The sequence below is a fragment of the Planotetraspora silvatica genome, assembly GCF_016863315.1.
GTDB lineage: Bacteria > Actinomycetota > Actinomycetes > Streptosporangiales > Streptosporangiaceae > Planotetraspora > Planotetraspora silvatica.
Map to the genome: position 1 here is coordinate 56,369 of NZ_BOOQ01000031.1, position 113,804 is coordinate 170,172.

108 protein-coding genes and 1 riboswitch (2 of these 109 running past the window's edge) are annotated in these 113,804 nt (G+C 70.6%); of the genes, 59 read left to right on the forward strand and 49 right to left on the reverse strand.

Annotated features, from left to right (window positions below; all coding sequences use genetic code 11):
* The 3 genes from frc to Psi02_RS23690 form a co-directional block, all read right to left on the reverse strand.
* Nucleotides 1-405: the beginning of a formyl-CoA transferase gene (gene frc / locus Psi02_RS23680; RefSeq protein ID WP_203977726.1), read on the reverse strand. The gene continues 822 nt to the left of window position 1, outside the view; the window shows 405 of its 1,227 coding nt (coding positions 1-405); its start codon is at nt 403-405; the stop codon falls past the left edge of the window.
* Nucleotides 406-414: 9 nt separating this feature from the next.
* Complete coding sequence (locus Psi02_RS23685) at nt 415-2,100, reverse strand: thiamine pyrophosphate-binding protein (protein WP_203977728.1); 1,686 nt, start codon at nt 2,098-2,100, stop codon at nt 415-417.
* 122 nt (nt 2,101-2,222) lie between these two features.
* Complete coding sequence (locus Psi02_RS23690; protein WP_203977730.1) at nt 2,223-3,464, reverse strand: molybdopterin molybdotransferase MoeA; 1,242 nt, start codon at nt 3,462-3,464, stop codon at nt 2,223-2,225.
* A 71-nt stretch (nt 3,465-3,535) separates the two neighbouring features.
* Here Psi02_RS23690 and Psi02_RS23695 point away from each other — a divergent pair, with 71 nt between their 5' ends.
* The 10 genes from Psi02_RS23695 to Psi02_RS23740 all read left to right on the forward strand — a co-directional run bounded on the left by Psi02_RS23695 (nt 3,536) and on the right by Psi02_RS23740 (nt 16,810).
* A complete protein-coding gene (locus Psi02_RS23695; protein WP_203977732.1) occupies nt 3,536-4,525 on the forward strand; it encodes a 2-dehydropantoate 2-reductase in 990 nt (329 codons plus the stop codon).
* Between the two features lie 45 nt (nt 4,526-4,570).
* Nucleotides 4,571-6,496, forward strand: a complete 1,926-nt coding sequence (locus Psi02_RS23700; RefSeq protein ID WP_203977734.1) for a molybdopterin oxidoreductase family protein — start codon at nt 4,571-4,573, stop codon at nt 6,494-6,496.
* 7 nt (nt 6,497-6,503) lie between these two features.
* Nucleotides 6,504-8,333: an NAD(P)H-dependent oxidoreductase subunit E gene (locus Psi02_RS23705; RefSeq protein WP_203977736.1), complete on the forward strand. Its 1,830-nt coding sequence runs from the start codon at nt 6,504-6,506 to the stop codon at nt 8,331-8,333.
* Nucleotides 8,330-9,196, forward strand: coding sequence for a 2Fe-2S iron-sulfur cluster-binding protein (locus Psi02_RS23710; protein ID WP_203977738.1), 867 nt, complete (start codon nt 8,330-8,332; stop codon nt 9,194-9,196). Before Psi02_RS23705 ends, Psi02_RS23710 begins: the two co-directional genes overlap by 4 nt.
* Nucleotides 9,189-10,022 (forward strand): formate dehydrogenase accessory sulfurtransferase FdhD, encoded by an 834-nt coding sequence (fdhD, locus tag Psi02_RS23715; protein ID WP_203977740.1) that lies wholly within the window; start codon nt 9,189-9,191, stop codon nt 10,020-10,022. The genes Psi02_RS23710 and fdhD overlap by 8 nt, the downstream gene beginning before the upstream one ends.
* 50 nt (nt 10,023-10,072) lie before the next feature.
* Nucleotides 10,073-10,387 (forward strand): ArsR/SmtB family transcription factor, encoded by a 315-nt coding sequence (locus Psi02_RS23720; protein WP_275415239.1) that lies wholly within the window; start codon nt 10,073-10,075, stop codon nt 10,385-10,387.
* Nucleotides 10,387-10,911 (forward strand): SRPBCC family protein, encoded by a 525-nt coding sequence (locus Psi02_RS23725; protein ID WP_203977742.1) that lies wholly within the window; start codon nt 10,387-10,389, stop codon nt 10,909-10,911. The genes Psi02_RS23720 and Psi02_RS23725 overlap by 1 nt, the downstream gene beginning before the upstream one ends.
* Nucleotides 10,912-11,467: 556 nt before the next feature.
* Nucleotides 11,468-12,049: an RICIN domain-containing protein gene (locus Psi02_RS23730; RefSeq protein WP_203977744.1), complete on the forward strand. Its 582-nt coding sequence runs from the start codon at nt 11,468-11,470 to the stop codon at nt 12,047-12,049.
* Nucleotides 12,050-12,247: 198 nt separating this feature from the next.
* Nucleotides 12,248-13,714, forward strand: coding sequence for an SDR family oxidoreductase (locus Psi02_RS23735; protein WP_203977746.1), 1,467 nt, complete (start codon nt 12,248-12,250; stop codon nt 13,712-13,714).
* 609 nt (nt 13,715-14,323) lie between these two features.
* Nucleotides 14,324-16,810 (forward strand): hypothetical protein, encoded by a 2,487-nt coding sequence (locus tag Psi02_RS23740; protein ID WP_203977748.1) that lies wholly within the window; start codon nt 14,324-14,326, stop codon nt 16,808-16,810.
* Nucleotides 16,811-16,823: 13 nt separating this feature from the next.
* Here the strand turns inward: Psi02_RS23740 and Psi02_RS23745 are convergent, their stop codons facing one another.
* From Psi02_RS23745 to Psi02_RS23755, 3 genes are read right to left on the reverse strand one after another with little or no spacing between them, the layout of a single operon-like run.
* A complete protein-coding gene (locus tag Psi02_RS23745) occupies nt 16,824-17,723 on the reverse strand; it encodes a GNAT family N-acetyltransferase (RefSeq protein ID WP_203977750.1) in 900 nt (299 codons plus the stop codon).
* Nucleotides 17,724-17,765: 42 nt separating this feature from the next.
* Nucleotides 17,766-18,452, reverse strand: a complete 687-nt coding sequence (locus Psi02_RS23750) for a response regulator (RefSeq protein ID WP_203977752.1) — start codon at nt 18,450-18,452, stop codon at nt 17,766-17,768.
* Nucleotides 18,449-19,606, reverse strand: coding sequence for a sensor histidine kinase (locus Psi02_RS23755; protein ID WP_203977754.1), 1,158 nt, complete (start codon nt 19,604-19,606; stop codon nt 18,449-18,451). The genes Psi02_RS23750 and Psi02_RS23755 overlap by 4 nt, the downstream gene beginning before the upstream one ends.
* Before the next feature lie 177 nt (nt 19,607-19,783).
* Between Psi02_RS23755 and Psi02_RS23760 the strand changes: the two genes are divergently transcribed.
* Complete coding sequence (locus Psi02_RS23760; protein WP_203977756.1) at nt 19,784-20,014, forward strand: hypothetical protein; 231 nt, start codon at nt 19,784-19,786, stop codon at nt 20,012-20,014.
* On the opposite strand, the gene Psi02_RS23765 is transcribed toward Psi02_RS23760, so the two are convergent.
* Nucleotides 20,009-20,506: a MarR family winged helix-turn-helix transcriptional regulator gene (locus tag Psi02_RS23765; protein WP_203977766.1), complete on the reverse strand. Its 498-nt coding sequence runs from the start codon at nt 20,504-20,506 to the stop codon at nt 20,009-20,011. The two genes, Psi02_RS23760 and Psi02_RS23765, sit on opposite strands and share 6 nt — an antisense overlap.
* Nucleotides 20,507-20,589: 83 nt before the next feature.
* Between Psi02_RS23765 and Psi02_RS23770 the strand changes: the two genes are divergently transcribed.
* Nucleotides 20,590-21,837, forward strand: coding sequence for an FAD-dependent oxidoreductase (locus Psi02_RS23770; RefSeq protein WP_203977768.1), 1,248 nt, complete (start codon nt 20,590-20,592; stop codon nt 21,835-21,837).
* Here Psi02_RS23770 and Psi02_RS23775 read toward each other — a convergent pair.
* The gene (locus Psi02_RS23775; RefSeq protein ID WP_203977770.1) at nt 21,797-22,690 is read right to left on the reverse strand and encodes an NAD(P)-dependent oxidoreductase; all 894 of its coding nucleotides are present in this window, start codon (nt 22,688-22,690) and stop codon (nt 21,797-21,799) included. The genes Psi02_RS23770 and Psi02_RS23775 overlap by 41 nt on opposite strands.
* 150 nt (nt 22,691-22,840) lie before the next feature.
* Between Psi02_RS23775 and Psi02_RS23780 the strand changes: the two genes are divergently transcribed.
* The gene (locus Psi02_RS23780) at nt 22,841-23,425 is read left to right on the forward strand and encodes a CGNR zinc finger domain-containing protein (RefSeq protein WP_203977780.1); all 585 of its coding nucleotides are present in this window, start codon (nt 22,841-22,843) and stop codon (nt 23,423-23,425) included.
* A 1-nt stretch (nt 23,426) separates the two neighbouring features.
* Here the strand turns inward: Psi02_RS23780 and Psi02_RS23785 are convergent, their stop codons facing one another.
* Complete coding sequence (locus tag Psi02_RS23785; protein WP_203977781.1) at nt 23,427-24,137, reverse strand: DUF1275 family protein; 711 nt, start codon at nt 24,135-24,137, stop codon at nt 23,427-23,429.
* Nucleotides 24,138-24,173: 36 nt separating this feature from the next.
* Nucleotides 24,174-24,965: a TetR/AcrR family transcriptional regulator gene (locus tag Psi02_RS23790; RefSeq protein ID WP_203977783.1), complete on the reverse strand. Its 792-nt coding sequence runs from the start codon at nt 24,963-24,965 to the stop codon at nt 24,174-24,176.
* Nucleotides 24,966-25,043: 78 nt separating this feature from the next.
* Here Psi02_RS23790 and Psi02_RS23795 point away from each other — a divergent pair, with 78 nt between their 5' ends.
* The 13 genes from Psi02_RS23795 to alc all read left to right on the forward strand — a co-directional run bounded on the left by Psi02_RS23795 (nt 25,044) and on the right by alc (nt 39,013).
* On the forward strand, nt 25,044-26,006 hold the full coding sequence (locus Psi02_RS23795) for an ATP-binding cassette domain-containing protein (protein ID WP_203977792.1): 963 nt from the start codon (nt 25,044-25,046) through the stop codon (nt 26,004-26,006).
* A complete protein-coding gene (locus tag Psi02_RS23800; protein ID WP_203977794.1) occupies nt 26,003-26,827 on the forward strand; it encodes an ABC transporter permease in 825 nt (274 codons plus the stop codon). The genes Psi02_RS23795 and Psi02_RS23800 overlap by 4 nt, the downstream gene beginning before the upstream one ends.
* 157 nt (nt 26,828-26,984) lie before the next feature.
* On the forward strand, nt 26,985-27,419 hold the full coding sequence (locus Psi02_RS23805) for a hypothetical protein (protein WP_203977796.1): 435 nt from the start codon (nt 26,985-26,987) through the stop codon (nt 27,417-27,419).
* Between the two features lie 202 nt (nt 27,420-27,621).
* Nucleotides 27,622-28,263 (forward strand): DedA family protein, encoded by a 642-nt coding sequence (locus Psi02_RS23810; protein ID WP_203977798.1) that lies wholly within the window; start codon nt 27,622-27,624, stop codon nt 28,261-28,263.
* Nucleotides 28,264-28,464: 201 nt separating this feature from the next.
* Complete coding sequence (locus tag Psi02_RS23815) at nt 28,465-29,493, forward strand: GntR family transcriptional regulator (RefSeq protein ID WP_203977800.1); 1,029 nt, start codon at nt 28,465-28,467, stop codon at nt 29,491-29,493.
* Nucleotides 29,494-29,526: 33 nt separating this feature from the next.
* Nucleotides 29,527-31,206, forward strand: a complete 1,680-nt coding sequence (locus Psi02_RS23820; protein ID WP_203977802.1) for an APC family permease — start codon at nt 29,527-29,529, stop codon at nt 31,204-31,206.
* Between the two features lie 49 nt (nt 31,207-31,255).
* Nucleotides 31,256-33,316, forward strand: coding sequence for a PfkB family carbohydrate kinase (locus Psi02_RS40780; protein ID WP_203977804.1), 2,061 nt, complete (start codon nt 31,256-31,258; stop codon nt 33,314-33,316).
* The gene (locus Psi02_RS23830; RefSeq protein WP_203977806.1) at nt 33,313-34,128 is read left to right on the forward strand and encodes a nucleotidyltransferase family protein; all 816 of its coding nucleotides are present in this window, start codon (nt 33,313-33,315) and stop codon (nt 34,126-34,128) included. Before Psi02_RS40780 ends, Psi02_RS23830 begins: the two co-directional genes overlap by 4 nt.
* Nucleotides 34,115-35,074 (forward strand): metallophosphoesterase family protein, encoded by a 960-nt coding sequence (locus tag Psi02_RS23835; RefSeq protein WP_203977808.1) that lies wholly within the window; start codon nt 34,115-34,117, stop codon nt 35,072-35,074. The genes Psi02_RS23830 and Psi02_RS23835 overlap by 14 nt, the downstream gene beginning before the upstream one ends.
* Nucleotides 35,049-35,645, forward strand: a complete 597-nt coding sequence (locus Psi02_RS23840) for an LOG family protein (RefSeq protein ID WP_203977810.1) — start codon at nt 35,049-35,051, stop codon at nt 35,643-35,645. Before Psi02_RS23835 ends, Psi02_RS23840 begins: the two co-directional genes overlap by 26 nt.
* A gap of 37 nt (nt 35,646-35,682) precedes the next feature.
* Nucleotides 35,683-37,077 carry an allantoinase AllB gene (allB, locus tag Psi02_RS23845; protein ID WP_239095102.1) on the forward strand — a complete coding sequence of 465 codons (1,395 nt, stop codon included), beginning with the start codon at nt 35,683-35,685 and terminating at the stop codon, nt 37,075-37,077.
* Nucleotides 37,074-37,829, forward strand: coding sequence for an aspartate/glutamate racemase family protein (locus Psi02_RS23850; RefSeq protein ID WP_203977813.1), 756 nt, complete (start codon nt 37,074-37,076; stop codon nt 37,827-37,829). Before allB ends, Psi02_RS23850 begins: the two co-directional genes overlap by 4 nt.
* Nucleotides 37,826-39,013 carry an allantoicase gene (alc, locus tag Psi02_RS23855; protein WP_203977815.1) on the forward strand — a complete coding sequence of 396 codons (1,188 nt, stop codon included), beginning with the start codon at nt 37,826-37,828 and terminating at the stop codon, nt 39,011-39,013. The genes Psi02_RS23850 and alc overlap by 4 nt, the downstream gene beginning before the upstream one ends.
* A gap of 23 nt (nt 39,014-39,036) precedes the next feature.
* Here alc and Psi02_RS23860 read toward each other — a convergent pair whose 3' ends face one another.
* On the reverse strand, nt 39,037-39,474 hold the full coding sequence (locus tag Psi02_RS23860) for a GNAT family N-acetyltransferase (RefSeq protein WP_203977817.1): 438 nt from the start codon (nt 39,472-39,474) through the stop codon (nt 39,037-39,039).
* 257 nt (nt 39,475-39,731) lie between these two features.
* On the opposite strand from Psi02_RS23860, the gene Psi02_RS23865 reads away from it, so the two are divergent.
* The 3 genes from Psi02_RS23865 to Psi02_RS40785 all read left to right on the forward strand — a co-directional run bounded on the left by Psi02_RS23865 (nt 39,732) and on the right by Psi02_RS40785 (nt 43,533).
* Entirely contained in the window at nt 39,732-40,691 is a 960-nt protein-coding gene (locus tag Psi02_RS23865; protein ID WP_203977819.1) for a tyrosine-type recombinase/integrase, read from the forward strand.
* Between the two features lie 470 nt (nt 40,692-41,161).
* A complete protein-coding gene (locus Psi02_RS23870) occupies nt 41,162-41,812 on the forward strand; it encodes a lysophospholipid acyltransferase family protein (RefSeq protein WP_373317332.1) in 651 nt (216 codons plus the stop codon).
* A 98-nt stretch (nt 41,813-41,910) separates the two neighbouring features.
* On the forward strand, nt 41,911-43,533 hold the full coding sequence (locus Psi02_RS40785) for a penicillin-binding transpeptidase domain-containing protein (protein WP_203977821.1): 1,623 nt from the start codon (nt 41,911-41,913) through the stop codon (nt 43,531-43,533).
* A gap of 68 nt (nt 43,534-43,601) precedes the next feature.
* On the opposite strand, the gene Psi02_RS23880 is transcribed toward Psi02_RS40785, so the two are convergent.
* Both Psi02_RS23880 and Psi02_RS23885 read right to left on the reverse strand, forming a co-directional pair.
* Entirely contained in the window at nt 43,602-44,462 is an 861-nt protein-coding gene (locus Psi02_RS23880; protein ID WP_203977823.1) for a helix-turn-helix transcriptional regulator, read from the reverse strand.
* A gap of 106 nt (nt 44,463-44,568) precedes the next feature.
* Nucleotides 44,569-44,835 (reverse strand): DUF3040 domain-containing protein, encoded by a 267-nt coding sequence (locus Psi02_RS23885; protein WP_203977825.1) that lies wholly within the window; start codon nt 44,833-44,835, stop codon nt 44,569-44,571.
* Between the two features lie 136 nt (nt 44,836-44,971).
* On the opposite strand from Psi02_RS23885, the gene Psi02_RS23890 reads away from it, so the two are divergent.
* The 3 genes from Psi02_RS23890 (at nt 44,972) to Psi02_RS23900 (ending at nt 48,189) form a co-directional block, all read left to right on the forward strand.
* Nucleotides 44,972-46,006, forward strand: a complete 1,035-nt coding sequence (locus Psi02_RS23890; protein ID WP_203977827.1) for an Rv2578c family radical SAM protein — start codon at nt 44,972-44,974, stop codon at nt 46,004-46,006.
* A 50-nt stretch (nt 46,007-46,056) separates the two neighbouring features.
* Nucleotides 46,057-46,824, forward strand: a complete 768-nt coding sequence (locus Psi02_RS23895) for a class I SAM-dependent methyltransferase (RefSeq protein ID WP_203977829.1) — start codon at nt 46,057-46,059, stop codon at nt 46,822-46,824.
* A 78-nt stretch (nt 46,825-46,902) separates the two neighbouring features.
* A complete protein-coding gene (locus Psi02_RS23900; RefSeq protein ID WP_239095103.1) occupies nt 46,903-48,189 on the forward strand; it encodes a glycosyltransferase family 4 protein in 1,287 nt (428 codons plus the stop codon).
* On the opposite strand, the gene Psi02_RS23905 is transcribed toward Psi02_RS23900, so the two are convergent.
* Complete coding sequence (locus Psi02_RS23905) at nt 48,169-49,146, reverse strand: helix-turn-helix transcriptional regulator (RefSeq protein WP_203977831.1); 978 nt, start codon at nt 49,144-49,146, stop codon at nt 48,169-48,171. The two genes, Psi02_RS23900 and Psi02_RS23905, sit on opposite strands and share 21 nt — an antisense overlap.
* 42 nt (nt 49,147-49,188) lie before the next feature.
* Here Psi02_RS23905 and Psi02_RS23910 point away from each other — a divergent pair, with 42 nt between their 5' ends.
* Nucleotides 49,189-49,914, forward strand: a complete 726-nt coding sequence (locus Psi02_RS23910) for an alpha/beta fold hydrolase (RefSeq protein WP_203977833.1) — start codon at nt 49,189-49,191, stop codon at nt 49,912-49,914.
* A gap of 24 nt (nt 49,915-49,938) precedes the next feature.
* Here Psi02_RS23910 and Psi02_RS23915 read toward each other — a convergent pair whose 3' ends face one another.
* Nucleotides 49,939-50,853 carry a S1C family serine protease gene (locus Psi02_RS23915; protein WP_203977834.1) on the reverse strand — a complete coding sequence of 305 codons (915 nt, stop codon included), beginning with the start codon at nt 50,851-50,853 and terminating at the stop codon, nt 49,939-49,941.
* A gap of 142 nt (nt 50,854-50,995) precedes the next feature.
* Between Psi02_RS23915 and Psi02_RS23920 the strand changes: the two genes are divergently transcribed.
* The 5 genes from Psi02_RS23920 (at nt 50,996) to Psi02_RS23940 (ending at nt 55,559) form a co-directional block, all read left to right on the forward strand.
* A complete protein-coding gene (locus tag Psi02_RS23920; protein WP_203977836.1) occupies nt 50,996-51,883 on the forward strand; it encodes an ABC transporter ATP-binding protein in 888 nt (295 codons plus the stop codon).
* Nucleotides 51,883-52,608, forward strand: coding sequence for an ABC transporter permease (locus Psi02_RS23925; RefSeq protein WP_203977838.1), 726 nt, complete (start codon nt 51,883-51,885; stop codon nt 52,606-52,608). Before Psi02_RS23920 ends, Psi02_RS23925 begins: the two co-directional genes overlap by 1 nt.
* A gap of 23 nt (nt 52,609-52,631) precedes the next feature.
* Nucleotides 52,632-53,768: a sensor histidine kinase gene (locus tag Psi02_RS23930; protein WP_203977840.1), complete on the forward strand. Its 1,137-nt coding sequence runs from the start codon at nt 52,632-52,634 to the stop codon at nt 53,766-53,768.
* Nucleotides 53,765-54,370, forward strand: a complete 606-nt coding sequence (locus Psi02_RS23935; RefSeq protein ID WP_203977842.1) for a response regulator transcription factor — start codon at nt 53,765-53,767, stop codon at nt 54,368-54,370. Before Psi02_RS23930 ends, Psi02_RS23935 begins: the two co-directional genes overlap by 4 nt.
* Before the next feature lie 259 nt (nt 54,371-54,629).
* Nucleotides 54,630-55,559 (forward strand): lysozyme family protein, encoded by a 930-nt coding sequence (locus Psi02_RS23940; RefSeq protein WP_203977844.1) that lies wholly within the window; start codon nt 54,630-54,632, stop codon nt 55,557-55,559.
* A gap of 102 nt (nt 55,560-55,661) precedes the next feature.
* Here the strand turns inward: Psi02_RS23940 and Psi02_RS23945 are convergent, their stop codons facing one another.
* Nucleotides 55,662-56,492, reverse strand: a complete 831-nt coding sequence (locus Psi02_RS23945; protein ID WP_203977846.1) for an SGNH/GDSL hydrolase family protein — start codon at nt 56,490-56,492, stop codon at nt 55,662-55,664.
* A 166-nt stretch (nt 56,493-56,658) separates the two neighbouring features.
* Here Psi02_RS23945 and Psi02_RS23950 point away from each other — a divergent pair, with 166 nt between their 5' ends.
* Nucleotides 56,659-57,882 carry an isochorismate synthase gene (locus Psi02_RS23950; protein WP_203977848.1) on the forward strand — a complete coding sequence of 408 codons (1,224 nt, stop codon included), beginning with the start codon at nt 56,659-56,661 and terminating at the stop codon, nt 57,880-57,882.
* Between the two features lie 82 nt (nt 57,883-57,964).
* Here the strand turns inward: Psi02_RS23950 and Psi02_RS23955 are convergent, their stop codons facing one another.
* On the reverse strand, nt 57,965-58,585 hold the full coding sequence (locus tag Psi02_RS23955) for an IMPACT family protein (RefSeq protein ID WP_203977850.1): 621 nt from the start codon (nt 58,583-58,585) through the stop codon (nt 57,965-57,967).
* 25 nt (nt 58,586-58,610) lie between these two features.
* Nucleotides 58,611-59,093, reverse strand: coding sequence for a cupin domain-containing protein (locus Psi02_RS23960; protein ID WP_203977852.1), 483 nt, complete (start codon nt 59,091-59,093; stop codon nt 58,611-58,613).
* A 271-nt stretch (nt 59,094-59,364) separates the two neighbouring features.
* Between Psi02_RS23960 and Psi02_RS23965 the strand changes: the two genes are divergently transcribed.
* On the forward strand, nt 59,365-60,102 hold the full coding sequence (locus Psi02_RS23965) for a GntR family transcriptional regulator (RefSeq protein WP_203977853.1): 738 nt from the start codon (nt 59,365-59,367) through the stop codon (nt 60,100-60,102).
* Nucleotides 60,103-60,115: 13 nt separating this feature from the next.
* Here the strand turns inward: Psi02_RS23965 and Psi02_RS23970 are convergent, their stop codons facing one another.
* The 3 genes from Psi02_RS23970 to menB all read right to left on the reverse strand — a co-directional run bounded on the left by Psi02_RS23970 (nt 60,116) and on the right by menB (nt 63,417).
* Nucleotides 60,116-60,766: a DedA family protein gene (locus Psi02_RS23970; RefSeq protein WP_203977856.1), complete on the reverse strand. Its 651-nt coding sequence runs from the start codon at nt 60,764-60,766 to the stop codon at nt 60,116-60,118.
* A gap of 102 nt (nt 60,767-60,868) precedes the next feature.
* Nucleotides 60,869-62,518, reverse strand: coding sequence for a 2-succinyl-5-enolpyruvyl-6-hydroxy-3-cyclohexene-1-carboxylic-acid synthase (gene menD, locus Psi02_RS23975; RefSeq protein WP_203977858.1), 1,650 nt, complete (start codon nt 62,516-62,518; stop codon nt 60,869-60,871).
* Between the two features lie 68 nt (nt 62,519-62,586).
* On the reverse strand, nt 62,587-63,417 hold the full coding sequence (gene menB, locus Psi02_RS23980; RefSeq protein WP_203977860.1) for a 1,4-dihydroxy-2-naphthoyl-CoA synthase: 831 nt from the start codon (nt 63,415-63,417) through the stop codon (nt 62,587-62,589).
* A 129-nt stretch (nt 63,418-63,546) separates the two neighbouring features.
* On the opposite strand from menB, the gene Psi02_RS23985 reads away from it, so the two are divergent.
* On the forward strand, nt 63,547-64,653 hold the full coding sequence (locus tag Psi02_RS23985; protein WP_203977973.1) for an AMP-binding protein: 1,107 nt from the start codon (nt 63,547-63,549) through the stop codon (nt 64,651-64,653).
* A gap of 149 nt (nt 64,654-64,802) precedes the next feature.
* Entirely contained in the window at nt 64,803-66,140 is a 1,338-nt protein-coding gene (locus Psi02_RS23990) for an RNA polymerase sigma factor (RefSeq protein ID WP_203977862.1), read from the forward strand.
* A 115-nt stretch (nt 66,141-66,255) separates the two neighbouring features.
* Here Psi02_RS23990 and Psi02_RS23995 read toward each other — a convergent pair whose 3' ends face one another.
* Nucleotides 66,256-67,023: a VOC family protein gene (locus Psi02_RS23995; protein WP_203977864.1), complete on the reverse strand. Its 768-nt coding sequence runs from the start codon at nt 67,021-67,023 to the stop codon at nt 66,256-66,258.
* A gap of 93 nt (nt 67,024-67,116) precedes the next feature.
* Nucleotides 67,117-67,512 carry a hypothetical protein gene (locus Psi02_RS24000; RefSeq protein WP_203977866.1) on the reverse strand — a complete coding sequence of 132 codons (396 nt, stop codon included), beginning with the start codon at nt 67,510-67,512 and terminating at the stop codon, nt 67,117-67,119.
* Between the two features lie 123 nt (nt 67,513-67,635).
* Between Psi02_RS24000 and Psi02_RS24005 the strand changes: the two genes are divergently transcribed.
* Nucleotides 67,636-68,202 (forward strand): TetR/AcrR family transcriptional regulator C-terminal domain-containing protein, encoded by a 567-nt coding sequence (locus tag Psi02_RS24005; RefSeq protein ID WP_203977868.1) that lies wholly within the window; start codon nt 67,636-67,638, stop codon nt 68,200-68,202.
* 382 nt (nt 68,203-68,584) lie between these two features.
* Nucleotides 68,585-68,785 (forward strand): DUF5999 family protein, encoded by a 201-nt coding sequence (locus Psi02_RS24010; RefSeq protein ID WP_203955371.1) that lies wholly within the window; start codon nt 68,585-68,587, stop codon nt 68,783-68,785.
* Here the strand turns inward: Psi02_RS24010 and Psi02_RS24015 are convergent.
* A complete protein-coding gene (locus Psi02_RS24015; protein ID WP_203977870.1) occupies nt 68,772-69,368 on the reverse strand; it encodes an alpha/beta hydrolase family protein in 597 nt (198 codons plus the stop codon). The two genes, Psi02_RS24010 and Psi02_RS24015, sit on opposite strands and share 14 nt — an antisense overlap.
* 93 nt (nt 69,369-69,461) lie before the next feature.
* On the opposite strand from Psi02_RS24015, the gene Psi02_RS24020 reads away from it, so the two are divergent.
* A complete protein-coding gene (locus Psi02_RS24020) occupies nt 69,462-69,836 on the forward strand; it encodes a hypothetical protein (protein ID WP_203977872.1) in 375 nt (124 codons plus the stop codon).
* On the opposite strand, the gene Psi02_RS24025 is transcribed toward Psi02_RS24020, so the two are convergent.
* From Psi02_RS24025 to Psi02_RS24070, 10 genes are all read right to left on the reverse strand, one after another.
* On the reverse strand, nt 69,814-70,359 hold the full coding sequence (locus Psi02_RS24025; RefSeq protein WP_203955368.1) for a hypothetical protein: 546 nt from the start codon (nt 70,357-70,359) through the stop codon (nt 69,814-69,816). The two genes, Psi02_RS24020 and Psi02_RS24025, sit on opposite strands and share 23 nt — an antisense overlap.
* 131 nt (nt 70,360-70,490) lie before the next feature.
* Complete coding sequence (gcvP, locus tag Psi02_RS24030) at nt 70,491-73,316, reverse strand: aminomethyl-transferring glycine dehydrogenase (protein WP_203977874.1); 2,826 nt, start codon at nt 73,314-73,316, stop codon at nt 70,491-70,493.
* A gap of 179 nt (nt 73,317-73,495) precedes the next feature.
* Nucleotides 73,496-73,586: riboswitch (glycine riboswitch) on the reverse strand.
* Nucleotides 73,587-73,660: 74 nt separating this feature from the next.
* Nucleotides 73,661-74,278, reverse strand: coding sequence for a MerR family transcriptional regulator (locus Psi02_RS24035; protein WP_203955366.1), 618 nt, complete (start codon nt 74,276-74,278; stop codon nt 73,661-73,663).
* Nucleotides 74,279-74,421: 143 nt separating this feature from the next.
* Nucleotides 74,422-74,892, reverse strand: a complete 471-nt coding sequence (locus Psi02_RS24040; protein WP_203955365.1) for a bifunctional nuclease family protein — start codon at nt 74,890-74,892, stop codon at nt 74,422-74,424.
* A gap of 76 nt (nt 74,893-74,968) precedes the next feature.
* Nucleotides 74,969-75,625, reverse strand: coding sequence for a transcriptional regulator FtsR (ftsR, locus tag Psi02_RS24045; protein ID WP_203977876.1), 657 nt, complete (start codon nt 75,623-75,625; stop codon nt 74,969-74,971).
* 19 nt (nt 75,626-75,644) lie between these two features.
* Nucleotides 75,645-76,148 carry an FHA domain-containing protein gene (locus Psi02_RS24050; RefSeq protein ID WP_203883930.1) on the reverse strand — a complete coding sequence of 168 codons (504 nt, stop codon included), beginning with the start codon at nt 76,146-76,148 and terminating at the stop codon, nt 75,645-75,647.
* A gap of 511 nt (nt 76,149-76,659) precedes the next feature.
* Nucleotides 76,660-79,164, reverse strand: coding sequence for a mannose-1-phosphate guanyltransferase (locus Psi02_RS24055; RefSeq protein WP_203977878.1), 2,505 nt, complete (start codon nt 79,162-79,164; stop codon nt 76,660-76,662).
* Between the two features lie 2 nt (nt 79,165-79,166).
* Nucleotides 79,167-79,733, reverse strand: a complete 567-nt coding sequence (gene clsA / locus Psi02_RS24060) for a cardiolipin synthase ClsA (RefSeq protein ID WP_239095104.1) — start codon at nt 79,731-79,733, stop codon at nt 79,167-79,169.
* A gap of 10 nt (nt 79,734-79,743) precedes the next feature.
* Nucleotides 79,744-80,460 (reverse strand): response regulator, encoded by a 717-nt coding sequence (locus tag Psi02_RS24065; RefSeq protein WP_203977882.1) that lies wholly within the window; start codon nt 80,458-80,460, stop codon nt 79,744-79,746.
* Nucleotides 80,430-82,091, reverse strand: coding sequence for a sensor histidine kinase (locus Psi02_RS24070; RefSeq protein WP_203977884.1), 1,662 nt, complete (start codon nt 82,089-82,091; stop codon nt 80,430-80,432). The genes Psi02_RS24065 and Psi02_RS24070 overlap by 31 nt, the downstream gene beginning before the upstream one ends.
* Before the next feature lie 175 nt (nt 82,092-82,266).
* On the opposite strand from Psi02_RS24070, the gene Psi02_RS24075 reads away from it, so the two are divergent.
* The 3 genes from Psi02_RS24075 (at nt 82,267) to Psi02_RS24085 (ending at nt 84,614) form a co-directional block, all read left to right on the forward strand.
* Nucleotides 82,267-82,857 (forward strand): class I SAM-dependent methyltransferase, encoded by a 591-nt coding sequence (locus Psi02_RS24075; RefSeq protein ID WP_203977886.1) that lies wholly within the window; start codon nt 82,267-82,269, stop codon nt 82,855-82,857.
* A 76-nt stretch (nt 82,858-82,933) separates the two neighbouring features.
* Entirely contained in the window at nt 82,934-84,115 is a 1,182-nt protein-coding gene (locus Psi02_RS24080; protein WP_203977888.1) for an acyl-CoA dehydrogenase family protein, read from the forward strand.
* Nucleotides 84,116-84,191: 76 nt separating this feature from the next.
* Entirely contained in the window at nt 84,192-84,614 is a 423-nt protein-coding gene (locus tag Psi02_RS24085) for an SRPBCC family protein (RefSeq protein ID WP_203977890.1), read from the forward strand.
* Nucleotides 84,615-84,632: 18 nt separating this feature from the next.
* On the opposite strand, the gene Psi02_RS24090 is transcribed toward Psi02_RS24085, so the two are convergent.
* Together Psi02_RS24090 and Psi02_RS24095 are read right to left on the reverse strand one after the other, a co-directional pair.
* Nucleotides 84,633-85,415, reverse strand: a complete 783-nt coding sequence (locus Psi02_RS24090; protein WP_203977892.1) for an enoyl-CoA hydratase/isomerase family protein — start codon at nt 85,413-85,415, stop codon at nt 84,633-84,635.
* 40 nt (nt 85,416-85,455) lie between these two features.
* A complete protein-coding gene (locus Psi02_RS24095) occupies nt 85,456-86,139 on the reverse strand; it encodes a gamma-glutamyl-gamma-aminobutyrate hydrolase family protein (protein WP_203977894.1) in 684 nt (227 codons plus the stop codon).
* Nucleotides 86,140-86,450: 311 nt separating this feature from the next.
* On the opposite strand from Psi02_RS24095, the gene Psi02_RS24100 reads away from it, so the two are divergent.
* From Psi02_RS24100 to Psi02_RS24110, 3 genes are all read left to right on the forward strand, one after another.
* Nucleotides 86,451-87,566 carry a globin domain-containing protein gene (locus Psi02_RS24100; protein WP_203977896.1) on the forward strand — a complete coding sequence of 372 codons (1,116 nt, stop codon included), beginning with the start codon at nt 86,451-86,453 and terminating at the stop codon, nt 87,564-87,566.
* A gap of 95 nt (nt 87,567-87,661) precedes the next feature.
* Nucleotides 87,662-88,738 carry a WD40/YVTN/BNR-like repeat-containing protein gene (locus tag Psi02_RS24105; protein WP_203977897.1) on the forward strand — a complete coding sequence of 359 codons (1,077 nt, stop codon included), beginning with the start codon at nt 87,662-87,664 and terminating at the stop codon, nt 88,736-88,738.
* A gap of 1 nt (nt 88,739) precedes the next feature.
* Nucleotides 88,740-89,048 carry a ubiquitin family protein gene (locus Psi02_RS24110; protein ID WP_203977899.1) on the forward strand — a complete coding sequence of 103 codons (309 nt, stop codon included), beginning with the start codon at nt 88,740-88,742 and terminating at the stop codon, nt 89,046-89,048.
* Nucleotides 89,049-89,080: 32 nt separating this feature from the next.
* On the opposite strand, the gene thyX is transcribed toward Psi02_RS24110, so the two are convergent.
* The 5 genes from thyX to Psi02_RS24135 all read right to left on the reverse strand — a co-directional run bounded on the left by thyX (nt 89,081) and on the right by Psi02_RS24135 (nt 95,181).
* Nucleotides 89,081-89,863, reverse strand: coding sequence for an FAD-dependent thymidylate synthase (thyX, locus tag Psi02_RS24115; protein ID WP_203977901.1), 783 nt, complete (start codon nt 89,861-89,863; stop codon nt 89,081-89,083).
* 135 nt (nt 89,864-89,998) lie between these two features.
* Nucleotides 89,999-90,781 (reverse strand): ABC transporter permease, encoded by a 783-nt coding sequence (locus tag Psi02_RS24120; protein WP_203977903.1) that lies wholly within the window; start codon nt 90,779-90,781, stop codon nt 89,999-90,001.
* The gene (locus Psi02_RS24125; protein ID WP_203977905.1) at nt 90,778-91,668 is read right to left on the reverse strand and encodes an ABC transporter ATP-binding protein; all 891 of its coding nucleotides are present in this window, start codon (nt 91,666-91,668) and stop codon (nt 90,778-90,780) included. The genes Psi02_RS24120 and Psi02_RS24125 overlap by 4 nt, the downstream gene beginning before the upstream one ends.
* 61 nt (nt 91,669-91,729) lie before the next feature.
* Complete coding sequence (locus tag Psi02_RS24130) at nt 91,730-92,899, reverse strand: amidohydrolase family protein (protein ID WP_239095105.1); 1,170 nt, start codon at nt 92,897-92,899, stop codon at nt 91,730-91,732.
* Nucleotides 92,900-93,054: 155 nt separating this feature from the next.
* Nucleotides 93,055-95,181 (reverse strand): anthranilate synthase component I, encoded by a 2,127-nt coding sequence (locus Psi02_RS24135; protein WP_203977907.1) that lies wholly within the window; start codon nt 95,179-95,181, stop codon nt 93,055-93,057.
* A gap of 274 nt (nt 95,182-95,455) precedes the next feature.
* Between Psi02_RS24135 and Psi02_RS24140 the strand changes: the two genes are divergently transcribed.
* The 5 genes from Psi02_RS24140 to Psi02_RS24160 all read left to right on the forward strand — a co-directional run bounded on the left by Psi02_RS24140 (nt 95,456) and on the right by Psi02_RS24160 (nt 102,957).
* Nucleotides 95,456-97,105 (forward strand): CocE/NonD family hydrolase, encoded by a 1,650-nt coding sequence (locus tag Psi02_RS24140; protein WP_308442262.1) that lies wholly within the window; start codon nt 95,456-95,458, stop codon nt 97,103-97,105.
* Nucleotides 97,106-97,885: 780 nt separating this feature from the next.
* On the forward strand, nt 97,886-98,089 hold the full coding sequence (locus Psi02_RS24145) for a DUF3311 domain-containing protein (protein ID WP_203977909.1): 204 nt from the start codon (nt 97,886-97,888) through the stop codon (nt 98,087-98,089).
* Entirely contained in the window at nt 98,086-99,672 is a 1,587-nt protein-coding gene (mctP, locus tag Psi02_RS24150) for a monocarboxylate uptake permease MctP (protein ID WP_203977911.1), read from the forward strand. Before Psi02_RS24145 ends, mctP begins: the two co-directional genes overlap by 4 nt.
* Before the next feature lie 244 nt (nt 99,673-99,916).
* A complete protein-coding gene (locus Psi02_RS24155; RefSeq protein ID WP_203977913.1) occupies nt 99,917-101,227 on the forward strand; it encodes an NAD(P)/FAD-dependent oxidoreductase in 1,311 nt (436 codons plus the stop codon).
* Between the two features lie 80 nt (nt 101,228-101,307).
* Entirely contained in the window at nt 101,308-102,957 is a 1,650-nt protein-coding gene (locus Psi02_RS24160; protein ID WP_203977915.1) for a serine/threonine-protein kinase, read from the forward strand.
* A gap of 99 nt (nt 102,958-103,056) precedes the next feature.
* Here Psi02_RS24160 and Psi02_RS24165 read toward each other — a convergent pair whose 3' ends face one another.
* The 6 genes from Psi02_RS24165 to Psi02_RS24190 all read right to left on the reverse strand — a co-directional run bounded on the left by Psi02_RS24165 (nt 103,057) and on the right by Psi02_RS24190 (nt 109,254).
* On the reverse strand, nt 103,057-104,520 hold the full coding sequence (locus tag Psi02_RS24165) for a WS/DGAT/MGAT family O-acyltransferase (RefSeq protein ID WP_203977917.1): 1,464 nt from the start codon (nt 104,518-104,520) through the stop codon (nt 103,057-103,059).
* Nucleotides 104,521-104,626: 106 nt separating this feature from the next.
* Nucleotides 104,627-107,086, reverse strand: coding sequence for a CehA/McbA family metallohydrolase (locus Psi02_RS24170; RefSeq protein ID WP_203977918.1), 2,460 nt, complete (start codon nt 107,084-107,086; stop codon nt 104,627-104,629).
* Between the two features lie 407 nt (nt 107,087-107,493).
* Nucleotides 107,494-107,703, reverse strand: a complete 210-nt coding sequence (locus Psi02_RS24175) for a hypothetical protein (protein ID WP_203977919.1) — start codon at nt 107,701-107,703, stop codon at nt 107,494-107,496.
* An 80-nt stretch (nt 107,704-107,783) separates the two neighbouring features.
* Entirely contained in the window at nt 107,784-108,197 is a 414-nt protein-coding gene (locus tag Psi02_RS24180) for a DUF3592 domain-containing protein (RefSeq protein WP_203977920.1), read from the reverse strand.
* A gap of 74 nt (nt 108,198-108,271) precedes the next feature.
* Nucleotides 108,272-108,685, reverse strand: a complete 414-nt coding sequence (locus Psi02_RS24185; RefSeq protein ID WP_203955335.1) for a PH domain-containing protein — start codon at nt 108,683-108,685, stop codon at nt 108,272-108,274.
* Nucleotides 108,686-108,762: 77 nt separating this feature from the next.
* Nucleotides 108,763-109,254 carry a metallophosphoesterase family protein gene (locus Psi02_RS24190; RefSeq protein ID WP_203977921.1) on the reverse strand — a complete coding sequence of 164 codons (492 nt, stop codon included), beginning with the start codon at nt 109,252-109,254 and terminating at the stop codon, nt 108,763-108,765.
* A gap of 165 nt (nt 109,255-109,419) precedes the next feature.
* Between Psi02_RS24190 and Psi02_RS24195 the strand changes: the two genes are divergently transcribed.
* Nucleotides 109,420-109,557, forward strand: a complete 138-nt coding sequence (locus tag Psi02_RS24195; protein WP_203955333.1) for a hypothetical protein — start codon at nt 109,420-109,422, stop codon at nt 109,555-109,557.
* Nucleotides 109,558-109,645: 88 nt separating this feature from the next.
* Here the strand turns inward: Psi02_RS24195 and Psi02_RS24200 are convergent, their stop codons facing one another.
* Together Psi02_RS24200 and Psi02_RS24205 are read right to left on the reverse strand one after the other, a co-directional pair.
* Nucleotides 109,646-109,855: a hypothetical protein gene (locus tag Psi02_RS24200; RefSeq protein ID WP_203977922.1), complete on the reverse strand. Its 210-nt coding sequence runs from the start codon at nt 109,853-109,855 to the stop codon at nt 109,646-109,648.
* A gap of 76 nt (nt 109,856-109,931) precedes the next feature.
* Nucleotides 109,932-110,927: a Ppx/GppA family phosphatase gene (locus tag Psi02_RS24205; RefSeq protein ID WP_203977923.1), complete on the reverse strand. Its 996-nt coding sequence runs from the start codon at nt 110,925-110,927 to the stop codon at nt 109,932-109,934.
* A 230-nt stretch (nt 110,928-111,157) separates the two neighbouring features.
* Here Psi02_RS24205 and Psi02_RS24210 point away from each other — a divergent pair, with 230 nt between their 5' ends.
* Both Psi02_RS24210 and Psi02_RS24215 read left to right on the forward strand, forming a co-directional pair.
* Nucleotides 111,158-111,586, forward strand: coding sequence for a hypothetical protein (locus Psi02_RS24210; protein ID WP_203977924.1), 429 nt, complete (start codon nt 111,158-111,160; stop codon nt 111,584-111,586).
* A 325-nt stretch (nt 111,587-111,911) separates the two neighbouring features.
* Nucleotides 111,912-113,804, forward strand: the 5' portion of a protein-coding gene (locus tag Psi02_RS24215) for a glycosyl hydrolase family 18 protein (protein ID WP_203977925.1). 345 nt of this gene lie beyond the right edge of the window; only the first 1,893 of its 2,238 coding nucleotides appear in the window; its start codon is at nt 111,912-111,914; the stop codon falls past the right edge of the window.

Consider the following 113,804-nt stretch of genomic DNA (forward strand, 5'->3'; position numbering starts at 1 on the left):
CTTGAAGTCGGCGTACCGCCCGGGGCCGAAGCCCTTGATGGAGGCGTAGATCAGCCGCGGATTGAGCTCCTGGAGCCGCTCCCAGGTGAAGCCCATGCGGTCGACGGCTCCCGGACCGAAGTTCTCCACGAGGATGTCCGCGTCGCGCACGAGCTCCGTGAAGATCTCTTTCCCCCGCTCGCTCTTCATGTTGAGCGTGATGCTCTTCTTGTTGCAGTTGAGCATGGTGAAGTAGAGGCTGTCCACGCCCGGAACGTCCCGCAGTTGCTGCCGGGTGATGTCGCCCGTGGGCGACTCGAGCTTGACGACGTCGGCCCCGAGCCAGCCGAGGAGCTGGGTGCAGGAGGGGCCGGACTGGACGTGGGTCATGTCGAGGACGCGGACACCTTCGAGTGCGCTGCTCATCGAGGCCCCCTACTTGTACATGGTCTGGTTCATGGTCCCGGGGGCGTAGACCTCCGGGTCGACCCATACGTTGATCAGCGAGGGCTTGCCCGACTCGCGGGCCCGCTCCAGCGCCGGGCGGATGCCGGCCGGGTCGCGGACCTCCTCGCCGTACCCGCCGAGCATCCGGGCGAACTCGTCGTATCTGACGTCGCCCAGGGTGTTGCCGACGCGCCCCCGGTCCTCGCCGTACTTGGCGGCCTGGCCGTAGCGGATCTGGTTCATCGAGGAGTTGTTGCCGATGACCCCGATGAACGGCAGGTCGAAGCGGATCATCGTCTCGAAGTCCCACCCGGTGAGGCTGAAGGCGCCGTCGCCGAACAGGCACAGCACCTCCTTGTCCCGCTGGGCGAACTTCGCCGCCATCGCGAAGGCGACGCCGACGCCGAGGGTGCCGAGCGGGCCCGGGTCCATCCAGTGGCCCGGCGACTTGGGCTGGACGACCTGGCCGGAGAAGGTGACGATGTCGCCGCCGTCGCCGATGTAGATCGTGTCCTCGGTGAGGAACTCGTTGATCTCGTGGACGAGCCGGTAGGGGTCGATCGGCTGCGAGCCGGACAGCTGCCGGGGCAGCCGCTTCTCGAACGCCTTGGTCTCGACCTCGCGCAGTTCCTCGATCCACTTCTTCCTGCGGGCGCTGCCGTTGTCCTCACGGCCGGTGGCCGCGGCGGCGGCCGCCGACAACACGAGCCCGGCGTCGCCGACGATGCCGAGGTCGATGTCGCGGTTCTTGCCGACGGTGCGGTAGTCGAGATCGATCTGGACCACCTTCGCGCTCGGGGACAGGCGCTTGCCGTACCCCATGCGGAAGTCGAACGGCGTGCCGACGATGATGATGAGGTCGGCCTCGCTGAAGGCGTAGCGCCGGGACAGCTGGAAGTGGTGCGGGTCGCCGGGCGCCAGCGTGCCGCGGCCCGAGCCGTTCATGTACGCCGGGACGTTGAGCGCGCGGACGAAGTCGACGGCGTCGGCGGTCGCCCGGCAGGTCCAGACCTGGCTGCCCAGCAGGATCGCCGGCTTCTCCGAGTGGACGATCAGGTCGGCGAGGCGCTCGATCGCCGCCGGGTCGCCGGCCTGGCGGGTGGAGGCGCGGTATCGTCCCGCCTCCGGGATGCGCGCCTTGTCCAGCGGGACCTTGGCGTCGAGCACGTCGCGCGGGATCTCCAGGAACGACGGCCCGGGGGCGCCGTTGTAGCACTCCCTGAAGGCCATCGACACGATGTCGGCCACCCGCTCCGTCGACGGCACCGTCGCGGCGAACTTGGTGATCGGCGTCATCATGTCCACATGCGGGAGGTCCTGCAGCGAGCCCATCTTGTGCTGGCTGAGCGCCCCCTGACCGCCGATGAGCAACATCGGGCTCTCGGCCCTGAAGGCGTTGGCCACGCCGGTCACGGCGTCGGTGGTGCCGGGGCCCGCGGTCACGACGGCGCAGCCGGGTTTCCCGGTGATGCGCGCGTAGCCGTCGGCGGCATGCGCGGCCACCTGCTCGTGCCGGACGTCGACGACCTCGATGCCCTCGTCAATGCAACCGTCGTAGATGTCGATGATGTGGCCGCCGCACAGCGTGAAGATCACATCGATCCCCTCCGCCTTGAGCGCCTTGGCCACCAGGTGACCGCCGGAGATCGTTTCCGGTACGGCATCCGCTGTCATCTGTGTTCGTCCTCTCGCTGTCGCGATTCGCGTTAACTCCATACTGCATACCGTATGTTGCAGGTGTACTCCGGTGTCCGGGCGATGTCCAGACCCTTTCGCCCCGGGGGCCGGAGGACGTCTCAGTGGGGAAGGGCGAGCAGCTCGACCTGACCGCCCTCCCACCTGGGCGGAACCACGGCAAGCCCGTCGGCCAGCGCCGCGCCCCACAACGACCCGGGACGGTCGTGCCCGACGGGGATCGCCCCCCGGGCCGAGCGGCGGACCGCCACCAGGCGGGTGTCCGACGGGTGCGCCGGCACCGGCACGGCCAGCGAGGTGCGCTCGCCGCGGGCCTCCGGCAGGCCGAGCAGTCCGCGGACCGCCGGGACCAGCAGGGTGAGCGCCGCCGACAGGGCGGCGTAGGGGTTGCCGGGCAGCCCCACGACGAGCCGGCCTCCCGGAAGGCGCGCGAGCAACTGCGGATGGCCCGGCCGTACGGCCACGCCGTCCACGAGGATGTCGGCGCCGAGCCGCGCCAGCACGGGACGCAGATGATCCGCCCGGCCTTTGGAGGACGCCCCGCAGACGGCCGTCACGTGCTCGAACCCGCCGTGTGCGGCGAGGGCCGCGGTCAGCGCGGCCTCGCCGTCCGGCACCCACCGCGGCTCCCCCGTCGTCCCGCCCGCCCAGCCGACCAGACCCGGCAGGAAGGGCCCGACCGCGTCGCGGACCCTCCCCTCGGCGGGCAGGCCGGAGCCCACCACCTCGTCCCCCGTGACCAGCACGGTGACGAGGGGCCGCGGGCGGACCCGCAGGGTGTCGTGGCCGAGCCCGGCGGCGAGCCCGAGGACCACCGGCGTCACCGGCGCCCCGGCGGCCAGGACGGCGGTGCCCTCGGTGCACTCCTCGCCGCGGCGGCGGATGTGGCGGCCGGGCGGGGACTCCCCCGACACCTCGATCGTGGTCAGGTCGCGCCGCACGGCCGCCCCTTCGTACGGCAGCACCGAGTCCGCGCCCTCGGGGACGGGGGCGCCCGTGGCGATCTCGACGGCCGTGCCCGGCGGCAGGGCGCCGTCATGCCGGGCCCCTCCCGCCAGCACCCGGCCGACGACCCGCCACGGCGCGGGACCCGCCACCGCGTAGCCGTCCATCGCGGACACGTCGTCACGGGGCAGGTCGACCAGGGCGCGCAACGGCTCCGCCAGGCGGCACCCGGCGGCCTGCGGAAGGGGCAGGCCGGAAGGGGGAAGCGGGCGCACCGCCTGGGCCGCGATCCTGCGCGCGGTGTCCCACGGGACCGCGGCCTCGGGCCGGTCCCGTCTCGGCGGATCCGCCACGACCGCGGTCGATCCCCTTAACCGAACCCTGTCGGTGACGGTCATCAGCGGCTCCTTGACCTCATTTTTGCCATACTGTATACCGAATGCACAGTCGACGCGAGAACGGAGCTACTGTGAAGGTCGCTGTTCTTGGCGCCGGCGCCATCGGCGCGTATGTGGGCGCAGCCCTGCATACCGCCGGCGTCGAGGTGCATCTCATCGCCCGCGGGGCCCACCTTGCGGCCATGCGGGAGTCAGGCGTCCGCGTGTTGAGTCCCCGGGGGGACTTCACCGCCCACCCGCACACGACCGACGATCCGAGTGAGGTCGGCCCGGTCGACTTCGTCTTCCTCGGCCTCAAGGCCAACTCCTACGCCGCGGCCGACGGCATGATCCGCCCGCTGCTCCACGAGGACACGGGAATCGTCGCGGCACAGAACGGCATCCCCTGGTGGTACTTCCACCGGCTTCCCGGCCCCTACGAGGGCTACCGCATCGAGAGCGTGGACCCTGGCGGCAGCGTGACGGCCGCGCTCCCCCTGGAGCGGGCCATCGGGTGCGTCGTCTACGCCGCCACCGAGATCGAGGAGCCGGGCGTGATCCGGCACCTGGAGGGCACCCGCTTCTCCATCGGAGAGCCGAGCGGGGAGCTGTCCGCCCGGTGCCTGTCGCTCAGCGAGGCCATGGTCGCCGGCGGGCTCAAGTGCCCCGTCGAGTCCGACCTGCGGCGCGACATCTGGGTGAAGCTGATGGGCAACATCGCCTTCAACCCGATCAGCGCCCTGACCAGGGCCACCATGGCCGGGATCTGCCGGCACCAGGGGACGCGCGAGCTCGTCGTCGCGATGATGCGCGAGACCGTCGACGTGGCCAGGCGGGTCGGCTGCGACCCGCACATCTCGATCGAGCGCCGTCTCGCCGGCGCGGAGAAGGCGGGCGAGCACAAGACCTCCACACTCCAGGACCTGGAGAAGGGGAAGCCCCTGGAGCTGGACGTGATCCTCGCCGCCGTCGTGGAACTGGCCGATCTCACCGGCACGCCGGTCCCCACCCTGCGCGCCATCCACTCGGTGACCGACCTGCTGGACGAGCAGGTGAGGCAGAGCCTTGTTCCGGTCGCGTGATCCGGAATACTGTAGACCGCATACAGAATCGGGAAAGGACGGCGCATGAAGAGGAAACGTGCCGAGCACTACGACCGGCTGACCCATCCCCTCGTGCGTGAGAACGGCGAGCTCCGCAGGGCCACCTGGGAAGAGGCCCTCGGCCGCGCCGCGGAGGGGTTCCGCCGCAACATCCAGGCACACGGGCCCGACGCGTTCGCGATGCTCTCGTGCGCCCGGTCGACCAACGAGATGAACTACGTGGGCCAGAAGTTCACCCGCGTGGTCATCGGGACCAACAACGTCGACTCCTGCAACCGCACCTGCCACGCACCGAGCGTGGCGGGACTGTCGGCCGCGTTCGGCAGCGGCGGCGGCACGTCCTCCTACCAGGAGGTCGAGGAGGCCGACGTCATCGTGATGTGGGGCTCCGCCGCGCGCAACGCCCACCCGATCTTCTTCCAGCACGTGCTGAAGGGGATTCGCAAGGGCGCCCGCATGTTCGCCGTCGACCCCCGGCGCACCGGGACGGCCGAATGGGCCGACCGCTGGCTCGGGCTCAACGTCGGCACCGACATCCCCCTCGCCCACGCGGTCGCGCGGGAGATCATCCACTCCGGCCTGCACAACCAGGTGTTCATCGAGCGGGCGACGGAGGGCTTCGAGGAGTACGCCGCGTCCGTCGAGCCGTGGACCCTCACCGTGGCCGAGCAGGTGACCGGAGTCCCGGCGGAGGCGATCCGCGAGCTCGCCCACGCCTACGCCCGGGCCGACCGCGCCCAGCTCTGCTGGACGCTCGGCATCACCGAGCACCACAACGCCACCGACAACGTGCGCGCGCTGATCAACCTGTCGCTGCTCACCGGCCACGTCGGCCGGTACGGCTCGGGCCTGTCGCCGCTGCGCGGTCAGAACAACGTGCAGGGCGGCGGCGACATGGGCGCCATCCCCAATCGGCTCCCCGGGTTCCAGGACATCCTCGACCCCGAGATCCGCGCGCGCTTCGAGCAGGCGTGGGACGTGCCCATCCAGCCCCGGTACGGGCTCAACCTGACCGAGATGCTCGAGGCGATGGCCGAGGGCGAGGTCACCACCTGCTACCTCATCGGGGAGAACCCGGTGCAGTCCGAGGCCGACTCACTCAACTGCGTCAAGCGGCTGAGCATGCTCGACCACCTCGTCGTGCAGGACATCTTCCTCACCAAGACGGCGCAGATGGCCGACGTGGTGTTGCCGGCGGCCGCGGCCTGGTGCGAGAGCGACGGCACCTTCACCAACAGCGAGCGGAGGGTGCAGCGGGTCCGCAAGGCGCTGGAGGCGCCCGGCGAGGCCCGCGACGACATCTGGATCCTCTGCGAGCTCGCCCGCCGCCTCGGCCACGACTGGGACTACGACGGCTCCGAGCAGGTGTGGGACGAGCTGCGTGCCGTGTCCCCCGCCCACAAGGGCATGACCTACCAGCGGCTGACCGACCTGCAGGGCATCCAATGGCCGTGCCCGTCGGAGGACGCCCTCGAACCGCCCTTCCTGCACGGGCGGCTGTGGGACCCCGACCCCGCCAAGCGCGGCAGGCTCGCGCCGTTCGCCGTGTTGCGGCACTCTCCCCCGGTCGACCTGCTCGACGAGGAGTACCCGCTGCGGCTCACCACGGGCCGCCGGCTCGACTCCTACAACACCGGCGTGCAGTCGTCGGGCTTCGCCTCGCCGCTGCGGCGGGGGGAGAACATCGAGCTGTCCCCCGAGGACGCGGCGCGGCTCGGCGTCACCGCGGGTGAGGAGGTCAGGATCAGCTCCCGGCGGGGCTCGGTGGTCGCCCCCGTCCACATCGACCCGGCGCTGCGGCCCGGCCTGGTCTTCATGACCATGCACTTCCCCGACGAGGTCGACACCAACGCCCTCACGATCGAGGCCACCTGCCCCATCGCGGGCACGGCCGAGTTCAAGGCGGCGGCCGTGCGCGTCGACAGGCTCGTGCCCGCGAAGGCCGGGTGACGGGCGCATGGATCTGCGGTTCCGCGACGTCGAACCCACCCCCGAGGAACGCGCCGCGATCGACGCCGTGCTCGGCCCTCCCCCATCGGCGTGGGAGGGCGGAGCACGCACCGAGGCGGACCTCCGGTTCGCCTCCGGCGGTCACGCCGCCCGCGAGCGGCGTGACCAGCTCCTCCCCGCGCTCCACGCGGTCAACGACCGGATCGGCTGGATCAGCGAGGGGGCGCTCGACCACATCTGCCGCCGGCTGACCGTCCCCCCGGCCGAGGCGTACGGCGTGGCCACGTTCTACTCGCTCTTCTCGGTGAAACCGCGCCCCAAGCGCGTCCTGCACGTCTGCACCGACCTCGCCTGCCAGGCGCGGGGGGCCGACGCCGTACGGCGCAGCGTCGAGGAGCAGTACGGCCCGCCGGGGGTGTCGTGGACGCCGAGCCCATGCCTGGGGTTGTGCGAGCGCGCTCCGGCGGCGCTCGCGCTCGAGGCCGGCGAGACCCCGAAGGCGGCGGTCTACGGCGACCTCCCCCACGACGAGCCCGTCGACCTGACCGAGCGCGACGAGCCCGCGGCGGAGGCGGCGGTCCCCCAGGCCGGCGACCCGTCCCTGGTGCTGCTGCGCCGCATCGGCAGGGCCGATCCCGCGAGCCTCGACGACTACCGCGCCAACGGCGGCTACGCCGCGCTGCGCCGCGCCTTCGACCTCGGGCCCGCCGGGGTCATCAGGGAGGTGCTCGAATCCGGGCTCGTCGGCCGCGGCGGCGCGGCGTTCCCGACCGGGCGCAAGTGGGAGGCGACGGCCCGTCAGCCCGACCACCCCCACTACCTCGTCTGCAACGCCGACGAGAGCGAGCCCGGCACCTTCAAGGATCGCGTGATCATGGAGGGCGACCCGTACGCGCTGGTGGAGGCCATGACGGTCGCGGCGTACGCCGTCGGCTGCCCGAAGGGTTTCATCTATCTGCGCGGCGAGTACCCCAGGGCGCTGCGGCGGCTGGAGCTCGCCATCGCCACCGCACGCTCGCGCGGCTTCCTCGGCGACGACATCCTCGGCCACGGCTTCTCCTTCGACATCGAGATCCGCCGGGGCGCGGGCGCCTACATCTGCGGCGAGGAGACCGCCATCTTCAACTCGATCGAGGGCCATCGCGGCGAGCCGCGCACCAAGCCCCCGTTCCCGGTCGAGAAGGGCCTGTTCGGCAAGCCGACGGTGGTCAACAACGTCGAGACCCTCGTCAACGTGCTGCCCATCCTGACCATGGGCGCCCCGGCGTACGCCGCGGTGGGCACCCCGTCCTCCACCGGCACCAAGCTGTTCTGCCTGTCGGGTTCGGTGCACAGGCCCGGCATCTACGAGTTGCCGTTCGGGGCGACCCTGCGCGACCTGCTCGAACTGGCGGGAGGCGCGACCGGCGGCGGCCTGCGGGCGGTCCTGCTGGGCGGCGCGGCCGGCGCGTTCGTCCGGGCCGACGAACTCGACGTGCCGCTCACGTTCGAGGGCACCCGGGCGGCCGGCGCGACGCTCGGCTCCGGCGTGGTCCTGGTGCTCGACGACACCGTGGACATGGCCAGGATCCTGCTGCGCATCGCGGAGTTCTTCCGCGACGAGTCATGCGGGCAGTGCGTGCCCTGCCGGGTGGGAACCGTACGGCAGGAGGAGGCCCTGCACCGGATCAGCCGGCGGCCCCCGGGCGCCGACTCCGCCGACGACCTCACGCTGCTGCGCGATGTCGGGCGGGCCATGCGTGACGCGTCCATCTGCGGACTCGGCCAGACGGCGTGGAACGCGGTCGAGTCCGCCATCGACCGGCTCGGCGTCTTCTCTCCCTCGGAGGCGAAATGACCGTCCCCCTCCAGCCGCCCCGCCGGCTTCTCGAGATCACCGTCGACGGCGAGGCCGTACGGGTCCCGGAAGGCTCGACCATCCTCGACGCGTGCACGGCCACCGGGACCGGCGTCCCGACCCTCTGCTACGGCGACACGCTCACCCCGAAGAACGCGTGCCGGGTGTGCGTCGTCGAGGTCGAGGGCTCACGGACGCTCGTGCCCGCCTGCTCGCGCAAGGCGGAGGCCGGCATGGTCGTCGGGACGTCGACCGAGCGGGCCGAGCACAGCCGCAAGGTCGTCCTGGAACTGCTCGCGTCGTCGGTCGACCTGTCGACCACGCCGCGGGCGGCCGAGTGGATCGAGGAGTACGGCGCGAGACCCGAGCGGTTCGGGCCGGACGCGGCCACGGTCGAGCAGCCTGTGAAGGTCGACAACGACCTGTACGTGCGCGACTACAACAAGTGCATCCTGTGCTACAAGTGCGTCGACGCCTGTGGCGACCAGTGGCAGAACAGCTTCGCCATCGCAGTCGCGGGGCGCGGTTTCGACGCGACGATCTCCACCGAGCACGACGCGCCGCTGACCGATTCGGCCTGTGTGTACTGCGGAAACTGCGTCGAGGTCTGCCCCACGGGGGCGTTGTCGTTCAAGTCCGAGTTCGACATGCGGACCGCCGGCACCTGGAACGAGGCCGAGCAGACGCGGACCACGACGATCTGCAGCTACTGCGGCGTGGGCTGCAACCTCACCCTCCACGTCCAGGAGAACCGGATCGTCAAGGTCACCTCGCCGCACGACAACCCGGTGACCCACGGCAACCTGTGCATCAAGGGGCGCTTCGGGTTCCAGCACGTCCAGAACGTGGCGAGCGATGGGTAGGGTCACCGTCCAGCGCCGCATCCTGCGGCTGCGCGACTCGGCCGCCACGCGCAAGGTCGACATGCTGGCAGCGGAGGAACCGCTGGAGATCCGGCTGAACGGGAGTCCGCTCACCATCACGATGCGGACTCCCGGCGACGACTTCGACCTCGCCGCGGGGTTCCTCGTGAGCGAGGGGGTCATCGGCTCAGCGGAGGACGTCGACACCATCCGCTACTGCGCCGGGGCGACGGTGGACGGCGAGAACACCTACAACGTCCTCGACGTACGGCTCGCGCCCGGCGTCGAGCCCCCGGCCGTCTCGCTGGAGCGCAACTTCTACACCACCTCCTCCTGCGGGGTGTGCGGCAAGGCCTCGCTCGAAGCGGTCACCACCGTGGCCCGGTGGGAGGTCGCGGGCGATCCCGTACGGCTGGAGCCCGCGCTGATCTCGACCCTGCCCGACCGGCTCAGATCCGCCCAGCGGGTGTTCGACCGGACCGGCGGCCTGCACGCGGCGGGCCTGTTCACGTCCTCGGGCGAGATGTTGTGCGTGCGCGAGGACGTCGGGAGGCACAACGCCGTCGACAAGCTGCTGGGCTGGGCGCTGCGCGGCGGCCGGCTCCCCCTGGCCTCCACGGTGCTGATGGTATCGGGGCGCGCCTCGTTCGAGCTGGTGCAGAAGGCGGTCATGGGCGGTGTCCCGGCGCTCGCCGCCGTGTCCGCTCCCTCGTCGCTGGCCGTCGAGCTCGCCGCGGAGCGAGGGCTGACGTTGCTGGGCTTCGTCCGCGGCACCTCCATGAACGTCTATGCCGGCGAGGAGAGGATCACGCGGAAGGCCGCCTGAAATCCGAATATGCCTTGCCAAGTATATTCCGGCTATGGCATGTTAAGGGAGTGTCCGACGCGATCTGGTCCGTGCTGATCGACCCCAACCGCCGCGCGATGCTCGATCTGCTGCGCGAGCGTCCCCGCACGGTGGGCGAACTGGTCGATGAGCTCGACCTGACCCAGCCGGCCACGTCCAAGCACCTCAGGGTGCTGCGTGACTCGGGCTTCGTGCGCGTCCACAAGGACGCGCAACGTCGCGTCTACGCCATCGACCCGGCTCCGCTCGCCGCGCTCGACGCGTGGCTCGCGCCGTACCGGCGGTTGTGGAACGACCGGCTCGACGCCCTCGGACATCACCTCGACACCACGAAGGAGCCCTGATGGACCGCGGAACGTTCGTCCAGCACGAAGGCCGCCCCGCCGTGCGCTTCGAGCGCACCTACGCGCACCCGGTCGAGCGGATCTGGGCGGCCGTCGCCACCCCGGAGGGACTGGCCCACTGGTTCCCCTCCAGGGTCGAACTGGAGCCGCACACCGGGGGAAAGATCACTTTCTCCGACGATCCGAACACCGAGCCGACGGCCGGCACGGTCCTGGCGTTCGAGCCGCCCCTGCGTCTGGCCTTCTCGTGGGGCGGCGACGAACTGCGCTTCGACCTCGAACCGGTCGACGCGCACCACTGCCGCCTCATCCTGATCAACGTCCTCGAGGCACGGGACACCGCCGCGCGCAACGCCGCCGGCTGGTCGGTCTGCCTCGCCGAACTCGGCAAGCACCTGTCCGGTGCGCTCACGGACGGACCGCACGGTGAGGCGGCCGAGCCCTGGAAGCCCCTCTACGACGCGTACGTGGCGTCGGGCATGCCGTACGGCGCGGCCATTCCGGGAGCCCCTTCCGGCGCCTGAACCCGAGGGATCCCGGGTCGTCGATCCGCGCCGCCGCACGGTCACCCTGAGGCGACCGCGATTGACGCAAAGTTATCGGAATTTGGACCCGCCGCCGTCCTTACACGGGAGATGTCACGGATGTAATGTGAGCGTAAATCGGGGGCTCCACCAATGGTTACACCCCGGATTTGGAAGCCAATCGTGCACCGCCTGACGATCAGGGGAGAATCAGGCATGCAGCACAGACGCGCCCCTCCATGTCCGCCGTCGAAGCCTATGGGCGTCTTCACGTTCCGCCACGTCTTGGCCTGAACGTTCCTCATTAAATGCCGAGCCGCACCCGGGCGACGAGTCACCGTTTCCGGCCCGTGGATTCGAGCGGGCTGCGGCATTTCCGTCGACGACGTGTTCTCGCGCGCCGAGAGAGCAATAAGACGCCTCTCGGTGACACCCGCGCGCCGACGATTCACCGAATGATCCAGGGCGGCTCATCAATGCTGCCCGAACGGAGAAGATTCCACGAAGAAGGGAATTCGGCATGAGCATGCTTCGCCGGAGGTTCACCCGATTAACCATGGCGCTGATCACCGCGGCCGCCGCCCTCGTGGCCGTGCCACTGGTCACCGCCCAACCCGCTCAGGCCGCGGCCAGCATCTGCTCGTCCCGCTACGGCGCCGACTGGAACGTCGGCAACCAGGGATTCTGGTGGGGAGCGGCCGCGGCCAGCAGGGCGCAGAGCACGCGCATGGTCATCGACATCGCCGGTCCGTCCACGGCCAACGGCGCGTTGTCGCATATTTGGAACTGGTACAACGGCGAAAGCCAGTACTGGTGCCTGCACCGCATCAACTTCGCCGACGGCTCGTACGCGTACCAGATGCGGAATTACTACACCGGAAAGTGCCTCGACCTCGTCACGAATCCCGCCAACGGATCCCGCGTGAAGCAACAGGACTGCAACTCGGGCTATCCGAACCAGCGGTGGGTTCAGGAATACGTAGGCTCGGTGACGACGCCCGAGGGATCGAAGTCCGGTTATTCGTTCCGTCGCGACGACACGAACTACTGCCTTGACGTACTGGGTCAGGGAACGGTCGCGGGAACTCCTCTTCAGGTGTGGGGTTGCAAATACTCCGGCAACCAGGTGTTCTACTGACCGGAATGAGATCCGCAACGATCTCATTCTGCCGGACCATTCCGCCGCATAACGGGCCGGTCCGTCGAGATTGAGATCCGAGTAGTGACCTCCGTACGCCGGCGTGAGTGATTCGCATTCAGCGACGATCCGCGGACCAGGGCGGCATGCAAGAACTCACGCCGGCTTCGGGTATGTACCCCTTCGGGGGTGGGGGTGATGACCCGGTGTCTGGTGACGGGGGCCACGGGCTACATCGGCGGAAGGCTGGTGCCGCAACTGCTGGACGCCGGTTATGAGGTGCGGTGCATGGCCAGGGCCGCCGGCAGGCTGCGTGACCAGACCTGGCGCGACCGGGTGGAGGTCCGCGAGGCCGACGCGCTGACGCCCCGGCAGACCCGGGCCGCACTCGACGGCGTCGAGGTCGCCTATTACCTCATCCACACGATGGGGTCAGGACGCGACTTCGCCAGGAGGGACCGGCGGGCGGCCGAGGTCTTCGCCTCCGCGGCAGGGGAGGCCGGTGTCCGCCGGATCGTCTACCTCGGCGGCCTCACCACGGCCACCAGGCCGTCGCCGCACATGCGCTCACGGGGAGAGGTCGAGCGGATCCTGCTCGGCTCCGGTGTCCCGGCCGTCGCGTTCCGCGCAGCGATGATCATCGGCTCGGGGTCGGTGTCGTTCGAGATGTTGCGCCACCTCACCGAGCGTCTGCCGATCATGACCACGCCCCGCTGGGTGCGCACGCTGACACAGCCGATCGCGATCAGGGACGTGCTTCGCTACCTGGTGGCCGGCGCGGAACTGCCCACCCAGGTGAGCCGGGCCTTCGACATCGGCGGCCCCGACGTCCTGTCCTACGCGGACATGATGCAGGGATACGCCGACGTCGCCGGCCTGCCTCCACGAGTGATCATCCCCGTGCCGGTGCTCACCCCGCGGTTGTCGAGCTACTGGGTCGGGCTGGTCACTCCGGTGCCCGCCGGAGTCGCCCGCCCGCTCGTGGAGTCGCTGCGCAACGAGGCGATCTGCCACGAGCACGACATCACCCGGTACGTCCCCGACCTCCCTGAAGGGCTCATCGGATTCCGTCAGGCCGTGGATCTGGCCCTCCGGCGGATCAAGGAGGCCGACGTCGCCACCCGCTGGTCGTCGGCCTCGACCCCGGGCGCGCCGAGCGACCCGCTTCCGACGGACCCCGACTGGGCGGGCGGCAGCCTCTACGTCGACGAACGCAGCAAAGTCGTCGACGCCTCCCCTGCCGCGCTGTGGCAGGTCATCGAGGGCGTCGGAGGCGACAACGGGTGGTACTCCCTGCCCGTCGCCTGGCGGATCCGCGGGCTGCTGGACCGCCTCATGGGCGGAGTGGGCCTGCGCCGGGGCCGCCGCGACGCCCGCAGGCTGCGCGTCGGGGACGCGGTCGACTTCTGGCGGGTGGAGGAGATCGTCCCCGGGACGCTGCTCCGGCTGCGCGCCGAGATGCGGCTGCCCGGCCTGGCCTGGCTGGAGCTCGCCTGCCACGAGGAGGACGGCCGGACGGTCTACCACCAGCGGGCGATCTTCCACCCGCACGGCCTGCTCGGCCACCTCTACTGGCGGGGCATCTCCCCCTTGCACGGCCTGATCTTCGGCCGTATGCCGGGCAACGTGGCCAGGGCCGCGGCGCGGCTGCCGCACCCCGTCTGACGGTCAGCGGGCGGTCACCGCCGGGACCAGGGCTCCCACGGCGTCGGCGTAGTAAATCGATCCGCCCAGGTGGAGGGCGAGCCGGCGGAAGGTCCAGCCGTCGCCGGGCGAGTGGTCGAGCTGCTCAGGCGTGAGTGCGTCCAGCCGGTCCGTCCAGATCTGGGCGAGGCGGGTGATGCGGCTGCGGGCCTCATCCAGGTCCTGCGCGGTGAAAGGGGCGAGGTCGGCGGGGGTCGTGGTCGGTCATCGCGGTCACCACCAGCGCGGGCCTGCGGTCATCGGTGATCGGGGATTCGTCGGTCATGATCGGTCTCCGTTTCAGCCAAGGGGCAGCTCTCTCGGTTCTCATGGAATCTCTGAAGGTTTCCGTGAGAACGGGAAGAGACGCGGCCATCGGATCGGCCGCGTTCGCTGAGGACGCGAGTACGAGGCCGGCCTCGACACCGTAGGCTCCGGAAATTTCGGCGGCCGACGAAGCGCAGCGGCATGCCGTCCAGGTGGCGGGCCTTCGGGAACCGCGGGAGATCATGTCGCGGAATATCGTGCGTTGCACCGTTCCATATGGTCCAATCGCGGCACAACCGATCAGCGGACCAACGGGAGGCCGTGATGGCCGTGTCCGAGACGGAGTCAGTGTCAGGCCTGGTGGCAGGGCTCGTCCCGCCGGAGCCCCACTCCGACGGCGTGACCGAGATCCGCCTCCACGGCGTGGGCGGCGCGTCACCGCGGAGTCTGCTGGGCGAGTATCCGCTTCAGCAGGTCGGCGGAGACGCGATCGCGGGGTTCTACCGCAGGCCCGACGGGGAGGGCCGCCACATCGAGGCGTACTCCTGGGGTGGGCTGACCTCGCGGAGCGGCGCCCGGGTGTTGTGGTTGCTGCTCCTGCCGTTCCTGCTGGCGAACCTCGCCGGATGGATGTTCCCGTCCCGGTTGCTGGACCGTCCACGCACCTTCGCGGTCTACCGGGCGGCGGTCCGCTGGGCGGCGCTCGCCGTGACGCTGAACGCCGTGTTGTTCCTCACCTGGATCCCCGTCGACTACCTCGGATACCAGTGCGGCGGCCGCGCCGAGTGCGTCGACCCGTGGCCGCTGTACGGGTTCGGGCTCCAGTTCGGGTTCGTCCAGGACCATCCCGGGCGGCGGATCCTCCTCGCCGCGGCCGTCCCCCTGCTGGCGATCGCGATCATGATCGTGCTCTCCCGCCGGACGCTGGGCCGGTATGAGACGGTGCGGCCGCCGGCCCGCGGCCCTCTTCCCGCGCCCGATCCCGCACGCAGCGCGGCCGCGCTGACCGCCGGGCTCGCACATCCCGATTTCTGGAACGGCAGGCGTGCGACCTCCCGGCTGGGCACGGCGCACCTGGCGGCGGCGGTCGCCATGCTGGCCGCGCTGATCGCCCACACCGTACGGTCGACGGTCGACGTGGAGCAGCGGCCCCTCGCGGTGGGCGCGCTGATGCTGAGCGGCATCGTCCTGGCCGGTGTGGCCGTCGCGCTGGTCGCCGAGACGGCGAAACGGTGGCCCGAGAAGCTGGCCGGGACCATGCTCGGGTTCGCCGTGGCCGCCCTGGTCCTGTCGGCGATCTTCGCCTGGCTCCAGCCGGCCGTCGCCTTCGTGGAGGGCGAATTGCCCGGCATGGGGCAGGCCGTGAACCTCACCAACGGCGCGGTCGCCGCGACTCTCACGCTGTTGCTGCTCGCGGTGCTCGCCGGCACGGCCCTGCGGACGAGCGGGTGGCTCCTGTTGATCGCCACCGTGGCGGCGACGCTGCTGGCGCTCTGGGTCACGGACGTGGCGGAGTTGACCGGCGTCCGGATGGTCGCCGTTCTGGCGCTCGCCGCAGGGCTGGGCCTCGCGGGCCAGGTGGCACGCCGAAGCTACGACAGGTTCCGCTGGGCGGCGCCGTTCGTCGTGATGGCGCTCGCGGCGGGGGTGCTCAACGTTTTCATGCTCGGGTTGCTGATCAGGGTCGCGGACACGGTGGGCGCGATCCACTACTCGGAGACGGACTACCTTCTGCCGCCCGAGGAGCCCGTCATCGCCGTGTTCCAGGTCATCCGGCCGTTCGCGCCGTACCTGGTCCTGCTTCCGGGGGCGGTTCTCCTGCTGTTCCTGCTCTGGCAGGGCGTCCTGATCTGGCGTGCCGCGAGCGGCCCGACCGCGGAACGGACCCGGCAGGCGTATCTCGCGCAGGAGAGGGACGGCGCCCCACCCCTCGACGGTCCCGCGGAATGGGTGGCCTCCACCGTCTCCGACCCTGCCGTACAGGACCCGGCCGTCCACGACTGGCTGCGCGTCCGGCCCTGGGCCCGGACCGTGGCCGCCTGGCAGCGCATCGGCCGGTCACCCCTGGATCTGGACCTGCTCTTCACCGCCGTCGTCGTCGCGGGGGTGTTCCTGGTCGCCTCCATGCAACTGGACGACGCCGGTGGGGCGCCCCCGTGGATGATCGGCCTCGGCACGACGGTCGCCGCGGCGCTCCCCCCGCTGCTCATCGTGTTGTTGCGATCCGGCTGGAGCGACCTCGGGCGGCGCAAGGTGATCGGCGTCCTGTGGGACGTCGGCACGTTCTGGCCGCGTTCCTACCATCCGTTCGCTCCGCCGTCGTACGCCGAGCGCGCGGTGCCGGAACTCCAGCGCCGGATCTGGTGGTTGCACGACAACGGTGGCCGGATTCTGCTCACCGCGCACAGCCAGGGCTCGGTGCTGGCCGCCGCCGCTCTCGCGCAGCCGGATCGCCGCAGCCCGGACGACCGGGTGTCGCTCGTGACGTTCGGCGCTCCGGTTCACAAGCTTTACAACTGGGGCTTTCCCGCATACTTCAACCAGGACGTGCTGAGCCGCCTGCGGATCGAACGATGGGAGAACCTGTACTACCTGACCGACTACGTGGGCGGTCCCGCCGCCGTCGGTGCCGCCTGCGATGACGTCGAGATACCCGACCCGCCCACCAGCACGTTCCGGTACGGCGAGCCGGCACCCCGGGTCGGCAGCCACACCGGTTACTGGGACGACCCCGCGCTGTGGAAGGCCGTCGGCCAGGCGGCGGCGCTGCTCGCGGCCCGACGGACGCCGGTTGAGGAGTCGCAGGTGTGAACGCCCCTCAGGCTCAGCCGAGAGCGAGCGCCACCGGGAGGAACAACCGGTCTCGGTCGCCGGGCAGGTCCGCGCCGCGAATCATGACGGCCGTCGTGAACGCCCGGCTGAGGCCGTGTTCCACGGCCCAGTCGATCAGGGCCGGCCATCGGTGCTCCACGTCGACGCGCAGCGTGCCCTCGGCCTCCGCCGCCAGGTCGGAGAGCAGCGCCAAGGCCGTCGGCTCGTCACCGGCGATCAGTGGTCCGAGCGCGGTGACGCTCTCGTTGCGCCAGGCACCGCCGTACCCCGTGATGCCCGAGGGCCCTTCCACGACTCGCATCGACGTGCAGAACGCGGGCAGCCGGGTGACGAGTTCGGTGCGCGGCACGCCGCACACCTCGGCGTCCAGAGCGAGCACCGCGGGGAGGTCGGAGGCGGCCATCGGGCGCGACACAGGCCGGGCCGGGTCCGAGCGCGAGGAGCGGAACGACCCCGTGTACGCGCTGCAATGGCCGATGGCGCGAAAGCCCAGGCGTTCGTAGAGGGGACGCCCGTAGTCGGTGGCGCTCAGCCAGACGCTTGCCGTGCCGCTCCGGTCCAGTGCGTGCGTCATGAGCCGCCTGCCGAGGCCCCGGCGTTCGTGTTCGCGCGCGACGAGCATCATGCCGATCGCGGCGATCCCCGTGCCGTACCGGCTCGACACCACCGCCCCGGCCAGCCCGCCGCCGGGGGCGTCGATGCCGTAGACCTCGCCCACATCGAACAGCAGGCGCCATCTGTGCTCTTCGCTCAGCCACTCCCGGTCCTGCGCCAGCAGCATGCAGTCGGGGAGGTCGTCGATGCCGAGCCGGCGGATGGGCATGTCCGCCGGAAGCCGCGTGCCGCGGTTCTGGTCGACATCTGCCTTGATTTCCGCATCGATTTCCTGCACGACCAGGGAGAATAGCGGCCCGCGGCACGCCACGTCGATCGATTAACCGGCCGCGTCCTGCTCGTCGAGGAGGCCGGCGTCGTGGACCAGCAGGGCGATCTGCACGCGGTTGTTGAGCCCGAGCTTGGTGAGGATTCTCGACACGTGTGTCTTGACCGTGGGCACGCCGAGATAGAGGACGGCGGCGATCTGCGCGTTGGACCTGCCTTCTCCGACCGCGACGGCCACCTCGCGTTCGCGGTCGTTGAGAAGCGCGAGGCGCCGCCCGGCGTCAGCGCGGCGCCGGTCCTGGCCGGAGCCGGCGACCCGGGCGATGAGGCGCCGGGTGACCGCCGGGGAGAGCACGGGGTGGCCCTTGGCGACCTGGCGCACCGCGGCCACGATCTCGTCGGGCGGGGTGTCCTTGAGGAGGAATCCGGCCGCTCCGGCGCGCAGGGCGCGGAGCACGTGCTCGTCGGCGTCGAAGGTGGTCAGGACGACGACCTCGGGCGCGTCCGGGCGCGCGCGCAGGGCCTCGGTGGCGGAGAGCCCGTCCATCGCGGGCATCCGGATGTCCATCAGCACCACGTCGGGGCCGTGGAGGTCGACGAGGGCCAGCACTTGGGTGCCGTCGCCCGCTTCGGCGACCACGCGGATGTCGGACGCGCCGCCGAGCATCATCGTCAGCCCGGCACGCACCAGGGGATCGTCGTCGACGATGAGCACGCCCACGGGGAGAGGGTCTGTCATGTCGGCCAGGGTAACCACGCCGTCAGCCGCCAGCCGCCCTCCTCGGTCGGGCCGTGCTCCAGCCGCCCGCCGGCGAGCGCGACGCGTTCGGCCAGCCCGAGGAGTCCCTGGCCGTGCCGCCACTGACGGTGCCGCTCACCCGGCCGCCGCTCTCCGGGCAGGGCGCCGTTGCCCACCTCGACGGTCAGCCCCTGTCCGGGCGCTCCCGCCGCCCGCAGCCGCACATCGGCCCCCGCGGCGTGCTTTCTGGCGTTGGTCAGGCCTTCCTGGATCACGCGGTAGGCCGTGCGGCCCATGCTGTCGGGGACCGGGCCGCCGGTCTCCTCGCGCAGGTCGACCCGCATCCCCGCCTCGACCGACTCGGCGACGAGCTGGTGGATGTCCGCGAAGGTGGGCTGTGGCAGCTCGCCGACCGGGGCGCGGAGGACGCCGATGACCTCGCGCAGGTCCTGCAGCGCCTGGTGGGCGCTCTCCCTGATGACCTTGGCCGCGCGGGCGATGTCCTCGGGCGGGGCGTCGGGGCGGTACTCCAGCGCACCGGCATGCACGCTGAGCAGGGACAACCGGTGGCCGAGCACGTCGTGCATCTCCCTGGCGATGGCCTCACGCGTGCGCGACTGGGCCTGCTCCGCACGGAGGTGCGCCTCGGTCTCCGCACGGGCCGCCCGGTCACGCCAGGACTCCACCAGCTGCCGCCGGTGATGGATGAACATGCCCCAGCCCACTGCGGCGCCCTGGATCGTGAGGCCGAGCAGCCACAGCAGGAACCCGGGTGTGTCCGGCTCAGGACGCAGCTCGACGTAGACGACGCCGGCGACCAGGCTCAGCCCGAAGACGATCCCCGTCGTCCGGGGCGGCCGGTGGACCGCGACCGTGAACAGGGCCACCAGCATCGCGCCCGCGACCAGCTCGGAGAACGTCGACAGGGCGATCAGCACCATGGACAGCTCGACCGGCCTGCGGCGGCGCAGCCACAACGCGGCGCAACCCGCTGCGGCGACGATCTGGTCGACGTTGAAGAGCCACGCGGGCTCCGGCATGGCGATCTGAACGCGCTCGGCGCCCGTGAGCAGTCCGAAGCCTGCCGCGAACAGGAACAGGCAGGTGTCCACGATCCAGTCCCGGGTGCTGCGCCGGGCCGCGGAGGTGTCCATCGCCTCGAGGCTACCGATCGGCCGGGATCCGGTCCCCTGCGGAAAGGGCGACGGTACCGAAGTCCGGCAAGACGCTACTTTGGTCGGCGGTGGCCCTCCGGACGGATACGCCGGGCGGGCCGCGGAAAGCCTCATGGCCGTTCCGCGGCCCGGCGACGGTTCCCTAGCGTTCCGACCATGCGAAAAACCGTGCAGTTCGCCGGGTTCGTCATGATCCTCCAGGGTGTCAGCGGCGCGATCGACCATCTGGCGGTCCAGCCGTTCTTCGGGATCGTGCTGAACCTCTTCAACCGCGTCGTCGTCCCCCGCGTGAGCCTCCTGTCCGAGTATCCGCTCTTCGCGAACCTGACGCTGGCCTTCCTCGGCGTGATCGTGGTCATCGCCGCGGAGCCGCCCAAGCGGTCATGACAGGGCTTCGACCCCGGTCCCCGTCAGGTTCTCCAGCATCCGCTGGAGCATCCCGGTGAGCTCCCGCACCTCCGCCTCGGAGAATCCGGCGAGCAGCCGCCCGGTGACGCGCCCGAAGACGGGGGCCACCCGAGGGATGATCGCGCGCCCCTCGTCGGTCACCTCGATGACGATTGACCGCCGGTCGCCGGGGTGCCTGCGCCGCCGTACCAGCCCTTTGTCCTCCAGGCGGTCCAGCAGTCTGGTCATGCCCGCCGTGTCGGTCCCGAGCTGCGGCGCGAGCTGGTTGGGGCTCGCCTCCTGCCGCGCGGCGTGAAGAAGGAGCGCCGCCTGCTGGGACGTGACGTCGAACGGGGCCAGCTGGCTCTCCACGGCGGTGCGCAGCTCGCGGCCTACCTGGTTGAGAAGCGAGCCGCCTCCCAGGACGAGCGCGATCGGGACGTTGCGGCTCTGGTCCTGGAACGGCCGGCTTCCGGCTGATGGGGTTTCCATCGCGTCATGGTAGCTGGCACGACTGTTGCTGTCGCGACAGCTATCGGGCTACGGTGAGGCCGTTCCCCCGAAAGGACCCCCACATGAATGAAGATCCTTTGAACGGCCCGCACGTCCTCGTCGTCGGTGGCGGCGTCGGCGGGCTCTGCCTCGCCCAGGGACTGCGGAAGTCCGGCATCCGTGTCGACGTCTACGAACGCGACGAGTCCGCCCGGTTCCGCGGCCAGGGCTGGCGCATCTCACTCAAGGAGGAGGGCACGTCCGCCCTCAGAAGCTGCCTGCCGGACCACCTGTTCCAGCTCTGCGTCGCGACGGCCATCAGGCCGGCCACGCGGATGGCCTTCCTCGACCACCTGCTGAATCCCAAGTTCGAAAAGCCCATTCCGCCGCTGCCCGACGACGTCTTCTTCGGAGTCAACCGGCTGACGCTGCGCGAGATCCTGCTGTCCGGCCTCGACGACGTCCGCCACTTCGGCAAGACGTTCGTACGGTACGACCATGCCGAGGACGGCCGGGTTCGGGCGCACTTCGCCGACGGGACCTCCGCCGCCGGCGACCTGCTCGTCGGCGCCGACGGGACCAACTCGGCGGTCCGCCGCCAATTGCTGCCCGGCGCCGAGGTCGACGACCTCGGGAACGTCGTCTACGGCAGGACGCCCATCACAACCGGCATGCTCGACTGGGTCCCCGAGGTCCTCGTCGACAGCTTCAACCGCCTGATCTCACCTGACGGCGCGGCGATGTCGGTGGTCACGTGCAGGACCAGGGAGCCCGCGCCCGAGGCCGCCGCACGGCTCGCCCCCGGCGCACGGCTGACGGACATGCCCGGCTACTTCGCCTGGATGGTCTCCAGCGACGGGCCGGCAGGCTGGTCGGCCGGGGCACCGCTCAGCACCGAGCAGTTCAGGCAGGCCGACGGGGAGAGCCTGCACCGGCTGGCGTACGAGATGGTCGCCGGCTTCCACCCGCTGGCCCGGCGGATCCTCGACGAGGCCGACGTCCCGGCCACCTTCCCGGTCGGACTGCGCAGCGCGCGGCCCGTCGCGCCCTGGGCCACGACCGACGTCACGCTTCTCGGCGACGCCGTGCACACCATGTCGCCCGGTCGCGGCGAGGGCGCCAACACCACCCTTCGCCACGCCGAACTCCTGCGGCAGGCGCTGGCAGGCGTCGCGGCGAAGGGCGTGCCCCTGCTCGACGCCGTGGGCCGTTACGAGGCGGAGATGCTCCGGCACGGCTTCCAGGTCGTCTCCGCCTCGCTGGGCAACCCGCTCATGCCGCGTCCCGCCGTCACGATCCCGTCTCGGCCAGGCCCGCGCGGCGCCGGATGACCTCGGCGACGGCCGCCCAGTCGAGGTCGGCGTCGCCGTGCGCGATCGCGTCGACGAAGGAGTCGCGCAGCACGCTCCCGAACGGCAGCGGCACGTTCGCCTCCGCCCCGGCGGTCAGCGCGAGGGAGATGTCCTTGAGCCCGAGTGCGAGGCGGAAACCCGCGGGCTCGTAGCGCCGCTCGGCGACCATGGATCCGTAGCCGGTGTAGATCACGCCCGGGAAGATCGTGCTCGTGAGCAGGTCGACGAGATCGGCGGACCTGATCCCCCTCGCCTCCGCGAGGGCGCAGGCCTCGGCGACGGACTCGATCGCGCAGGCGACGAGGAAGTTGCCCGCGATCTTGACCACGTTGGCCTGGTGCGGCCTGTCACCCATCCGCCATGTGCGCTGCCCCATGGCCGCGAACAGCGGCTCCACATGGTCGATCAGCCCGCTGTCGCCCGCAGCGACGATGTTGAGCTTCCCGGCGGCCGCCACGTCGGAGCGGCCCATCACCGGCGCGGCGAGGTAGCCGAGGCCGTGCTCGGCGTGGAGGGCGGCGGCGCGGTCGGTCAGTTCGACCGAGACCGTCGCCATGTTGACGTGGACGGTCGCCTCCGCTCCTTCGAGCAGACGCGGATCCAGCAGGACCGACTCGACGGCCTTGTCGTCGGACAAGATCGAGACGACGACGTCGTTGGCGAAGACGTCCTCCAGCCCGGCCGCCTCGGAGGCGCCCTGGGCGACGAGTTCGGCCACCGGCTCAGGAGATCGGTTCCAGACCTGTACGGCATGGCCCGCGCGAACCAGGTTGGCCGCCATCCCCCTTCCCATGGCGCCGAGCCCCACGAAGCCGACGTTCATCGCTGTCATCTCTGGATCCCCTCGATCTTCCGCTCGCGAGACGGGGAGGCCGTGCACGCCTCTCATCGTCAGGGTCTGGCGCTCGTCCTACCCAGCACCCACCGGACGTGCACGTTAGCACCGGGCCGCAGCTAATGGTGAACCGGTTATAGTGGTTCCGTGGCGAATTCGGACGGCATCGGGGACAGCGGTTTCAGGTTCGGCAACGGGCGACTGTGCTTCACGTTCACCGCGACTCTCGGCGACCGGGGCGCGCCCGTCCCCCTTGAACGGCTCGCCGTCCCCGGCGATCTCGCGCGGTGGTGTGTGGAAGCCGGACTGCTCGACGAGACTCCCCCGGCCGGCGCCGCCGCGCTCGCCGGAGCACGCCGCCTGCGCGAGGCGATCGACCGCGCCGCCGAGCGGGTTCGCACCGGAGCCTCACCCGGCCCGCAGGACGCGGAGATCCTCAACGACTGGGCCGCGCGGCCGGCCCTCGCGCCCCAACTGGACGCGACCGGCGGGCTCGGCTGGCGCCAGGAGGGTGCCCAGGTGCGGCACGTTCTCGCTCTCGTCGCACGCGACGCGGTGGACGTCCTCACCGGTCCGATGAGATCGCGCCTGCGCCGCTGCGCCGGCCCGGACTGCGACGGCCTGTTCGTCGACGTCTCCCGGCCGGGGAACCGCCGCTGGTGCTCCATGAACACCTGCGGCAACCGCGTCAAGAAGGCGGCCTACCGGCAGCGCCACGCGCAGTCCGGGTGATTCACGCCGCCGTACGGCTCGGCCGTACGGCGAGCGGCCACAGACCGGCGAGCACGAGCGCCAGGAGCGCGGCGGGCACCACGGGGCCAAAAGACCCCCCGTGATCGACCATCCACCCGCCGGCCGCGGCCCCGACCGCCACTGATGTGAGCAGCACGACGTTGTGCCACTGCACCTTTCCCTCGGTGACCAGGCCCGCCACCACACCTGTGAGCGTCCCGGTGAAGAAGGTGGTCGACAGGCCGGGGATCCCGAAGGTCCTGACCACCGCGCTCTGCGCGCCCATGGCCAGTGAGGCCACGCCGGCCAGCGTGAGACGCACGCCACCCGTGGGGTGACCCCCCTCCACCGCCCACACCCCCAGCAGGCCGGCCAGCATCAGGAACTCGGCCCCCAGCACGACCGCCACCCGGACGCCCCAGCCCGGATGGCCCGGCCCGGTCCGGCCGATCACGTGGCTGCCCGCGAGCACGCCGGCGACGAACCCGGCGATCGCTCCCGTCGCGTGCGCGGCGAGTGTCGCGTCGGGACGGCCCGCGGCGAGGCCGAGCAGGACGAGGTTCCCGGTCATGACGCTGGTGAAGACGCCGCCCAGCCCGAAGAAGCTGATCGCGTTGGTGGCTCCCGTCGCCAGCGTCAGCGCGGTCGCCAGGATCTGCGGCCCGAGCCGGACCCACCTTCCCGCGTTCGCGGCGGTCGCCGAAGCCCGCATCCCGTCTCCCCCGCCCACCGCCCCGGACGGACGGACCTACCGTTCAGCATCCCCGGACTCGGCCGGGCGCACCGCGTGGGACCCGATGAACGTCTCGATGCCGTCGAGCACCCGCTGCAGGCCGAACTCGAACGCGTGCCGGGGGTCGTAGGCCGCGTTGTGCGCCTCACCCGCCGCCGCGCCGACGCGGGTCGCGATCGGGTAGCGGGCGGGATCGAAGACCTTCGCGAAAAACGGGGAATGGGCGTACCACCACTCCTCATCGGTCATCCCGGTGCTCCCCTCGGCCTGGGCCGCCTCCACAGCGCCTCGCGCGGCGCCGGCGACGTAGCCGTCGATCAGTGTGATCACCGAGTCCATCTCGAGGTCGTCCAGCCCGATGCCGTCGACCGCGCGCAGCTCGTAGTCGTACTTGGCGACGATGTTCGGCCCCAGCGGCGGACGGCTGGCGGAGACCTGCGACATCCACGGGTGCCGCTGGAAGAGGGCGAGGTTCTCCCTGGCGATCAGCTCCAGCCTGCCGCGCCAGCCCCCGGGGACGTCCTCGGGCATGGCCACCTCGCCGCACACGGTGTCGAGCATGACGTCGAGCAGCTCGGCCTTGCCCGGCACGTAGGTGTAGAGCGACATCGTGCCGACGCCGAGCCGTTCGGCCACCTTGCGCATCGACAGCGCGGCGATCCCCTCGGCGTCGGCCACCTCAATGGCCGCCCGCACGATCAGGTCCACGCTCAGGTCGGGCTTGCCCTTCCTGCTCGCCCGCTCGCCCGTGCGCCACAGGATGGCCAGGCTGCGTGCCGGATCTCCCCTGCCCGTGTACTCCGTCATCGCCGCGAAGTCTATCCTCGCGGCCGTACCGTATGGTGTACGGTACGGCGTACGGAATCGACTGGACGGAGACTGAGAATGACGTTCGCAGTGGTCGCGGAGGGGCTGCGCAAGCGCTATGGCGACACCTGGGCGGTCGAGGGCTTCGACCTGGCCGTGCCCGAGGGCACGGTGTGCGGGCTGCTGGGCCCCAACGGCGCGGGCAAGACGACGGTCGTGCGGATGCTGACCACGCTGCTCCGGCCCGACGGCGGCTGCGCCGCGGTGGCGGGTCACGACGTCGTACGGCAGGCCGCACAGGTGCGCTCGCGCATGGGACTGGTCGGTCAGAACGCCGCCGTCGACGAGATCTTGAGCGCGCGGCAGAACCTGGTCATGTTCGGGCGGCTGTCCCATCTGGGCCTCGCCCGGGCCCGCTCCCGCGCCGAGGAGCTGATCGAACGGTTCGACCTCGCGGAGACGGGCGGCAAGCCGGTCAAGCAGTTCTCCGGTGGCATGCGCCGCCGCCTCGACCTGGCGGTCAGCATGATCCTCTCCCCGCCGGTGCTGTTCCTCGACGAGCCCACGGCGGGGCTGGACCCGCGTGGCCGCAACGAGGTGTGGGAGGCCGTGCGGGCGCTCGTCGCCACAGGCTGCACGGCGCTGCTCACCACGCAGTATCTGGAGGAGGCCGACCAGCTCGCCGACCGGATCTCCATCATGGACACGGGCAAGGTCATCGCCGAGGGGACGCCGGGAGAGCTCAAGTCGGCGCTGGGCGGCGACCGCGTCGAGGTGGTCCTCCACGACGCCGCCGACCTGCCGGCCGCGGCCGGCCTCGTCGAGCGGGCGACCGGCACGGAGCCCTCGCTCGATCCGGACACCCGCCGCGTCGGTGCGCCCGTGCGCGAGAAGGCGGCGGCCCTGGCCGAGCTCGCCCGCCTGCTGGAGGCCGCCGGTCTGGCCGTGGAGGACATCGGGGTCCGCAGGCCCACCCTGGACGAGGTGTTCCTCCACCTGACCGGAGACGCCCGCGACCCGCACAAGGAGGTGGCCGCATGACGCCGGGCACCGCGGAGGTTCCGTACGACCCGATCACACGGCTGCGGTGGGCGGTCGCCGACTGCTGGACCATGACGCTGCGCATCCTCGCGCACTGGGCCCGCCGGCCCGGTCAGGTGGCCGTCGGCCTGCTGTTCCCCGTCATGATCGTGCTGATGTTCGGCTACCTGTTCGGCGGCGGCATGGCCGTACCCGGGGGCGGCGACTACCGGGAGTACCTCATGCCCGGCATGTTCGCCATCAGCATGCTCTTCGGCATCGAGACGACCTTCACCGCGGTCGCCGCCGACGCGGCCAAGGGCGTGACCGACAGGTTCCGGTCGATGCCGGTGGCCCGGTCCGCGGTCGTGGCCGGCCGGTGCGTGGCCGACATGCTCAACGCGGCACTCGGCCTCGCCGTGCTGATCCTGTGCGGGCTCGCCGTCGGCTGGCGGTGGCACGACGGCTGGGGCAGGTCGGCCGCGGCGATCGGGCTGCTGTTGCTGCTGCGTCTGGCGTTCCTGTGGGTCGGCATCCACCTCGGGCTCGTCGTCGGCTCCCCCGACGCCGTCGTGGCCGTCCAGATCCTGGTGTGGCCGGTGGGCTTCCTGTCCAACGCGTTCGTGTGGACGGACACGATGCCCGGCTGGCTCGCGGCCGTCGCGGAGTGGAATCCGCTGGCCGCCACGGTCACCGCCACCCGTGAACTGTTCGGCAATCCCACCGGCGGCGGATCGTGGATCGCCGGGCACGCGACGCTGATGGCCGTGGTCTGGCCGCTGGCGCTGATCGCGGTCTTCTTCCCGCTCGCCGTACGCCGCTACGCCCGGCTCGACCGCTGACGCGAGATTCCACAAGCGGCCCGACCACAGCCGCGAGACCACAGCCTCGACGCCGGCCGCCGCCGGGCACGTGAGCCGGGGGCGTGAGCCGGGGGTATAGCCGCCCTCCACCTCCCGCTGTGTCCGTTATAAGGCCTTATGGGAAAATTGAAGGGCCATGTCGACGGACATAGAAGTGATCCTCAACGATCAACCTGGTGAGCTGGCCCGGCTGGGGGAGATCACCGGGGAGTCGGGCGTGAACGTCCTCGGCCTGGCCGCCGTCACGGGCGAGGGCAAGGGCGTCGTCCACATACTCGTCGACGACGAACTGGCCCCCAGATGCCGGAGAGCACTCGAAGCCGCCGGAATGGGCGTGGCGGAGGTGCGCCCGGTCATGGTCGTCGACGTCGAGCACCGCCCCGGCACACTCGGCGAGCTGGCCAGGGAACTCGCCGAGGCCGGCGTCAACATCGACCTGGCCTACACGACCTTCGGCGGCGTGCGGCTCGTGATCGCCACCGACGATCTCGACGCCGCGTCCGCCGCGCTCGACTGGCCGCCGGATCGCCCGGCGCCCGATCCCCCCAGCATCTGGGATCAGCCCGAGTGATCCCCGCGGCGCATGCCCGGCGAGACGGCGCTCCTCGACCACCTCGCCGAACCGGCGCCGGACGCCGGCTGCGGGCCGGCGCCGCCACCTGACCCTCCGCCCGTGCGCGCGGTAGGAGACGCGGGCCGATCGGACGACGGGAGTACTCTCCGTCTCCTCCTTGTGGCCGAGGGGAATCAGGGGCGTCTCAGGGTCGCGCCCGATGTCCCCTGCATCCTGCTCGACGAGGCTTGATCTCGTGCTGGACGTCCTGCGAGACCAGAATCTCCTTATCGTCTGCGTGGCCCTGTTCGGGTTCCTCGTCCTCGACGGCATGCTGCTGATCGGTCTCGTCATCCCGGCCGACGCGCTCATCCTCCTGGCGGGCACCACGGCGGCGGGGCCGGCGGAGGTGGCGGCGGTGATCGCCTCAGGCGCGGCCGGGTGCGTCACGGGCGCCTCCGCCGGCCATCTCCTCGGCCACCGGTACGGCTCTCGCGTGCTGCGCGGCCGGTGGGGCTCCCGAATCGGCGAAGACCGGTGGCGGCGGGCCCGCGACGTCCTCGACCGCAACGGCCTGGCACTCGCGCTGTCGTATTTCCTCCCGGTCATGGACTCGCTCATCCCGGTCCTGGCCGGGACGCTGGGCATGCCGTACCGGCGGTTCATCGGCTGGGTCGTCCTCGGCGGAACCGCATGGGTGTCGACGGACGCGATCGCGGGATACGCCGCGGCGGAGATCGGGAACGGCTATCTGCTGGTCATCGTCGCGGTCGTGCTGATCGGCGCGTCCACCGCGGTCCGGCTGCGCCGCTCCCGCCGCACGGAGGACGTCGAGACGCCCGAGACCGCCGACGCCGCATGATCACGCACGGTGCCTCCCCTGGTCATGGGGTGAATCCCCGAACCTGTGCATGATCATGATCGGCGTTCGCCCTGGTGGGAGGGCATCTCGCCGAACCTGTGCATGATCACGGCCGAGGTGGGGGTGGCATATGGGGTATCGCTGCCGAAACGCAACTTCGGAGTAATAGATTAGAAACTTATAATCTATTAGGTTCCCTCTATGAGGCCGACAGAGTCGACGGACTCCCCATCCGCTGAACTGCCCGTGGAGATCGACCGTGCGTCACCGCTCCCCTACCACGAGCAGATCTACCGGCTGCTGCTCGACCTGATCGTCTCCGGACGCCTGGCACCCGGTCAGAAGCTGGTGCAGGAGAAGGAGTACGCGGCGCGCCTGGGAGTCAGCCTCGCCCCGGTACGGCAGGCCATCCTGGCGCTCACCAAGGACGGCTACCTGACCAGGACACGGGGACGTGGCACCTACGTCCGCGAGGTCAAGGTCGGCACCGACATCCAGCTGCTGTCCAGCTTCACCGCGACGCTCGCCGCGACCGGCCTGCCCGTCGCCATGCGCATCCTGGCCGCGGAGACCGTCCCGGCCTCCGAGCAGGTCGCCGCCGCACTGGGGCTGCCCGTCGGAGCCGAGGTCCTCCATCTGCGCCGGGTCGCGTTCCTGGCGGGCGAGCCCGTGGTGCTGCTGTCGGCGTCGTTACCGGTGGCGCTGTTCCCCGGCCTTCCCGACGCCGACCTCAGCGGCTCGCTCTACGACCTGCTGCGCGAGCGGCACGGGACGGTGATGACCTCCGCGCGCAACGTCATCGAGGTCGTCAGGGCGCTCCCCGAACACGCCGGCCACCTCCAGGTCCCCGTCGGCGAGGCACTGCTCCGCATCGAGTCCGTCACCCGGGACCAGCGCGGCACGGCGGTGGAGTTCTCCCGGGTCCTCTACCAGGCCGACCGGTTCAGGTTCGAGATCGAAAGCCGCCCCGAACACGGCGTCGGCTTCCACCCGTCCCCGGCATCTGCCCAGCCGGCCGCCACCAGCACTCCCAGTACTCCCACCGCGACCACCGCGACCACCGCGACCACCACGACCACCGCGACCACCGCGACCACCACGACCACCGCCTCCACTCCCCACCCCCCATCCGGCCAGACCTCCCAGGTCTCCCAGACCCCTGAGACACCCCCGACGGCACCACGCGAGAGCCCCGCCGCACCAGCGCTGCCCGGCTCCGCAGCTCCATAGCACCACCGCTCCGCAGAGAGAGGGGCCATCGCCGTGGCCATACCGAGTCAACTCCCAGCGTCGTCCTCTGACGGGCAGGCAGGCGTCTTCATCCGGAACGCCACCGGGCTGATCCGCGAGGTGTCGTTCTTCGACGCCTTCGTCATGAACACCTTCGGCATGAACGTCGCGGTCGGCGGCGTCTTCCTGTTCCTCCAGGCACAGACGGCGTTCTCCGGGGGCAACATGCTGCTCTCGGTCGTCATCGGCACCGTGCTCATGGCGTTCACGCTGCTCCGGGTGTACGCGGAGTTCTCCGCCGCGATGCCGCGCTCCGGCGGGGACTACGTGTTCGTCAGCCGGACCCTGCACCCCATCCTCGGTTTCCTCCTCTCCTGGAGCCAGGGCCTCTGGATGATCTTCTTCTGGATCGGGTTCAACGCCTACTTCGCCCTGACCTTCGCGGTCCCCGCGGCGCTGGCCACCCTCTCCTCGGTCACCGGCCAGTCGGTGTGGCTCGACATGAGCAACGGCCTGCTCGCCAAGCACGACCTGCTCGGCATCACCACCCAGTGGTGGGTGCTCGGACTCGGCACGATCATCACGGTCGGCTTCGGCGTGCTCATCGTCCTGGGCGGCCAGCGCTACTGGCGGTGGCAGAAGGTCCTGTTCGCCGTCGCGGGGCTCAGCCTGCTCGTCTCCTTCGCCCTGCTGCTCTTCAGCGGCGGTCACATCTCCGCCGGCTGGAACGACTTCGCCGGCAGGAACCACGGCCTGGCCTTCGACCAGATCATCCCCGCGGCCGAGAAGGCCGGCTACACCGGCAACGGCGCGTCGTTCAGCTTCAGCGACACCCTGCTCATGCTCCCGTGGGTGTTCTTCGTCGTCGGGTACGCCCAGGGCTCCGCGCAGATCGGCGGCGAGATCAAGCGCGCGTCCAAGACCCAGTACCGGGCCATGGTCGGCGGCGTCCTGATCAACGGCCTCGTCCTCGCCCTGATCACGATCGTGCTCACCGCGCACGTGAGCCCCAAGTGGCTGGGCAGCCTGGGATACCTGGCCGCTTCCGCCCCCGACACCCTCGGCCTGCCCGCCGGGCTGCCTCCGGGGTTCAACTTCCTCGCGGCCCTGCTCACCCACAACGTCGTCCTGCTCCTCCTGATCGGCATCGGCTTCGTGATCTGGGCGGTCATGGGCACCCCGCTGTCGATGATGCAGTCGACCAGGTACATGCTGGCCTGGTCCCTGGACCGGACGGTCCCGCAGCGGCTCGGCGACGTCAGCGAGCGATTCCACACCCCGGTCAAGGCCATCGCCCTGTGCGTCGTCACCGGCGAGATCGCCCTGGTCGCGCTGGTCAACTGGTCCGACGCCAGCCTCCTCGGCGCCCTGCTGGCGCAGATCCTGGCGTTCATCATCGTGTCGCTGGCCGGAATGGTGTTCCCGTACCGGCTGCGCAACATCTGGGAGTCGGCCGGCGGGAAGCGCGTGCTCGGCGTCCCGGCGGTCGCCCTGGCCGGGGCGGGCGGCGTCATCGCCCTCGGCGCCCTGATGGTCATGTTCATCACCGACGACACGATCAACTCGACGTTCGCGGTCACGCGGCAGCTGTCCCTGTGGTTCATGGTCGGCGTCCTCGTGATCGGAGTCGTCTGGTACGCCGGCGCCCACCTCGTCAACAAGAGCCGGGGAGTCGACCTCGGCCTGGTCTACCGGGAGATCCCCCCGGAGTGACCCTCCGCCCGCGTCCCCGCCATCCCGCGATATCGAAGGAGCCGTTCAGATGCGTCCCACCCGTGCCGCCGGCCCGCGGCGAGTACTGGTCATCGGCAACCTGACCATCGACGACGTCGTACGGTCCGACGGCACGGTGCGCATGGCGAGCCCGGGCGGCAACGTCGTGTACGCGGCGCTCGCGGCGCGGCTGTGGAACCCGGCGACGGGGATCGTCACCCGGCGTGGCGACGACCTCCCCGCCGAGATCCTGACCACCCTCGAGCGCCTGGATGTGGACACCTCGGGGGTGCGGACCGTGGACGGCCCCACGATCCGCAACTGGGTGATCTACGAGGACGACGGACGGCGGCACTGGATCTACCGCACGCCCGCGGAACGCTCGACGGAGGTGGCGGTCCGGCCGGACGACATCCCCTCAGGCCGGCTGGGCGGAGCCCCGGTCGTGCACCTCGCGGCGATGCCGCTCGCCGCGGCCGCCGCCCTGGTCGAGCACATCAGGACCGAGGCCCCCGACGCCCTCATCACCCTCGACACCCACGAGGACTGGGTGGGCGATCCCGAGGCCGTGCTCGACCTGGCCGCCCGCGTCGACGTGTTCGTCCCGAGCCGGGAGGAGCTCGCCGGGGTGACCGGCTACGACGACCCCGCCGAAGCCGCGGCCGGCCTGCGGCGGCGGGGGGTTCCCGCCGTGGTGGTGAAGCTCGGCTCAGACGGCGCGCTCGTCGACGCGGAGGGGCTGCCCGGCCAGGCGCGCGTCGCCGCCTACCCGGCCGATGTCGCGGACACCACCGGCGCCGGCGACACCTTCTGCGGTGCGCTGGCGGCCGCGCTCGCCGCGGGACTCCCCCTGCTCGACGCCGTACGGCGCGGCGCGGCGACCGCGGCCTGGGCCATCGCCGAGTTCGGGTCGCTCGCGCTGGCCGGACTCGACGCGGATACGGCACAACGAAGGTTCGAGGCCCTCCAACCCGACCACGTCCCGAGGGCCTCGGCACCGGGTTCCGCCGCCATGCCGTACGACATCGACGTGATGCGCCGGGAGATCGACATGATCCCGGAAGTGATCGTCCAGCGGCTGGCCGACCCGGACGGGCAGTCGGAGCGGATCGCGCGCATCCTCACCGAACGCGGCATCGAACACCTTTTCCTGGTCGGCTGCGGCGACTCCTACTTCGCGGGCCTGGCCACCGCCCTGGCCTTCCAGCGGCACACCGCGATCTCCGCACGCGCCGTGCACGCCCTCGACTTCGCCCGTTACCAGGTGCGTTACCTGCCCGAACGCAGTGCCGTCATCTGCGTCTCGTTCTCCGGGAAGGTGGGCCGCACCACGGAGGCGGCGACGCAGGCCCGCCGCTTCGGGCACCTGTCCATCGCGCTGACCAACAACCAGACCGGCGCCCTGGCCGAGGCGGCCGAACTGGTGCTTCCCATCGGCGTGCCCACCCTGGGGTTCTCCCCCGGCACCAGCACCTACCTCGGCATGGTCGCCACCCTCGACGACCTGGCGCTGCGCTGGGCCGCCGCCCGGGGACGCGACACCACGGCCGCCCGCGACGCGCTCCTCGCGATCCCGCGGCTGGCCGAGCAGACTCTGCGGGCCAACGCCGGCTCCGCGGAGAAGGCGGCCCGCTCCCTCGCGGGGCAGAGCTGGATCACCTTCCTCGGCGGCGGTCCCAACGAGTCGTCGGCCAAGTTCGGCGCGGCCAAGCTGTTCGAAGGCCCCCAGGTCGTCGGGGTGAGCACGAACATCGAGGAATGGGCGCACGAGGAGTACTTCGTCAGCTCCGCAGGCACCCCCGTGGTCATGGTGGCGCCCTCAGGAGCGTCGGCCGACCGGGCCGCGGAGATCCTGAGTGAACTCGACTTCATCGGAGCCTTCCCGATCGTCGTGAGCGACGTCGCCCCCCGAGTGCCCGCGCTGCACCTGCCCCTCGCCGCCGCCGTGCCGGAGGAGTTCTCGCCCCTGCTCGCCGCGCTCCCGCTGAGCCTCCTCGGATTCCATCTCGCCGAGACCCTGGGCAAGAAGAGCTACAACTTCCCCAGTGAAGCGGCGAAGACCGAGCATTACGACACGATCCACCGCATCGTGATTGGAGAGCCGGCATGACCACCGCCGGGCCGTCTTCCGCATCCCCTCCGGGCGCGCCCCTCGCCGACATCGAGGCCGAGGCGGCCCGCCTCATCTCCGCCTTCGCCACGCGCGGCCTGGCCGTACGGCTGGTCGGCGGTCTCGCGGTCGCCCGGCACCGGCACCGCGACGTCCCCGCCACGCTGCGCCGCACCTACGGCGACATCGACCTGGTGATCCACCCGAAAGACGGCAAGGCGTTCAAATCTGCAATGGTGGACCTCGGCTACGCGCCCAACGTGCGCTTCAACAACATGCGCGGCGACCGGCGGATGTTGTTCACCGACGAGCCGAACGGCCGCAAACTCGACGTCTTCGTCGGCGGCTTCCAGATGTGCCACAGCATGGACCTGGCCGGACGCCTGTCCCTGCATCCGGAGACCCTCTCGCCCGCCGACCTGCTCCTGACCAAACTGCAGATCGTGGAGGTCAATCGCAAGGACCTGACCGACGCCCTCACGATCCTGCTGACCCACGAGGTCGCGCCCCCCGACGTCCGCGGCGCCGATCCCGACCACGTCAGCTCCGACCGGCTCGTCGAGGTGACCAGCGGCGACTGGGGCTGGTACACGACCGTCACCGACAACCTCGCCCGCCTGCCCGAACTCGCCGCGGAGCTCCTGCCGGGACCGGAGGCGACGGCCGTCACCGACCGGGCGCGCGGGATCGCCGACACCCTGTCCGCCGCCCCGAAGTCGCTCAAGTGGCGCGCCCGCAACACCGTGGGCCGTCGTATGACCTGGTTTGACCTCCCTGACGAGATCGGAGGGCCGATCGATGCGCAGCCATGACATCAAGATCTTCTTCGCCACCGACATCCATGGTTCCGACCGCTGCTTCCGCAAGTTCGTCAACGCCGGCAAGTTCTACGGCGCCGACGTGCTCATCATGGGCGGCGACATCACCGGCAAGATGCTCGTCCCGATCGTGGAGACCGCGGGCGGACGGTACCGGTCCCACGTGTTCGGCCGGGACCGCGAGGTGGAAGCCGAGGAACTGCCCGCCCTGCGCAAGCTGATCGCCGACGGCGGCCTCTACGCCTACGACACCACGCCCGATGAGATCGCCGAGTTCCGCCGGCGGCCCGAACTCGTCGAGGAGACCTTCCGCAAGCGCATGCACGCGACGCTGACGGCCTGGATGTCCCTCGCGGAGGAACGCCTGGCCGGGACCGGCATCATGTGCCTGCTCGCTCCCGGCAACGACGACCCGTTCTTCATCGACGACGTGCTCCGCTCCTCCACCATGCTGATCAACCCCGAGGGACAGCTGGTCGAGCTGCCCGGAGGATTCACGATGATCTCCGTCGGCTACTCCAACCCGACGCCGTGGGCCTCCCCCCGGGAACTGCCGGAAGACCAGCTCGCCGAGCGCATCGACCGCGAGGCCGCCAAAGTCGCCGACACCTCCAAGGCGATCTTCAACCTGCACGTGCCGCCCAAGGACACCCCGATCGACCAGGCCATGGCACTGGACGAGGAGTTCCGCCCCGTGCTGAAGTCCGGCAGCCCGGTGATCACCGGAGTCGGCTCGTCGGCCGTCCGCGACGCGATGGCGACCTACCAGCCCCTCCTCGGCCTGCACGGGCACATCCACGAGTCCCGGGGCGAGGCCGCGATCGGCAGGTCCCGCTCGATCAACCCCGGCAGCGAGTACTCCGAAGGCGTCCTGCGCGGCGCGCTGATCAGCCTGTCGACCAGGAAGGGCGTCCGTGGGTACCAGCTCGTCGCCGGATGACGCCCCCACGTCGCCGTCACCGGTCGTGGCCGTCATCGGTTCCGCGCGCATCGAGGAACCCGACCCGGCCTGGCAGGAGGCCCACACCCTCGGCACCGCGCTCGCCGCACGCGGCTGGACGGTCATGACCGGCGGGTACGGCGGCCTCATGGGCGCGACCGCACGCGGCGCCCACGAGGCCGGCGCCACCGTGATCGGGCTGCCCATGCGCGGCTGGGCGGCGCTGACCCCGAGCCCGTGGTGCACCGAGCTGCGCTGGGCCGGCGACTACTCCGACAGGCTGCGCCACCTGCTCACCGCCGACGCGGTCGTCGCCCTGCCCGGAGGGATCGGCACGCTCGCCGAGGCCGCCGTCGTCTGGTCGGCCCTGCAGACCGAGCCCTGCGCGGCCCGGCTGGTCCTGCTCGGACCGCGATGGCGCAGGCTGCGCGAGTCCTTCGCCGCCGACCTGGTCATCGGCCCCGACGACCTCGGCCTGGCGCCCGTGGCCGGCGATGTCACCGAGGCGGTCTCCCTGCTGGACGCCGCGCTGGCCTCCGGACCCGCCACCGCGCCGGGCCCCCGTGGCTGACCTGCCCGCACCCTCACCAGAGGCGGCACCCGACCTCGTGATCCGGGCCGCCCGGGCCGTCACCCCCGAGGGAGAGGTCCCGGCCGTCGTGACCGTCCGGGCCGGCCGGATCGTGACGGTCGAACCGTACGTGACGGACGCACCGCCCGGCCGCGGGATGTCCGCCCGAACCCATAGCCGGTCGGCCTTCCCCAGGCGCGGCTTCGCGGAGGTCGTCGACCTCGGCCCCGACGTGGTGCTGCTCCCCGGGCTGGTCGACACACACGTGCACGTCAACGAACCCGGCCACTCCGACTGGGAGGGCTTCGCCAGCGCCACCCTGGCCGCCGCGGCCGGCGGCATCACCACCCTCGTAGACATGCCGGTCGACAGCGTCCCCGCTACCGTCGACGTCGCGGCCCTCACCGCCAAGCGGACCGCCGCCGCCGGCCGATGCCACGTCGACGTCGGCTTCTGGGCCGGAGCCACCCCCGGCAACACCGCGGAACTCGCCGCGCTCCACCACGCGGGCGTGCTGGGCTTCAAATGTTTCCTGGCGGACGCCGGCGCCCCCGACCTGCCGCCGCTGTCGCCCGACCAGCTCACCTCGGCGATGCGGACGCTGCGCGACTTCGACGGCCTGCTCCTCGTCCACGCCGAGAGCGACGCCGAACTCGCCGTCAGCCCGCCCGCACACGGGCGGCGCTACGCGGACTTCCTCGCCTCACGGCCCGGCCGGGTCGAGGACACCGCCGTGGCCGCGGTCGTCGACGCCGCACGGCAAACCGGAGCACGCGCCCACATCGTCCACCTGTCCAGCGCCACCGCGCTGCCGCTGATCGCCGCCGCGCGACGCGACGGAATCAGAATCACCGCCGAGACGTGCCCCCACTACCTGGCGCTGACCGCGGAGGAGATCCCCGACGGCGCAACCGAGTATGCGTGCTGCCCGCCGATCAGGGACGCCGCCAACCGCGACCTTCTCTGGTCGGCGCTGCGCGACGGCATCCTCGACCTCGTCGTCTCCGACCACTCCCCCTGCGCCGCCGCGCTCAAGCACCTCGACACCGGGGACTTCGGCGCCGCCTGGGGAGGCGTCTCCTCCCTCCAGCTCGCCCTGCCCGTCGTGTGGACCGAGGCCCGCGGGCGCGGGATCCCCCTGGCCGAGGTCACCCGGTGGATGAGCGAACGACCGGCGCGCCTCGCGGGCCTCACCGCCAAAGGCCGGATCGCCCCCGGCCACGACGCCGACCTGTGCGCCTTCGCCCCCGACGAGCAGTGGACGGTCCACCCGGACGACCTGCACCACCGGCAGCCCGTCACCCCCTACGCCGGCCGCCGCCTCCACGGAGTCGTCCGCCGCACCTGGCTGCGCGGACGCGACATCGACCCGCTCCGCCCCGCCGGACGACTGCTGACCCCTACGGCCGACCGCCTGGAGGACACCCCGTGAAGATCCTCGTCGTCAACCCCAACACCTCGGCGTCGACGACCCGCGCCATCGAGGAGACCGCCCTGCGCGCGGCCTCACCGGGCACCGAGATCCTCGCCGTGCAGCCGGCTTACGGAGCCGACGCCATCGACTCCGCGATGGAGAGCTACCTGTCCGCGGTCGCCGTGATGGACCGCGTCCTGAGCGTCGCCGAGCCGTACGACGCCGTGGTGATGGCCGGGTTCGGCGAGCACGGGCGAGAGGGCGTGCAGGAGATCGTCGACGTCCCCGTCCTCGACATCGCCGAGAGCTCCGCGCACGTGGCCCAGATGATCGGCCGCAGCTACTCGGTCGTCACCACCCTGCAGCGGTCGGTCGGCGCCATCGAGGACCGGCTGCGGCTCGCCGGCCTGGCCGACCGCTGCGCCTCCGTCCGCGCCTGCGGCCTGTCCACCTCGGACGTCGACCGCGACCCGGCCGCCGCCATGGAGGCGATCGTCGCGGAGGCCTCCATCGCCGTACGGTCCGACCACGCCGAGGTCGTCTGCCTCGGCTGCGGCGGCATGGCCGGCCTGGACGAGGCCATCTCCGCACGCCTCGGAGTGCCCGTCGTCGACGGCGTCGCCGCGGGTGTGCGCCTGGCCGAGGCGGTGGTGGGACTCGGCCTGCGCACCAGCAAGGTCTGCACCTACGCGCCCCCGGAACCCAAGGAGATCACCGGGTGGCCGATTTCCCGCAACCTCGGCGGCGATGCCGGCATGGAGGCCCGATGAACACCTTCCCACTCGGAAGCGCCGACCTGGCGTCCCGCCGGCTCGGCGGCAGCGTCGTCTCCGCGAGTGACGAGTCGTTCGGCTTCAAGGAGAACCTGCTGGTCCCGGCCGCCCCCGATTTCACCCCCGGCCGCTACGACCATCGGGGTGAGATCGTCGACGGCTGGGAGACCCGGCGCAGGCGCGGCGAACCCGGCCACGACTGGGCCGTCGTCCGGCTCGGCGCGCCCGGCGTGATCACCCGCATCGACGTGGACACCAGCTTCTTCACCGGCAACTTCCCGCCGGTCTGCCAGGTCGAGGCGTGCGGGCTCGAGGGCTATCCAGCATCCGCCGAACTCGCCGCCGCCGACTGGGCCGAGATCGTGCCGGTCAGCCCCCTCAAGGGAGACAGCCACAACCTCTTCACCGTGACCGACCTCCGCAGGTTCACCCATGTCCGCCTGTCGATCCACCCCGACGGAGGAGTCGCCCGGCTCCGCGTGCACGGCGAGGTGGTCCCCGACCCCCGGCTATGGGACGGCCTCACCATCGACCTGGCGTCGCAGGAACACGGCGGACTCGTGGTGGCCGCGAGCGACGACTTCTACAGCTCGGCCGAGGTGCTCAACCGCCCCGACCGCGCCCGCACGATGGGCGAAGGCTGGGAGACCGGCCGCCGCCGCGACGACGGCCACGACTTCGCCGTCATCAACCTCGCGGCGACCGGCCGGCTCCGCCAGATCGAGATCGACACCAGCCACTTCAAGTACAACGCCTCCGCGGAGGTCGAACTGCACGGCTGCGCGCTCGTCGACGGCACGCCGCCTCCCCCAGCCGACTCCTCCTCGTGGTTCCGGCTGCTGCCGCGCACCGCCGTACGGCCGGACACGCGGCACCTGTTCACGCTCGACCGGCCCAGCGCCCCGGTGACCGCCGTGCGGATCGACGCCTATCCCGACGGGGGCATCTCACGAGTGCGGCTCGTCGGAGCGCCGGAGCCGGGCGCCCGCCGCCGGGCGGGACTGCGCTGGTTCGACCGGCTCCCCGACAGCCAGGCGACGGCCTGCCTGACCGGCGCCGGGGTCTCCGCGGAAGACGTCTCCGCGGTGCTGGCCGCCCGGCCGCTCGGTGAGGACCTCTCCGCGGTGCCGGCGGGCCTCGCCGTGACGGTCCTCACCGAATGGATCGACGGCCGGCCGTAAGCGCGTTCTTCAGGACCACATGCTCACTGAAGCCTCAGGGTGATGAACGGGTCGTCGTCCTCCGGCGGGAGGTAGCGGGACACCTCCACGAATCCGTGGGACAGCGCGAACCGCAACCCGTCCACATTGGAGGCCAGAACTATGGTCTCGATCGTCCTGGCGCCCGACGCCCGGGCGTGCGCCATCTCCCGCGCGAAGAACTCCTCCCCGTATCCGTTTCGCCGATGAGCGGGAAGCACCCGGACGATCACCGTGGCGGTCGCCGAGTCGCCCACCGGGGGGCGCACGGTCGCGCAGCCGACGAGCACGTCGTCGAGATACGCCACCTCCAGGTGGTTGCGCACGACCCGCTCACGCACCTCGTCGGACGACAGGGGATCGGTCGGAATGATCGTGTTGTGGACGTGCCGCCAGTCTTCGAGCGTGGCGTCGCCCACCGGTTCGATCCGGAGGAGAGGCATCGCGACACTCAACGGCATCGGCCACGGGAGCGTCAACTACTTAACCGCCCAGTACCCCCACACCGCGCGGACTTCGGGCGCTCTTCCACCGGCCACGGCGACACCCCCCTTCTCGGCACCCGCCGCGAGTCAGCGACGGCGGCCCAGGCCGACCCGGCGCGTTGTGGTCGGGGCCGGTTTGGGGGTTTTGGCGGGTTGAGGGAAATTTCTCAGTGCCAGCGCCTTTACATTGTAGATTTCTATTACGATCGGACGTGATGGACACCCCCGCCGTACCGGATCGCAGCCCGGCTCCCCGGTCCGCGCCCGATCCCTACAACGCCTACCTCGACGCGCTCCCCAGCCCCGAGTCCAAGCGCACCATGCGCGGGTGCCTCGACCGGGTCGCCCGCCTCATCACGGGAGACCCGGACGCGACGGGGGCCGGTCAGCCGTGGGAACGGCTGCGCTACGAGCACACCGTCCGCCTCCGGACCGTGATGCGCGAGCAGGGGTGGTCGCCCGCGCACGTCAACAAGCATCTGGTGGCACTGCGCCGTGTGCTCAAGGAGGCCTGGCGACTCGGGCTGATGACAGGTGAGGACTACCAGCGGGCCGCCGACCTGCCCGCCTTCAAACACACCCGGCTCCCCGCGGGCGACCATGTGCCGGCGGAAGTCCTCGCGGCGTGCCTGGACGCGTGCGACGACGACCACTCCCCCGCGGGACGGCGGGACGGCGCCATGCTCGCGGTCCTGTATTCGACCGGGTGCCGCAGAGCCGAGCTCGCCGGCCTGAAACTCGGCGACTTCGACCGGCCGGCCCGATCGCTGCGCGTCCGGGGAAAGGGCGACAAGGAGCGTCTCGTCTACCTGACGGCCGAAGCCGTGCAGCGCCTCGACCTGTGGCTGTCGGAACGCGGGAAGCAGGCCGGGCCGCTCTTCTGCCCCATCAACAAGGCCGGACGGCTCCGCCTGTCCCACATGACCGGCCAGGCCGTCGCCGACATCGTGGCGCGCCGGCTCACCTCGGCAGGGGCGTCGAAGAGGACCCCGCACGACTTCCGCCGCACGTTCATCGGCGAGCTGCTCGACGCCGGCGTCGACCTCGCGACCGCTCAGGCCCTGGTGGGGCACGCCTCGCCCGCCACGACCGCCCGGTACGACCGGCGCCCGGAACGCCGGCGCAGAGAGGCCGTCGACCGTCTCCGGATCCCCGGGGCCCCACCACCGCGCTGACGGCGCGCTCGTGGACAGGGCCGCCGCATGAGCGCCTGCCCCGCCGAGGGTATCGGCTCGAATGCCGACTCAGAAAAAGATTCCCCCCAAACAGGTCTATAACGGACATTCGGTCTCGCCACCGGAATAGGCACCTCGGAGAGTCCGTTAAGCTCAGTGTTGGCCGATGTGGTTTGTGTCCCCCGGGCCGCAATTACCGCCTTCACGGAATACCGTTCGGCTGGAGCCGTGTTGTGCATCTCGCCGAGGAGGCGACCGCCACATCGGCCCTCGGCATGACCGCCCCGCGAGACATCGTCTCGCGGGGCGTTCGTCTGTCCGGCGACGGTGAAGGCGGCTTGCTCCAACCCGGCGGGCGCCGATTTGGCGGAGACGTACAAAATATGTGAACGGCAGTTGCCCGAGCCACACACTCCGCACGGCATCGGCCAGGCCTAGGGTTGATCGCGTCGCCCGTCGGAGGAGATCCCGTGCTTTACCGCAGTGCCAAGATGGTCACCGCTCCGCTGGTCCGCCTGTTGTGGTTGCCGAAGGTGGAAGGCCGGGAGCACGTTCCCGCGAACGGCCCGGCGATCCTGGCCTCCAACCATCTCTCGGTGCTGGACTCCTTCTTCCTGCCCGCCCTGCTGCGGCGCCCGATGCGGTTCGTCGCCAAGAAGGAGTACTTCACCGGCAACCGGCTGACCGCCACGTGGATGGGGGCCATGGGGACGATGCCGATCGACAGGGAGAACGCGTCCGCCGCCCAGGCCATGCTCGACTCGGCGGTGGAGGTCCTCAACGCCGGCGAGATGTTCGGGATCTACCCCGAGGGCACCCGTTCCCCCGACGGCCGCCTCTACCGCGGCAAGATCGGTGTGGCGTGGCTCACTCTCACGACGGGCGCCCCCGTGATCCCCGTGGCGATGCTGGGGACCGAGAGGGTGCTGCCGCCCGGGACGTCCGTTCCGCGGCTACACCGGTTCGGCATCCGCCTCGGCGCCCCCATGACCTTCACCGGAGACGCGGCCAGCGCCCGTGACCGCCGTGACGTGACCGACGAGGTGATGACGGCCATCCAGAAGCTCTCCGGTCAGGAGTACGTCCCGCGGTACGCCGCCAGCGTGAAGAACGCCACCTGACATCAGTGTGGATAACGATTTGTCCACGCTAGGCTCTCCGTCGTCCCGCAATCTCGGCTCCGGGGTTGCCGTGCTGGTTCAAGGACATGGGGGTGCACATGCCGCGAGGACGCACAATCGCCATCACATCGGTCGCCGGTGTGCTCGTGGTGGCCGCGGCCGCCGGAGGCGCCTACTACGTGCTCCACACCCGCGGCACGCCCCAGGAGACGGCGCAGCGATTCACCGCGGCATGGACGGACGGTGACCTCACGGCCATGAAGAGCGATCTCGTGGCCCCCGCACCGGAGTTCGACGCCGCCTACGCGGAGCTCACCAAGAACCTCGGCGCGACCAAGGTGGCCGTGAGCGACCTCACCGTGGGACAGCCGGTGAACGACCACGCCACGGCCACCTACACCGTCACCGCCACGCTCAAGAACATCGGCGATTGGTCCTACAAGGGCACGCTCGACCTCGCGGTCAAGGATCACTACTGGAAGGTGGACTGGTCGCCGAAGGCGGTCCACCCCGACCTCGACGGCTCCGACCACCTGGCGATCAAGACGTCGTGGCCCGAGCGCGCGGTGATCATGGCCTCGAACGGCGAGCGCATCGACACCGGGGACGTCGGCGGCTCGGTCCAGCAGCTCGTGGGATACCTCGACAAGGCCACCGCGAAGGACGTCAAGAAGCTCGGCGCCGCCTATCACGTGGGGAACGCCGTGGGCCGGGGCGGTCTCCAGGAGACCTTCCAGAAGCAGTTGGCGGGCACGCCCACCACCGAGATCCAAGTGACCGGGCCGGAGAAGAAGACCCTTCACACGATCAAGGGCAAGCCCGGCAAGGACGTCACCACGAGCATCGACCTGCGCGTGCAGACCGCCGCGGCCAATGCCGTACGCGACAACAAGAAGCCCACGTCGCTCGTCGCCATCCGCCCCTCGACCGGCGAGATCGTGGCCGTAGCGAACAGCGTGGGCGGCTTCAACAGGGCACTGGGCGGCACCTATCCCCCGGGCTCCACGTTCAAGACGATCACCGCGGCCGGACTGCTCAACGAAGGGCTGACGCCCTCCTCCAAGGTCACCTGCCCGGAGAAGTCGAAGATCGGCGGACTGGACATCCGCAACTCCGACCACGAGGCGTTCGGCTCGTTGTCCTTCCTCGACTCCTACGCCCACTCGTGCAACACGACCTTCGCGCCGCTGGCCGCGTCGAAGCTGGGGGCGCAGAAGCTCTACGACATGGCCACGCTGCTCGGTTTCAACCAGCCGCTCAACATCGGCGTGACGACGACGAAGGCCAGCATGCCCAAGGCCACCAGTGACGCCGAACTGGCCGCGGAGGCTTTCGGGCAGGCCAGGATCACCTCGAGCCCCCTGGTCATGGCCACCGTCGCGGCGGCCGTGGCCGACGGCAACTGGCGGCCCCCCACGCTGGTCCCCACGCTCAAGCAGAAGCTGAAGGTCAAGCCGCTGCCCGGCGGGGTGAAGGCCCCGCTCCAGCAGATGATGCGGGCCGTCGTCACCAAGGGCACCGCGCACGCGGCGGGACTGCCCGCCGGCACCGGGGGCAAGACCGGGACGGCCGAGTTCGGCCCTGCGGGCAAGATCCAGACTCACGCCTGGTTCATCGGTTTCCGGGGGGACATCGCGTTCGCCGTGGTCGTCGAGGCCGGCGGCATGGGCGGGGACGTGGCGGCTCCGATCGCCGCCGACTTCCTCAAGTCCCTCGGGTGATCGTGGCCTCCGCGCCCCGGTAAGGGCTCATCCGGACAGGCCTGCGCGGGGCCCGGCCAGGCCGGGCGCTAGTTGTCCGATTTCGCCCGTCCGGACCACTCGACCGGCCGGGAACCGCCGGCGAGTCCGGACAGCAGGGCCAGCCCCTGCTCGGAGGCGCTTCCCGGCTCGGCATGGTAGACGACCAGGACCTGGCCCTCCGTGCCGACGACGGCCAGTTTCTCGAAGCGCAGTTCGAGCGGTCCGACCTGGGGATGGTCCAGGTGCGAGATCCCGCTGCTTCTCGGCTTGACGTCCTGACGGGCCCACAGGCGCCGGAACCGCTCGCTGCACACCGACAGCTCTCCCACCAGTTCGGCGACACGCGCGTCGTGCGTCTCATCGCCGACGAGCGCACGCAGACCCGCCACGGTGCTCGCGGTGATCTTCTCCCAGTCGCGGTAGAGGACCCGCACGGCGGGGTCGAGGAACGCGGCCCGCACCTGGTTCACTCCCCGGGCGTAGATGGGCGACAACGCCGTCGCCAGGGGGTTGGCGAGCAGGACGTCCAGGTGGCGGCTGTGGACGTAGGCGGGGGTGTCCGACCACGACATGACGAGCTGCTGAATGCCTGACGGCACCCGCTCGGGCTTGCGCTGCGCGCGCCGGCGTGTCGTGGGACGCGCGAGCCGGTACAGGTGGGCGATGCCGTCGGCGTCGAGTCGCAGCGCCTGGGCCAGCGCGTCGAGCACCTGCTCGGACGGGTGCTGGTCGCGGCCCTGCTCCAACCGGACGCAGTAGTCGATGCTGATGCCCGCCAGCATGGCGAGCTCCTCGCGGCGCAGGCCGGGCACCCGGCGGCGCCCCATGGCAGGCAGCCCGACGTCCTCCGGGCGCACCAGCTCCCGCCGCGCCCGCAGGAATTCCCCCAGCGAGTTGCCTTCGTCCATGCCTTCCACGTTATGTGCGTGGCGGCGAAAGATCCTGTCCCTGCTACTCCCAGGAACACCGGATCCCGGCCCCCGAGGGCGAGGTTGCCCGGAACTGCGACCTGGCTCACATGGGGAACGCGGCGGCGTCGTTCCGGATGGCCATGACCAGTAACGTGGCGATCAATGTGGCGATCAGGAGCCAGCTCACGATGATGATCACCGTGGAGCGCTGGGGCCGCCTCGCGCGGGCCGGTGTCGCGCGCCGTCCCTGCGAGCGTCGCTCCACGCGCTCGTTGAACGACTCGAGCCGGGCCGCGAGGCGGGGATCCTCATCGGTGAGATGCCGCTCGATCATCGCCAGCATCCGCGCTTCGTCCTGCGACCAGGCCATGGCGCACCTCCCCGGAACGCAAGGTGTGTGCGGACGTTCTGCCCAACGATGAAGATCGTTAGCCGCTTTCGAGAGCCCGTATTTACCCGCGCGTTGTGAGTTGCGATCTTCATCGAACTTTTGTTCCAATCAAGGAATGCGCTGGGACAATCTGCGTCTGACCGATCACGATGCGGACACGGCGGCCACTCCGCTGTTCGCGCGGAACGCGGTCGCGAGGACATTCGACACGCCCGATTTCCGCGGCATCACGTTCTACGAGGTCCGCGCCCGGTCGATCATCAACCGCGTCCCGGGAGCGAGCCGGGTGCCCTTCGAATGGACGATCAACCCCTACCGGGGGTGCAGCCACGCGTGCACCTACTGCTTCGCCAGGAAGACCCACGAATACCTGGATCTCGGATCGGGGGAGGACTTCGACTCGAAGATCATCGTCAAGGTCAACGCCCCCGATCTGGTCCGCAGGGAACTCGCCGCCCCGAAGTGGGCGGGCCACCACATAGCGATGGGCACCAACGTCGACTGCTACCAGCGGGCCGAGGGCCGGTACAGGCTGATGCCCGGCATCCTGGCGGCCCTCAGGGACGCCGCCAACCCGTTCTCCATCCTCACCAAGGGGTCCCTCATCCTCCGCGACCTCGACCTCCTCGTCGAGGCCGCCGAGGTGACCGACGTCAGCACGTCCGTGTCCGTCGGCTTCGTCGACGACGCCCTGTGGCGCGCGGTCGAGCCGGGCACGCCCCATCCGCGCAAGCGACTGGAGGTCTGCGCCACCCTCAACGACCACGGCATCCGCTGCGGCGTCCTGATGGCCCCGATCCTCCCGTATCTCACCGACTCGCCCGCGATGCTCTCGGAGACCGTCGAACGCATCGCGGACAGCGGCGCGACGCACGTCGCCCCCATCACGCTCCACCTGCGCCCCGGCGCGCGGGAGTGGTTCATGGCCTGGCTCTCCCGCGAACACCCGCGCCTCGTGCCCCGCTACCTGGAGTTGTACGGCAGAGGCGCGTACGCCCCCAAGGCCTACCAGGAGCGCGTCCGCCGGGAGGTGGAGGCACTCGCCCGGCGATACGGCATCGGCAGGACGAACGCCCGCGACGCCCGGCGGATCACCCCGCGGCCGCGGCCCGCCGCACCTCCGGCGCCGGAGCAACTCACCCTCATCTGAGACCTCCGCGCGCCATGACCACGGGATCCGGCCCGATACGATCGCCCGCCGTGGAGGAGTACACCGAGTTCGACGATCCGGGTGGGTTCGACCGGTTCATCCGCGCCCATACGGCGCTCGGGGCCGTGCCGTACGTGCCGGAGATCCGGCTGCACCTGGCCCGCCCGGGCACCGCCCCGCCGGGCGACCTCGCGGCCGACGCCGGGCCGACGGCCGCGGGCGCACGCGGCCACCAGGCCGCCGATCCCCCCGCCGGTGGGAACCCGGGGGCGGCGACCGGCGAGGAGGCGGACGACCGGCTCTACGAGATGTGGGAGCGACTGGGGCGGCTGCCGTTCTGGGCCTACGCCTGGGCGGGCGGCCAGGCCCTCGCCCGCCACGTCCTCGACAACCCGGAACTCGTGCGCGGCCGCACGGTGCTCGATCTGGCCACCGGCTCGGGCCTGGTCGCCGTCGCCGCCGCCATGGCGGGCGCGGCCCGGGTGATCGCCAACGACGTCGACCCGCACGCCCTCGCCGCAGCGGCCCTGAACGCACGCGCCAACGCGGTGGCGGTGACGGTCCGGGGAGGCGATCTGCTCGATTCGACGCCCGCGGAGGATGTGATCCTCGCGGGGGACGTCTTCTACGAGCGCCCTCTCGCCCGCCGGGTCATGCCCTTCCTGGAGCGGGCAGGCGGCGTGGTGCTGGTCGGCGATCCTGAGCGCGCATGCTCCTACCTGCCCCGGGATCGATTTCAGCCGGCCGGGCGGCACATGGTGCCTGCGCCGCTGGAGAACGCACCCGTCACGACCACCACGATCTGGCATCGAGTGTGACGTATATCACACCAACGCGAGACGCCTTGATCGCGTCTCAGGAAGGGGAATTTGAACACGAGATAAACGAGGCATGACTTGTCATATACCTTCGTCCATCCAGGCCGCGTCGCGAAGAAGGCAGGCCGGGCAGTGCTCCGGTCGTTGCTCAACGTGGTCCGGCGGACGCTCCTCGCGGCCATGAGTGCCCGCGACTGGCAGCGCGCCCGCTCGGCGCCGCCGCCGAGTGACCGTCAGATCCGGATCCTGCTCCTGCACGCCAACGGTATGGGCGGCACCATCCGCACGGTCTTCAACCTGGCCGGCCACCTCGCCCGGACCCACGACGTCGAGGTCGTCAGCGTGGTCAGGGCCCGTGAGAAACCCTTCTTCCCCATCCCGCCAGGTGTCCGGGTGCGCTACCTCGACGATCGGGTGTCCGGGCGCAAGGGTTTCCTGTCGCGGATCCCCGGCGTCCTCGTCCCGAGGGAGGAGGCGGCCTCCGACTCGTTCACGCTCGCAGCCGAGATCAAACTGATCCGGTACATCCGTTCACGCCGCGAGGGCATCCTCATCAGCACCCGGCCCGCCCTGAACCTCCTCACCGCACTGTTCGCGCCGCCCGAGGTCGTCACCGTGGGACAGGAGCACCTCAACCTCGCGTCCCACAAGAAGCCGGTGCGCCGGCAGATCGTCCGCCGGTACGGCAAGCTCGACGCCCTCGTCACGCTGACGGAGACCGACCTCGTGGCCTACGACGCCGCGCTGCTCAGCAGGCCGAAGGTCCTCACCCAGATGCCGAACGCGGTGACGGCTCTCAACGGCGGCATCTCCCCGCTCACCGGAAAGACGGCCATCACCGTGGGCCGTCTCACCCACGCCAAGGGCCATGACCTGCTGATCCGGACCTGGGTGCACGTCGCGGCACGCCACCCCGACTGGACCATGCGCATCTTCGGCAGCGGGCGCAAGCGCGGCAAGTTGCTGGCGTCCATCGAAGAGCACGGGCTCACCAGCAAGGTCGTCCTGGAGGGCGCGGCCACGGATGTCGGCTCGGAGATGGCCAAGGCGTCGATGTTCGTGCTGAGTTCACGCCTCGAAGGCATGCCGATGGTCCTCCTCGAGGCCATGAGCAAGGGCCTGCCGGTCGTGAGCTTCAACTGCCCCACCGGGCCCGCCGAGCTGATCACGAGCGGCCACGACGGGCTCGTGGTCGACATGGGCGACGTCGAGGCCCTCGCCGACGCCATCTGCACGGTCATCGAGGACCAGAGCCTGCGCGGCACGCTCGGCGCCCACGCGGTGAAGACCGCGGCGGGCTACGACATGGAGATCATCGGCAAGAGGTGGGAGGACCTCCTCGCGTCACTCGTCCAGCCGAGGTGAGCCCGGCTTCGGCGTCTCCGCGAACATCAGGAGGCGCCGGGCCAGCGCCCTGACCTCGTCCCTGAGCCCGTCCGGCCTGATCACGGTGAACGGCCAGCCGAGCCCGGCCAGCAACTGCGCCATGCCGTCCAGCCGCTCGGCCCGGCCGGTCATCCGCGTGCCGCCTTCGTCCGGGACGAGCGTGGCCACGGAGGCGGGGATCCGCCGCCGCGCCTCCTCAGGCGTCGTGGCCAGCACGACCTCGACCTCGTGCCGGTACGGCACGGCGGCCAGAGACTCCATGACGTGGCCCACCGGATCGAACCGTCCCGGCGGGGAGAACGTCGCCTCGGTGACATGCGCCCCCGCGACCCGGTCGACGCGGAAGGTCCGCACCTGCCCGCTGCGGTGATCGAGGCCGGTCGTGTACCACCTGCCGGAGTGGAAGACCAGGCCGTAGGGGTCGAGGTCCCGCTCGCTGTCCTCCCCTTTGAAGGAGCGGTAGGCCAGCCGTACTCGCCGGCGGCGCCGGACCGCCTCCGCGAGCGTGAGCAGTGCCGCGGCGCTCGGCCGGTGATTCCCGGCCGCCCGCGTCGTGAGCGCGACGATCTCCTGCACCGCGCCCACCCGCTCGCGCAGGTCCTTCGGCAGAACCCGCTGGATCTTGGCGAGCGCGCTCTCGGTCGCCGTCTCCCCCACCGACAGTCCCGTGCGCCGCCCGGACAGCAGGCCCAGCACCACGGCCGTCGCCTCGTCGTCGGTCAGCATCAGCGGCGGCAGTTTGTATCCCGGCGTCAGGCGGTAGCCGCCGTAGCGGCCGCGCCCGGCCTCGACGGGCACGCCCAGGTCGCACAGCCGTACGGCGTAGCGCCTGACGGTGCGCTCGCCCACCTCGAGGCGCGCGGCGATCTCCGGGCCGGTGAGGCCGGGGCGGGCCTGGAGGAGTTCCAGGAAGGCGAGCACACGATTCGTCGACATATCAGGACCGATTCTGACCGGATTCGGTCCTACCGTCGACTCATGACGACATACGTACTCGTTCCTGGTTTCTGGCTCGGCGCCTGGGCGTGGCAGGGCGTGGCGGCTCCGCTGCGCGCGGCCGGGCACAGCGTCTTCCCGCTCTCTCTCACCGGCCTCGCCGAGCGCTCGCACCTGGCGTCACCGGATCTGGACCTCGACACCCACATCTCCGACATCACGAATCTGCTCGCCTTCGAGGACCTGCGCGACGTCGTCCTGGTCGGGCACAGCGGCAGCGGCGCCGCGGTCACCGGAGCGGCCGACAGGGCGGCGGACCGGATCGGCCGCGTCGTCTATGTCGACAGCGGGCCGGTGCCGTCCGGGGTCGCGCAGATCGACCTCACCGGCCGCGAGGCCGTCGAGGCGAACGCGGCCGACGGGTGGCGGTACCCGTTCCCCGCGTGGGAGGAGTTCGCAGGCTCGGAGGTGAGCCTCGAAGGGCTGGGACCCCGCGAGCGGGAGCTCATGTCCGCCCGGGCCACCGATCAGCCCATCGGCACGATCACGCAACCGCTGATCCTCACCGGCGCCTTCGACAAACTGCCCAAGACGCTCATCAGTTGCTCATTCCCTCTCGACAAGGTCAACGCGATGATCGCCGCAGGACACCCGTTCTTCGCGGCGCTGTCGGGCCCGGAGTGGGAGCTGCTCTCCCTGCCGACGGGTCACTGGCCGATGTTCTCCCGGCCCGCCGACCTGGCGTCGCTTCTCGCGGGCATCGGCTGATCCGAGGCCGCGTGCGGCCTCGGATCAGATCGTGGACAGGCCGAGCTCGACCGGTTCGGCGATGACGTCGACGAGCGCGTCGTTGCGCAGGACCGTGATCGGCAGCGGTTTCCCGATCGCGTCGGCGAACATCAGCCGCTGCAGGCCCTGGGCGTCCTCCACCGGCGTCCTGCCCGCGGTCAGCATCAGGTCGCCCGCGCGCAGGCCCGCCCTGGCCGCGGGGGATCCGGGCACGACCTCCATCACCCGCAGCGCGCTGCGCTGCGCGACGCGTTCGCGGATGTCGGGCGGGAGCGGCGCCGGCGTCGTCACCAGCCCCAGGTAGGCGCGCCGGACCCGGCCGTCGCTCATCAGCGCGGCGATGATCGAGCGGGTGGTGGAGTTGATCGGCACCGCGAGCCCGAGGCCCGCGCCCGCCACCGCCGTGTTGATCCCGACGACGTGGCCGTCGGCGTCGGCCAGGGCTCCCCCGGAGTTGCCCGGATTGAGCGCGGCGTCCGTCTGGATGACGTCCTCGATCAGTCGCACGGCGGAGCCGCTCCTGGCAGGCAGCGACCGCCCGAGCGCGGACACGACGCCCGCGGTCACCGACCCGGCCAGGCCGAGGGGATTGCCGACGGCGACGACCAACTGCCCGACGACCAGGGCGTCGCTGTCGCCCAGCACGGCGGGTCGCGGGGTCGTCCCGAGCGCGCGGATCACGGCCAGGTCCGACAGCGGGTCGGCGCCCACGACGGTGAAGTCGCCTGAGACGCCGTCGGAGAACGCGACCGTGCCGGTCTTCGCGCGGCCGACCACGTGGGCGTTGGTGAGCAGGAAGCCGTCCGAGGTGAAGACGACCGCCGACCCGCTCCCCCGCCCGGCCGTGACGGCCGCGACCTTCGGGGTGAGCTCGGCGGCGACCGAGGAGACGATCTGGGAGTACGCGTCGAGCGCCACAGGACCTCCCGCCAGTGCTGCTTACTTGATTACACGATAAGCGCGCGGCAGATCCGCCGGTATTCCCTGAGGACTTTTGTCCCATCGAAGCGCGGATCGATGGATCTACTGGCGACGATCACGCCTTTCTAGCGTTGTCCTCATGGAAATCGACGCTGTGTCACTGACCGCGGTGACCAAGAGCTTCGGAGCCGTCCGCGCCGTCGACGGCCTCACCCTCGCCATCCCCCGGGGCCAGACCGTGGCCCTCCTCGGCCCGAACGGCGCCGGCAAGTCGACCACGATCGGCATGCTCCTCGGCCTGATCCCCCCGGACTCCGGGAAGACCGCCATCTTCGGCATCGACCCCGGCCAGGCCGTACGGCAGGGCCTCGCGGGCGCGATGCCCCAGGAGGGCGGGCTCATCCCCCGCGTCACGATCCGCGAGTTGCTCACCTTCATCGCGGGCACCTATCGCGCGCCGCTGCCCCTGGAGCAGGTGCTCGCGCTGGCGCAGATGACCGGCCTGGAGAACCGGCGGGTGGACAAGCTCTCCGGTGGCCAGGCCCAGCGGGTGCGCTTCGCCATGGCACTGGTCGGCGACCCCGACCTGATCGTGCTCGACGAGCCGACCGCAGCCCTCGACGTGGAGGCGCGGCGGGAGTTCTGGAACGGCATGCGGACGCTGACCGGCCGGGGCAAGACCGTCCTGTTCTCCACCCACTACCTCGACGAGGCCGACGAGCAGGCCGACCGCGTCGTGGTCGTCGACCGGGGCCACGTGGTCGCGGACGGCACCAGCACGGACATCAAGAAGATCGTCGCCCTCACCACGGTGAGCGTGACGGCCGTCGGCGAGGTCGCCTGGCTCGGCGACCTTCCCGGCGTGACCCGCCTGGAGGTCAGGGGTGACCGGGTGCACCTGCGCAGCGCCGATCCTGACGCCACCGTGATGGCCCTCGCCCAGGCGGGAGCCGTACGGAATCTCGAAGTGACCCCCGCCGACCTCGAGGACGCCTTCGTCGCCCTCACCGCCAAGGAGACCGTGTGATGTTCGGCTACATCAGGCTCGAGCTGCTCAGGACCATCAGGGACGGCGGCTTCATCATCTTCGGGATCGCCTCCCCCGTCGTCATGTACCTCGTGCTCTCCAATCTCGCCCTCGCCCCCGGCGACAAGCACGCCGGCGCGATCGTCACGATGGTCAGCATGGCCGCGTACGGGGCGCTCGGCGGCGCGTTCAACAACGGCAGCGGCATCGCCGAGGATCGGGCCGCCGGCTGGCTGCGGCAGTTGCGCCTCACCCCGCTGGCGCCGGCCCAGGTGGTGAGCGGCAAGGTCATCACCGGCGTGCTCGGAGTCGTGCCCAGCATCGCGGCCGTCCTGCTCACCGGTGTGCTCGTCAACCACGTCACGCTGAGCGCCGGGCAGTGGCTCGCCATCGTGGGACTGCTGTGGGCGGGGACGGTCCCGTTCTCACTGCTCGGGCTCGGCAACGGCTACAACCTCACCGGGCAGACCGCCGCCATGGCCAACATCGCGGCGCTCCTCGGCCTGTCCATCGTCGGGGGCCTCTGGGTCCCCACCGCCGGATTCCCCGGCTGGCTGCGCGCGATAGCCGAATGGACGCCGTCGAACAGCTACGCCGCACTCTCCTGGGACGTCGCCTCCGGCACGGCTCCCGGGCCGCGCGCGATCGCGATCCTGTGCGGATGGCTGGTCGTGTTCGGCCTCTACGCCCGGTACGGCTACCGCCGCGCGGGCCGGACCGCGTGACGCCTGTGGGACGATCGCAGCCGATGAAGCAGAACAGAAGACCGGTCGAAGAGAGCTGGCTGAACCCGCTCGGCGAGGACGAGCAGGGCCCGGACGCCAAGGGCATGTACATCTGGGTCATCCTCGCCGGCGGCCCCGTGTGGGACATCGCGCACGGGCGGTCCCATCCGCTCTGGGCCGCCTGGGCGGTGACGGCGGTCTGCGCCGTGCTCTACATCGTCACCGTCCAGCTCGCCTTCGCCGGCTCGCGCCGGGCGGAGCGCCTCTTCCTGCCGCTACTGGCCGCGACGACGATCGCCGCCGCCGTGTTCTTCCACGGCAACTGGACCTACCTCCTGGTCATGCTCGCGATCGCCATGGGGGTGGCCGTGCAGGGACGCTGGCTCCCCGTCCTGCTGATCGCACTCGTCCTGACCGCTCTCGGCTTGCAACTCGCCGCCGGAGCCGGTGTCGGCGACACCGTGTTCCTGATGTGGGGGCTGTTCACGGCGGGGCTCATCCCGGCCATCATGATCCGGCTGTGGGACGCCATCAGGGAGCTCAAGCACACCCGGGAGGAGCTCGCCCACGCCGCCGTGTCCGAAGAGAGACTGCGCTTCTCCCGGGACCTCCACGACCTCCTCGGGCACACGTTGTCGGTCATGGTCGTGAAGGCGGAGGCCGTACGCCGCCTGGCCCACAAGGATCCGGACGGGGCCGCCCGGCAGGCCGCGGACATCGAGCAGATCGGGCGGGAGGCGCTCACCGAGGTCCGCGCGGCCGTCACCGGCTATCGCGGGCGGGGGCTGACCGCCGAGCTGGAGTCGGCCCGCGCGGTGCTCGCCGACGCGGACATCGACCTCACGATCCGCACCCCCGTCGTACGGCTCCCGCCGGAGACCGACGCCCTGCTCGGCTGGGCCGTACGCGAGGGGGTGACCAACGTCATCCGCCACAGCGGCGCGCGCTCGTGCGAGATCGACCTGGGCGGATCGGGCGACCTCGTGCTCGAGGTCCGTGACGACGGCGCGTCCGCGACCGGCCCGGCCCGCCGCGGCAACGGCCTCGTCGGGCTCGGCGAGCGGGTGGCCGCGGCGGACGGGACGCTGGACGCCGGGCCGCGGCCCGGCGGCGGCTTCCTGCTCCGCGTGACGCTGCCCGAGCAGGGAGAGAACGCGTGATCAAGGTTCTGCTGGCGGAGGACCAGGGCATGATGCGGGGCGCCCTGGCCCTGCTTCTCGGCCTGGAGGACGACATCGAGGTCGTCGCCCAGGTGGCGTCCGGTGACGACGTCGTCACGGCCGCCCTGGAGGAGCGGCCCGACGTGGCCCTGCTGGACATCGAGATGCCCGGCCGCACCGGGCTCGACGCGGCGGCCGACCTGCGCGACCGCCTGCCGGCCTGCCGGGTCGTGATCCTCACCACGTTCGGCAGGCCCGGATACCTGCGGCGGGCGATGGAGGCGGGCGCCTACGGCTTCCTCGTCAAGGACGGCCCCGTCGAGGAACTGGCCACCGCGATCCGCCGGGTGCTCCAAGGCGAGCGGGTCATCGACCCGGCGCTGGCCGCGGCCGCGCTCAGCGCCGGGTCGAGCCCGCTGACCGACCGGGAGCGTGACGTGCTCGCCGCGGCGTCCGACGGCTCGACCATCGCCGACATCGCGCTGCGCCTCCACCTGTCGGAGAGCACGGTCCGCAACTACCTGTCGTCGTCGATCGGCAAGACCGGGACGCGCAACCGGATCGAGGCGGCCAGGACCGCCCGCCACAACGGCTGGCTCTGACCCGCCTCCCGGCTGTCGCTGTGGGACTCACTGCACGTCGAACTCGTCGCCCTCGGGGCCGGCCATGGTCCTCCACGACCTCGTAGCCGAGGGCCTCCGCCCAGAAGGCGGCCTACGCGGAGAAATGCAGCTCCTACGGTCGGTCGCAATGACGACATTGGACATCTCCGATAAGTGAAGATCACAAAGTTCTGTCGTTAACTGGACGCCCGTCCAGTATAACGATGTGCGGGTCAGCCCCTCCACGTAAGGGACATTCATGGCCATCCGCACCTCCGCCCGCCGAAAACTCCTGTCGACCGTCATCGCGACCGCCGCGCTCGTCCTCTCGAGCCTCGTGGCGACGACCACCATGGCCGCACCCGCTCTCGCCGCCGCGCCCTGCGCCGGCGGCGGTATGGCGATTCCCGTCGAAGGCACTGATCCCACGGCACCGGAGAACCCGGAAGATCAGGGCCAGCAGATGACGCTTGAGCAGATGCAGGCCTACGTGGCCTACAACGAAGGCCCCTACGGGCTCGCCGGCAACGCCCACGTTTACCCTGACAGCGCCACCCCGCCGAACCCGACCGTGGGCATCGGATTCAATCTCAACCGGGCCGGCGCCCGTGAGACGATCACCGCTGTCGGAGCCGACTACGACGCGGTGCGGGCAGGCACCCAGAACCTGACACAATTCCAGATCACCACATTGTTCGTTAACGACTGGAACGCCGCGGTCAAGACCCTCCGCACCGCGATACCGAACTTCGACCAGTTGTCGTCGGCCAGGCAGGTGGTGCTGATCGACATGGCGTTCGCAATGGGCGGCGCGAAATTCCTGACGTTCAAGAAGATGATCGCGGCCGTGAACAGCGGTGAGTGGAACGCGGCGGGCTACGAGATCGTCCACTCCGACTGGGCGTCACAGGTCGGGCAGCGAGCCCAGAAGAACCAGCGGCTCATGACCGCCGGAGCGGTGTGCCGGCCGACCGACATGCCGAAGAAGACCACGGCCACGCCCCGAGGTGGCAACTCCGGTGGCACGGTCTACCCGGGCGGCATCTACAGCGAGCCCCTGCCGGGCGGCGGCGGGATCCGAACCTTCTGGGTGGTGACTGTCTGCACGATCACCGATGTCTATCAGGTCAGGGACGGCGTGCCGGTCTACATCGGTTCGAACATGGTGTGCTCCAGCACGGCGACCTGATGTCCGTGGGCCCTACAGCGCTCATCTTCTGACCTTCTGACCGAACGTCGAAGGGCCGGCAGCGGTGGGTCGATCCCACCGCTGCCGCGGTGTCTCCGGGACTCAGGGTTGCGTCGCCGAGGGGACGAACCCGGCGTCGAAGGTGATCGCGGCGAGGGCCTTCTGTCCCTCGGCGTTGGGGTGGAAGTAGTCCCAGCCGCTCAGGTGCCTCAGCGTGAAGGGGAAGGAGAAGACCGCGCCGCCGTCGTACCGGCAGGCCGTGCCGTACAGGGCGCACGCCTGGCTGAGCTGTTCGTTGTAGGCGATCACCCGCTCGCGGACCCGGTCCCGGCGCGCCTCGTCGGTCTTGCTGAGGGACGCCGCGTTCGCCAGCATCGACGGGCAGATCCGGCCGAGGGCCCAGAACGCACGGGCCCAGGCGTTGTCCTTGCCCACCCGCCACAGACGCTTCAGGTCGGGAACGCTGGCGACGAAGACGCGGGCGCCCGTGGTCCGCAGGACCGCGAGCGCGGCGTCGATCCGCTGGCGGTAGGTGGCGACCGGCGTCATGGCCGCCTCCGAATCTCTGCAGGCGTCCTGCGCTCCGATCAGGATCGTCACGTACTCGGCGCCCCTGGCCACCGCCTGGCGGGCCTGCGCCAGGAGGTCGGCACTCGTCGCGCCGGGTACGGCGAAGTTCAGGTTGTGCCCGTTGATCGCCGGCCCCTGCGCCAGCAGTCGCAGGTAGTGACTGTCGACGCCCGGATTGTCACCCGCCGCCCACGAGCGTGACGTACACGACACATACCAGCCACAAGCATTGAATCCAGAACTAATAGAGTCCCCCAGCGCGGCCATTACCCTGGGCATCGCCTGCGGCAGCGTCTGCGCGTGGGCCGTGCCGGCTCCGACGAGGACCGACGCGACGACGACCGATGTGATCTTCTTGATCATGAGCACCTCCGGGAGACCAAAGTTAGGGATCACCCCGGGGATCGCTCTATGACCACAAGGAGAGCCGAGCCTTCCATGACCAAGTCCCTATCGGTGCTTGACACGGCCGTCCCGGCGTTCGGGGGTCGGTGTCGAACGTGTTCAGTTCCTGCGTAAAGTGAGGCAAATGAGTGTCGCGCTGATCCGCCCCCTCACGGTTCGCACGATCGCCGTGAGCGATCCGGACAATCTGCTCTCGCGCCTTCCCGGCGCGGGGCCGTACGCCTGGGTGAGGCATGGCGAGGGTCTCGTGGGCTGGGGAGAGGCCGCCCGCGCCACGGTCCCGCCGGGCCCCGGCCGCTTCCAGTGGGCGCGTGAGTGGTTGTCGTCGGTCTTCGACGACGCGTGGATCGACGACGAGGTCGGGATGCCGGGATCCGGCCCCGTGGCGTTCGGGTCGTTCACCTTCGACGCCAACGCCGAGGGCTCCACCCTGGTGGTCCCCCAGGTGATCCTCGCCCGCTCCGGTGGCCGCGCCTGGCTCACCACGGTCGGCGACGCCGGGTCCGACGCCGTCGCCCCGTTAGTCACCGCCCGGGGGATCACGTACGGCGACGGCTCGCTGACCGCCCCCGAGTGGCAGGAAAGGGTCGCGAGAGCCGTACGGAAGATCAAGGGCGGCACGCTGGACAAGGTGGTGCTGGCCCGCGACCTCCTGGCCACGGCGGACCGGGAGATCGACATCCGGGTGCTGCTGTCCCGGCTGGCCTCGCGGTATCCGGAGTGCTACACCTTCTCCGTCGACGGGCTCGTCGGCGCCACCCCTGAGCTCCTCGTCCGCCACAAGGGCCAGTCGATCGAGTCGCTGGTCCTCGCGGGCACCATCGCGCGCGGGTCGGGCCCCGCCGACGACGCCGCCCGCGGCGAGGCGTTGCTCGCCTCGGAGAAGGACCGCTATGAGCACGTCTGCGCGGTCGTGTCCGTCAGGGAGGCGCTGGCACCCCTCTGCGCCGCCCTCGACGTGCCGGACAAGCCGGAGCTGCTCGTGCTGCCCAACGTGCAGCACCTCGCCAGCCGGGTGACCGGCCGCCTGTCCGACGGCGCCTCGGTGCTCGACGTGGTGGCGGCCATGCACCCCACCGCCGCCGTCGGAGGCACGCCCACGGCGAAGGCGCTGAGCGTCATCCGCGAGCTGGAGGGCATGGACCGCGGCCGATACGCGGGACCGGTGGGATGGATCGACTCGCGCGGCGACGGTGAGTGGGGCATCGCCCTGCGCTGTGCCGAGGTCTCCGGCGACCGCGCCCGCCTGTTCGCCGGCTGCGGCATCATGGGCGGGTCCGATCCCGTCGCGGAGCTCGCCGAGGCGCAGGCGAAGTTCCGCGCCATGCAGTACGCCCTGGAGGGCTGAGGCCCGCCGCCGAACCGCGGGTCCGGAGCCGGGCCCGGACCCGCCGGAACCGGCAGGCCCTGATCCGCCGGCCCGCGTTCGCTCAGCCGGCCAGGTAGACCAGGCCCCCGAGCGTCACCACGGCACGTCCGGCGGTGACGGTCGCCAGCCACTCCTCGAAGGCCGGAACCCTCTCCTGCGCGACGGCGACCTCGAAGGTGACGCCCGGCCCGTAGGCCACGCCCCGCAACGCGTACGGCGAGGCCCGCAGGTCGTTGTCCAGGCGCCCCGCGTGGGCGTGGTCGATCGTCACCGTGGCGACCGTCGCCGGGACCATCGCGACGCTCTCCGCGCGGTCGAGCGTCTCCCCCACGGCACCGCCATACGCCCGGGCGAGACCGCCCGCGCCCAGCAGCACCCCACCGAAATGCCGGGTGACCACGGCGACGACGTCGGCGAAGCCCCGGCGGCCGAGCATCTCCAGCATGGGCGTGCCCGCCGTACCTCCCGGCTCACCGTCGTCGTCCGCCTTCCGGACCCGGTCGCCGATGATGTACGCCGTGCAGTTGTGCGTGGCGTCGGCATGCCGGCGCCTGATCCCGGCGATGAACTCGCGGGCCGCCTCCTCGGTTCCCGCCGGAGCGAGGGCGCAGATGAAGCGCGAACGGCGGACCTCGATCTCGTGCTCGGTGATGTTCTTGATCGTCAGGTACGGCGCGGCCACCGCGTCAGGCTACACACCCGCCGGCTCAGCCGACGCGCCCGTCATGCCCCCGGGCCACCGGGCCCTCCCATCGCAGGTCCGGCAGGTTGACCACGATGGCCTCCTGGGTGCTACGCGCGATGACGACGACCGCCTCGTTGCCGGGGTCGGGGTTCTCCTCGCGATGCGGCACGAACGGCGGGACGAAGATGAAGTCGCCCGGCCGGGTGTCGATCCGGGTCTCACGTTCTTCCTCCCCCTCCACGTCGAGGAAGACGAATGACGGAGTCCCGCTGACGATGTAGATGGCGGTCTCGGAATCACCGTGGTGGTGGTTGGCCGAGATCGTCGCCGGTGCGACGCGGGCCTGTCCCATCCACAGCCGCTCGGAGTGCACGCTGGCGCCGCTGATGGCGGCCTGGCGGTACATTCCCGACGTCTGCGCCGTCTCCGATGTGAGCGCGGCGGGTGCGATGCGGTGCAGCCGCCGGTGGAACGGGTCCTCCGGCAGCACCAGGCCTTCCGCCATCAGGCTTCTCCTTCTCCGTGTCCAGTGATCCGAGTGTCCGGTGTTCCGCAATCATGACCCCCGGCGCGCCTTCGTGCGTGCGGCTGGCCCGTCGCCGATCGGTTTCTCGGGATGTGCGGCCGCGCGGACCCCGCCCGGCGCCTTTACATAGTAGATTCATTAGCGGCGACATCCGCGCAGTTGACAACCAGGTATCGGAGGACTTTCTTGCCCGTGTTCTTTGTCCGGACATTCTGCGCTCGGTAAGATCGATCCGGCTGAGGAGGAGAACATGAGCGAGCTCCAGATCGACCTCGACCGGTCGAGCCCGGTGCCCCTCTACTTCCAGGTCGCCGAACAGATCTCCGAGGCCATCAGGCGCGGCGACCTCCCGCCCGGTTCCCGGCTCGACAACGAGATCCTGCTCGCCGACCGCCTGGGCCTGTCCCGGCCGACGGTCCGCCAGGCGATCCAGTACCTCGTCGACAAGGGGCTGCTCGTCCGCAAACGGGGAGTCGGCACGCAGGTCGTGCACGGCCAGGTGAAGCGCTCGGTCGAGCTGACGAGCCTCTACGACGACCTCCGGCGGGCCGGCCAGGAGCCCGCGACCAGCGTGCTCGCCATCGACACCGTCGCCTCCGACGAGAGCATCGCCCAGGTGCTCGGTCTCACCACCGGGGCGGAGGTGCTCAGGATCGAACGGCTCCGCTACGCCTCAGGTGAGCCGCTCGCAATCCTCCACAACTGGCTGCCGCCGGGGCCCGCCACCCTCACCGCGGCGGCGCTGGAGGAGCGCGGCCTCTACGAGGTGCTCCGGGCCGCGGGGGTCCGGCTGAGGGTCGCCAACCAGCGGATCGGCGCGAAGGTCGCGAGCCCGGCGGAGGCCCGGCTGCTCGGCGAGCGCCGGGGCGCGCCGCTGATCACGATGGTCCGCACGACGTACGACGACCAGGGAAAGGCCGTCGAGCACGGATCGCACGTCTACCGTGCGTCGCACTACTCCCTCGAGGTGACGCTGATCGAGCGGTAGCCCCCGTGCGAGGTCAGGCGCCGACGGCCTCGGTCGCGGCGGCCTGCTCCTCCTCGGCGGCGACCGACTTGGCCGCCTTGCGCTTCAGCCACATCGTGGTCGCGATGCCGAAGACCACCGCGACGCCCAGGCCGGCCCAGGAGAAGTTCTTCATCCACTTGTCGGCCACCACGCCCAGGTAGTAGACGCCCGCCGTGGTGCCGCCCGCCCACAGGACGCCGCCCAGGATGTTCGCGACGGCGAAGCGCCAGTACGGCATGCGCAGCGCCCCGGCGAGAGGTCCGGCGAGGATGCGCAGCAAGGCGACGAACCGGCCGAAGAACACCGCCCACATGCCCCACCGGTGGAAGACCTGCTCCGCCTTGGCGATGTGAGCCGGCCCGAAATGCTTGGGGAAGCGCCTGCCGAGCCGATCGAACAGCGGCTGCCCGCCCTTGCGCCCGATGACGTAGCCGATCGAGTCGCCCACGATCGCCCCCGCGCTGGCGCAGATCCCGACGACGAGGGGATGGACCACGCCCTGGGCCGCCAGCAACGCGGCGCTCACCAGCACGATCTCTCCCGGAAGGGGGATCCCGAGACTCTCGAGACCGACCACCAGGCCCACGAGAACGTAGACCCAGACAGAGGGAATGGTCTGCAACCACTCGTCGACGACGTGCATGTCACTCCACTTCTGTCCGGCGAACCAGGTACATCATGCCGCCGCGCCCGGGGCGGCGCATCCCTCTCGGGGACCAACGGGGATCGGCCACGAGGACGAGGCCTAGGCGCGCATCGCCTCCCGCACGGCGTCGCGCATCGCGACGTGGACGGCCGCGTTCTCCGCGCGGTCCGTGCGCACCTCGACCATCCGGAGACCATCCCCCTTGATCGCCCTCGGCAGGTCGTCGATGTCCTCCACGAGCGTGTGCGGCACCCCGCTCGCCGCCGCGACGTAGCCGAGGTCCACCCCGTGCGGCGTGCCGAAGACCCGCTCGAACGGCCCCTCGAGAGCGGCCTGCGGCAGCAACGAGAAGATCCCTCCGCCGTCGTTGTTCACGACGACCAGGCACAGGTCGGGCCGCGGCTCACGCGGGCCGAGCACCAGCCCGTTCTGGTCGTGCAGCAACGTCAGGTCGCCGATCAGCGCGTACGTGGGGCCGTTGTGGGCGAGCGCGGCGCCCATGGCCGTGGAGACGAGGCCGTCGATCCCCGACGCCCCCCGGTTGGCCATCAGGCGCAGCCCGCGGCGGGGCCGCATGGTCTGGTCGAGTTCCCTGATCGGCGTCGAGGACCCGCAGAAGAACAGCGAACCGTTGGGGAGCAGTCCGGCGAGGTCACGGGCGAGGCGCGGCTCCGTCAGCCCCGCTGAGCCGAGGACGCCGTCGATCGCCTCCCTGGCCACATGGTCGGCCTGCCGCCAGGAACGCAGCCACGAGTCGTCGCCCGCCGCGATGGGGATCTCCACGGCCTGGGCCACCTGCGTGGCCGACCTGGTGGGATCGGGCCAGCGGGTGAGGTCGGTGGCGACGACGATGTGCTCGTCGGCCCGCCGCAGCCACGACATCAGGGGCCGGGACAGGCCCGGACGGCCGAGGGTCACCACCACGTCGGGCCGGTGGGCCCGCGCGAACTCCGGGTCGGACAGGAGGAAGTGATAGGCCGAGATGGCGTGGTCGCCGTACCGGCCGCCGCCGTTGGGCTCCGACAGGACCGGCCAGCCGGCCATCCCCGCCGCCGCGACGTAGCGCCGGACACCGGGTGCGCCGTCGCCCACGACGAGGACGCCCCTGCGGGTGGGCGGGATGTGCAGGGCGGACGAGGGCGGCGCGACCCTGGCCCTGATCCACGCGCCTCCGGCGTCGCCGTCGAGCGACTCGCACCACGTCGTGTCGCCGTCCGGGATCAGCGGCTCCCTGAACGCCACGTTCAGGTGGACCGGTCCCGGGTCGGACGGGCCGAGCGCCCGCTGGTAGGCCCGGCCGGCGAGCGACCGCCAGTAGGCCACCTGGCCCGGCCGATCCTCCGGCACGCCGATCTCGGCGTACCACCGTACGGCCGAGCCGTACAGCTTGACCTGGTCGATGGTCTGGTTGGCGCCGGTGCCTCGCAACTCGGCCGGCCGGTCGGCGGTCAGCACGAGCAGCGGCACACCCGACTCCGAGGCCTCGATGACGGCCGGGTGGAAGTTCGCCGCCGCCGTGCCCGACGTGCAGATCACCGCCACCGGCCGCTCGGACCGCTTCGCCAGCCCGAGCGCGAGGAAGGAGGCCGACCTCTCGTCGATGCGCACGTGCAGCCTGAGACGGGACTCGGCGTGCATGGCCAGCGCGAGCGGCGCGGAGCGCGATCCCGGCGCGAGGACGACGTCGGTCACGCCGCAGCGGACGAGTTCGTCGGCCAGCACGGTGGCGAGCGCGGTCGCGGGGTTCACGGCCGCGGCTCCACGATCCGCCTGACGGCGCGGCGTCCCTCCGGGGACGGGTCGGCGATCATTCCCATCTACGGGCGGCGCGGGAACTTCGAGAAGTCAGGGGTGCGCTTCTCCTTGAAGGCGTCACGGCCCTCCTGGGCCTCCTCGCTCATGTAGTACAGGAGCGTGGCGTCACCGGCGAACTGCTGCATGCCGGCGGCGCCGTCGGTCACGGCGTTGAGCGCGCCCTTGAGCATCCGCAGGGCGAGCGGGGACTTGTCCAGCAACTCGCGCGCCCACTGGACGGTCTCCTCCTCGAGCCGCTCGAGGGGCACGACGGCGTTGACGAGGCCCCACTGCAGGGCGGTCTCCGCGTCGTACTGGCGGCAGAGGTACCAGATCTCGCGGGCCCGCTTGAGCCCGACCGTCTCGGCGAGCAGCCAGGAGCCGTAACCGCCGTCGAACGAGCCCACCTTGGGGCCCGTCTGGCCGAACTTGGCGTTGTCGGCGGCGATCGTCAGGTCGCAGCAGACGTGCAGCACGTGGCCGCCGCCGATCGCGTAACCCGCGACCATCGCGATGACCGGCTTGGGGCAGCGGCGGATCTGGACCTGGAGGTCGAGCACGTTCAGGCGCCCGATGCCGTGGGTCTTGTCGTCGACGTAGCCGTCGTCACCGCGGATCTTCTGATCGCCGCCCGAGCAGAACGCCTTGTCGCCCGCGCCGGTGAAGATGATCACACCGACCTCGGGGTCCTCCTGGGCCACGTTGAACGCGTCCCGGAGTTCGAAGAGCGTCGTCGGGCGGAACGCGTTGTGCCGCTCGGGCCGGTTGATCGTGATCTTCGCGATTCCCTCCACCGTCTCGTAGACGATGTCCTCGTAATCGCCGGACCGCTTCCAGTCGAGCCCGATGGTCACGCTCGCTCCTCAGTCGTCTCGTATCCGCGGTCGTCACGTATCGGCCCCCGCACCGGACGCGCCCGTACCCGGACTAACCTTACGACCGTGCCGACCCGATTTGGACAGCGACCGGTCCATGCCCTGCTCATGCCGCCGGGACCCGCCCTGTTCGACGCCGTACGGCACGCCCTGTCGGGGGACGGCCCCGCCGTGTTGCCGCTCTCTCCCGACCTGCCGCGACCCGCATTGGAGGCGGCCCTCGCCGCCCTGCGGCCCACCCACGTCGTCACCCCCGACGGCGTACGACGAGAACCGGACGGCGTGCCGACCGACGCGACTGTGATCATCGCCACATCGGGGTCCACCGGGCCGCCGAAGGGCGTCGAACTGACGGCCGCCGCGCTCACGGCGTCGGCGCGGGCGTCCCTCGCCCGTGTGGGCGCGCGTGAGGGGGAACGCTGGTTGTGCTGCCTGCCACCGGCGCACATCTCCGGGATGCAGGTGCTGGTCAGGTCGCTCCTGAGCGGGAGCGAGCCGATCATCCACGAGGGCTTCTCCCCCGGCGACGTCGCCGCGAGCGGCGCGGACCACGTGTCCCTCGTGCCCACCCAGTTGCGGCGGCTGCTCGACACGGGCGCGGACGTCTCCGCCTTCCGCACGATCCTCCTCGGAGGCGCGGCCGCTCCCCCCGGCCTGATCGACGAGGCGACCCTGGCCGGCGCGCGGATCGTCACGACGTACGGCATGAGCGAGACCAGCGGCGGAAGCGTGTACGACGGCGTCCCCCTTGACAATGTAGATCTCGAAATCGGCGCCGACGGCCGGGTCCGGATCGCCGGGCCCGTCGTCTTCTCCGGTTACCGCCTGCGCGAGGACCGCCCCTTCGACGGGAGGTGGTTCGTCACGTCCGACCTCGGGGTGATCACCGACGGCCGGCTCTCCGTGCTGGGCCGGGCCGACGACGTGATCAACACCGGCGGCCAGAAGGTCGTCGCGGGGGTCGTGGCGAAGGTCCTCGCCGGCCATCCGGGCGTGCGGGACGTCGCCGTCGTCGGCAGGCCCGACCCCGAATGGGGCGAGATCGTCGTGGCGGTCGTCGTCGGCGAGGTGACCCTCGGCGATCTCCGTTCCTTCGCGAAGGAACGGCTGCCCGCCTACGCGGCCCCCCGCGTGGTGGAGGTGGTTCAGGCGATCCCGGTCCTGGCCAACGGGAAACCCGATCTCACCGCCCTCAGGCATCCGTCCCGGCGATAGCCCGGCGGCGGGCCTGGCCCCTCCGGGAACGGCCCTCCGGGAACAAACTGAGGCCGCTGGCGTTATTGCTACTGGTGCGCGTGCCGTACCGCCACCACCCACCCGACCACCGCACGTATGAGAACTCCGGTAAAGGAGGAGGTGCCTTCATGCCCCGCACTGCCGTGGCGACCGCGCCCGACAGCGAGGTGCCCCCGACCACCCTCGGCCGCCTTCTGGACCAAGGGCGAGCACAGGGTCACCTTTCCCTGTCGGAACTTCGCGAGGCGTTTGCCCGGTTCGGGGTCAGCCCCACCGAGGGCCGCTCGATCCTCAGCGAGCTCACCGAGGCGGGCGTGAAGCTGGCCTCGGAGGATGACACCGCCGTACCCGCCCAGAACGCGGGGAAGAAGACTCCGGCGAGGAAGACCCGCAGGGCCGCCGCGACCGCCGCGTCCCGGCGCTCCGCGGCGAAGACGACCGCCAAGCCCGGCGACGACACGTCCGGCGAGAACGCCGAAGACGAGGACTGGTCGCCCGAGGACGCCGAGCACACCGGGACGATGGACCTCGACGACAACTCGTCCGTCATGGGCGACTCGGTGCACACCTACCTCAAGTCGATCGGGCGCCGCACGCTGCTGACCGCCGCGCAGGAGGTCGAGCTCGCCAAGCGCATCGAAGCCGGCCTGTACGCGGAGTACAAGCTGGAGACGGCCCTGGAGAGCGGCGAGAAGCTCGCCCCGGGCGTCCGCGAGGACCTCCAGTGGGTCATCGACGACGGCAAGCGCGCCAAGGACCACATGCTGGAGGCCAACCTCCGCCTGGTCGTGTCGGTCGCCAAGAAGTACACCGACCGCGGCATGTCCCTCCTCGACGTCGTCCAGGAGGGGAACCTCGGCCTGATCCGGGCCGTGGAGAAGTTCGACTACACCAAGGGCTACAAGTTCTCGACCTACGCCATGTGGTGGATCAGACAGGCGATCCAGCGCGGCTTCGCCGACTCCGCCCGCACGATCCGCCTGCCCGTCCACGTGCTGGAGATGTTGTCCAAGCTGTCACGCGTCGAGCGTGACATGCACCAGCGTCTCGGCCGTGAGCCCACGCCGGAGGAGCTGGCGGTGGAGCTCGACAAGACGCCCGACCAGATCGAGGAGCTGCTCCGTACGAGCAGGCAGCCGATCAGCCTCGACTCCACGATCGGCGAGGACGGCGAGACGAGGATCGGCGACCTGATCGAGGACGTCGACTCTCCCGAGGCGTCCGAGGTCGTGGACCGCCAGCTGCTGGCGGAGCAGCTCAAGGGCGTGCTGGGCAACCTGAGCCCGCGCGAGGCGAAGATCATGAGTCTTCGTTTCGGGCTGACCGACGGCAAGCCGCACACCCTGGACGAGATCGGCAGGCACCTGGGCCTCACCCGGGAGCGGATCCGCCAGCTGGAGAAGGAGTCGCTCTCCAAGCTCCGCCACCCGAGTAACGCCCGCCCGCTGCTCGACTGGGCCAGCTGACCCGAGGGGCTCGCGCCCGACCGGCGCGAGCCCGAACGGCGTTCCAGCGGCGTCCGGGTTCCCGTCCGCACCTGTTCGCGTGCGTCGGTGTTCCTGCGTGTCCGTGTCCGTGCCGTCAGCCGGCCAGCGTGATGATCGAGAACACGGCGCCACCGGGGTCGTCGACGACGGCGACCCGTCCCGTCTCGATGTCGAACGGCGGGACGGAGACGACGCCGCCCAACTCGGCGACCTTCGCGCAGGACGCGTCGCAGTCGCCGACCGCGAAGTACACCATCCAGTGGGCGGGGATCTCCTCCGGCCACATCTCGTTCATCGCGACCATGCCGGCGACGGTCCGGCCGCCGGTGTCGAAGTCCGTGTAGGTGTTGGCGCCTCCAGGATGCGACCGCTTGCGGCCCCGCCATCCGAACAGGCGGCCGTAGAACGCGACGGCCTCGGCCGTGTCGCGCACGGCGAGTTCACTCCAGCACAGCGCCCCGGGCACGCCGGTGACCGCGGCACCGGCGAACCCCGCCGCCTGCCACACCGCCAGAGTGGCGCCCGCAGGATCGGCGAGGTAGGCGCTCCTGCCGTGGTCGAAGATCTCCAGCGGTCCCGCGGCGAGGCGGCCTCCGGCCTCGACGGCCAGCTTCGCCGCGAGGTCCGCGTCCCGCACCGCGACGTAGGTCGTCCACCAGCGCAGCCCGTCGTCGGTGGCCGGGCCGATGCCGGCCACCGGAGCTCCATGCAGGTGGGCCACCGCGTAGTCCTCCCGCTCGGGCATGGCGGCGAAGTCCCATCCGAACAGTGCGGAATAGAAGTCCTTCGCCGCGCCCACATCGGAGGCGCCGAGATCCGCCCAGCAAGGAGTTCCCGGCGCGAACGCGATGTTCTCCGACATGGCCGGCCCCTCCACACGTGCGGCGTCAGCGCCCACGGTACTCAGGTCGCCCGCCCCTGAGAGCCGGAAAGAACAGTCCGGTACGGCCCCCGTCTAGCGGGCGGCGGCGGAAGCCCGCGGAACGCGGGCGATGCCGGTCAGCCGGTGCTCCTCGCGCAGCGTGCGGAGGCGGTTCACCTCGGCGGTCCACTTCGCCCCGTCGGGGGTGGCCCGGGCCTTGCGCCGCGCGATGCGGTCGTCATAGGCCTTCTCCCCCAGCGTGACCCGCTGCACCGCCTCGGCCGCGCGCAGCGCCTCGGTCAGGGCGCGGTCGAAGTCGATTCCCGCCGCCCGCAGCTCCTCCACAGAGGCGCCCCCGGCCCGCTTGGCCCGCAGCGCCTGCTCGGCCTCCCTCGCCCTGTCCAGCAGAGCTCCGAAGTCGCCACCGAGCTCCTGGTCGGCATGGTAGCGGTCCGCCTCACGGCTCACCCGCCGACGGAAAATCGCCATCGTCAGCCCCTCCAGATCGAACAAACCATCGCTGGCGGTAGCGTACGCGCTCCTCACGGGGTCTCGCACACCAGGGTGCGGCGCGCTTTACGAAGTAAGGACGCGTGTGGCAGCATGATCGATATGCCTGCCAAGCGACCACCCGTCCCGCTGTCCCTGGAACGCATCATCGACGCCGCCCTCCACATCGCCGACGGGCAGGGCCTGCGCAGGCTCACCATGCGCCGACTGGGCGACGCGCTTCAGGTCGAGGCGATGGCCATCTACCACCACCTGCCCCGGGGCAAGGACGCGCTCATGGACGCGCTGGCCGAGCACGTCACCGCCGTCCAGGTCGGCCCGGAGGGTCTGGACGGCTGGCAGGACAGAGCCCGCGCCTGGGCCCGCGCGAGCCGTACGGCGCTGCTCGAGCATCCGGGGGTGTTGTCCCTCGCGCTGACCAAGCCGCCCAAGGGCTCGGCGCTGATCGCGATCAGGGAGCAGACCGAGCAGCTTCAGGAGGCCGGACTGGGCGACGCCGGCGAGGCGGTCCGCGCACTGCGCGCCTACGTGTTCGGCAGCGTGGCGGTGGAGGTCCAGCAGTCCGGGTGGGCCGATCCGGACGCGACGGTGCAGCACGCCAGGACCGCGGACGGCGAGCGGGAGTTCCAGCACGGCCTCGACGCCCTCATCGCCGGCCTGGAACGATGATCCGCAGGTCAGAGGGCAAAAAACCGACGAACCACGCAGAACGCTCAGCGGATCAAAAGAAATGGTAATCAGTCAGTTACCAGACGGACGGCGTGTCGAGGTTGGACCGTTATCGTCCATGGGGCAACCTTGTGTTACAAGTCACATCAGCGAGGCCGGTCCACTCAGTCCGCACGCGGGCCCCCCACCCGGACCGGCGATATCGTCCGAACGGACTATGTCATGCCGATGTGACCGGCCAGCAAACTGGTGAAGTCCACAAATACGTCAACCCCGAAGGCTCGCCCCCCGTACAAAAGAGGGAAGGAAGACATCGGTGACGGCCACCACCGTCCGCCGGTGAACGACCACGAGCGATCGATAAAGACACGGAGCCCCGGCGATGTGCCCTCATGACCCGGCCTGTCCCCACGCGGACGCGAAGGACCGAGAAGCCGCCCGCACGATAGCGACGCACCCCGAGCAGGGATGGAGCCTGCTCTGCAACGGTGTCGTGCTGTTCGAGGACACGGGAGAGCTCCTGCCGGACGGAGGCGTGATCGCTCCCCACCGCCCCACCGACATGGCCGTCAACGCAGCCTGAGCTCCAGCAGCCACCCGGCCACCTCCTCGCCCACGCGGGCGGGATCCCTCTTCAGATCGTGACCCTCTCCCGCCAGGACCACCAGTCGCGCCGCGTCGGCCGCGTCAGGAACGCCGAACGGGTCCCGGTCTCCGTTGATCACCAGTACGTCGGTTCCCGCCTGCCGCAACTCCCCGGCCCGTGAACGCTCGGGCCGGCCCGGCGGGTGCAGGGGGAACGCGAGCGCGACCACCGCGCAGGCCCCGACCGCCGATGCCGTACGGCAGGCCACCCGGGCCCCGTTGCTCCGGCCGCCCTGGACGAGCGGCAACCCCGGCCGGCTCTCCCGCAACCCCGCGACGACGCTGACCCACGCCTCGTCCTGCTTGACCGCGGACCCCGGCGCCCGCGCGCCCCTGAGCCGGAACGGCTGGACCACCCGCGCCACGGTCCCCCCGATGGCCAGCACGGCGTCCCGTACGGCGAGCAGGTCGGGCGCGTCCACTCCCCCCGCCGAGCCGTGCGTCAGCACGAGCAGCAGCCGGGGATCGGCGGCCTCGTCGATCTCGACCCGCGCGGGACCGTGCGGTGTGGCGACGTCCATGCAGGTGACCGTACCGGCTCCGACTTTCGCAGGACGGGCGACCCGTCCGGAGGGAGGATGGCGCGCGGCCCGCGCTACGGCCACAATGTGATCGTGCCCGATAACCCCTCGCAGCAGCACACGACGTCCAACGCCACCCGGCAGGATCTTCGCGCCGTCATCGCGACGCGCCGGGACCTCGGCCCGGACTACGAGGACGCCCTCGTCGACTCGTTCCTCGACAAGCTCGACGTCGAGATCGCCGCACGCGTCCGGTCGGAGGTGGCCGCGCAGACCGCCGGGATCGCCAAGGACACCCACCGCGGCAAGGACACCACCGTCCCCGTGGCTCTCGGATCACTCGGCATCGGCATCCCCCTCACCGCCATCGCGTCGAGCAACGCGGGAGGCGCCGGTCTGCTCCTCGCCTGGGCCGGGATCATCTGCGTCAACGTGGCCTACGCGCTCAGCCGCCGGTCGAGTCGCTGACGACGTCGCCCGTCACGGGCCGGACGTCGCGGTTGAGGCGGAGCCGGACCTGCTCGGCGAGCACCTGGTCGGGGTGATCGAGACCGTAACGCCAGACCGTCTCGGCGTCGGCGTCGCGGCCTCGCAGCGGCAGCGTGCGGGCGAGCAACTCGATGGCGAGCGCCCCCGTCTCCGCCTCGCCGTCCTCCCAGCGGCCCTCCTCGACCGCTCCGGCGAACTGCCCGCAGGCCATCTCCAGATGGGCGATGCCGAGGAGCACCCGCAGGCGCGCCACATCGGTCACGGCGGTGACGGACAGGGCCTCCAGCAGGACGTCTGCCGCCTGCTCCGGCTCCCCGTCCGCCAGCAGGTCCGCCGCCATGCGTTCGGCGACGACGGACAGCCCCTGGGCCGCGTCGGCCTGGTCGGGGCCTTCGGCGTCCGAGGCGAGCTCCGCGAAGATCGCCGCCGCGGCGTCGAGATCACCGGTCTCGGCTAGCCGGCGGGCCTGGTCGATCGGCCGCCCGGGGTCGATGGCCGTCATGAGGGGGGCCTCACAGGGATGAGGAGGGGTGGGGAACGATCAGCAAGATCTTAACGACCTGTGCCCCGGTGCGGGAGTGACATGCGCAACTGGTCCGCCACCATGCCGTTCCCCTGCCCCCCTTCGGCCGCTCAGTCCTCGTACGCCTCGAGCGGCGGGCACGAGCAGACCAGGTTGCGGTCGCCGTAGGCCTGGTCGATCCGGCGGACCGGAGACCAGTACTTGTTGTCGCGCAGCGAGGGCAGCGGGTAGGCCGCCTCCGCCCTCGTGTACGGGTGCGACCACTCGCCGGAGACCAGGGAGTCCGCCGTGTGGGGCGCGTTCCGCAGCGGGTTGTCCACCCGGTCGTACTCGCCGGAGGCCACCCGGGCGATCTCCGCGCGAATGGCGATCATCGCCTCGGCGAACCGGTCGAGTTCCGCCAGGTCCTCGCTCTCCGTGGGCTCGATCATCAGGGTGCCCGCCACGGGGAAGGACATGGTCGGCGCGTGGAAGCCGTAGTCGACCAGGCGCTTGGCCACGTCGTCCACGGTGACCCCGGTCTCCTTGGTGATCTGCCGCAGGTCGACGATGCACTCGTGGGCGACCAGGCCGTCGCGTCCGGTGTAGAGGACCGGGTAGTGCGGCGCGAGCCGCCTGGCCAGGTAGTTGGCCGACAGGATCGCCTGCTCGGTGGCCTGCCTGAGCCCGTCGCCGCCCATCATCCGCACGTACGCCCAGGAGATCGGGAGGATGCCCGCCGAGCCGTACGGCGCGGCCGACACGTGCGCGGGGAGGTGGTCCGCGAGGTGGGCCTTGACCGCCACGGGGCCGACGCCGGGGCCGCCGCCGCCGTGCGGGATGCAGAAGGTCTTGTGCAGGTTGAGGTGGGACACGTCCGAGCCGAACTCGCCGAGCTTGGCCAGGCCGACCAGCGCGTTGAGGTTCGCGCCGTCGACGTAGACCTGTCCTCCGGCCTCGTGGACCCGCGCGCAGATCTCGACGATGGTCTCCTCGTACACGCCGTGCGTCGAGGGGTACGTCACCATGATCGCGGCCAGCGCCTCACGGTGCTTGTCGATCTTGAGGGAGAGGTCGTCCAGGTCGACGTTGCCGTCGTCGTCGCACGCCACCACGACGACCCGCATGCCCGCCATGACGGCGCTGGCGGCGTTCGTGCCGTGAGCGGACGACGGGATGAGGCAGACGTTCCTGCCGGCGTCCCCGCGGGAGCGGTGGTAGGACCGGATGGCCAGCAGCCCGGCGAACTCCCCCTGGGAGCCGGCGTTCGGCTGGATCGACACCCGGGCGTAGCCGGTGATCTCGGCGAGCCAGCCCTCGAGGTTCCCGATCAGCTCCAGGTACCCCTCGGCCTGCGCGTCCGGCGCGAAGGGGTGGATCCCGGCGAACTCCGGCCAGGTGATCGGCTCCATCTCGGTGGTCGCGTTCAGCTTCATCGTGCAGGAGCCCAGCGGGATCATCGAACGGTCGAGCGCGATGTCCTTGTCCTGGAGCCGCCGGAGATAGCGCAACATCGCGGTCTCTGACCGGTAGGAGTGGAAGACCGGGTGGGTCATGAACTCGGAGGTCCTGACCAGGTCGCCCGGCAGGGCGTCGGCCGTCGCCCGGTCGAGGTCGTCCACCACGACGCCCTCGCAGCCGAAGGCCCCCCACACCGCGTTCAAGTGGGCCGTGGTCGTCTTCTCGTCGCTGGCCACGGCGACGTGGTCGCCGTCCACCCGGCGGAGGTTGATCCCCCCGGCGGCCGCGGCCGCTACGACCTCGTCCGCCCGGCCCGGCACCCTGGCGAGCACCGTGTCGAAGAACTCGTCGTGCACCACCTCGACGCCGTTGTCCCGCAGGCCGGCGGCGAGGATGGCCGCGTGCCGGTGGGCGCGCTGCGCGATCCGCCGCAGCCCGTCGGGCCCGTGGTAGACCGCGTACATCGACGCCAGCACGGCGAGCAGGACCTGCGCGGTGCAGATGTTGCTCGTCGCCTTCTCCCGGCGGATGTGCTGCTCACGGGTCTGCAGGGCCAGCCGGTAGGCCGGGCGCCCGTCGGCGTCCACGGACACGCCGACCAGGCGGCCGGGCATCTGCCGCTGGAGCCCCTCGCGGACGGCCATGTAGGCGGCGTGCGGGCCGCCGAACCCGAACGGGACGCCGAAGCGCTGCGTGGAGCCGACGGCGATGTCGGCGCCCAGTTCGCCCGGCGAGGCCAGCAGCGTCAAAGCCAGCAGGTCGGCGGCGGCCACCACCTGAGCCCCCTGAGCGTGGGCCCGGTCGGCCAGCGCGCGGAAGCCCGCGAGACGGCCGCTCGCCCCCGGGTACTGCACGAGCACCCCGAAACACTCGGGCAGGTCACCCGCGAGGTCCGACTCGACGAGCGTGATCCCGAGCGGCTCGGCGCGGGTCGCGAGGACGGCCTTGGTCTGCGGCAGCGCCTCGGCGTCGACCACGAAGACGTCGGCCTTGACCTTGCTCGCCCGGCGGGCCAGCGTCATGGCCTCCGCGGCGGCCGTGGCCTCGTCGAGGAGGGAGGCGCCCGCGACGTCGAGGCCGGTCAGGTCCGTCACCACGGTCTGGAAGTTGAGCAGCGCCTCGAGCCGCCCCTGCGAGATCTCCGGCTGATACGGGGTGTACGCGGTGTACCAGCCCGGGTTCTCCAGCACGTTGCGGAGGATGACGCCGGGGGTGATCGTGTCGTGGTAGCCCAGCCCGATCATGGAGGTGAGCACCTTGTTCCGGCCGGCGAGGGCGCGCAACTCGGCGAGTGCCTCCTGCTCGTTCACGGCATCGGGCAGCGCCATGGCGGTCGCCGTCCTGATGGCCCCGGGGACGGCCATCGCGACCAGATCGGCCACCGACTCATAGCCGACGGCCTGCAACATCCGCGCCTGTTCGGCGTCGGACGGACCGATGTGGCGGGTCGCGAAGGGCGGAGCGGAAAGATCGCGGAGCGGGGACCGATCGGTCATGACAGGGGCCTCCTGGGCGGGTCGAGACCAGCGCGCGCCGTACCTTCTGGCACGGCCCGTCGTCTTGCGGTCTCCCCCTCTGTCATCGGACCTGAGAGCTTCACCGGGCGATCGGCATGCCCGGCTTTCCCCTTCGGTGAGGCCCCACCTGGCTTGGTGCGCCTGCTTTTCAGAGTCGCCTCGTCCGTGCGGTACCGGTTACCTGAGAGATTCCGGGGAGGTTGCTCCTTCGGCGCCCCTGGTCAAAGGGGACTCTCCCGCACGAGGTCATCAGCCAGACCAACTCTACCGGCTACCGGAATGGGCGGTGACGCCCCTATGGTCCTGATCGGCGGACCGGTTCGTCAGCCGGTCTTGCGGGCCTTCCTGCGGCGGGCCAGTTCGTCCGCCGGATGATCACCCTCCGCATCGGAGGCGCTCTCCGCGCGCTCACTCGGAAGCTCGGCGAGCGACCCCTCCACCTCACGCCAGACCCTGCCCAACGCGATGCCGAAGACGCCCTGACCACCCTGGAGCAGGTCGATCACCTCATCGGCCGACGTGCACTCGTAGACGCTGACGCCGTCGCTCATGAGCGTGATCTGCGCCAGGTCGTGCACCCCGCGATCACGCAGGTGCTGCACGGCGGTGCGTATCTGCTGGAGGGAGACGCCGGTGTCGAGGAGTCGCTTGACCACCTTCAGGACGAGGATGTCGCGGAAGCTGTACAGGCGCTGCGATCCCGAGCCCTGTGCGGCTCTTATCGTGGGCAGCACCAGCTCGGTGCGCGCCCAGTAGTCCAGTTGCCGGTAGGTGATACCGGCCGCCGCGCAGGCCGTGGGACCGCGGTAACCGACGTCATCGGGCAGAGACGCGGGCTGCTCGTCGAACAGCAGACCCTGCTCGCCGGCACGCTCGCGTGCCGCCTGCCGGACCGGATCATGTTGTCCGGCCGACTTACCCTCGCCGCTGCTGACCGCCACTGCGGACCTCCGGCTTTCTCTCATCCCACGGTCTGATCTGGGGGTTCGTGAATTACAACCGTGGTTTCCCTTGCACCGTAGGACCGGGGCCATCCTCAGTCAACGACCCCGTCCGGCGCGTCGTGAAGCGCAATATCCCGAAATCAACCCGCACGGCCGAAGTCTTCCGGGGTGATGTTGTCCAGGAACTGGCGGAACTTCTCCACCTCGTCCTCCTGGTCGTCCGGCATGCTCACGCCTGCCTCCTGGACCACGTCCTCGCTGGCGTAGATCGTCGCCCCCGTCCGCAACGCCAGCGCGATCGAGTCCGACGGACGTGCGCTCACCTCTACGCCGTTGGAGAACACCAGGTCGGCGAAGAAGATCCCATCACGGAGGGCGACGATGTTGACGGTGCGCAGACGCACCCCCAACGCCTCCAGCACGTCCCTGAACAGGTCGTGGGTCAGCGGCCGGGGCGGCGGTTCCTCCGCCTGCGCCAGCGCGATGGCGGTCGCCTCGGTCATGCCAATCCAGATCGGCAAGTACCGATCACCGCTCGTCTCCTTCAGGAGAACGATCGGCTGGTTGGAGGGCATCTCAACGCGAACCCCCACGACCTCCATCTGCAACACGGGCGACTCCGTCTCAAAGCGTCGCGGCATATCACCAGGCATTCAACGTAACACCGCGACGGAGCGAATGAGCCGGTCACCGTCCCAGAACGCCGCGAACACTGCCACGAAGTAATGCGCTGTGCAATTTCTGGAGAAGTCCGGAGATCTCCCGACCTGTCTCGCCCGCCTGATCGATCGCCCCGGGCGCGCGGCGCCGCAACAACGGTGCCACGGCCTGCTCCACGAGGCCGGCCTCCCGCTCCACGACCGCCTTGACGGCCCGCAGATGCCGGGGATGCAGGCCGAAACGCGCCAGCTCGGCGACGTTCCTGGCCACATCCAGCGCGTCGGCGTCGTAGCGGCGCGCGACCGCCACGACCAGCCCGAAGCTCTCCATCTCGGCGAGAGTCTCGTCGTCGATGCCCGCGGCCTCGAGCAGTTCCTCCCTGCTCAGCCGTACGGCAGGGATCTCGGAGGACACGTCGCGCGGACGGGTGGCCTGCTCCTCCAGATGATCCTTGATCACACGGAGGGGAAGATAGTGGTCACGCTGCGCGGTCAGGATGTAACGAAGGCGCTCCACGTCGTTGTGCGTGAACTTGCGGTAGCCCGAGGGGCTCCGCTGGGGCTCGATGAGCCCCTCGCCTTCCAAGAACCGGATCTTGGAGATCGTGACGTCGGGGAACTCGCCCTGCAGCAGGGCGAGCACCTCCCCGATGCTCATGAACGCCCTTACGGCCTGCGCGCCCATGACTCCACCTCCTCACCGATCACGGTCCTCCAGGGCCACGTGTGAGGAACACCAGCCGGAACTTCCCGATCTGCACCTCGTCGCCCCCGGCGAGCGGGAACTCCTCGATCCGCTCACGGTTGACGTAGGTGCCGTTCAGGCTTCCGACATCACGCACGGTGAACTGGCCACCACGCCGGTAGAACTCCACGTGCCTCCTGGACACGGTCACATCGTCCAGGAAGATGTCGCTTTCCGGGTGACGACCCGCCGTAGTGAGGTCACTGTCGAGCAGAAAACGACTGCCCGCGTTCGGCCCGCGCATCACCACCAGCAGCGCGGTCCCCGGAGGCAGTTGCTCGAGGGCCGCCCTGTCAGGCAGCAGCGTCTGCCCGAGCTCCGCCTCGATCGCGTCAAGCGAGATCGTCGAGGTGGTGTCGGGTGCGACGGGCGCCGGAGCGCTCAGCGGCGAACCGCATCGTGAACAGAAACGGGCATCCTCGGGGTTGGCATGACCGCACTGCGTGCAGTAGACGCTGGGCATCGATCGGCTCGGCCTCTCTCACGACTTGCTCAGACTGCGAATGCCGCAACTTACGCTGATCAGGGACAAAGGTCAAGAAGCGTCGCTGGGCGTGGACTGCCCAACGCTACAGCCCCCAGCCGTCCATGGTCCATCCCGCCACACGCGCCCATGGCCGCGCCTCCGGCACGGCAGGTTCTGTGTTCCCTTGCCTCGCCTCCGGCTCGGCGGGTTCGGGGCGCCTTAGAGGCCGGGTCTTCCCTCGTCACGTCCTCGCTCGTTCCTCGCTGCGGGCGTTCCTCAGTCCAGATCCCGGCCGCGCCCCTCACGCTCCACGTCGCTCATGCGCTGACCTCGTCTTCCACAGCCGTTCTGGGCCCTCACGGGCTTGTGAGGGGCGCGGCGGTGCCTGGACTGAGGAGTGAGCGGGGAGCGAGGCACGAGCGACCCCGAAGGACGAGGGAAGGCTCCGCCTCAAGGGCGCCCCGAGCCCGCGCGAGTGGAGCGAGCGCCATAAACACTGTGATCAATCTCATTGGGAGCCGGCGGCCTGTTCCACCACGCGGGCCCATCGTTCGAGGATGCCCTGGGCGCTGTCGACGTCGTGGCCCTCGGCCCACAGGTGGGTGACGGCCTCGGACGGGTCGGGCAGGACGAGGGCCCAGCTGCCGTCGTCCTCGACGACCCGCACCCCGTCGGTGGTGTCGATCCTGTGGCCCTCCGCGGCCTCGACCACCGAGCGCATGACCGCCCCCTTGTGGGCCCACGGCGTCGGCACGGTCCGTTTGAGCAGCTTCGCCTCCGGGATGCGGGCGTCGATCTGGCTGAGGGACAGCCGGGTCCGCGCGACCAGGCCGAGCAGCCGGAGGAACACCGCGAGCCCGTCCACCGTCGGGGCGAACTCGGGCACGATGAAGCCGCCACGCCCGTCGCAGGCGAAGATCATGTCGGGGTGCCGCGCCGCCGTCGCGAGCGTGTCCACGCCCGTGGCGGTCCAGTCGACCTGCACGCCGTGGAACCGGCAGACCATCTCGGCGACCCGCGTCGTCGTGACGGGGAGCGCGACCCTGCCTCCCCTGCGCTCGGCCGCGACCAGGTCGAGCACTACGAGGAGGGCCCGCTCCTCGCTGATGAGCTGACCCATCTCGTCGACCAGGGACACCCGTTCGCCCACCGGGTCGAACCGTACGCCGAAGGCCGCCCTGGACGAGGCCACGAGCTCGGCGAGCCGCTGGAGGTCGCGGCGGCGCTCGGCGAGGCTCTCCGTGGGCGAGACGTCGTCGAGGCGGTTGTTGACGGTCAGCACGTCGACGCCGGCGCGGCCGAGCAGGCTGGGCAGCACGAGCGAGGACGTGCCTCCCGCGCAGTCGACCACGACCTTCATCTCGGCGTCCTTCACGCCGGTCATGTCGATGCAGCGCAGCAACTCCCGGGCGTAGGTGTCGACGGCCCTCGCGGGGAAGGTCAGCTCGGCGATCTCCCCGGGGAAGGCCCGGCGGTACTCCTGGCGTGAGAAGACCCTCTCCAGCTTCCGCTGGGCCGCCTGGGACAGATCGGCCCCGGACTCGTCCATGAACACGATGTCGACGCTCTGGGGGTCGCCCGCGGTGGTCCGCAGGGCGATGCCGCCCCGCACGTTCTCCCTGGAGGTGTTGAACCGGGTCACCGGCAGCGCGGCGGCCTCCAGGTCGACGACGTTGATGGCGCTGGAGTTGAGCGCGCTGATCACGGCCCGCTTGAGCGCCCTGGCGGCGCGGGAGGCGTCGCGGGACGTGACGACGGTGTCGCCCTTCCTGAGCGTGGTGGCGTAGGCGCTGGCCAGCCGTACGCACAGCTCGGGGGTGATCTCCACGTTGACGAGGCCGGAGACGCCGCGGGGACCGAACAGGCTGCGCTGGCCGCGCGACTCCCAGATGACGCTGGTGTTGACGACCGCGCCGGCCTCGATGGTCTTGAACGGATAGATCTTCACGCCGGAGGAGACGTAGGCCTCGGCCTCGATGACGCACTCGTCGCCGACGACGGCGTTCTCCTCGATCCTCGCGCCGGTCATCACGTCGGTGTTCTTGCCGATCACGCAACCCCGGAGGTGGGCCGCCGGGCCGACGTAGACGTTGTCGCTGACGACGGCACGGTGCAGGAAGGCCCCCTCCTTGACCACCGCGTTGCTGCCGAGGACGGTGTATTCGCGCAGTTCGGCCCCGGCCTCGACCTTGGCGTAGTCGCCGATGTAGAGCGGGCCCTTCAGCACGGCGTCCGGGTCGACGGAGGCGCCCTCGGCGGCCCAGACACCCGGTGCGAGCTCGAACGCGTCGAAGTCGACCCTGACCTTGCCCTCCAGGACGTCGGCCTGGGCCTTCAGGTAGCTCTCGTGGGTGCCGACGTCCTCCCAGTAGCCGTCCGCGACGTACCCGAACAGCCGTTGCCCGCTCTCGAGCAGCTTGGGGAAGACGTCGGACGACCAGTCGACGGACTGTCCCGGCTCGATCTGGTCGAGGACCGAGGGCTCCATGATGTAGATGCCGGTGTTGACGGTGTCGGAGAACACCTGGCCCCATGTGGGCTTCTCCAGGAAGCGCTGGATCCGCCCGTTCTCGTCGACGATGATGATCCCGAACTCCAGCGGGTTCGGCACGCGCTTGAGGCCGATGGTGACCAGGGCCCGGTTCTCCCGGTGGAAGCGGAGCATGTCGGTCAGGTCGATGTCGGTCAGGGCGTCGCCGGAGATGACGAGGAACCGGTCCTCGCGGAGTTTGTCGGCCGCGTTCTTGACGCTGCCGGCCGTGCCGAGCGGGATCTCCTCGGTGGCGTAGTGGAGGCTCATGCCGAGCTCGTCGCCGTCGCCGAAGTAGTTGCGGATCAGGGCGGCCAGGAACTGGACCGTGACGACGGTCTCGGTGTACCCGTGGCGCTTCAGCAGCCGGAGCACGTGCTCCATGATCGGCCGGTTGATGATCGGGAGTAGGGGCTTGGGCTGGTTGGCGGTCATCGGCCGCAGCCGTGTCCCCTCCCCGCCCGCCATGACGACGGCCTTCACGGTCACCCCTTCGTTAGGTGGCGCACCTGTACGACATACAACACCCCCGCCCACCAATACAGACCAGTTCCCCAGATGGCGAAGGCCCATCCGAAGATCGTGGAGATCTCCGCGTACCAGCCGTCGTGGGAAGCGAGGAAGAGCAGCGGGAAGGCGTACATGAGGGCCGCCGTCGCCGCCTTGCCGAGGAAGTGGACCGGCAGCGCCGGGCCGTACCCGTGGCGGCGCAGGACCGGGGGGACCCACAGGAGCATGACGTCGCGCAGCGGCACCACGAGCGCCAGCCACAGCGGGATGGCGTCGCGCAGCACCAGTCCGACCAGGGTGGCCAGGATGTAGAGCCGGTCGGCGAGCGGGTCGATCAGGCGGCCCAGCTTGCTGGTCTGCCCCCAGGCGCGGGCGAGCTTGCCGTCGAGCCAGTCGGAGAACCCGGCGAGCATCAGCAGCAGGATGGCCCAGCCGTCCTCGTGGGGTCCCAGAACGAGCCAGAGGAAGACCGGAACGCCGAGTAGCCGCAGTGCGCTCAGCAGGTTGGGAACCGTGTAGATCCGGTCCTCGGCAGCGTCCACGCCCCAGACCCTACATGCCCCTTTCCCGCGCGCCGCGAGGCGGATCCAGGGCATTGAACTCCGCGTCGACCAAGCCGAACCGGTGGGCCACGACCGCGGCCTGAGTCCGGTTGCGCAACTCGAGCTTCTCCATGATCGCCGCGACGTGGCTCTTGACGGTCGTCACCCCCACGTGGAGCCGGTCGCCGATCTCGGCGTTGGACAGGCCCATCCCGACCAGCGTCAGGACCTGGACCTCACGTTCCGTGAGGTTGCCGGGGAGCCGGGCCGTCTGCCGCTCGGCCGCGAGGGCGCGCTCGACCACCCGCCGCAGCACCGTCGGGGCGAGCAGCGGCTCCCCCAGGGCGGCCCGCCGCACGGCCTCGACCATCCGGTCCGGGGAGTCGTCCTTCACCAGGAAGCCGAGGGCTCCGGCACGCAGGGCGGAGTAGACGTTCACGTCGTCGGAAAATGTGGTCAACACCACGATCCGCGCGGCCGGGTCGGCGGCGAGGATGCGACGGGTGGCCTCGAGCCCGTCCACGCGGGGCATCCGCAGGTCCATGAGCAGCACGTCGGGCCGGTGGCGCTCGGCGAGCCGCACGGCCTCGGCGCCGTCGGCGGCCTCGCCGCAGACCTCCATGTCCCCCGCGGCCTCCAGCATCATCCGCACGCCCGCCCGGACCAGCGCCTGGTCGTCGACGACCACGACGCGGATCACGACGGGCTCCGTGAGGTCCACCGGCATTCCGGGTCGGCCTCGGGGCCCTCCGCGGGGTCGGGCAGGGGTAAGGACGCGGCCAGGCGCCAGCCGCCGTCCTCCACGGGCCCGGCCGTGAGCCGGCCGCCGAGCGCGCGGGCCCGTTCGCGCATCCCGGCGATCCCCTGCCCGGTCGAGGGCAGCGTCTCCCCCGGTCCCGCCGTGCCGGGGCCGTTGCGGACCTCCACGGTCATCGTGCCCTTCTCCATCCCGACCGTGATCTCGGCCGTCGCCTCGGGACCGGCGTGCTTGAGGACGTTCGTCAGTCCCTCCTGGACGATCCTGGCCGCGGACGCCCGGACGACCAGCGGCGCCGCCACGGCCTCGGTGGCGATGCGCAGCTCCACCCGCAGGCCGGCGGTGGCCATCCGCGCGACGGCGTCGCGCATGATGTCGTCGGGGTCGGCCAGCGTGAGGTCGAGGCTGACGTCACCGGGACCGGTGTGCGCGAGTTCGTCGCGTTCGGGATCCCTGAGGACGGTGAGCAGCCCGCGGAGGTCCTCCAGGACGCGGTGGCCGGTCTCCCTGATGTCGGCCAGCGCCTCGGCCGCGGGCCCGGTCGCCCCGGCGTACTGGGCGGCGCTCGCCCGCAACACCATCGCCCCGACGTGGTGCGCCACGATGTCGTGGACGTCGCGGGCGATCCGCTCCCGCTCGGCGAGCCGGTCGGCGCGCAGGCGCTCGGCGCTCAGCTCCCTCGCCTGGCGCCCCTCGGCCTGGCGGGCGCGGACGTACCGTCCGATCGCGACGGGGGCGGTCACGATGGCCATGAGCGTGACCACGCGGACGAACGTGATGTCGGCCGGGTCGTCGACGATCACGATGGCGGTGACGGCGCAGGTCAGCAGGTACCCGGCGCCCACCCACGTCCAGCTCGCCGTGGTGGAGAACACGCCCAGTGCGACGAGCGCGAGGAGTTGGAGGCTGCTCCCCGTCCGCGGGGCGTACTGGTCGGCCACGACCAGGACCACGCTCTCCAGCAGCAGTACGGCCCCCGGGTGCTTGCGGACGACGCCGAGGGCGAACCCCGCCACCACCACCATGAGACCGACCGCCCACACGGGCGGCTTCCCGCTGTCCCAGAAGGGCCAGGTGCCGAGGACGGCGAAGGCCACCCCGCCGCCGGCGAGCAGCAGGTCGAGCAGGGGCGCCGGATCCTCCTTGCCCTGACCCCTCTCGCTTCGCAGGTATCGGCCGATCAGCACAGGGAAGGCGATGATGCCGACCGAGTAGAACCACGAGTTCTGCGTGAAGGCGATTCCCGGGTCGGCCAGGTTGACGGCGGTCGCCGCACCGGCGAGGACCGCCACGGGAGCCGTCCAGCGCCACCCCCGGCTCCGGGCCAGCATCCCGACCGCGATGGGCAGCAGGATCTGCACCGTGTCCGTCGTCCCGGCGCCGAGCTGGTCGCACACGACGAGCAGCACGGCAAGGTAGACGGCGACCGGGCCGGGCCGCCTGCGGACGAAGCCGAGCGGCAGCCCGGCGAGAAGGGAGAACAGCCGGGCGATCCAGACGGGCGCCGACGGCCCGCCCACGTGCCCCCCGGTGACGAGCACGTCGAGGACGACCCCGCACACCGCGAGGAAGACGTCGAGCACTGCGTCACGCCACCGCATAGGGGAACGGTATCCGCAGCACGGGCATGGTCCTCTTCCTCCGGAGGGACGAGACCGTCTCCTCCTTCTGGCCGCCCGGGCGGGGCCATGTGGCCGCGTCCCGGGGTCCTTGTGGCCGCTCACACGGGCCGGACGACGGGGGCTCCGCGTGGGAGCGCGCCCCTAGCTTCGAGGCATGGCGAACGAGTCAGCGATCTTCTTCAGTCAGTTCCTCCGGGCGCCCGCCGTCACCGGTGCGATTGCGCCCAGTTCCCGGCGGTTGTCCTCGGCGGTGTGCGTGCCGGTGCCGGAGCGGGGCGACCCCGTGGTGGTCGAGCTGGGGCCGGGCACGGGCCCGTTCACCGGCGAGATCCAGCGCCGTCTGGGCGGGCGCGGACGGCACCTCGCCGTCGAGATCAACCCTCAGCTCGCCGAACTCCTCGACGGCGCCCACCCGGGCGCGGAGATCGTGGTCGACAGCGCCGCGCGGCTTCCCGCCCTCCTCGCCGAGCGGGGCGTGGCCGCGGCCGACGTGATCGTGAGCGGGCTGCCCTGGGCCGCCTTCTCCTACGGCCACCAGTCGGAGGTCCTCCGCGCGGTCGTCCAGTCCCTCGCTCCCGGCGGGGCGTTCACGACGTTCTCCTACGTGCACGCCAGGGCGCTTCCCCCCGCGCTGCGTTTCCGCAGGAGGCTCTCCGAGTCGTTCGAAGAGGTCGTGCCGGGGCGCACGGTGTGGCGCAACCTCCCGCCCGCCTTCGTTTACCACGCGCGGCGCCCGCGCCGCTGATTCCCCGCCGATACGGAGACTCATAGGGAGATCGCTTCGTTCTACTATTGCGCGCGACCAGGAAATGGAGACAGTTATGGACTTCTCACTGCCGGAGAGCGCGCAAGCCGTACAACGCGGCGTCGCGGACATCTGCTCCCATTACGACATGGCTTACTGGGAGCGCTGCGAGGCCGGGAAACGGTGGCCGGAAGAAGTCTGGGAGGACCTCGCCAAAGGCGGCTGGCTCGGCCTCGCCGTCCCCGAGGAGTACGGCGGCGCCGGGCAGGGACTGCTGGAGCTCGCGGTCGCCACCGAGACGTTGTCGGCGTCCGGTTCCGCGGGCGGTTCCGCGTTCACCTACGTCCTGACGCCGGGCTTCGGCGCGATGACCCTGGCCAGGCACGGCACCCCGGAGCAGAAGGCCGCGCTGCTCCCGGGGCTGGCGACGGGCGAGCTCGAGACCTGCTTCGCCCTCACCGAGCCGGACGCCGGGTCCAACTCGCTGGCGATCTCCACCTTCGCCCGCGAGGACGGCTCCGACTTCGTCGTCAACGGGCAGAAGATCTGGATCACCGGTGTGCAGCGCGCCACCTGGATGTTGCTCGTCACGCGGACCATCCCCGCCGCCGAGGCCAGGCCGCGGACCAACGGCATGACGGTATTCCTGGTCAACGTGCCGGAGGCGGTCGCGGCCGGGCAGTTGTCCTACCGGCCGATCCCGAAGATGGGCGCGAACACGACGCCGTCGAACATGGTGTTCATCGACGATCTGCGCGTGCCGGCGACGAACGTGCTCGGCGAACTCCACGGGGGCGCCACGGTGCTCTGGGACGTCCTCAACCCCGAGCGCATCCTGCTGGGCGCGAGCGCCCTCGGCGGGGCCGAGGTCGCGCTGCGGGCCGGAGTGGACTACGCGAAGCAGCGCGAGGTCTTCGGCCGGCCGATCGGGTCCAACCAGGCCATCGCGTTCCCGCTGGCGCAGGTCAAGGCCAAGATCGAGCTGGCCAGGCTCATGCTCTACAAGGCGGCCTGGTCCTTCGACAACGGGCTCCCCTGCGGCACCGAGGCCAACATCGCGAAGCTGACCGCGTCCCAGGCGGCGTGGGAGGCCGCCGACGCCGCGTTCCAGACCCACGGCGGCATGGCCTACTCGCTGGAGTACCCGGTGGCCCGGCTGCTCACGGACGCGCGCATCGGCAAGATCGCGCCGGTGACCGAGGAGTTGCTGCTCAACTACCTCGCGACCCAGGTTCTGGGGCTGCCGCGGAGTTTCTAGCCGCCGGATCCGCCATTGCGTATGCGGCTTCGGGGGAAGTAAAGACATACGTAAGGCAGCGGTGAAGGGACATCGGATGGACAAGCCGTACGCGAGCACCGTGATCAGGGCGGACGCCGACGAGGTCTGGGCCTACCTCCGGGACTTCGGCAACCTGGCGGAGTGGCTTCCCGGCATCACGACCTGCGAGATCGAGGACGGCGGGACGCTCGCTCCCGGGGCCGTCCGGCGGATCGAGGGCGCCGGCGGGGTCTTCCGGGAACGCCTGTCGTCCCTCGACGACCCGGAGCGGTCGCTGACGTACGAGATCCTCGAATGCCCGCTGCCGGTCAGGAACTACCGGGCGACATGCCGGGTGGCCCCGGTGACGGACACCGGTGAGGCGTTCGTGGAGTGGTACGCGTCCTTCGAGGCCGACGACCCGGGCCGGGTGGCCAAGATCTTCACACGTGGCGTCTTCGCCCCCGGCCTCGACTCCCTGCGCAAGCGGTTCGGCTGACCGCCGCCGCGCGGACCCTCAGGAGAAGCGCGGGGGCCGCTTGTCCCGGACGGCCCGGACCCCTTCGGCCACGTCGGGACCGGTGAAACCGAGGAACTCCATGGCCAGCGACGCGTCGAACGACGGGCCCGCCAGCCGGAGCCAGTTGTTCAGGGAGTATTTGGTCAGCCGGATGGCCTCGGCGGAGCCGTTCGCCAGTCGCACCGCGACGTCCAGCGCCCTGTCGTGGACCTGGTCGTCGTCGACGCACAGGCTGACCAGGCCCATCGCCTCCGCCTGCTCCCCCGACACCGGCTCGCACAACAGCAGGTGGTACTTGGCCTTCGCCAGGCCGCACAGCAGGGGCCAGACGATCGCCGCGTGGTCGCCCGCCGCCACCCCGAGCCGCGTGTGACCGTCGATCACGCGTGCCGTACGGCCGGCCACCGAGATGTCGGCGAGCAGCGCCACCGCGAGCCCCGCGCCCACGGCGGGCCCCTGGATGGCCGACACCACCGGCTTGGGGCAGTTGATCACGTTGTAGACGATGTCGCGCGCCTCGGCGAAGACGCGCATGCGGGTCGCGTGGTCGCGTGTCATCTCCTCGATCATCGACAGGTCGCCTCCCGCGGAGAACGCCGCGCCCTCCCCCCGGATGAGCACCGCGCGGACCGCGTCGTCGGCGCCGGCGTCCTGCCACACCTCGGCGAGCTCACGGTGCCCGGTGCGGTCCACCGCGTTCAGCCTGCCGGGCTCGCTGATGACGATCCGCAGCACTCCGTCGGCCGGCCAGTCGATCTTCAGCTTCTCGTAGTCCCTCACGCCTGCGCACAGTAACCGCGCAGCACCCCGGAGGGAACGGTCACGGCCGCGCGGCCTCCATCAGAGATTCGACGAGCCGGTTGTCCGTACCGCGCTCGGGGTGCCACTGGACGCCGACGGCGAACCGGTGGCCGGGGATCTCGATCCCCTCCACGATCTGGTCGTCCGCCCACGCGACCGCCTGGAGCCCGGTGCCGAGCCGCCTGACGCCCTGCCGGTGCGCGCCGGTCACCTCGGCGTGATCGCCGATCGCCTTGCCGACCTTGCTCGAGACGCTCACGGTGATCTCGTGCCTGGCCGTCTCGTGCCGCTCGTGGGCGACGACGTCGGGCAGCCAGGGGATGAGCGTGCCGCCCTGGGACACGTTGAGCATGTGCATGCCGCGGGAGATCGCAAGCACCGGGAGGTCCGCCTCCACCGCCGCCCGGGCAAGGGCCAGTTCGAAGCGGTCACGGTGGACCTGCGGCTCCTCGACCCTCTTGTCCGGCTCCTCGCCGTACAGGGAGGGGGAGATCTCCACGCCGCCCGCGAGGATCAACGCGTCGAGGCCGCGCACATAGTCGGCCACGGACGCCGGACTGGTCGGGGGGAGCAGGAGCGGGGCGCCGCCCGCCTTGTCCACGGCCGTGGCGTACGCCTGGGGCGAAATGGCGGCCTCCCTCACCCATACGCTCCATCGCGCGGCCTCGAGGTAGGTGGTGATACCAACGATCGGACGCGCCATTGCGATCTCCCGGGTGTCTTACAAATCGGTACACCCATAATGGCGTAGCCGGAATTCACTTTGTCCCACTTACCTCACTATTACCGCAGGTAACAGCAAGCATCCACGATTACAATCCATTACCAGACAATCACAATGAGTTGGTTTTCGCACCACCTTGTGAAGAATCGGTTGTGACGTCCGACTGTGAGTGCAAGACTTCCGAATGAGCGCGGTTGAGCCGGGGCTGGCGGCGCTCATCACCCGGAGCCGTCAGGGAGGTGGATCGACAAGACCGGAGCTGGTCCGGTCCCAAGGGTGGGACACAGTAGATGACGCTTAATCCGCGCCTCGTCAAAGAGAGCTTCTCCGTCATCGAACCCGTCGCGGGTAAGGCCGCGGCGTTTTTCTACGGGCGACTGTTCGCGGAGAACCCACGACTGCGGGCGATGTTCCCGCCTGCGATGGACATGCAGCGTGACCGCCTTTTCAGCGCGCTCACGCGAATCGTCTGGTTGCTCGACAGCCCCGATGGTCTCGCGGCCTACCTCGGCCAGCTCGGGCGCGACCACCGCAAGTACGGTGTCGTCGACGAGCACTACACTGCCGTGGGCAACGCTCTCGTCGCCACGATCAAGCACTTCGCCGCCGACATGTGGACCGACGAGATCGAGTCCGCCTGGGTCGAGGCGTACGGCCTGGCCTCCTCCGCCATGATCGAGGCGGCGGCCGCGGACGCCGGTGTCTCGCCCCCCTGGTGGCTGGGAGAGGTCGTCGACCACGACCGGCGGACCCGTGACATCGCCGTCATCACGGTACGGCCGGCGCAGCGGCTGGAGTTCACGCCGGGGCAGTACGTCACCGTGCAGACCGCCCGGTGGCCACGGGTCTGGCGGACGTTCTCGATCGCCAACGCGCCGCGCGACGACAACACCATCCGCCTCCACGTGCGTGCCATCCCCGGCGGATGGGTCAGCTCGGCACTCGTCCAGCACACCCGGATCGGCGACCAGATCCTGCTCGGCCCGCCCGTGGGCACGATGGCGCCCGTCGAGTCGGACCGGGACATTCTGTTCGTGGCGGGCGGCACGGGGCTGGCCCCGCTGAAGGCCATCATCGAGCACGTCATCGCGTCCGGCCGCAGGCCCAACATTCACCTGATCTTCGGCGCCCGGCGCTCGGCCGAGCTCTACGACATGCACGACCTCATCCGGATGGAGTCGAGCTTCCCATGGTTGCGCGTGTTGCCCGTGGTCTCCGACGAACAGGCCTACGACGGGATGCGCGGGCGGCTGCCCGACGTCATGGAGCGCTTCCATTCCTGGGCCGAGCACGAGGTCTACGTCTGCGGCCCGGGCTCGATGGTGAACGAGACCGTCCAGCGGTTGCAGATGTCGGGCGTCCCCCTGTGCCGGATCCATCGCGACACCATCCAGGGCGAGCCCTAGCCGACTCCCGTATCTCCCTGACCGGCCGCCGGTCTCCTGGCACGATGGGCCCAACCCGGAAAGGCGCCGTGCACGAAGCCCATCAGGAGGTGTTCATGGAAGCCCTGCTCGCGATCGGCACGCGCAAGGGTCTGTTCATCGCACGCTCGTCCGGCGGCGGGCCCTTCGAGGTCGACCCCGTCCGCTTCTCCACCATCGGCGTCCACTCCGTGGCGATCGACACACGCGGGGAGACTCCGCGGCTGCTCGCGGGCATCGAGTACGGTCATTTCGGGCCCTCGGTGATGTGGTCGGACGACCTCGGGCAGACGTGGCAGGAGGCGGCCACGCCTCCGGTGGCGTTCCCCGAGCGGACGGGTGCCTCGCTCGCCCGCGTGTGGCAACTCCAGCCCTCGCCGACGGAGCCCGGCGTGGTGTGGGCGGGCGCCGAGCCCGCTTCGCTGTGGCGGTCCGAGGACGGCGGCAAGACCTACTCGCTCGTCGAAGGTCTGTGGGACCACCCCACCCGGCCCGAGTGGCAGCCCGGCGGGGGCGGCCTGTGCCTCCACACCGTCATCCCGCACCCGACCGATCCCCGTCGCATCGCGGTGGCGGCCTCGGCCGTCGGATTCTTCCGCAGTTCGGACGGCGGCGCCTCCTGGGAGCCCGCCAACCGGAACATCCGGGCGCCCTTCCTGCCGGAGGGCGCGCAGTATCCCGAGTTCGGCCAGTGCGTGCACAAGGTGGCGCAACATCCGGCCCGGCCCGAGCGGCTCTATCTCCAGCACCACTTCGGCGTTTACCGGTCCGACGACTTCGGAGGCTCATGGACGGACATCGGCTCGGAGTTGCCGTCGGACTTCGGCTTCCCGATCACCGTCCACCCCTCCGATCCCGACACGGTCTACGTGTTCCCGCTGCACGCCGACATGGACCGCACGCCGGTCGGCCACCGCTACAACGTCTTCCGCAGCGATGACGGCGGGGCGGGCTGGAAGAGCCTCGGCGACGGGCTCCCCGACGGGCCGGTGCACGCCGCGGTGCTCCGCGACGCCCTGGTGGCCAGCGAAGCGGGCGTCTTCTTCGGCACCCGTGACGGCGAGGTGTACGGGTCGGAGAACGCCGGCCTGAGCTGGACGCTGATCGCCCGCCACCTTCCCGACGTCCTCACCGTCCGTGCGGCGGTGCTCTGAGGTGACCAGGCCCGTCACGCTGGTCACCTTCGTGGTGCCGCACATGCTCCGGCACTGGATCGGTGACCGGTCGGAGGTCAGGGTCTTCGCGGTGGCGCCGCCGGACGAGGACATGCCCACGCTCGGGGCCGCCCTCGACACGCTCCGCCGTACGCACCCCTCGCTGGAGGAACGACTGCGCGACGCGGACGGCCACATCCGGCGGCACATCAGCATGTTCGTCTGCGGGGAGAACGCACGACAGCTCGGAGGACTGTCGTGCGCGCTGCCACCCGGCGCCGAGGTCTACGTCCTGCCCGCGCTCGGTTAGGCGGGCGGGGCAGCGCCCCGGTCAGGCGGGGGTCAGACCTTCCGCCAGCCGGGGACCCAGGCGCCGTCCTCGACGACGTAGTCCCCGAACAGGGCTGGCGCCTCCTGCTTCATGAGCTCGCCGATCCGCTGGAACACCAGGCGGATCTCCTCTTCCGCGCCCACGGCCGTGCGGGACTCGATCGTGTGCCTGAGCGTGCGGACGTTGGCCGTCCAGACCAGGCCGGTCGCCAGGCCCTCGGGGGCGAAGCGGCGCATGAACGAGGTGTGGTGCTTCTTCTCGGCGAACTTCACCCCCTCCTCGTCGAGTCCGAAGTGGCCCGCCATCCAGGTCTGGAACTCCTCCAGCTGGTCGAGCACCGCGGTCGCGCGCTTCATCAGCTCGGCGTCCTCCTTGGCCCAGTCGGGGAACCAGAACGGAAGATCCGACAGGCGGACGAACCGCAGCGACTCCTGCGAGATGGCCACACCGGGCCGGTGCCGTACGAGCTCGTGGGTGAAGACCCGGCTGACGTTGTGCAGGACGAAGCTGAAGCTGATGTGTTCGAGCACCGACCCGTGGGCGCTGGCGAGGATGTTCTGGAGGTACTGGGTCTGGTCGGTCCTGATCCGGGTCACGTTCGGGTTCAGCCCCGGCTCGAACGACCGGTAGCACAGCCGCCCGGCGAACTCCGCGAGGTTCTGCGCGTCGAACTCGCCGCGCTCCAGCCGATCCAGCCAGCTCTCCCCGCCGATCTCCCGCAGGTAGCGGGCGAGCTCGTCGTAGTCCAGCTCGGGCCGGGCGACGATGAAGACCTCGGGTTCCACACTGCGCATGATGATCGTCCCCGTCCACTGTTGTACTTGGCGAGTAGGCCACCGCTCGGCTCACTCGGCCCAACACCCTACCGATGGACGGCCTCGCGCCGTCCATCGGCTCTCGGATGATCTCGCCGCGTTCCCGGGGTCCGCTCAGGTGATGTCGCGGCGGACCGTCGTGGCCGAGGCGACGACGGCGAACAGCAGCCCGTACGCGACGAGGACGAGCGCGCCGCCCCACGCGGGCAGCCACTCGGGCCTGCCGAGCCCGGTGTCGATGTCGATGCTCATCAGGGACTGTGCCGCCCCGCCCGGCAGCCACTTGCCCACCGAATGCAACGCCGGAATCGCGGTGAAGATGCTCTCGATCACATACGCCCACACCACCGCACCGACGATGCCGGCGATCTGGTTGCGCACCAGCGCCCCGAGGCCGATGCCGAACAGCCCGTAGAGGGCCAGGCTCGCCAGGATGCCGATGCTCACCTGGGGGATGCGCGTCTCCGCCAAGGAGAACTCCCCACCGGAGAGCAGCACCGTGGGGACCACCGTGGCGGCCTCGAACACCAGGATCACGAGTGCGAACAACAACCCGATCAGGAGACCGGTGATCAGCTTGGCGGCGATCACGCGCTCACGGCGCGGCGTGGTGAGGAAGGTTCCCGTGACCGTCTGGTAGCGGTACTCGGAGGTGATCATGACCACCCCGAGGATCATGACGAAGATCCCGCCGCTCGAGCCGACCGACCAGGCGACCTGGGCCCATTCCATGGTGTCCCGCTTGGGCAGGGCCGGCCCACCGTTCTGGCTCACCCCGGCGAACGCGATGATGAAGGCCAGGTTGACCCCGACCAGGACGACCATGACGATCAGCATGATCCACCACAGGCGCGTGGTGAACAGCTTGCGCAGCTCCGCCTTGACGAGCCCGATCATCGCTCCCCCGTCAGCTCGAGAAAGACCTTCTGCAGGTCGGACCGTTCCTGGGTCACCTCGGTCAGCACGACGCGCCGGTCGAGCGCGATCTGCCCGACGGCCTCGGCGCCGATCCCCCGGACGCGCAGAAGGCCGTCCTCCACCCGCTCGACGGCGGCCCCCGCCGCCTCCAGCGCCGGAGCGAGCTCCGCCGCGTTGGTCGCGCGGACGCGGATGGCCGTGTCACCGTTCGTGGTGAGCTCCGCCAGCGTGCCCTGCCGTACGAGCCGGCCCTTGGCGATGATCACCACGTTGTCGACGGTCTGCTCGACCTCGGCGAGCACGTGGCTGGAGACCAGCACCGCGGCGCCCTGGTCGTGGGCCAGATGGCGGAGGAAGCCCCGGAGCCACTCGATCCCGGCGGGGTCGAGGCCGTTGGCGGGCTCGTCGAGAATGAAGATCTTGGGCCGGCCCAGCAGGGCGGACGACAGCGCGAGGCGCTGCCGCATGCCGAGCGAGAAGCCCCCTACGCGCTTGCCCGCGACGTCGGCGAGGCCGACCATTTCGAGGGCCTCGCCGGCCCGCTGATCGGGCAGGCCCGCGGCGACGCACAGGATGCGCAGATGGTCGAGGGCCGTACGGCCCGGGTGGAAACTCGTGGCTTCGAGCACGGCCCCGACCTCGCTCACAGGCTGGGGCAGCGTGACATAGCGCCTGCCGTCGACGAGCGCCTCCCCCGAGTCGGGGGTGACCAGGCCGAGCAGGCTACGCAGTGTTGTGGTCTTACCGGCGCCGTTGGGACCGAGATAGCCGGTGACAGAGCCCGCCTCCACAGTGAAGGAAACCCCGTCGACCGCTTTCACCGAGCCGAACGACTTCGCAAGGTCGCGGATCTCAATGGCAGTCATCCCGGCGATTATCTTGTGACCTGCGCGGCGTTTCCTCCTTCTTGATGATGATCCGCCGGAGTCAGAGGCGATACACCCGTCTGGCGTTGCCCGACCCGATCATGTGGGCGATCCTGGCCGCGTCCGCCGCGCTCCATTCCCCTTCGGCGATGCGGCCGGCCAGCACCCGCGCGAGCCCTCGCCGGTGGTACACCGCCCCGAGGAGGCACAACTCCGCGACCCCGTAGCAGTCGGAGCTGAACATCTGCTTGTGGAAGGGGACGAGTTCGAGCATCTCCCCGAGGATCGCGGCGGATCCCGCGGCCGTGTACGTCAGCGCGAGGCCCACGTCGACGTAGACGTGCGGGAAGACCGCCGCCAGGTAGGCCGCCTGGCGGTGGAACGGGTAGCAGTGCAGCAGGACCACGGGCATCCCGGACGGCGCCACCGCCCGGATGAACCCCGTCAGCAGTGAGGGGTCCGAGCGGTGCAGGTCGAGGTCGGCGTCGCCGTACCCGCAGTGGAACTGGAGCGGCAGGCTCCGCTCCCTCGCGACGTCGACCGCCGCCCAGAGCAGGTGCCGCACCAGGACGGGGTCGGTGAGCCGCTCCTTGGGATCGGACAGCCGCCGGCCCGCGGAGGCGATCACGGCTCCCCTGGACGGCCGGGAGGGGTCGAATCCGAGCCCGCAGCGGTAGGCGGCGATCGACTTCAGCCCCACCGCGCGCGCGGCCCTGACGGCGAGCTCGTCGCGCAGCGCCTTGACATAGCCCACGGCGGAAAGGCCGGCGGTGGCGACCTCCTGCTCGATCTGCTCCAGCCGGACCACCTCGTCGGCCGCGGCCCCGCCCGTCCGGCCCATCTCGGCCGCGCTGAGCAGCTCGGGCCGGTCGAGCCCGGTGTCCACGAGGAAGGCCGCGATGCCCGCCTTCCTCAGCAGCCGGCGGTTCACCTCGGCCGCGCCGAGTTCCGCCCTGCGGGACAGGTAGACCGCGGGCGACACGTGCGGCTCGAGGTCGAGAGCGGGGGCGCACCAGCGCCGGATCGCCATGCCCGCGGGAGTGTCGAAGTGCGTGGTGCCGGGCGGCGCGGGCGTGCCGGCCTCCGTGATCAGAGTCTCGAACTCCGACCTGGACAGGTCGTCGCGCCGCACGCCGTGACAGTGGTGGTCGACCATCGGGGCGACGAGCGCGGCACGGACCGGGTCGGGCAGGGGCACGGGCAGCGCGTCGTCCACTCTGATCTCCGGCACGGGAGTGGACTTTACGGCTCCACTCCCGTGCCGGCGCGCCTTTCGCGTCCCTCTTTACCTGCTTTACCCGGGCGGGCTCAGCGGATTCGCCCCGGCAGGTCCAGCGGGTTCAAGCGGGCGGGACCAGCGGATCCACCGGGTTCACCCGACCGGGCTCAGCGGGCGAGCCGCAGGACGTTGGCGATGATCCGGGCTCCGGCGCCACCCTGCGTGGTGAGGATCGACTCGGGGTGGAACTGCACCCCGAAACGCCGGTTCTCCACGTCCTCGATCGCCATCGCCGCGCCGTCCTCGGTGGACGCGGTGACCGTGAAACCGCGCACGCCGGGCTCCTTGGCGTGCACCGAGTGGTAGCGGGCCGCGACGAACTCCTCCGGCAGACCCTCCAGCAGCGCGCTCGGGCCCTCGCGGCGGACGTGCCCGCGCTTGCCGTGTTCGGGGTACGGCAGGAGCTCCAGCGTGCCGCCCGCGTGCTCGACCATCGCCTGGAGGCCCAGGCAGACACCGAAGACCGGCAGGCCCTTGGCGTACACCGCCTCGACCAGGGCGGAGGCGCCGAAGTCGGACGGCCAGCCGGGGCCGGGCGAGAGCACGACCAGAGTGGGCGCGATCTCCTCGATCGTCTCCGGCGGGAAGCCGTGCCGCAGCGTCACGACGGAGGCCCCCTGCTGGCGGAAGTAGTCGGCCAGGGTGTTGACGAACGAGTCCTCATAGTCGACCAGGAGGACCTTGTGGCCCTCGCCCGGCAGGTCGGCCGTCCGCTCCCGCACGGTCTCCGCCCGCTCACGCCCGACGGCGGCAAGCGCCGCGAGCAGGGCACTGGCCTTGAGCTCGGTCTCCCGCTCCTCTGCTTCGGGGTCGGAGTCGTACAGCAGCGTCGCCCCCGCCCGGACCGCGGCGACCCCGTCGCGGATCTGGGCCGTCCGCAAGGTGAGGCCGGTGTTCATGGAGCCGTCGAAGCCGATGAAGCCGACGGCTCCGCCGTACCAGCGGCGGGTGGTCTCCTCGTGGTCCTCGATGAACTGCATGGCCCACGTCTTCGGGGCCCCCGTGACGGTGACGGCCCACATGTGCGTGAGGAACGCGTCGAGGGCGTCGAACTCGGGGCGCAGCCGGCCCTCGATGTGGTCGACGGTGTGGATCAGCCGGGAGTACATCTCGATCTGCCGCCGGCCGATGACCTTCACGCTGCCGGGGACGCAGATGCGCGACTTGTCGTTGCGGTCCACGTCGGTGCACATGGTCAGCTCGGACTCCTCCTTCACGCTGGACAGGAGGGTCCTGATGGCCTCGGCGTCCTCGACGGGGTCGGCGCCCCTGGCGATCGTGCCGGAGATCGGGCACGTCTCGACCCGGTCTCCGGTCACCCGGACGTACATCTCGGGGGACGCGCCGACCATGTGCTCGCCGTCGCCGAGGTTGAGCAGGAACTCGTACGGCGCCGGGTTGCTGGTGCGAAGGGACCGGTAGAAGGCGGAAGGATCGGTGCAGGAGGAGTGGAAGACCTGGCCGGGGACCACCTCGAACAGGTCGCCGCGCTTGAACTTCTCCTTGGCCGTGGCGACGATCTCGGCGTACGTCCCCTTTTCCGGATTTTTCGGTATTTCGGTGGGGATGGTGAGCGGGAAGCTGTCGCCTGACCGTTCCAGTCCCTTGGTGGAGACGCCGTCGACGGTGAAGTCGTAGGTGTACTCCATGCTCGTCTCACGGACCCGGTCGATCACTACCAGCCGGTCGGGCAGGTGGAGCACGAGGTCACGCTGGTTCGCCGGGCGGCTGAGCCGGTAGCGAATCGGCTCGAACTGGAATGCCAGGTCGTAGCCGAACGCGCCGTAGAGCCCCAGGTGCGGGTCGTCGCCCTGGAAGGCGGCGATCACCTCGCGGATCGCGGTGAAGACCGTCGGCCGCCGGCTGCGGAACTCCTCGGGCAGCAGGTCCTCCGACTCGGCCACGTGGACCTCGACGTGACCCGCGTCCGGCTCCGACACCGGCTTGCCCGCGGCGAGCAGGCAGGAGGCGATGACGGGCAGGACGACGCGGCCGCGCTCGTTGAGGGCGCGGGCCGAGATGCGCCGCCCCCTCGCCACGATCTCCACGCAGGGATCCACGTAGCCGAAGGCCCAGCGGCTGTAGCGGCCCGGATAGTCCATGCCGGAGGAGAACGCCCCGCCACGGCGCTCCCCCAGGGCCGTCACGATCTCTTCGAGGGCCTCCTCGGACACCTCGCGCACGCCGCGCTCGACCCCGATGCCCCCTGCGGTGGTATATCCGCTGGTCTCCACTGTCTCGCCCCTTTAAGTCGTATGCCCCGGGGGCGGACACACATAAAAGGCCGCCTCTCGGGGCGGCCAGTCGATCTGCTCATAACGAACCCGCGCCGCCTGCTAGCGGCGCCACCACTGAAGGGCTTCGGAAGTTCGCATGTCGTAAGGGTAGCGGCGCGCGTCGTGATCAGGCAACGCCACAATACGATCATGAAATCGGACAAACAGTACGATAGGCCCCAAGAAGGCACAGAGTATTGATATTCTGTTACCAAGAGGTTAAGGAGGCGGCGTGGCTTACCTGCCTGTTCCCCGGCTACCCGTCCCACGGCTGCCGGTTCTTCCCCGGCCACCCGGCGTACCCGCTCGCCGCGTGCGGGTGCTGCGTGACATCCCCGTCTGCATGCCGGACGGCGTGGCGTTGCTGACCGACCACTACATCCCCGTCGGCGCCCACCAGCCTCCGACCATCCTGATCCGCACACCGTACGGCCGGGCCGGGGTCTTCGGCTGGCTGTACGGCTGGACGTTCGCGCGGCACGGTTTCCAGGTGATCATTCAGAGCTGCCGCGGCGGCTTCGGCTCCGGCGGCCTGCTCGACCCCCTGGGCGACGAGCGCGAGGACGGGCTCGCGACCGTCGGCTGGATGCGGGCCCAGCCGTGGTACGGCGGCAGCTTCGCCATGCACGGCCCCTCCTACCTCGGCTACAACCAGTGGGCGATCGCCTCGGAGACGCCCGATCTCGCGGCCATGGCGACCCAGGTCACCGCGTCGAACTTCCGGGACGCGGCCTACGTCGGCGGAGCGTTCGCGCTGGAGTCCACGCTCATCTGGACCACGCTGACCACCCAGATGGAGGGCCGCCTGGGCGGCATGGCGGCGCTGACCGCCCCGTGGCGGACGCGGCGCGCCGTCCTGTCGGGCCGCCCGCTTTCGGAACTCGACCTCGCGTCGGCGGGCCGGCCGATGCCGTTCTTCCAGGACCTGCTGGCCAACCACTCCGACCCGGCCTCGCCGTACTGGAGGAAGAGGGACTTCTCGGCCACCGTGGGCGAAGTGACGGCCGAGGTCACGATGACCGGCGGCTGGTACGACGTCTTCCTGCCGTGGCAGCTCAAGGACTACGCGGCGATGCGGGCGGCCGGGCGGCAGCCGTACCTCACGATCGGGCCGTGGTACCACGCCGACATCCGGCACGGGAGGGCGTCGAACATCGACGCGCTCGCCTGGTTCCGCGCCCACCTCATGGGTGACACCTCCGGGCTGCGGGCGTCCCCCGTCCGGCTCTACGTGACCGGCGCGAACGAATGGCGGGACTTCCCCGACTGGCCGGTGGCGGGCACGCGGCCGGCCCGGTGGCACCTCCAGCCCGGTTTGGCTCTGTCGCGGGACAACCCGCGCGAATCCCCGCCCGACGCGTACCGGTACGACCCGGCCAACCCCACGCCGGTCATCGGCGGCCCCGTGCTCATCGGCAACTCCGAGCCGCGCGACAACCGGAGGCTGGAGTCCCGGAAGGACGTGCTCGTCTACACGTCGCACGTGCTGGCCGAGGACACCGACGTGATCGGGCCGGTGACGGCCGAGTTGTACGTGCGGTCGAGCCGGGAGCACACCGACATGGTGGTGCGGATCTGCGACGTGCACCCCGACGGGTCGTCGATGAACGTGTGCGAGGGGGTCAGGCGGCTGACGCCCTCGATCCCCGCAGACGGGGACGGCGTACGCCGGGTGGAGGTCGACCTGTGGCCCATCGGTCACCGGTTCCGCCGCGGCCACCGGATCCGCGTGCATGTGGCGAGCGGGGCCTACCCGCGGATCGCCCGCAATCCGGGGACCGGCGACCCGCTGCCCTTCGGCGCCACCATGTACCCCTCCGACCAGGAGATCCTGCACTCCCCCGCCCACCCCAGCGCCGTGATCCTCCCCCACCTCCCTTAACCCCGGCCCTTAAACCCCGGCCCTTAAACCCCGGCGTGATCATGCAGGGGTTCGGAGATGTGCCCGCCGACCTGCCCGCTCTCTTGCCGTGATCATGCAGGGGTTCGGAGATGTGCCCGCCGACCTGCCCGCTCTCTTGCCGTGATCATGCACAAGTTCGGGGGCTGCGGGCGCGACCTGCGCGTCTCCCCGGCGTGATCATGCACAGGTTCGGCGGCGTGGACCCTGAGCTGCGTGAACGCCGACCGTGATCATGCGCAGATTCGTGATCGTACGGTCCGACCTGCGAATTCTCGGTTGGCGATCATGCACAACCCGCAAGAGCTCCGACGTGCGGATTCGCCGTACACGACACACCCGGCGAGCCAGCACATCCCTGACAGCCATGAGCAAACGGGCATGCGACAGAATTCGAGTACGACGGTCGCGAGTGCATGATCACGGTCGGCGTTCGCGCAGCTCAGGGTCCACGCCGCCGAACTTGTGCATGATCACGGTCAGCGTTCACGCAGCTCAGGGCCTTGCCGCCGAACCTGTGCATGATCACGCCGGGGGGATGCGCAGGTCGCGCCCGCAGCCCCCGAACTTGTGCATGATCACGGCGGGAGAACGGGCAGGTCATGGCAGGCGTTCACGAACCTGTGCATGATCACGGCGGGGGGTTTGGAAAGGGGGTAAGGGTCGCTCGTCGCGGCAACACGACCGTTTGGCGATCAGTGATCCCTCCCCTTCACCGCGGACTTTACGCTGCGGAGCAGTCCGTGTCCGAAGGAGCGTGCGATGACCACACCCCGCACTGATCGCAGTCCATGGAACTGGTTGCTCCTGCTGCCGATCGCCATTCCCCTGATACCGGCCCTGTTCAACGCGGTTGAACCGCGATTGTTCGGCATCCCGCTGTTCTACTGGCTGCAACTCGGCTTCGTCCTCGTCAGCGTCGCGGCGACCCTGGTCGTCTATCACATGACGCGGAGGGCCCGATGACCACCGAGATCGTCATCTTCGCCGTCCTCTTCCTGATCGTCAGCGGCATGGGCTTCGTGGCCTCCCGCTGGCGGCGGCCCGACGACATCGCCAGCCTGAACGAATGGGGGCTCGGCGGCCGCAACTTCGGTTCGTGGATCACGTGGTTCCTCGTGGGCGGCGACCTCTACACGGCCTACACGTTCGTGGCGGTGCCCGCCCTGCTGTTCGGGGCCGGCGCGACGGGCTTCTTCGCCGTGCCGTACACGGTGATCGTCTATCCCCTGGTCATGATCGTGCTGATCCGGCTCTGGTCGGTGTCGCACGTGCACGGGCTCGTCACCCCAGCCGACTTCGTGCGGGCGAGGTTCGGATCGCCGACCCTGGCCCTTCTCGTCGCCATCACCGGCATCGTCGCGACCATGCCGTACATCGCGCTCCAGCTCGTCGGCATCGAGGCGGTCCTCAAGACGATGGGGGTGACCGGTGATCTGCCGCTCATCATCGCCTTCGCGATCCTGGCCGCCTACACCTACCAGTCCGGGCTGCGCGCCCCCGCGCTGATCGCCTTCGTCAAGGACGCGCTCATCTACGTGGTGATCCTCGTGGCGGTCATCTACATCCCGACGCAGCTGGGCGGCTGGGGATCGATCTTCGACGCGGCCCAGGCCAAGTTCGACAAAACCCCCGCGGCCACCGACGGCATCCTGCTCAACGCCAACAACCAGCTCCAGTACGTCACGCTCGCGCTGGGTTCGGCGCTGGCGCTGTTCCTCTACCCCCACAGCGTCACGGGCGTCCTGGCCTCCAAGAACCGCGACGTGATCAAACGCAACATGTCCGCGCTGCCCGCCTACAGCGTGCTGCTGGGCCTGATCGCGCTGCTCGGCTACATGGCCATCGCCGCGGGGGTGACGCCCATCGGCACCGACGTGAACACGGTCGTGCCGCAGCTGTTCGACAAGATGTTCCCCGACTGGTTCGCCGGGGTGGCGTTCGCCGCGGTCGGCATCGGTGCGCTCGTACCCGCCGCGATCATGTCGATCGCCGCCGCCAACCTGTTCACGAGGAACATCTACCGGGAGTACATCAACCGGGACGCCACGGACGCGCAGCAGGCGTCGGCCAGCAAGATCGCCTCGCTGGTCGTGAAGGTCGGCGCCGTGCTGTTCATCCTGCTCATCGATCCGCAGTTCTCGATCGACCTGCAGCTGATCGGCGGCGTCATCATCCTCCAGACGCTTCCGTCCGTCGCCCTCGGGCTGTTCACCCGCTGGTTCCACCGGGCCGGCCTGATCGCCGGATGGATCGCCGGCATGGGGGCGGGCATGCTGATGCTCTACAACGTCGCCAACCCCGCGACCCACCACGACCACTTCGGCGGTTCGGCGTTCGCCCTGTCCAAGCTGGGCCTGGACACCAAGATGACGATCTACGCCGGCTTCCTCGCGCTCGCCGTCAACCTGATCGTCGCGCTGCTCGGCACGGTCATCGCCAAGTCCGCCAAGGTCGTCGACGGTCCCGACGCCACCCGTACGGACGACTACACGGCCGACCAGGGCGACCCCCGCGTCCACGACCTGGAGGTCACCAGCTCCACGTGAGGCCGCATGTGACGGCCGCCTGACATCCGGCGCGGCCCGGTGACCTGGACGGGTCACCGGGCCGTCCTCGCCCCGGTGGCCTTCGGCACGCCCGGGTGAAGGGCCGCCTGTCCCGGGTCGGCGAGTGACTGTCACATCCTCCGGGGCGAAATCGTCTTCCCTACTGTGTCCCCGCAAGCTCAAAGTGGCGTAAAAAGGGCACGCACCTAGGGGCAACCGATTCCGGGACCAGGAGAGCATGAGCATGGCTGAACGGCAGAGAGTGGTCGTCGTCGGAGGCGGTTTCGCGGGCTTCACCGCCGCCAGGACCCTTGCCCGGATCACGCGGGGGACGGCGGAGATCGTCCTGATCAACCCGACCGACTACTTCCTCTACCTCCCACTGTTGCCGGAGGTCGCCGCCGGGATCCTCGACCCGCGCAAGGTCGCGATCCCGTTGTCCGGCAACTGCCCGGGCGTACGGCACCTGCTCGCCACCGTGAACTCCGTCGACGTGCAGGCCCGGAGGTTGACCTGCACCGACCCGGAGGGAAGCTCCCGGGAGCTCGAGTACGACCGGCTGGTGCTCGCGGTGGGCAGCGTCAACAAGCTGCTCCCCATCCCGGGGGTGGCCGACCACGCCCACGGGTTCCGCAGCATCGGCGAGGCTCTCTACCTGCGCGATCACCTCATCCGGCAGATCGAGCTCGCCGACGCCTCCGACGATCCGGAGGAGCGCAGGGCCCGCTGCACGTTCGTCGTCGTCGGCGCCGGATACACCGGCACCGAGGTCGCGGCCCAGGGCCAGCTGCTCACCCGGGACGCTCGCCGGCACCGGCCGGGCCTGAGCGACCAGCCGCTCCGCTGGATCCTCGCCGACCTCGCCCCGCGCATCCTGCCCGAGCTCGACGAGCACCTGTCCCGGACGGCGCAGCGGACCCTGCTCAAGCGCGGGATGGAGATCCGCACCGGCACGAGCGTGTCCGAGGCGACCGCCGAGGGGGTCAAGCTCTCCGACGGCGAGTTCGTGCCGACCCGGTCGCTCATCTGGTGCGTGGGCGTGCGACCGGATCCCTTCGTCGAGTCACTGGGCCTGCCCACGGAGAAGGGCCGTCTGCTGACGGACGAGTACCTGAACGTCCCCGGCCATCCGGAGATCTTCGCCTGCGGGGACGCCGCGGCGGTGCCGGACCTCACCAACCCCGGCCAGTACACCGCGATGACCGCCCAGCACGCCTCCCGTCAGGGCAAACGCGTCGCGCACAACGTCGCCGCCTCCCTCGGCACGGGCAGGCGGGAGCCGTACAAGCACGGCGACCTCGGGTTCGTCGTCGACCTGGGCGGCGTCAAGGCGGCGGCCAACCCGCTGGGCGTGCCGCTGTCCGGCCTCCCGGCGAAGGCCGTCACCCGGGGGTACCACCTGCTCGCCGTGCCGGGCGGCCGGGCGCGCATCGCCGGCAACTGGCTTCTCGACGCGCTGCTGCCCCGGCAGACGGTGCAGCTCGACCTGGTGCACGGCCAGGCCGTCCCGCTCGCCGGAACCACTCCGGAACGGCCCGACGAACCCACCGGCTGACCCCTGTCCTCGCGTAAACGATCGACGGCGCGCCGACTCCGGTAGTGTGCGCGACGCGGACGTTCCACCCAGGCGAGGAGGTGGCGAAAGTGGACGAGGCGGGCGCGCCACTGGTGCCGGGATACGAGGTGCTCGGCCTCCTCGGCCAGGGCGGGTTCGGCGTCGTCTACCGGGCCAGGCAACTCGCGGTGGGCCGAGAGGTCGCCCTGAAGATCGACAACCGGGTGCTGGTCTCCGAGCGAGACCAGCGGCGGTTCATGCGCGAGGTGACGGCGGCCGGCGCCCTGTCGGGGCACCCCCACGTAGCCGACATCTACGACGCGGGCATGCTCCCCGACGGCCGGCCGTACATGGTGCTGGAACTGTGCCCCGGCGGATCGCTGGCGGACCAGCTGAAGCGCAACGGCCCGCTGGGCGTCCACGAGGTCCGTGACATCGGGATCAAGATCGCCGACGCGCTGGCCGCCGCCCACGCGAACGGAGTGCTGCACCGGGACGTCAAGCCGGCCAACATCCTGATCAACTCCTACGGGATGGTGGCCCTGACCGACTTCGGGCTGGCCACACGGCCGGGGGGCGATCCCGCGCGGAGCGAGATGTCGGTGACCAGGGACTCGCTCACCCCCGCGTACGCCCCTCCGGAGGCGTTCGACATGACCGAGCCCACCGCCGCCGGGGACGTGTACGCGCTGGCCGCCACCCTCTACGCGCTGCTGCAGGGCAGGCCGCCCCGCTTCCCCGAAGGCGGTGTGGTCAACCTCGCGGTGATCATGGTGTTGCATCGGCGGCCCATCCCTGAGATCCCCGGCGTTCCGCCGGCGTTGACCGCCGTGCTCAGGCACGGCATGGCCACTGATCCCGCGCAGCGCGTCCAGACCCCGGCCGAGTTCCGCGACGCGCTGGCCGCCCTGGACGTCGACGGCTCGTCCATGTCCTCCGGATCTCCCCTGTCTTCCGGGTCTTCCGGCGTTCGCGGGGCGTCGTCGACGGCGGGCCCGGCCGCACCGTCCTACGCCATGAGCGGTCCGGGCGCCGGGCGGCCGTCGGCGGACCCCCAGTCGACGGGGCCGGGTCTGCTCTCCGAGGCGGGCAGGCCCCACACCGTTCCGTCCGGTCTGCCGTCGGGAGGCATGCGGCAGTCGACGATCTTCGCGGCCGTGGCCGCGGTCTTCGCGCTCCTGCTCGCCGCCGGGATCGGCGTCCTGATCTTCGACCGTCCCCCCGGACCCCCGCCACCCCGAGCGGGGCAGCCACCCGGCCCGCCGCCGGGGCAGCCCGGAGGCCCGCCGCCGCCCAACTACGAGGTGCCCGTCACCTCCACCGGTTGCCCGGCCTCCGCCGTCCAGGGGGTGATGGGAGCCGCGTGCGTCGTCAAGCCGGAGTGCTGGCACGGACTGACGTCGGTCGCGGGGGACACGACCGCGCGGCCCGCGTCCTGCGGCGGCCCGCACTCCTGGGAGACCTTCGCCATCGCGCCCCTGCCCCTCGACCTGACCACGAGCGACCACGAGTCGGTGGCCAGACACCCCGTCGTGGCGAGCCTGTGCGCCATGGACATCCTGCTCAAATCGCGGCACGGCGCCGCGGCGAAACTGACACCCGACAGGTGGGAGGTCGACGTACTGCCGCCGAGCGCCGCCCGGTTCGCGGCGGGTTCCCGGGTCTACCGCTGCGTCGGTCACGTGGCCGGCAAGGACACGACGGGCAGCGCCTTCGCCGTCCCGAGCTGACCGGGCCGGACGACGGACGAGGCGCGGCCTTCGCCGTCCGAGCCGTCCCGACCTGTCCCGAGCCGACCGGGCTGTCCGGGCCGTCCCGGGGACGAACGGCTACCGCTGCCGCCCGGCCAGTTCGGTGAGCTCCGCGAGGCCGTCCCTCAGGTAGTCGATGAGGTCCCAGACATCGGGGACCATCTCCCTGTCGACGACGATGCCGAAGTCGATCCGGCCGTCGTAGGAGAACACCGTGATGTTGATCCCGCCGCTCACATCGGTGATCACCGACATCGGGTACTGGGCCAGCACCCGGCCGCCGCAGATGTAGAGCGGCGACTGGGGCCCCGGAACGTTGGAGATGAGCAGGTTCACCGCGGGAGCCGTACGGGATGCGAGCCGGAAGGCCGAGCGGTTGGCGAGCGCGCTCAGCGCGGCCGGCATGGCCTGGCTGAACTCCAGGAGCCACGTCGCCGGAGCCGCCGCGAACCGTTCCTTCACGAGCTTCATGGCCTGGTTGACCGACTTGAGGCGCTCCTCCGGGTCGGCGACGTCGGTCGGGATCGTCGTCATCGCCAGCATGACCTCGTTGGCGAGGGAGTCGTCGGGCAGTTGCCCCCGGGTCGAGATGGGGATGCCGGCGACCAGCGGCAGGCGGGGCAGCTCGTCTCGTTTGTCCAGCCAGCGCCGCAGGGCCGTCGCGCACAGCGCCAGCACGACGTCGTTGACGGTGACGCCGAAGGCGTTCTTGACGTGCTTGACCTCCGCCAGCGGAAGCGCCCCGAAGGCGAACCTGCGGTGTTCGGACACCCGGCCGGAGAACGGCGTGCGCGGCACCGACATCCGCGGCAGTCCCGGCAGGTCGGTGCCGCCGCGGATCAGGCGGGCCAGCAGCCCGGCGCCTGGGATCTGGGAGACGATCGGCACCTCGTCCAGCCTCGACACGGCCTCGCCGAAGAACCGCATCAGGGCCAGCGGGTTGTCCAGAACCCGGGCGACACCCCTGATGATCATCTCGAGGGGTTCGGGAGCGCGCTCGGCCGACTTCCAGACCGGCACGTCGGGCGCGTCGTCCGCCGGCGGGACCTCGCGCGGCTCCGGCGTGAAGTCCATGAGAGCCGCCAGCACCTCGGCGCCGGTCACGCCGTCGACGGCCGAGTGGTGCACCTTGGTGTAGACGGCCACCCGTCCGCCCGCGAGCCCGTGGATCAGGTAGAGCTCCCAGAGCGGGCGCCGCCGGTCGAGCCGCCTGCTGTGCAGCCGGGCGGCCTGGGCGGCGAGCTGGTGGTCGCTGCCCGGCGGCGCCAGCGCGAGTTCGCGGACGTGGTAGTCGAAGTCGACCTCCTCGTCCTCCGCCCAGTAGGGGTGATCGAGCCCCAGCGGCACCTCCACCAGGCGGCGGCGCAGCGGCGGGGCGAGGTGGAGCCGGTCGCGGAGCAGGCCGACCAGATCGTCCCGGGTGATCACTCCCCCGGGGGCGGTCGACGGGTCGAGGATGGTGAGCCCCGCGATGTGCGCGAGGTTCGTGGCCGTCTCGAAGTTGAGGAACTGCGCGTCGAGGGCGCTGAGCTGCCGTCCCATGACCTACTCCCTGCCCCGAAATCCGGCCTTGGACCGCCGCCGCACCACGCCCGTCCCCGGATGGTGAAATCAGAGGACGAGCGTGGTGCGGGCGGCGGTCGCCAGCCTAGACGCGCAGCAGGAAGATCTGCTGGGTGCCGTCCCGCTGGGTGCGGGTGGCCCGCCGATCGCTGGTGAAGACCACGAAGCCGTCGCCCGCGGACGGGAAGGTGCCGTTGCCGAGGGTGCTGAGCTGCACCGGCGCCGTCCATCCCGTGCTCCGGTCGAGCCGGGACGTGAAGACCTTCCACCGCCAGTCGGCGGAGCGGGTGTCGTACCAGACCGCATGGACGGAGCCGTCCGAACCCTGGCTCAGGCTGGGACGCTGGCTCATCGCGTCCGGGTTCAGCCCGACCGGCTCGGACGCCGACCAGGTCCTGCCCCCATCGGCCGACCGGCTGGCGCGCAGGGACAGGTTCGCCCCCGAGCTCTGCAGCTTCTTGGTCTCCCACATGATCACGAACGTCCCGTCGCGGTCACCGGCGATGCTGGGATGCCGGTCCGCCGCGTTCGTCGCGGCGCTCACCTGTACGGGCGTCGTCCAGCCGCGCCCCTTGGCGTCCCGGACGCTCGCCACGATCTGCCAGTTGTCCGGGTCCGTGCCACCACCGGCGGGCTGGCCGGCCGGCGGGGTGTGCCCCGTCCACAGCGGGTCGGGGTCGAACCGGTTGTCCTGCCAGGTCACGACGACGCTCTCGTCCCGGCCGACGGCGATCGCGGGGAACAGTGAGGCCGGGTAACGCGGCGACCGCGCGTCCGTGGCGGGCGTGCCCGCGGTGACGGTCTTGCCCGGCGCCGACAGGTTGACGGGAGCCTTGTCGACGCCGATCACCTGCGCGTAGACGTCGAACGCGCCGCCGTCGTTGTCGGCCCAGGCGACGACGGCGTGCCTGCCGTCCAGGACCGACACCGCGGGGTGGATCGCCCGGCCCTGGGTGTCGGTGAGGCGGACGGCCGGCTCGAAGGAACGCCCGCCGTTCCGGCTGTGGCGCAGGAAGATCTGCGACCGGTGCGGCCGTTCCTGGCCCCGCGAGTCCTGCCACACGACCCAGACGTCGTCGCCCGACGCCGCCACCCGCGGGGAGCAGGCGGTGGGTGAGCCCGCCGACAGTTCCAGCGTGTGGGCCGAGTGCCCGTGCGACTCCACCCGGCGGTAGACGACCGAGGTCCGGTGGTCGTGGTGCACCTGGGCGACGACATGGGCGACCCCGCCGTGCCCGGCGACGTCGGCGAAGCCCGCGAACTCACCGGTCTCACCGAGCACCAGGGACGCCCGGTCGTCGCGGGTCTCGGCAGGGGGAAGGGCGATCTCCGGAGCCGGTACGGCCGGCACCTTCAGGGAGACGAACACCGGCGAGGTGGCCGCCCGCAACTGGTCGGGGAGCGTCGGGTCGGCGTCCACCCCCGACGGGTCGCCCGGTGCGCGGACCTCGGCCCGGAACCAGTTGTGCGTGCCGTCGAGGGTGAAGGGGACGAGATACGTCTGGTCGGCCGAGCCGGGGGTGAAGGTCGCCAGCGGGCCGGCCGTACGGCCAGGGGACGCGTAGACGAGAACCTTGGCGCCGGCGCCGCCGCGGATGCGTACGCGCAGACGGGCCTTCTTCGGCAGACGGCGGTCACGCACGATCACCTCGTCTCCCCCGATGGCCTCGAACACGCCGTCACCGTCGACGTCGGCCTCGATCGTGACGAACGCCCCCTGGGGGGTGGCCGAGACCGCCGTGCGCCCGGCGCGGATCGCGTCGAGGATCCCGCGCACCGAGCGTTCGGCCGCGAACACCCAGGTGGTCGGCTGGCCGGGGCTCGCCTTTCCCCACACCTCGCGGAAGTGGCAGTCGCTCGCCCCGACCGCGCCGAAGCGGAACCCCTTGTTCCACCGGTTCTCGGCGTAGTCGATCTCGGCGTCCGGGTCGGAGGCGACGTTCCACACCTCGACCGTGTTCACGCCCTGAGCGCTGGCGTTGTCGTTGGGACCCGCTTCGCGGGTGTACTCGCCGTCGTCGGGGTGGGCCGTCCCCCACGACGCGTCCTGCGCGTGCGCGTCCCAGATCGACTGCTGCACGTGCCGGAACGTCGCGGAGCCGGGCGGGTTGACCCCGTCCACGATCGTGTCGACCGCTCCGAGGACGGTGGCGTGCGGGGAGCCGTTCGCCTCCTCCCCGGGGATCAGGAGCAGCTTCGACGAGTGCCACTGGGGGTCCCAGTGCTGGTCGTAGGTGCGGTGGTCGGTCAGCGGCAGGAAGTCCAGCCCGACCCGCTCCGCCTCGCCGATCTGGTCGCTGACGGGGAGGTTCCCCGGCAGAGCCTGCTTGGACGTCTGGCGGGGGAGGCTGCCGTCGGCCGAGTGGTCGTCGTGCGCGTGAGTCTCTCCCGCCAGCCACTCCCCTCGCGGCGCCGCCTTCTTCGACTGTGCGGAGGCCGTCGACTGAGTGGACGCGGCCTGTGCGGCCGTCTGCTCCACGGACAGTCCGGCGGCCGCGACCGCCGTTCCTCCCACGACGATGAACCGCCTTCTGTTCAGCTCCATTGACGTTCCCCATCTGTTGCCGGCGCCGAGGTGATCCCGGAGTGAAACCCGTCGAACGCTAGCCAGCTCTCTCCCGTCCCAGCTGAATGCCACCAAAATCCTGAATGTCCGATTTATTAATCACTAGGACACCCCCACCCCCTCGTCGTGATCATGCACAGGTTCGTGATCAAGCGCCTTGAGCTGCCCCCACCCCGAGCGTGATCATGCACGGGTTCGGGGAAGTGCCCGCTGACCTGCTCATTCACGTTTCGTGATCATGCACACGTTCTGAATCAGCATCCTCGACCTGCGGCGATGTCGTCCGTGACCATGCACGGAGTCCTCGATGTGGCCCCGAGCGGGCGAAACGATGCTCGTGATCATGCGATCCACGCTGCGGCCCGGCCGCCGCATGGGCTCCCGATTCATCGCGGCGAACGCGCACGCCGCAGAGCTACGGCCGCTCCGCCGTACTCATGCACGGCCCTGATCCAGATCGGAGCAGGCAGGCCGATCGCCCAGCCGTACATGATCACGAGCGTGGGAAGCGCAGGCCAGGCGGCGCATTCCCGAAACCGTACATGATCACGGCCGAACAACACCAGGCCAAGGCCCATGATCACGAACCTGTGCATGATCACGAAACATGAAGCGGGAGGTCGGTGGGCACTTCTCCGAACCTGTGCATGATCACGGCGGGAAAGGGTGTGCATGATCACGGGCGGAGGAGGGTGAGGAGGGCGGCGGAGAGGATCGCCAGGGCTGTGCCGAGAAAGATCATTCCGGCGCGGAATCCGTTGTTCGTCGTGTCGTCGATGCGGACCCGGGTAGGTCTGGCCGGGTCGTACAGAACCGGAACCCTGTCTCCCGGCATGGCCGGAGGCGGGGTGCCGCCCAGCGGGGACTCGGCCTCCACCCGCTGGCCGTAGACCGTCGTGAAGCGCACTGTCGGGTGGTAGACGATGCGGCCGTTGCGGGACCGGCTCGGGCGCAGCCGGACGACCTCCCCCTCCACCCGCTCTGCGCGCCTGCGGAACCGGCGGGCGCCGATGCCCAGCCCGCCGCCGACCAGAGCGGTGACGACGCCGACGACGCCGAGAACGAGGGGTAACAGGAGGTTCGGTGGCACGTTCGCACCGTAGGGCGTCGGGCTTGCCCCTGGCTTGCGATCGCCTTGCCCGGCCGGCCGCTTCCCGGAAACGGTCAGGGGCGCAGGCGCATCAAGGTCTCGGCCACGTCGAACACCGACTCTCCCAGATCGAAGCGGCTGAACAGATGGATCTGCTCCCCCGCGTCGATCTCGAGCAACTCGGTGGTCAGGCCGTAGCGGCGGCGGCTGTCCACCCGGATCCTGTCGACGTCGTTCCAGGAGATCCGCTCCTTGCCGGCGAGCCCGGTGACGATCAGCCCGTCGTCTCCCACGGCCAGCCGTACGGGCGCGAAGAGATCACGGAACACCAGCACGGCGAACCCGACGGCGGCGATTCCGGCAAGCAGAAGCTGCCGGCGGTCACCGATGAGCGCCAGCCCCACGCAGACGGCTACGCCGGCGGCCTTCAGAACAGTGACCTGCCAGGGCACCCGCCATTCGTGCCGCGGCCCCTCAACATCAGCCACCGTGAGAGCGTAACCCCTCGGAGGGCCGTCCGCAGATCTTGCCCCCGCTCCGTGGTGTCCCTCAGAGCGGGTGAGGGTCATGTCACCGGGAGGATCCTGGCTTCGACGACACGGCCGTCCTCGATGTCGAGGACGCCCACGGTGCTGTGCGGCTGCCTGCGGCGGTCGGTCGGAGAGCCCGGGTTGAAGATCCGGACGCCGTCGCCCGTCAGGTCCATCGGGATGTGGGAGTGGCCGAAGACGACGAGGTCGGCGTCCGGGAACCGATGGCGCATCCTGGCGGTCCGCCCCGTGGCCTGCCCGCTGTCGTGGATCATCCCGATCCGCAGGCCGTCGACCTGGAGTTCCATGGTCTCCGGCGCGCCCCACACGGCCACGTCCGGCCCGTCGTTGTTGCCCAGCACCGCCCGGACGGGCGCGTACGCCGCGAGCTCGACCAGCACCTCCGCCGTGCAGACGTCTCCGGCGTGCAGGATCAGATCGGCCCCGCGAAGATGCTCCGCCACCGCCGGTGGGCACGACTTCCACCGTCGTGGGGCATGGGTGTCCGACAGGACCACGAGCCTCATCGTTCCATCCTCCTCGAACCACCCGCGGACACCCGCAAGTCGGCTGGGGATCACGGGATAACACTGAATAATCGGGGGAATAGGAACCCACGTCCCCGCCGTGACACGTCGCCGACGTGAGGCACGCACCACACGCCGGCCCCCACCCGGCGCTCGGGAGGAACGATGACGAGGCAGATCGCCGACGGCTTCCAGAACCCCCGGCTCATTGAGCTGGAAGCCCGCGTCCGCGGGCTGGAGACACAGGTCGCCCACCTCACCGAGCTGGTCAAGGCACTCTCCGGCGAGCGCGACCCCACTTGACCGGCCGCCCCATCCTGATCGGCCGACCGTCCTGACCGGCCGCCCATCCTGACCGGCCACTACCAGGACGCCGCCCGGTTCCGGACTGTCACCGGGACGGCGGGTCACCCGGACGTACGGCGCCGCCCACCTGCTGCCGCCCGGAAGGGATCGGCGTCGGCATGTACGGCTCCCGCCTGGTGGTGGCCGCCATCGCCCCCAGCGCGACCAGCACGACGGCCGAGATCGCCAGCAGCGCCAGGACGACGAGCACCGTCAGCGCCGCCAGGGAGATGATCGCTCCCAGCAGCTCCGCCATGCGTGGTCCCCCAAGAGGTCGGCCTCACGATCTCGCAGGGCATCCCGAGATCGCATATAGCGGCTGAGTGCCCCTTTTACGGCGATTCATACCTTTGCCCGGTGGACACCGCGGAACCGCGCCCATCGAGTGCCCCGGGACGACCGCCCGGGAGCTGGTCGAGGCGCCGGAGGATCATCCCCTCGCGCAGGGCCCAGGGGCACAACTCCAGGACCGGCAGGCCCAGCAGGTCCATCGCGGCATCGGCGACGACCGCCCCCGCGAGAAGCTGCGGCGCCCTGCCGACGGACACTCCGGGCAGCTTGGACCGCACCGCCGCCGGCATGGCGGACAGCCGTGCCGTCCATTCCGTCAGGGCGCCGTGCGCCAGCGTGCGCCTGACGTACGGGCCCTCACTCGAGGAGGCCGCGCCCGCGATCCTCGCCAGCTGGCGGAAGGTCTTCGACGTCGCGACGGCGTGATCGGCCCGGCCGTACCGGGTGACGGCTCCGACCCGCCGGGCGATCTCGGCCCGGGCATGACGCCGGAGCAGGCGCACCTCCTCGGCGGGCGGCGGGTCGGAGGTGAAGAAGTCACGGGTCAGCCGGCCCGCCCCGAGCGGAAGCGACACCGCCACGTCGGGCTCCTCGTCGATGCCGGAGGCGATCTCCAGCGAGCCGCCGCCGATGTCGACGACGAGGAGCCGGCCCGACGACCATCCGAACCAGCGGCGGACGGCGAGGAAGGTCAGGCGCGCCTCGTCGTCCCCGGAGAGCACCTGGATGCCGACCGGCGCCCCGGACTCGATCCGGCTGAGGACGTCCTCGCCGTTGACGGCGTCGCGGACCGCCGAGGTGGCGAAGGCCACCAGGTCCTCCACGCCCTTGTCCTCCGCGATGCGCAGGGCGTCCGCGACGGTCGCGCCCAGCCGGGCCGCGCCCTCGTCCGACAGCCGGTTGCCGTCCACGAGGTGCTCGGCCAGACGCAGCTCCTCCTTGTGGGAGAAGGCGGGGATGGGGCGAGCGCCCTGGTGCGCGTCCATCACCAGCAGGTGCACCGTGTTGGAACCGACGTCCAGGACTCCGAGTCGCATGATCCGACGCTACCGCCCACGACAGGCCCGCATCCGCACATCCCCTGCCAATACGCCGTGCGGAACACCGGAATCGGTCGCTCAGTGATGTACTTCACGATACCGAGCTAACTGAGTGTTACGATTTGCGACTTAATAATTACGTATCGTGGCGGACCCTCCCCTTGCGGGTCATTCCATGACAAGACGACACTCGAAAACGGGCCTCATCGCAATCTCGGCAGTTGGGCATGAGATCACGCGGTGACCCGTCGACCAAGGGGGTGGTCCAGGTGCCGGAGGGGTTCAGCACCTACGAGACGTGGCCTTTCGAGTGCCTGCATTGCCTGCGCGTCTGGGAGGAGGAGTACCTCGTCCACCGCCAGACGGACGGGCACGGCAACGATGTGGTCATCTGGACCCGGGAGGGCACACAGGTCCAGCCTCCCTGGTCGGGCATGGTCTGTCCCCACTGCGGGTGCGGCAGCGTGACGACCTTCCCCACCGGCTACCTGGCCCATCACGCGGAGATCACCACCGTGCGCCGGGCCGCCGCTCCCGCCGCGCTGGACATGGCCGGGCAACGGCGCCCCACCCCCCTCCTGCCGTACGCCCTGCTGGCGATCTCGCTGCTCGTCTTCACCGGCTCGGAGATATACGGCCAGGTGGTCGGGCGCTGATCACGTCATCGGGGCCCCGGCGGGAAACGACCCGCCGGGGCCTCGGCACGCAGCCTGTCTCACATATTGACGGTGCTTCAACCTGTGGGTAAGTTCACCTTAAATTAAAAGGAAAGCTTACTAATAGTTCCCCGCGAACACACAGGCAGGAACCGCGCCATGCCACGGTCGCCGCCCACCGTCCTTCCGATCCCCGTGTCTCGAATTCCCCGCGACCGGCCTCGCGCCGCCTCGCACACGCGTCCTCCGCACCCTCCCCTCGTATCCGCCCCTTGGACGTGGAGCACATATGAAACGCAGGATCCTTCCGACATTGTTAGCGGCGATGGGGGCACTGCTCCTGCCGATCGCCGTCTCGGTGCCCAGTGCGTACGGGGCGGTCACCGTCCCGATCCGCGCGAACGCGGGCGGCCCGGCCCTGACCGACGGCTCGGGCAACGCCTGGGCGGCCGACAAGGCCTACTCCAGCGGCAACTGGGGTTACGACACGCTCTATGGATCAGGCTCGACCCCCAGCGCGATCGCCGGGACCACCGATGACGCGCTGTACCAGAACTACACCCTCTTCAGCGGCTGGACCGGCTACAAGTTCGACGTGGCCAACGGCACCTACCAGGTGACGCTGAAGATGGTCGAGGACTGGGCCAACGGCCCGGGTCAGCGCAAGTTCGACGTGCGCGCCGAGAACACGACCGTGCTCACCGGCTTCGACGTCTTCGCCTCTTGCGGGGCGCTGACGGCCTGCGACAGGACCTTCACCACCACGGTCAGCGACGGCCAGCTCAACGTGCAGTTCAACATGAACGGCGGAGCCAACTACGCGACCGTGTCGGCGATCTCGGTCACCGGCGGAGGCGGCGGAGGCGGCGACACGACCGCGCCGAGCGTCCCCGGCAACCTCCGGGTCACCGGCACCACCACCTCCAGCGTCTCGCTGGCGTGGAACGCCTCCACCGACAACGTCGGCGTCACCGGCTACGACGTCTACCGGGGCGGCGCCCTCGTCACGACCGTGACCGGCACGTCGTACACCGACACCGGGCTCACGGCGGGCACCGCCTACAGCTACACCGTCCGCGCGAAGGACGCCGCGGGGAACGCCTCGGCCGCGAGCGCCGCGGTCACGGGCACCACCCAGACCGGCGGAGGCGGAGGCGACACGACCGCGCCGAGCGTCCCCGGCAACCTCCAGGTGACCGGCACCACCACCTCCAGCGTCTCCCTGTCCTGGAGCGCCTCCACCGACAACGTCGGCGTCACCGGCTACAACGTCTACCGGGGCGGCACCCTCGTCACGACCGTGACCGGCACGTCCTTCACCGACAGCGGGCTGGCCGCCGGTACCTCGTACAGCTACACCGTCCGCGCGAAGGACGCCGCCGGCAACCTGTCCGCCAACAGCTCCGCGGTCTCCGGCACCACCCAGACCGGCGGCGGAGGAGGGGGCGGCAACAAGCTGCTCGGCTACTTCGCCCAGTGGGGCGTCTACGCCCGCCAGTACTTCGTGAAGAACATCGAGACCAGCGGCTCGGCGTCCAAGCTCACGCACATCAACTACGCCTTCGGCAACGTCACCAACGGCCAGTGCGCCATCGGCGACGCCTACGCCGACTACGACATGGCCTACACCACCGCCAACAGCGTGGACGGCAAGGCCGACACCTGGGACGCCGGCGTGCTCCGCGGCTCCTTCGGCCAGTTGCGCAAGCTGAAGGCCCTGCACCCGAACCTCAAGATCCTTTGGTCCTTCGGCGGCTGGACGTGGTCGGGCGGATTCGGCCAGGCGGCGGCCAACCCGACCGCCTTCGCCAACTCCTGCTACAACCTGGTCGAGGACCCGCGCTGGGCCGATGTGTTCGACGGCATCGACATCGACTGGGAGTACCCGAACGCCTGCGGCCTCAGCTGTGACAGCAGCGGGCCGGCCGCGTTCAAGAACCTGATGTCGGCCCTGCGCACCCGCTTCGGCCCGAACTATCTGGTGACCGCCGCCATCACGGCGGACGGCAGCAACGGCGGGAAGATCGACGCGGCCGACTACGGCGGCGCCTCGCAGTACCTCAACTGGTACAACGTCATGTCCTACGACTACTTCGGAGCCTTCGCGCCCACGGGCCCGACCGCGCCGCACTCACCACTGACCTCCTACACCGGCATCCCGACGGCGGGCTTCAACTCCGACGCCGCCATCCAGAAGCTCAAGGGCCAGGGCGTGCCG

Coding starts and splice junctions, on each gene's coding strand:
- Psi02_RS23685 (WP_203977728.1), bottom strand. CDS start 2,100: ATGACAGCGGATGCCGTACCGGAAACGATCTCCGGCGGTCACCTGGTG.
- Psi02_RS23690 (WP_203977730.1), bottom strand. CDS start 3,464: ATGACCGTCACCGACAGGGTTCGGTTAAGGGGATCGACCGCGGTCGTG.
- Psi02_RS23700 (WP_203977734.1), top strand. CDS start 4,571: ATGAAGAGGAAACGTGCCGAGCACTACGACCGGCTGACCCATCCCCTC.
- Psi02_RS23705 (WP_203977736.1), top strand. CDS start 6,504: ATGGATCTGCGGTTCCGCGACGTCGAACCCACCCCCGAGGAACGCGCC.
- Psi02_RS23710 (WP_203977738.1), top strand. CDS start 8,330: ATGACCGTCCCCCTCCAGCCGCCCCGCCGGCTTCTCGAGATCACCGTC.
- fdhD (WP_203977740.1), top strand. CDS start 9,189: ATGGGTAGGGTCACCGTCCAGCGCCGCATCCTGCGGCTGCGCGACTCG.
- Psi02_RS23725 (WP_203977742.1), top strand. CDS start 10,387: ATGGACCGCGGAACGTTCGTCCAGCACGAAGGCCGCCCCGCCGTGCGC.
- Psi02_RS23730 (WP_203977744.1), top strand. CDS start 11,468: ATGGCGCTGATCACCGCGGCCGCCGCCCTCGTGGCCGTGCCACTGGTC.
- Psi02_RS23735 (WP_203977746.1), top strand. CDS start 12,248: ATGACCCGGTGTCTGGTGACGGGGGCCACGGGCTACATCGGCGGAAGG.
- Psi02_RS23740 (WP_203977748.1), top strand. CDS start 14,324: ATGGCCGTGTCCGAGACGGAGTCAGTGTCAGGCCTGGTGGCAGGGCTC.
- Psi02_RS23750 (WP_203977752.1), bottom strand. CDS start 18,452: ATGACAGACCCTCTCCCCGTGGGCGTGCTCATCGTCGACGACGATCCC.
- Psi02_RS23755 (WP_203977754.1), bottom strand. CDS start 19,606: ATGGACACCTCCGCGGCCCGGCGCAGCACCCGGGACTGGATCGTGGAC.
- Psi02_RS23760 (WP_203977756.1), top strand. CDS start 19,784: ATGCGAAAAACCGTGCAGTTCGCCGGGTTCGTCATGATCCTCCAGGGT.
- Psi02_RS23765 (WP_203977766.1), bottom strand. CDS start 20,506: ATGGAAACCCCATCAGCCGGAAGCCGGCCGTTCCAGGACCAGAGCCGC.
- Psi02_RS23770 (WP_203977768.1), top strand. CDS start 20,590: ATGAATGAAGATCCTTTGAACGGCCCGCACGTCCTCGTCGTCGGTGGC.
- Psi02_RS23775 (WP_203977770.1), bottom strand. CDS start 22,690: ATGACAGCGATGAACGTCGGCTTCGTGGGGCTCGGCGCCATGGGAAGG.
- Psi02_RS23785 (WP_203977781.1), bottom strand. CDS start 24,137: ATGCGGGCTTCGGCGACCGCCGCGAACGCGGGAAGGTGGGTCCGGCTC.
- Psi02_RS23790 (WP_203977783.1), bottom strand. CDS start 24,965: ATGACGGAGTACACGGGCAGGGGAGATCCGGCACGCAGCCTGGCCATC.
- Psi02_RS23795 (WP_203977792.1), top strand. CDS start 25,044: ATGACGTTCGCAGTGGTCGCGGAGGGGCTGCGCAAGCGCTATGGCGAC.
- Psi02_RS23800 (WP_203977794.1), top strand. CDS start 26,003: ATGACGCCGGGCACCGCGGAGGTTCCGTACGACCCGATCACACGGCTG.
- Psi02_RS23805 (WP_203977796.1), top strand. CDS start 26,985: ATGTCGACGGACATAGAAGTGATCCTCAACGATCAACCTGGTGAGCTG.
- Psi02_RS23810 (WP_203977798.1), top strand. CDS start 27,622: ATGTCCCCTGCATCCTGCTCGACGAGGCTTGATCTCGTGCTGGACGTC.
- Psi02_RS23815 (WP_203977800.1), top strand. CDS start 28,465: ATGAGGCCGACAGAGTCGACGGACTCCCCATCCGCTGAACTGCCCGTG.
- Psi02_RS40780 (WP_203977804.1), top strand. CDS start 31,256: ATGCGTCCCACCCGTGCCGCCGGCCCGCGGCGAGTACTGGTCATCGGC.
- Psi02_RS23830 (WP_203977806.1), top strand. CDS start 33,313: ATGACCACCGCCGGGCCGTCTTCCGCATCCCCTCCGGGCGCGCCCCTC.
- Psi02_RS23835 (WP_203977808.1), top strand. CDS start 34,115: ATGCGCAGCCATGACATCAAGATCTTCTTCGCCACCGACATCCATGGT.
- alc (WP_203977815.1), top strand. CDS start 37,826: ATGAACACCTTCCCACTCGGAAGCGCCGACCTGGCGTCCCGCCGGCTC.
- Psi02_RS23860 (WP_203977817.1), bottom strand. CDS start 39,474: ATGCCTCTCCTCCGGATCGAACCGGTGGGCGACGCCACGCTCGAAGAC.
- Psi02_RS23865 (WP_203977819.1), top strand. CDS start 39,732: ATGGACACCCCCGCCGTACCGGATCGCAGCCCGGCTCCCCGGTCCGCG.
- Psi02_RS40785 (WP_203977821.1), top strand. CDS start 41,911: ATGCCGCGAGGACGCACAATCGCCATCACATCGGTCGCCGGTGTGCTC.
- Psi02_RS23880 (WP_203977823.1), bottom strand. CDS start 44,462: ATGGACGAAGGCAACTCGCTGGGGGAATTCCTGCGGGCGCGGCGGGAG.
- Psi02_RS23885 (WP_203977825.1), bottom strand. CDS start 44,835: ATGGCCTGGTCGCAGGACGAAGCGCGGATGCTGGCGATGATCGAGCGG.
- Psi02_RS23890 (WP_203977827.1), top strand. CDS start 44,972: ATGCGCTGGGACAATCTGCGTCTGACCGATCACGATGCGGACACGGCG.
- Psi02_RS23905 (WP_203977831.1), bottom strand. CDS start 49,146: ATGTCGACGAATCGTGTGCTCGCCTTCCTGGAACTCCTCCAGGCCCGC.
- Psi02_RS23910 (WP_203977833.1), top strand. CDS start 49,189: ATGACGACATACGTACTCGTTCCTGGTTTCTGGCTCGGCGCCTGGGCG.
- Psi02_RS23920 (WP_203977836.1), top strand. CDS start 50,996: ATGGAAATCGACGCTGTGTCACTGACCGCGGTGACCAAGAGCTTCGGA.
- Psi02_RS23925 (WP_203977838.1), top strand. CDS start 51,883: ATGTTCGGCTACATCAGGCTCGAGCTGCTCAGGACCATCAGGGACGGC.
- Psi02_RS23930 (WP_203977840.1), top strand. CDS start 52,632: ATGAAGCAGAACAGAAGACCGGTCGAAGAGAGCTGGCTGAACCCGCTC.
- Psi02_RS23940 (WP_203977844.1), top strand. CDS start 54,630: ATGGCCATCCGCACCTCCGCCCGCCGAAAACTCCTGTCGACCGTCATC.
- Psi02_RS23945 (WP_203977846.1), bottom strand. CDS start 56,492: ATGATCAAGAAGATCACATCGGTCGTCGTCGCGTCGGTCCTCGTCGGA.
- Psi02_RS23950 (WP_203977848.1), top strand. CDS start 56,659: ATGAGTGTCGCGCTGATCCGCCCCCTCACGGTTCGCACGATCGCCGTG.
- Psi02_RS23960 (WP_203977852.1), bottom strand. CDS start 59,093: ATGGCGGAAGGCCTGGTGCTGCCGGAGGACCCGTTCCACCGGCGGCTG.
- Psi02_RS23965 (WP_203977853.1), top strand. CDS start 59,365: ATGAGCGAGCTCCAGATCGACCTCGACCGGTCGAGCCCGGTGCCCCTC.
- Psi02_RS23970 (WP_203977856.1), bottom strand. CDS start 60,766: ATGCACGTCGTCGACGAGTGGTTGCAGACCATTCCCTCTGTCTGGGTC.
- Psi02_RS23985 (WP_203977973.1), top strand. CDS start 63,547: ATGCCGCCGGGACCCGCCCTGTTCGACGCCGTACGGCACGCCCTGTCG.
- Psi02_RS23990 (WP_203977862.1), top strand. CDS start 64,803: ATGCCCCGCACTGCCGTGGCGACCGCGCCCGACAGCGAGGTGCCCCCG.
- Psi02_RS23995 (WP_203977864.1), bottom strand. CDS start 67,023: ATGTCGGAGAACATCGCGTTCGCGCCGGGAACTCCTTGCTGGGCGGAT.
- Psi02_RS24000 (WP_203977866.1), bottom strand. CDS start 67,512: ATGGCGATTTTCCGTCGGCGGGTGAGCCGTGAGGCGGACCGCTACCAT.
- Psi02_RS24005 (WP_203977868.1), top strand. CDS start 67,636: ATGCCTGCCAAGCGACCACCCGTCCCGCTGTCCCTGGAACGCATCATC.
- Psi02_RS24010 (WP_203955371.1), top strand. CDS start 68,585: ATGTGCCCTCATGACCCGGCCTGTCCCCACGCGGACGCGAAGGACCGA.
- Psi02_RS24015 (WP_203977870.1), bottom strand. CDS start 69,368: ATGGACGTCGCCACACCGCACGGTCCCGCGCGGGTCGAGATCGACGAG.
- Psi02_RS24025 (WP_203955368.1), bottom strand. CDS start 70,359: ATGACGGCCATCGACCCCGGGCGGCCGATCGACCAGGCCCGCCGGCTA.
- gcvP (WP_203977874.1), bottom strand. CDS start 73,316: ATGACCGATCGGTCCCCGCTCCGCGATCTTTCCGCTCCGCCCTTCGCG.
- ftsR (WP_203977876.1), bottom strand. CDS start 75,625: ATGGGCGCGCAGGCCGTAAGGGCGTTCATGAGCATCGGGGAGGTGCTC.
- Psi02_RS24050 (WP_203883930.1), bottom strand. CDS start 76,148: ATGCCCAGCGTCTACTGCACGCAGTGCGGTCATGCCAACCCCGAGGAT.
- Psi02_RS24065 (WP_203977882.1), bottom strand. CDS start 80,460: ATGCCGGTGGACCTCACGGAGCCCGTCGTGATCCGCGTCGTGGTCGTC.
- Psi02_RS24070 (WP_203977884.1), bottom strand. CDS start 82,091: ATGCGGTGGCGTGACGCAGTGCTCGACGTCTTCCTCGCGGTGTGCGGG.
- Psi02_RS24075 (WP_203977886.1), top strand. CDS start 82,267: ATGGCGAACGAGTCAGCGATCTTCTTCAGTCAGTTCCTCCGGGCGCCC.
- Psi02_RS24080 (WP_203977888.1), top strand. CDS start 82,934: ATGGACTTCTCACTGCCGGAGAGCGCGCAAGCCGTACAACGCGGCGTC.
- Psi02_RS24085 (WP_203977890.1), top strand. CDS start 84,192: ATGGACAAGCCGTACGCGAGCACCGTGATCAGGGCGGACGCCGACGAG.
- Psi02_RS24095 (WP_203977894.1), bottom strand. CDS start 86,139: ATGGCGCGTCCGATCGTTGGTATCACCACCTACCTCGAGGCCGCGCGA.
- Psi02_RS24100 (WP_203977896.1), top strand. CDS start 86,451: ATGACGCTTAATCCGCGCCTCGTCAAAGAGAGCTTCTCCGTCATCGAA.
- Psi02_RS24105 (WP_203977897.1), top strand. CDS start 87,662: ATGGAAGCCCTGCTCGCGATCGGCACGCGCAAGGGTCTGTTCATCGCA.
- thyX (WP_203977901.1), bottom strand. CDS start 89,863: ATGCGCAGTGTGGAACCCGAGGTCTTCATCGTCGCCCGGCCCGAGCTG.
- Psi02_RS24120 (WP_203977903.1), bottom strand. CDS start 90,781: ATGATCGGGCTCGTCAAGGCGGAGCTGCGCAAGCTGTTCACCACGCGC.
- Psi02_RS24125 (WP_203977905.1), bottom strand. CDS start 91,668: ATGACTGCCATTGAGATCCGCGACCTTGCGAAGTCGTTCGGCTCGGTG.
- Psi02_RS24145 (WP_203977909.1), top strand. CDS start 97,886: ATGACCACACCCCGCACTGATCGCAGTCCATGGAACTGGTTGCTCCTG.
- mctP (WP_203977911.1), top strand. CDS start 98,086: ATGACCACCGAGATCGTCATCTTCGCCGTCCTCTTCCTGATCGTCAGC.
- Psi02_RS24155 (WP_203977913.1), top strand. CDS start 99,917: ATGGCTGAACGGCAGAGAGTGGTCGTCGTCGGAGGCGGTTTCGCGGGC.
- Psi02_RS24165 (WP_203977917.1), bottom strand. CDS start 104,520: ATGGGACGGCAGCTCAGCGCCCTCGACGCGCAGTTCCTCAACTTCGAG.
- Psi02_RS24170 (WP_203977918.1), bottom strand. CDS start 107,086: ATGGAGCTGAACAGAAGGCGGTTCATCGTCGTGGGAGGAACGGCGGTC.
- Psi02_RS24175 (WP_203977919.1), bottom strand. CDS start 107,703: ATGCACAGGTTCGTGATCATGGGCCTTGGCCTGGTGTTGTTCGGCCGT.
- Psi02_RS24190 (WP_203977921.1), bottom strand. CDS start 109,254: ATGAGGCTCGTGGTCCTGTCGGACACCCATGCCCCACGACGGTGGAAG.
- Psi02_RS24195 (WP_203955333.1), top strand. CDS start 109,420: ATGACGAGGCAGATCGCCGACGGCTTCCAGAACCCCCGGCTCATTGAG.
- Psi02_RS24200 (WP_203977922.1), bottom strand. CDS start 109,855: ATGGCGGAGCTGCTGGGAGCGATCATCTCCCTGGCGGCGCTGACGGTG.
- Psi02_RS24205 (WP_203977923.1), bottom strand. CDS start 110,927: ATGCGACTCGGAGTCCTGGACGTCGGTTCCAACACGGTGCACCTGCTG.
- Psi02_RS24210 (WP_203977924.1), top strand. CDS start 111,158: ATGAGATCACGCGGTGACCCGTCGACCAAGGGGGTGGTCCAGGTGCCG.